Consider the following 113039-nt stretch of genomic DNA (forward strand, 5'->3'; position numbering starts at 1 on the left):
ACGCCGTTGAAGTACTCCTCGGCGATCGCCCTGGCCTGGTCGAGGTTCACTGCCGCCCCTCCACGTCGATGCCCCCGATGGGATTCACGACCACTCCTCCGCGCCGATGGCCCCGATGAGGTTCACGGCCGCCCCTCCACGTCGATGCCCCGGTGGGATTCACAGCCGCCGCCCCTCCGCGTCGACCGCCACGCAGAAGACGCCGGCCACCGACTCGTACGGCGGCTCCACCGACATGTGGCCCCGCTGCGCGTCGATCCAGATCACCTCGCCCGAGTAGTTGACCGCGTTCCAGGCGTGACTGCCGCCGCCCGGCCACCGGTTCATGATGACCGCGCACGAGCCGTGCCCGCCGGACAGCAGCGCCTGCGCGATCGGGACGTAGGAGTGCCGCCCCTGCCCGACGTACCGGAAGCGCTGGCCCAGCCACCGCTCGGCGCGGGCCACTCCCCCGGCCTCCCCGGTGAGCAGCGGCTTGCCGGCCCGGTCGTACTCCGGCCGCCGGGGGGCCGCCACCGCGGGCGCGCCGTACCAGGTGGACAGCACCGCCAGGGCGCAGTCCACCGCGTTGGTCGCCCGGAACGGGTCCTCGGCGGGGCCGGCGCCGTTGACCAGCCTGATCCACATGCCGCGCGGGTCGGGGAAGCGCCGCGGCACGCCCCGCTCGGTCAGCGGCACCGCCCGCGTCACGTCCTCCTGGGTCTGCGGGTCGGGCATCGCCAGCCCGCCCGCCACGCCGTACGGCCGGCACCGGTCGAGCAGCAGCGGCCGCCAGCGCGCCGGCTCCGGTTCCCGTGGCGCCGCGACCGGAGCCGGGACCGGCTGCGAGCCGTCCAGCTCGAAGTCACGCCACCGCCGCCCGTCCGCGGCCACGACGGGGTTGTAGACCCCCTCGGGCAGAAACAACCGCGTCATGCGTCCCCCTCGCCCATCCGTCCGGGGCCGATGGTAGGGCCGCCCCGCCCGCGGCGCGGGCGAGTTGACCAGACCGGCGGGTGAGTTGACCGAACCGGGGGCGCGCACCGGGCGTTCCGGAACCGACCGGCGGCGGGGCGACCTACCGGGCCGTTACCCGCGGCGACGTGGCCGCCCGCCCCGGCTCGAGACACGGAAAGTCACCACTCTGCTTCATTTGGTCACTTTATGTTACTCAATGGTAATAAGCTGGGCGCAAGGCTTTGATCTCCCCTGGGCGACCTCCGGGACCCGCCGTGCCTACCGTGGGACACGAGGTTCCCAGGCCGGGACGGCGCCGCGTACGGCGACGGCCCGGCGGTTCGCCGGTCCGGGCCGCACCCGGACCCCGAGGGCCGGACGGAGTGATGTCCATGACGATCAGGCACACCCTCTCCACGGGGGCGGTGCTCGCCTCCCTCCTCGCCGTCCCGGCGGTGACGCTGGACGGACTCGGCGGTCCCCCCGGGCAGGCCGGGCTGCTCTCCGCGGCATCGTCCCAGGCCAAGACCGCCAAACCCTGTTCGGAGGCCAAGCATCCCGCCAAGTGCCGCGCCCGGCACCACGGCCACGGCGGGGGCACGTCCAAGAGCGGTCCCGGTATCAACCCTGGCCATATCGGCGGTGGCGGGGAGATCAACCCCGGCGGCGGCGGCGCGAGCGGTCCCGCCGGGGTCAACGACTGACGCCCCGCGACCCGGCCGGGCCGTGCCCGGCCGGGAGCCGGGCCCATGGGGTCGTGAGGCCGGAGGCTCAGGCGACGGTGACCGTGACGGTGTGCAGGCCGGTGGCGCCGTCGGGCGTGACCGGGGCGCGCCGGGCGGTCTGGGGGCGTCCGGTGGCGTCCGTGGCTCGCACCTCGATGGTGTGCCGGCCCCGGACGGCGTCCCAGTCGTCGACCACCCACTGACGCCAGGTGTCGGCGGTCGGTGCCTCCGCCAGCCGAGCCCGGCGCCACGGCCCGCCGTCGATCCGCACCTCGACGGCGTCCACCCCCCGGTGCTGCGCCCAGGCGACGCCCGCGATCACGGTACGGCCCGGCGGGACGCGCGCGCCGTCCCTCGGCAGGTCGATGCGCGACTGCGTCTTGACCGGCCCCTTCTCCGCCCATCCCCGGGTCGTCCAGTAGGCCGTGTCCCGGTCGAAGCGGGTCACCTTGATCTCGGTGACCCACTTGGTCGCCGAGACGTACCCGTACAGGCCGGGCACGACCTGGCGGACCGGGAAGCCGTGGTCGACCGGGAGCGCCTCGCCGTTCATGGCGACGGCCAGCAGGGCCTCGCGGCCGTCGAGGACGACGTCGAGCGGCGTGCCGCAGGTCCAGCCGTCGGCGGAGGTGCTGAGCAGCATGTCGGCCCCGCTCCGCACTCCCGCGTCGCGCAGCACGTCGGCCAGCCGCGCGCCCAGCCAGCGGGCGTTGCCGGCGTACGGCCCGCCGACCGGGTTGGAGACGCAGCACAACGTGACGTCCGCCTCCACCAGGGGCCGCTTGAGCAGGTCGGCCAGGGTGAGTTCGACCGGCCGGTCCACCATGCCGCCGATCCGCAGCGTCCAGTCGCGCGGATCGACCTGCGGCACGACGATCGCGGTGTCCACCCGGTAGAAGTCACGGCTGGGGGTGACGAACGGCGTCAGCCCCCTGATCCGCAGGTCCGCCCCGGCGGGGATCGGCTCGGCCGGTACGGCGGGGCGGGGCAGCACCAGGCCCGCCCGGGCGGCGCTCACCTCCGACCGGCTCGACAGCGCCCGGCCTGCCAGGCCGCTCACCCCGGCGACGGCGGCGCCGCCGAGCACGCCGGTCAGCAGCCCACGCCGGTTCACCGCGTACCGGTCACGCCCGGCCCGCATGACCGGCGGCCCCGTCTCCTCCGGGCGGGCGTCGTCGGGCCGGGCGGCGGAGGCCCGCCTCAGCAGGACCCGCAGCGCGATCGCGCCCGCCGCGACCCCGGCGACGGTGGGGATCACGTCCGCAGGGCCGGCGCCGGGGCGGGTCAGGACGGCGGCCACGCCGACGGCCCCGAAGGCCGCCAGCCCCGCCAGGCCGTACCGGAGGTCCCGGGCGGCGAAGACGCCCACGGCGACGGCGAGCACGGCCATGACGGCGAGGATGCCCGCCAGCAGGACCGGCTTGTCGTTCTCACCGAAGGTCCGGATCGCGAAGTCCTTCAACCCGGCCGGGGCGAGATCGACGGCGGCGTCGCCGACCGCGACGACCGGGAAGGCCGACGCCTTCACCGGCCCCGCCGCCAGCAGCGAGACCCCGACCGCCACCGCTCCGGTCACCAGGCCGATCAGCGCCGCCGCCCAGCCGGGCAGGCGGTTGTCACTCCTCATGCCTCCGACGCTACGCCCGGCGGCGGGGCCGAGATATTACGCGCCGATGACGGGAGTCCGCCCGGCCGTCCGCGCGGTCACCCGCCGGAGCGGCCGTCCGCCGCTATGAGCCCGTCCCGCCGGAGAGCGTCTCCGCCAGGATCGGGGCCAGGGCGCGGAAGGCCCGGCCCCGGTGGCTGATGGCGTCCTTCTCCGCCGCCGACAGCTCGGCGCTCGTCCGGCTCTCGCCCTCGGGCACGAAGACCGGGTCGTAGCCGAAACCGCCGGTGCCGCGCGGCGCGTCGATGATCACGCCGTGCATCGTGCCCTCGGCGACCCGCTCCCGCCCGTCCGGCAGGGCCAGCGCGGCGGCGCAGGCGAAGTGCGCGCCCCGGTGCTCGACCGGCACGTCGGACACCTGCGCGAGCAGCAGTTCCAGGTTGGCGAGGTCGTCGCCGTGCCTGCCCGACCAGCGGGCCGAGAAGATGCCGGGCATGCCGTTCAGCGCGTCCACGCACAGGCCCGAGTCGTCGGCGACCGCGGGCAGGCCGGAGGCCCGGGCGACCGCGTGCGCCTTGAGCAGGGCGTTCTCCGCGAAGGACAGGCCGGTCTCGGGGACGTCGCCGATCTCGGGGAACTCCTCCAGCCCGACGATCTCGACCGGCACTCCGGCCTCGGCCAGGATGCGGCGCAGCTCGGTGATCTTCCCGGCGTTGCGGGTGGCCAGCACCACCCGCCCCGCGGCCGGCGCGCCGGCGCTCACGCCAGCGCCTCGCGCTGCAGGCGGGTCAGCTCCGCGCACCCGGCGGCGCCGAGGTCGAGCAGCTCGTCCAGCGCCGCGCGGTCGAACGGGCGGCCCTCGGCGGTGCCCTGGACCTCGACGAACGCGCCGGAGCCGGTCATCACCACGTTCATGTCGGTCTCGGCGGCGACGTCCTCGGTGTAGCAGAGGTCGAGCAGCGGCGTTGCGCCGACGACGCCGACGGACACCGCGGCGACCGACTCGACCAGCGGGTTGCCCGAGCACATCTTCCGCTCGCGCATCCACTTCACCGCGTCGGCCAGCGCGACGTAGGCGCCGGTGATGGCCGCCGTACGGGTGCCGCCGTCGGCCTGCAGGACGTCGCAGTCGATGACGACGGAGTTCTCACCGAGGATCTTGTAGTCGACGCAGGCGCGCAGCGAGCGGCCGATCAGCCGGGAGATCTCGTGCGTCCGCCCGCCGATCTTGCCGCGTACCGACTCGCGGTCGTTGCGGGTGTTCGTCGACCGGGGCAGCATGGCGTACTCGGCGGTGACCCATCCCTGGCCGCTGCCCCGCCGCCAGCGCGGCACGCTGTCCTGCACGGTCGCGGCGCACAGCACCCTGGTGCCGCCGAACTCGACGAGCACCGAGCCCTCGGCGTGGGCCAGCCAGCCACGGGTGATGGTGACGGGGCGGAGTTGGTCAGGGGAGCGTCCATCTGCACGAGCCATGGAATCACCCTAGGTCATAGACGGCGCCGCTCCGCGCCAGCTCCATCCGTCCGGGGAAACCGGCCCGGGAGGCGTCGGCGAGGATGCGGGCCGGGTCGTGCCAGGGCACCAGGTGGGTCAGCACCAGCGTGCCCGCCTCCGCCCTGGCCGCGTGCTCGGCGGCCTGGCGTCCGGTGAGGTGCAGGTCGGCGGGCAGCCCGGGGACGTCGGGGAAGCTGGCCTCGCACAGCAGGAGGTCGACCCCGGCGGCCAGCCGGACCAGCTCGTCGGTCTCCCCGGTGTCGGCGGAGTAGGCCACCGAGCGTCCGCCGTACGAGACGCGGAAGCCGTAGGTCTCGACCGGGTGGTTCATCGGCGCGGCCGTCACCCGGAACGGGCCCACCTCGAACGTGCCGGGGGCCAGCGGCGCGAAGTCGAAGGAGGTCTCCATGCCCGGCTCGGCGGGCATGTCGTAGGCGCGGGCCAGCCGAAGAGGGGCGTCGGCGGGCGCGTGGACCGGCACCCTCGGGTGCGGCCCCTTCGGGGAGTAGGTGCGCACCACGTGGTAGGAGCACATGTCGAGGCAGTGGTCCGCGTGCAGGTGGGACAGGCAGATCGCGTCCACGTCGTAGAGGCCGATGTGGCGTTGCAGCGCGCCCAGCGAGCCGTTGCCGAAGTCCAGCAGCATGCGGAACCCCTCGGCCTCCAGCAGGTAGCAGGAGGAGGGGCTGTCCGGCCCGGGGAAGCTCCCGGAGCATCCGACGATCGTCACCTTCACGGCGTCTCCCGCCCTTCCGTCAGCCGCCCGCCGGCCTCCATCGTCCGCCCTCCGGCTTCCGCGGGCCACCCCCCGGCCGCTGCCGGCCGCCCGCCGCCCGTCTCTGGCCGTGCGCCGTCCGCGGACCACTCGTCGGAGCCTGCCACGAGCCGCCCGCCGGGGCCGTCGCCCAGCGCCGCGAGCTCCACCGCCTCGATCTCCGGCCCGAGGAACCGCCGCCCGAGCCGTTCGAAGAGCTCGGTGTCGCCGGTGGCGCGGAACCGGTGCCGGGGCGTGCCGGAGGTCGCGGCCAGCCCCCGGTCGTGCAGGATCCGGTAGACGTCCTTGGCGGTCTCGTCGGCGCTGGACACCAGCGTGACGTCGTCCCCCACCAGATAGGCGATCGGCCCGGCCAGCAGCGGGTAGTGCGTGCACCCCAGGATCAGCGTGTCGCATCCGTCGGCCAGCACCGGCTTGAGGTAGTCGCGGAGGACCTCGATGAGCTCGTCGCTCATGGTCTCGCCCCGCTCGACGAACTCCACCAGCCGGTGCGCGGCCACCCCGGTCAGCAGCACGTCGGGGGCGGCGGCGAAGGCGTCGTGGTAGGCCATCGACTCGATGGTGGCCCGGGTGGCGATCACCCCGACCCTGCCGTTGCGGGTGGCCCGTACGGCCCGGCGCACCGCGGGCTGGATCACCTCGACGACCGGCACGTCGTAGCGCTCGCGGGCGTCGCGCAGCACCGCGGCGCTGGCGGTGTTGCACGCGATCACCAGCATCTTGACGTCGTGCTCGACGAGGTGGTCCATCACCTCCAGCGCGTAGGCGCGGAGCTGCGCGATGGTCTTGGGCCCGTACGGCTGCCGCGCCGTGTCGGCCACGTAGAGGATGGACTCGTTCGGGAGCTGGTCGATGACGGCGCGGGCCACCGTGAGACCGCCCACCCCGCTGTCGAAGATCCCGATGCTTGCTTGCGACACGGTTCCCAAGGTTAGGCGACCCCGGGCCTCCGATCACGGTAAGAATCGTCACAGCGGCGCCCCGTCGCGCGGGTCCCGCCGGGGCCGGGTTCAGCCGCGGCCCACCCGGGCGAGCTGCCGCGACTGGGCGACCAGCCGCCCGGCGGAGTCCCAGACCTCGACGTCCTCGTCGAACCAGCCGTCGCTGATCAGCCTGCCGCTGCCGACCAGGGTGAGCCAGCCGGGCGCGGGCAGGGCTCGCAGGTGCCAGGTGAGCTCCACGGTGGGGGCCCAGCCGCGCGCCCCGGCGGAGAACACCACGGGCGGGAGCGCGTCGACGGCCAGCGCCAGCACGTAGGGGTCGGGGTCCTGCGGCTCGGTCATCCGGAAGTACGCGCGGGCCTCGGGGCGGCCGGTGGGACGGCCCTGCAGCCAGCCGAGGGTGGGCGGGTCGAACCGCATGTCCATCTGCGCGCTGAGCGTCATGTTCGACTCCGGCTTGGGGTCGGGCAGCTTGACGCACTCCTCGGCGGGCGGCAGGACCGCCGCCGGCTCGCCCGTCCAGTCGGGGGCGACGTCGCCGAGGGTCGCCGTCGTCACGAGGGCCTCGATGAAGGAGACGCCGTCCTGGACGAGGGTGGCGCGGGTCATCGCCGCGGTGCGGCCCGCCTTGAGCTGCTCCAGCCGCACCTGGGCGGGGCCGGGGACGGGGGCGCGCAGGAACTGGGCTCCGGTGCTGACGGGGTGCTCGTGCGGGGAGGCGTCCACCACGGCGCGCAGCAGCACCGCCATCAGGTAGCCGCCGTTGAGGGGGCCGCCGATCGAGTAGCCGGTGTCCAGGCACACGTCGTAGGTGGTCTCGTCCACCCGGATCGCCTGCGTCGCCTCGTCGAACTTCGTCATCCACACTCCCGAACCTTGTTCTAGAGCGCTCACTGTACCGACTCCCGCCGGGCTCCGCCTCCCCGGCCTCTCATGACCGCCGTGATCTGCGACGACGTCTCGCCGTCCGGGTGCGGGACGCGGCCCCGAGGGAGGCCCCGTTTCCACGTTTCCGCCCTGACAGGACGTCTCACGGTTAGTGCAATGCAAGTGATCAGTTACCGAAGTCCACTATTTTCGCTTCACCTAATAAATCCACATTGTGAGTGAGAATGTCTCCCAACAATCTCCCCGGCCAGCCGCCCGGCCCCGGCTGGCAACCCGACGGCACGACCCCCTATCCCTGGAACGACGCCACCCAGCAGGTGCCGCCGCCCGCCCCGGGGCACCCGCAGCAGGGCGGCTACCCGCAGCAGCCGCAGCCGGGTCACCCGCAGGGCGGTTCCGGATACGACCAGACCCAGGTCTACGGTCAGCCCTCCTACGGGCAGCAGCCCGCCTCGCCGTACGGCGGGCAGGAGCAGGCCGCCCACCAGCAGCCGTCCTACGGCCAGCCCTACGGGCAGCAGCCCTACGGCGACCAGTCCCCCGGCGGCCAGCAGTACGGAGGCCAGCAGTACGGAGGCCAGCAGTACGGCGCCCAGCCCTCCGGCGGGCAGCCGTACGGCAACCAGCAGGCGTACGGCGACCAGTCGTCCTACGGCGGAGGACAGCAGCCCTACGGCGGCCAGCAGTACGGGGGCCAGGCGGCCTACGGGCAGCAGCAGCCCTACGGCGGCGGGCAGAACACCGAGATCCTCGGCTCCGGCCACCCCGCGACCCCGCCGGACCGGCGCAAGGACCGCAAGGGCGGCAAGGGCCTGCTGATCACGGCGATCGCCGTCCTGATCGCCGCCCTGGTGGGCGGCGGCGGCTTCTACGCCGTCAACCTGCTCAGCGGCGGCGGCACCCAGCCGCACGACGTGCTGCCCGGCAACGCCCTCGCCTACGTCCGCCTGGACCTCGACCCCGCCGCCAACCAGAAGCTCGCGCTCTTCCAGATCGCGCGGAAGTTCCCGGCCACCAAGGACTCCTTCAGCGGCGACGACCCGCGCAAGGCGCTGTTCTCCCTGCTCAAGAAGGACGACTCCGACCTCGCCAAGGTGGACTACGCCACCGACATCGAGCCGTGGCTCGGCAGCCGGATCGGCGTGGCGATGCTCCCGCCGGCCAAGCCCGGCGACGAGCCGAACCCCCTGATCGCCGTCCAGGTCACCGACGAGGGCAAGGCCAAGGCCGGGATCGACAAGCTGATGGGCGACGAGGAGCACGGCATCGCCTTCCGCGACGACTACGCGCTGGTGGCCGAGAGCAAGGCGGTCGCCGACCGGGCCGCGCAGGGGCCCTCGCTGTCCGACGACGCCGACTTCTCCGACGACCTGGGCGCGCTCGGCGAGACCGGCGTGCTGTCGTTCTGGGTGAGCGCCGGCCGGATGGTCCCGTTCATCCCCGAGGCCAAGGACAACACCGCGGCCATCGAAGCGATCAAGAACGCCCGGATCGCCGGGGCGCTCCGCTTCGACGGCGACTACGCCGAGCTGGCCGGCGTCGCCCGCGGCACCCAGCCGGTCGAGGGCCTGGAGGACCCGGCCCCCAACGGCATGGGCGAGCTGCCCGGCTCCACCGTCGCCGCGGTCTCCGTCTCCGGCCTCGGCAACGCGATCGCCAAGCAGTGGCCCAAGATCATGGATTCGGCGGACCAGGCCGCGGGGGGACGCTTCAAGCAGTCCGTCGCCCAGCTCCAGCAGCAGACCGGGCTCTCGCTCCCGGCCGACCTGGTGACGCTGCTCGGCGAGAACCTCACCGTCGCACTGGACGCCAACGGCCTCACCGACAACCAGCCCAGGGTCGGCGCCCGGATCACCACCGACCCGGCCAAGGCCCAGGCGGTCGTCGGCAAGGTGGAGAAGCTCGCCGCCCAGTCCGGCACCGCCCCGCAGCTCGGCAAGGTCGCGGGCGACGGCGTCTTCACGGTGGCCAGCACCCAGGAGTACGCCGCCGCGCTGGCCAAGGGCGGCGAGCTGGGCGACAGCGAGAGCTTCAAGCAGGCCATCCCCGACGGCGAAAAGGCGACCTTCGCCCTCTACGCCGACCTCAACAAGATCGAGCCCCTCTACCTGAAGAGCATCCAGGGCGAGGAGAGGGCCGGCGTCCAGGCCCTGCGCGCCGTGGGCCTGAGCGGCACCGCCACCGGCGACGAGGCGACGTTCTCCCTGCGAGTGCTGTTCGACTGACCCACCCGCCTCGCGTGCGACGGCCGTACGGCCGACCGCCGCGTGAGGCCCGGGACCGGGAGACGACCCGGTTCACGTCCGAGAACGGAGCCCGGCGACCACCGTCGCCGGGCTCCGGCCGTTCGCGGCTCAGATCATCCGCCGCAGGGCGGTCTCCACGGCGTCGATGAGCGCGTCACCTTCGGTACCGGGGTGGCGGGCAAGGCCGAGTTCGACGTCCGGCAGAGCGGGCAACGCGGCCGCGTCGTGGCAGGCCATGGCAGGCTCAAGGTTGGAGGGCAGAAGCGCCGCGACTCCGAGCCCGGCCCGTAGCGCGGCGAGCACTCCGGCGAGACTGTTGCTCTCGAACGCCACCCGCCAGCGGCGCCCCGAGCCTTCCATCGTTTCCAGCACCGACGTCCGCCAGGCGCAGGTGTTCGAGAACAGCACCACCGGCAGCGGATCGGCGTCGGTGGCGACACCCTGCCCGACCGCCCAGACCAGCGGCAGACGCACCGTCCAGCGCGGCGGCCAGGGAAGATCCGGGACCTCGTCGAGCACGAGCTGGACACGGCCCGTGTCGTAGGCCTCCCGCATCGCCGCGTTGGAAAGACTGAGCACCTCCAGCGTCGCGTCGGGGTGCAGCCGCGCGAGATCGGCGAGCGCCTGGGGAAGGCGGGAAGCGGCGAGGTCTTCGAGGAGTCCCACCCCGCAGTGCCCGGTGAGCGCACGTCCTGTCTCGGCGAGCGCCTGTGCCGACAGCGCGAGGATGCGCTCGGCGTAGGGCAGCAGCTCCTCCCCCGCCCGGGTCGGCGAGATGCCGGACGGCGCCCGGTGCAGCAGCGGACTGCCGACGGCCCGTTCGAGCTTGCGCAACTGCTGGCTGAGCGCGGGCTGGGTGCGACCGAGCGCCGCCGCCGCACGGCTGATGCTGCCCGCCCGCACCGCGGTGACGAACGACCGCAGCAGTGCCGTATCGAGATCACGCGCCATAAGAATTCATTATGCCTGGTCTAACGAATTGACGACTTCCTATGGCCTTCCGGGTGACCTAGCGTCGAACCGGTGATCAGGTTTCGACAGGTGCTCGTGGTGCCGGGGATGACGCCGCTGCTGAGCATTTCGCTGCTCGCCCGTGCCGCGATCACGGCGGACGCGACGGCGCTGACGATGTACGTCGTCCTCGCCCTCGACATGAGTTACGCGGCGGCGGGAGCCGTGGTGGCGGCGCTGACCGCCGGTGTCGCGCTGGGCGGGCCGCTGCTGGGCCGGATGATCGACCGGCGGGGTCTGCGTACCGTGCTGGGGGCCACGGTCATGTCGCAGCTCGTGTTCTGGCCGACCGTGCCCGTGCTGCCGTACGTGATCCTGCTGGGCGCCTCCTTCGCCGCCGGTCTGCTGATGGTGCCGATCCAGCAGGTCACCAGGCAGGCGATCGCCGCGATGACGACGGCAGGGCAGCGGCGGGCGGCGTTCGCGCTGGAGTCGGTGGTGGGCGAGCTATCGTACATGGTGGGGCCGGCGGTGGTGATCCTGTGCGCCGCGAAGATGTCCCCCGGGGTGGTGGCGTGGGGACTGGGCGCCGCGATCGTCGCCGGCGGGACGGGGATCGCCCTGCTCGACCCGCCGCTGCGCGCCGAGGACGAGGCGGACGATGAGGCGGCGGACCGGCCCCGGCGCCGGGAGTGGCTGGGAGCGCCCATGGTCGCCGTCCTGACGATGGGGTTCGGCGTCGCGATGCTGCTCAGCGGCATCGACCTGGCCATCGTCGCCACCCTCCGAGAAACCGGTCAGGTCTCGTGGGCGGCCGTGGTCGTCGCCGTGCTCGGGGTGGCGTCCGTCGTGGGCGGCCTGGTGTACGGAGCGCTGTCCCGGCCGATGTCCACCTGGCTGCTGCTCGGCCTGCTCGGGCTGGCGACGGTTCCGGTCGGACTCGCCCATGACTGGCCCTGGCTGTGCGTGGCCGTCATCGCTGCCGGGTTGCTCACCGCACCGACCCTCTCCACGGTCGCCGACGCGGTGAGCCGGCTGGCGCCGGCCGGTGTGCGAGGCGAGGCGACCGGCCTGCAGTCCTCGGCGTCGAGCGCGGGGTTCGCGCTCGGCTCCCCGATCGTGGGGGCGGCGATCGACGCGTCCGCGCCGGCGGGCGGCTTCGCGGCGGCCGGCCTGGTCGGACTGCTCACCGCACTGACGGGATATCTGCTCTCGCGCCGGTCACCCGCCGTCGCGCCGTCTCCGTCGTCCTCGTCGTCCTCGTCGTCCTCGTCGTCCTCGTCGTCCTCATCGCCCTCGTCGCAGGCACCCGAGCCCTGCGACGCCACCGCGCCGACCCCGTGACGTCAGCCCGGTACGGCCGGCCCTGATCCGCGTCCCCTTCTCCCCTTTCAGGCAGGGAGCGAATCTCCTTTCCCGCGATGACTGAAACCCATTGCGGTCGAATTCAGGTCACGACAGGATCAATCCGTCTACTTGCGATCTCCGGGCGTGGGCTCCCGACCGTTCCCGTCGGGTTCTCACGCCGCCCAGGGGAGCGAGCGTCGCAAAGGGACCCGGGTGAACCTCCGTGGCCGGCGCCGCGGCGCTCGCTCCATCGGTGAGCGTCCTCCGCCCCGGTCAAGGCGGTGTCCACACGTTCCTGATCCGTCGCCGTCCCCTCTCACACGGCGCACACTCAGGAAAGGAATCCATGAAGACGCGATTACTCACCGCCGTACTCGCGGGACTCGTGCTGACGGCCTCGTTCACGCACCCGGCCCTCGCGGAGCGGTCCCCCACCGGACGGCCTGCCGCCCAGACCGCCACCCCGGAGTGGCGCCCCTCCGAGCCGCTCTCCTGGACGGGATGCGGAGACCACGGGGGCGAGTGCGCGACCCTGAAGGCGCCGATCGACTGGAAGAGGCCGAACGGACCGACCCTGAACCTGGCGATCGGACGGCTCAGCGCGCTGAACCCGGCCAAGCGGCTCGGCGTGCTGGTCGTCCACCCGGGCGGCCCCGGCGCCTCGGGGATCGACCCGTTCATCCTCGACAACGCCATCCCGGAGAGCGACCCCGTCCGGCAGTACTTCGACCTGGTCACTCTCGACCCGCGCGGCGTCGGCCGCAGCACCCGGGCGGTGTGCAGCGCGGACCTGGTCGACCGCACACCGATCACCTATCCGGCCGACGAGGCCGAATACCGGTCGCTCCTGCGGTTCAACGCGAGCCTGTCGAGGGACTGCCGCAGGCAGACCGGCCCGCTGTTCGACCATGTGGACACCACCAGCGCGGCCCGCGACATCGACGCGATCCGGGTCGCGCTCGGCGAACGCAGGATCAGTTTCTTCGCGATCTCCTACGGCACGATGGTCGGCCAGCAGTACGCCGAACTGTTCCCGGGGAACATCCGGGCGATGGCGATCGACTCCAACATGGACCACAGCATCACCTCCGCGTGGCAGTACCTGAAGACCACGACGGAGGACTTCGAGAGCAGCTTCCTCGACTTCGCCAAGTGGTGCGGCGAGACCGCGACCTGCGCGCTGCACGACAAGAAGGTCACCGACGTGTGGGACGAACTGCACGCGAAGGCGGCGGCCGGTGACCTGAGATCCCCCTTCGACGGTTCTCCGATATCCGCCGAGGATCTGCGAGGGGGACTGTTCATCTACATGTACGACCCGAGCGGCTGGTTCGACGCCGCCCAATGGCTCAGGGCCCTCACCAGGGGCGCTCCCCCGGCGTCCCCGTTCACCGTCAAGACGGAAGTGGTCGACAACCCCTACCCCGCGATCTGGTGCTCCGACTGGAAGTGGGACGTCACGAGCTTCTCCCAGCTCGACCGGTACCGGCGGCGGCTTGAGACGATCGCCCCGCACACGAAGCTCTCACCGTTCTGGTCCGACGTGACGAGCTGCCTCAACTGGCAGGGCCCCGTCTCCAACCCGCAGCACCGGCTCGCGATCGGTGACACCCCGCCCATCCTGGTGGCCACGGCCCGCCACGACGTCGGCACCCCGGCGGCGTGGAACCAGTCGGTCGCACGGCAGATCCCGCGGTCGGCCCTGCTTGAGTACGAGGGGGTCGGGCACGGCCAGTTCCGCAACAGCGCCTGCGCCCACGACGCGATCGTCGACTACCTGATCGAGCTCAAGGTGCCGCAGCCCGGCACCCGCTGCGCCCCCGAGTATCCGACGGAACCGTCCGCCGCGACGAAGCCGGCGGAGAGCCCGTCCCTCACCCGGACCGGCCGCCCGGTCCACGCCGGCCGACCGTACGGCACCCGCCGACCGTAGGGCCTCACCGCACCGCCGCGCGGCGGTGCGGTGCGGTCACCTCTTGACGGCCCGCAGGACGACGAACTTGGGATCGCTCGCGACGACCTCGCAGTTGCCGAAGAGCCGGCGCAGCTTCGCGTGGTAGCCGAGGTGCCGGTTGCCGACCACCCACAGCTCGCCGCCGCGGCGCAGCGCGGCGCGCGACCCGTTGAACATGCGCCAGGCCGTGGCGTCGGTCGTCGCGCGGTGCGTGTGGAACGGCGGGTTGTTCAGCACCAGGTCGACCGTCCCGGCGGGCACATCCGACATCCCGTCGGATGCCAGGAACTCCGCGTCGGTGCCCGCGCCCACGTTCGCCCGGAAGGTGGCCTCCGCCGAGGCCAGCGCCTGGTAGGACTCGTCGATGAACGTCACCCGGGCCTCGCTGTCGGCGAGCGCCGCAGCGAGGCCGACCACCCCGTTGCCGCAGCCAAGGTCCACGACGTGCTCGCGGCCACGGCGCGTCGGCAGGTTCCGCAGGAAGAAGCGGGTGCCGATGTCCAGGCGGTCGGCGCAGAAGATGCCCGCGTGGTTGGTGACGGTCAGACCCGAGACGGTTCCGACGTCGGCGGGCAACGCGTAGCTTCGCGGCCACGGGCCGGCGCTCCGGGGGAGCTCCGGGTCCGGTGAGCAGAAGATGAGCCGGGCCTTCTTCACCGCCAGCGACGTCCTGGTCGGCCCCACGATCCGCTCGAACAGCCTCAGCGTCGAGGTGTGGATCTCGGTGACCATCCCCGCGCCGACGATCACGGTGTCCGGGTGCATGTGGGGTGCGAGGCGGTGCAGCTGGTCCTCAAGCAGCGCGAGGCTCTTGGGCACGCGGATGAGCAGCACGTCGATCCGATCCGGAGGCGCGTCCCTGGTCGTACGGAGCCGTACCGCGTCCATGGGGATCCCGTTGCGCCCCATGTTCGCCAGGGTCGCCTGCCGACCGAGGAAGGAGTCGGTGATCTGCGTGGGACGGTGCTCGGCCAGCGCGGTGACCAGGGCGCCCCACCGGTCGCCCAGCACGACCACGGTGCCCGACAGGTCGGTGGGTTCGCCGTCGATTCCGTCGAGGTGCCGTAGCAGGTAGTCGTCGGCGGCGTCCCAGGCACGGAGCGGGTCGCGGGGATCCTCGGGGAAGCGGGTGAGGTCGAATGCACCTCTCGGCGTCGTGAAACGGTTCATCGGACCCCAGGCTACCGATCGCGAATGGCCGGGGTTACGGCAGTCGAGGATCGGACCGGTTCCGGCGAGGAGGCTGTTCGACGGCGCAGGCCGGTACCGCGCCCGTTCGGGTTGGCCGCGGATGAGTGCGACGAGCGGGCACCGGTGGCGCAGGGCTCAGGCTCCCCTGTCCGTACGGCCGGCTCTGGATGCCGCGAAGCCATCACTCTTGCTCAATCGGCATTCAGACCTGGTCTGCATCTTCCGGAGAGGCTTTTCGCCCTCCTGCCACCGGTACATGGTGGGTCGTCGAGGCATGATCGCTCAGTCGATCAGACCAGCGCGTCGAGTCCGCCGCTCTTGATGGCGGAGAGGAAGGCGTTCCACCCAGTTGGAGGGAAAGAGAGCACGGGGCCGTCAGGGTCCTTGGAGTCACGGACCAGGAAGAGACGGTCGGGTTGGGCCTCGATGGACGAGGTGCCGCGAACGACCTCCATGCACTGGCCGCCGGTGGTGTCACTCCCGGTCGTCTGCTGCCAGGCCGCTACCTCGACGCAGTTCGAACCGTTTCCGCTGATAGAGCTCTTGCGCCAGACGCCGACTTCAACGCAATTTTGGCCGGCACCACTAAGAGAGCTCTTACGCCATACGACAGAGGAGAAGCTGGTTTCCGACATTCTGCACTCCCGTCACGGCAGCTAACCGAGCCGAGCAGCCATCTCCTCAATGAGAGTCCGAGAGGCGTCCGGCGCCAAAGCCTGAGCACGAAGGTGGTCAAAAGCAACTGTATATCGATAGATATCCCCTTCCTGCTCTACGTAGATGCTGTCCGTCAGGTTCTCCAGGAAAACGACGTCCGGATCAGCGGGCTCAGGAAACTGAAGGATCTCAAATGCCCCACTCGTACCTGGGTGAGCCCCGACCGTGAACGGCAGGACCTGCAGCGTGACGTTGGGCGTCTCCATCAGGCCGAGGAGCCGTTCGAGTTGGGAGCGCATCACAGAAGGCCCGCCGACGGTTCGGCTGATGACCGCCTCATCAATGATCGTCCAAAGACGCAAGGGCTCGGTTTTCGTCAGGAGTGCCTGCCGGGCCATGCGGATCTCGATACGACGCTCCATCTCTCCAGGTGGCGCGAGAACGAATCCGGCGCGGATGACGGCGCGAGCGTAGTCCTCGGTCTGGAGAAGACCGGGCATGACGATGGGCGCGAAGCTTCGCAGCGAAACAGCCTCGGCTTCCAGTCCGATGTAAGCGGCGTACTCACTGGAAAGGTCGTCGTAAGCCTGCCACCAGCCCTTCTTGCGGGCGTCTCGGGTCAGCCGAAGAAGCTCCTCGCGCTTGGAGCCGTTGACTCCATAGAGGCCAAGAAGACTTTCGACGTCCTTGGGGACCACACCCACCCGGGATGTCTCGATCCGCGAGAGCTTGGTCGCGGACCAGCCGAGCCGCTCTCCCACCTCTTCCAGCGTCAACTGAGCGCGTTCACGAAGGTGACGAAGCTCGGCGGCCAGACGTCGCCTCCGCACCGTGGGACCCCCGGGTTGCATCATCGATGCCCTCCCTCCGATCGCCGCTAACAGTAGCGGCTCGTTGACCGACAGTGCTGGAGATTATTGAGAAGCAAATTTGCTCTTCCAGTAGCGCCGATGTCGCCGCCCATACATGCTCTTCGTACACAACACGTGACTCTTCGTAGAAGTAGATGTCACACCCAGCGGCTATGCGATCCAGGGAGGGCAGACGGCATGAGGATGAACGATCCCCAGGAGGGAAGCGGGCGGCTGGTGGAGTTGGCCTGGGAGTTGAACGATCTCGGGTTCGACTCCATCGTCCGCCTCCCGCCCGGCCGCAGGCCCAGCATGGAGGTCTTCCTCCCGCTCGGCAGACCCAGGCCCGTCACAGCCCAGCACGGCCGTACCGTGACCTTCACCTGGCCCGGCGTCCCCGACCGGTGGACCCGCAGCCGACCGGACCACGACGAGCCGGATGACCTCCTGCCGGACCCGGCACGGCGAAGCCGGATGCGTGAGCTGGCCGCACGGCTAGCCGAGGTTGTTCGGTGAGGGTTTTAGGACTGCTCGGGCAGGTCGAGCTGCCCGCTGAGGTCGCCGCCGTCCCCCGGATGCGCCGCTACGTCCGCGACCTGCTGGACGACACCGAGCACCCTCACACCGACGACGCGCTCCTCCTCGTCACCGAGCTGGTGACGAACTCCGTACGGCACTCCGACTCCGGCCGCGTCCCCGGCGGGCGGGTCATCGTTGCCGTCGCCAACCACGCTGGAACGCTCCACATCGACGTCATCGACGCCGGATCCGAGGGGTGCCGCCCCGCCCTGCGCCCGGACATCGACGGCGACGGCAGCGGCGGGCGCGGCCTGTGGCTGGTCCAGGAGCTGGCCACCGCCTGGGGCTGGTACGAGACCGCCGCCGGCCGCGTCGTCTGGTTCCAGCTCTCCGCCCACCGGCCGCCGTTCTGAGGAGCACCGCGAAACCCCTTGCGAACGGTTTCCGGCGGGCGAAGATCATCCCCATGATGCGGTTCGCATCCCTGATCGCCAGGGCGCGGCCGGTAGGGTTCGCTCCTCCGCGAATCTCACGAAGACACCGCCCGAGGGCTTCGGCCGCGTCATCGACGGTCGTTGCCGGCCGTGGGAATGTCCGTGCGGGTGACAGGCGGGGCCGACGGTGCCGGGTGAGGGAGCAGGAAGCAGGCCAGCAGTGCCACGGCGAACAGGGCGAGGCCGATGAGCAGGCTGATCTGTGTGGCGCCGGCGAAGTCGCCGTCGGCGGCCAGGCGGCTGAAGAAGGCGGTGCCGACGGTGGCCGGTCCTGCGGCCATGCCGAGCTGCACCACGGTGTTGACCACGCCGGATGCGGCACCGGCGTCGGCCGCGTCCGCCCCGGTGAGCGTGATCAGCATCAGCGAGGACGCGCCGAGGCCCAGGCCCGCGCCGTAGAGGAGGACGGGGAGAGCCATCTGCCAGGGTGTGAGGTCGGTTCCGTATCGCGTCACCACGGCGATCATCGAGGCGGTGCCGGCCAGCAGCAGCGTCAGGCCGATCATGGGCAGCCTGCGGCCCAGGTTGGGGGCCATCGGCATGCCGATTCCGTTGCCGGCCACGATCCCCACGGTCGCCGGCAGCATGGTCAGGGCCGTCTTCAACGGCGAGTAGTGCAGCCCGTTCTGCAGGTGCAGCGTCAGCACGAAGAACGCGCCCATTCCGCAGTAGAAGATCAGCATGACGAGGATGCCGACCGACATGGCCCGGCTGTGGAACAGGCCGGGACGGATCAGCGGTTCGCGTCCGCGCCGCTGCCGGGCCCGCTGCTGCGCGACCAGGATCACAAGGAGCGGGATCGCGGCGGCCATCAGCAGGAAGACCCAGGTCGGCCAGCCCAGCTCACGCCCCTGTACCAGCGGGTAGAGCACGGCGAGCAGCGCGGCGGCCAGCACGAGCACGCCGGGCAGGTCGGCGCCGCCCCGGCCGGGGCGGCGGGGCGCCGGCATGACGAGCGCGGCGCCGACGGCGGCGGCCAGGGCGATGGGCACGTTGATGAAGAAGATGGTCCGCCAATGCCAGCCGAACAGGTCGGCCTGGGTGAGCAGGCCCCCGAGCAGCGGGCCGGCGAGGCCGCCGATCGGGAAGGTCATGCCGTAGAACCCCATCGCCCTGCCCTGCTCGGCCGCGGAGAACTCGGTGTGGATGAACGACAGCACCTGCGGCACCATCAGACCGGCGAACACGCCCTGCGCGACGCGGGCCGCCAGCAGTACCGCGACGCCCGGCGCGATGCCCGCGGCGAGTGAGGCGACGCCGAAGCCGGCCGTACCCAGCACGAACAGCGTTCGGTGGCCGAAGCGGTCGCCGAGGCGGCCGCCGGTGATCAGGGTGAGGGCGAACGCCAGCGTGTAGCCGGTCGCGGTCCACTGCAGCGCCGAGGGTTGCGCGTCCAGGTCGCGCTGGATGGTCGGCAGCGCGATGTTCACGATCTGGTTGTCCACCATGTCCATGAACACCGCGGTCAGCAACAGGGCGAGCGCCGCCCAGCGGCCCTGGTACGGCGCGGCCGGTCGTGTCGGTGGTTCCCTTGTCATCTCATCGCCTCCCTGCTTGATCGGACCAGAAAGTATGTTCTTGTCAAGCAGTGTCATTTACATGCATGACGCTGTCAACCATTCATATGATTAAGTTCTATGGCCGGATGGCAGAATGGTGGCCATGACCACAGAACGCCGGGCAGAGGACGAGGCCACGAAGGGGCGGCGGTCGACGAGGCGGACCCCGGCTCCGCACGAGCGGCAGCGCGACCCCGAGCGCACCAAGGCGCGCATCCTCGACGCAGCGATCGAGGAGTTCTCCGCCAAGGGCTTCGCCGGTGCCCGGGTGTCCGAGATCGCCGCGCGCGCCGGCGTGAACCAGCAGCTCATCGCGTACTACTTCGACGGCAAGGACGGCCTGTACCGGGAGATCGGCCGGCGGTGGCGTGCCTACGAGGCGCAGGCGTTCCCCGACGACATGGACTTCGCCGAGTTGATGAAGCGCTACGTGCGGGTGAGCGTCGACACCCGTCTCGGCGGACGCCTCCTCGCATGGGAGGGCCTCGCCGACACCGGCGAGGATGACGAGGAGGTGCAAGAACGCAACGCCCGGCTTCGGCACGAGGTGGAGTTGATCCGCGAGCGCCAGCGGGCCGGTGAGCTCGACGACCGGTTCGACCCGGCCGCACTGCTGCTCATCGGAATGAGCGCGGCGAACGCCTTGGCGATCTACCCGCAACTGGCGCGCGGCCTGTTCGGCGCCGACGGCAGCTCACCCGAGCTGGTCGAGCACTACGCCGAGCAGCTCGGCCGGCTGATCGGCCGCCTCGGCGGCAGCGGCTCCGGCCACCCCGGCTAGCGCGCGGCGCTTCGCCTTGGGCTGCTCACACCGGACGACATGAGTTGAGTGCTCATTCCGCCGAAGACCTCGCTTCATCGAAGGGCGGCACCTGCCCTGGCTGACAGCTCAGAGGAGCGGCGGGAACAGCCGATCCGGCCACAACACGCGCGGGGCGGAGTCGGGGGTCTCCGCAGCGCCGGCATGCCGGGCTTGCACCATGGCAGACCCGGCACCGGAGCCTGGACGCGACGGGTTCGAGCCCCAGACCCGGAGCCGGCCCTCCAGGCGCCCCTCGGCCTCATCCAGGGTGCCCTCGTAGGCGTCGGTGGACAGGTACTTCCGGCCGCCGTAGGCCACCACGAAAACGATGTCGGCCCGCTCCCCATCTTGACGGCCTTCCCAGGGGTACGACCGCAGAGATCCTCCACCTAAGCAGCGCATTTGAACAGGTCACCCGGCATGCCGCCCGTCTCCTCCGAACACTCCGCCCACTATCGGCGAACCAGGGGCGGAGAGCACACCGATCCCTTACGGTGACGGATCGTGAACAGTGAGTCACGCGCGTACGTGGACGAGTCCATGCGCGTTGGTGCGGGCCTCTACGTGCTGGCATCCGTGATCGTCCCCAGTCGCCGAGCCGACATGTATCGGACGGCTCTCCGCGCGTTGCTCCTTTCCAAGCAACCCCGTCTGCACTGGCGCGACGAAAAGCCGAAACGTCGGCATGAGATCGTTCACGCGCTCACCGAGCCGCCGCTCGAAGTGATCGCGGTCGTGGGAACGGACATGCCGTCATCGAAGCAGAAGCGCGCACGGCGCAAGTGCATCGATCGCCTCTACTGGCGGCTGTCTCAGCGAGGTCTCTACCACGTGGCCATGGAAAGGCGCGGCCCTGCGAACGACAGGGAGGATCTCGACATGGTGAACGCCCTGCGCGCGCAGAACGTGCTGCCTGACGAGATGCGCGTCGAGTGGTGCGACCCTCTGAGCGAGGAACTGCTCTGGCTTCCCGACATCCTCGCGGGCGTCATCGCGTCGGCGATCGCAGGTGAGGCAGATCTGATGGCGGCCTTGAGAGCCGAGCTGGTCATCGATCGACTGTGCTGTGATTGACCGGGAAAGCGCGAAGCCCGGGGTCCCGTCAGTTCCGGCGGTAAACCCGGGCTCACTTCCTCTCCCCCTAGCAGGGGGCGGCATCCCGATAGTACCCCGTTCCAGCCAACTCACGCACGCTTTCCGTTGCCATACGGCAACGGACTGTGTCCGGCTCAGAGCCGGCCTTCAGTCGCTCCCATCCTCGTCGAGGTTGTCCTCCTGAACACGGCCACCGATCCGTCCGGGGTCGGGATCAGGGTGCTTCGCGGTCCGCAGCAACCACCCCGAGGCGGAAGCCATACCGGAAGGCCGGGGACGCGGCCCGTACAGGACCAGGCTCGATCAGCCGATCGGTGGTGCGAGGTACTCCAGCGCGTAACCATCGCCGGAGGCGGTCACACGGGCGATGCCGGGTGAGTCGAGGTGGGCGCCGGCTACGAAGTGATGCGGCCGGGTCAGTTGTTCGAGGAGGGCCGCTCGCGCGGCGCGGGCCTGGGACTGGTCGCCGTCGAGCTCCCAGGACACGTTCGGCTGATCGAATTGGAGCGTGGGAACGTGAACGGTGTCGCCCCAGACGAGAAGGTGGCCGGCGCCGCTCCTGACCTCGTAGACGGTGTGACCGGGTGTGTGGCCCGGTGTCGGGAGCGCGGTGGCCCAGTCGTTGATCGCGACCTTCTCCGACACGGACACGACCCGGTCGCGGATCGGCTCGAGCCGTCCGGTGAACACCGAGGTGTCGCCCGCGCCGATCCACACGCGCTCGAGCTTGGTGAACGCCTCTGAGCCGTCCGGCGCGATCAGGCCGCTCACGTGGTCTTCGTGCTTGTGGGTGATGGCCACATCGGTGATTTGCGCGCGGTCGATTCCCGCTTCGTCGAGCGCGTCATAGATCAACCCCATGGTGGGGTCATGCCAGACGTTGGACGCGCCGGTGTCGATGAGAACCGACCGCGTGCCGTCGGTGACGAAGAAGGCGTTGACCGACAGCCGCAAGTTGTCGCCGGCCAGCGGGACGGCGGCCGGCAGCTCATCGAGCGTGCACCCATCCTCGTCGCGGAGCCGTGTCGGCGGCATGTCGATGTACCCGTCTCGCAACGAGATCACCTGCAGATCGCCGAATTCAAACGTGGCATGGTGCCGGCCACTCGAGACCAAACGCATGGAACCTCCGTCGCATTGAGCGCACATCGCGCCTCTCCGATAGAAGACCTTATCTTCTTTAGAAGAAACCGTACACTGTGGGCGGCGAGGTACTCATCGATCGAGGAGCACGGTGGTCAAGCAAGACGGAAACGCGGCCGGACTACAGCACGGTGACGACCTGGCCGGCGCGTTCGGCGGTAACGTGCGGCGACGCCGCGAGGAGGCGGGCCTGACGCTGGAGCAGCTGTCCACACAGTCGTCGGTCAGCCGGGCGATGCTGTCCAAGGTCGAACGCGGTGAGAAGAGCCCGACGATCGGCGTCGCGTCCAGGATCGCCCACGCGCTCGACACGTCGCTCTCGGATCTGATCGGTGCGCCGGCTGCCGCCGCGTCCGGTGTGGCCGTTGTCATGCGCAAGAACGATCGCCCCGTTTTCCGTGACCCGGAAACCGGCTTCGAGCGGCACATCGTGTCAGCGGCCCCGGGCGCGGGAGGAGCCGAGATGGTCGTTCACCACCTCCCCGCGCAGGTCTCTACCGGGCTGCTGCCCGCATATCCGCCGGGTACGGAGAAACAACTCGTGGTGCTCGAAGGCACCCTCACCGTCGCGATCGGCGGGATCAACGAGACCCTGAACAGGGGCGACTCCCTGTTCTTCCAGGCCGACGCGGACCACGGCTTCGCCAACCGAACGAGTGCTCCCTGCGAATACATCATGGTCATCTCGCGCAGAACCTGATCGGCCGCGGCTTGCGGGCCTGGGCAAAGCCGGACAGGGCGAAGGCGGCTGAATGACCGTCCGGCCCGCAGGGCGTCCCGTTCGTACCGCACACCGGCCTCAAGCTCGGCTGTGCCCTGATCTGTCGGCGCCGCCCGCCCATTGCGTCAGGAGCTCTAAGGCGTCAGGCCCAGAGCTGGCCCTCCAGGCGTTCCTCGGCCTCGTCCAAGGTGCCCTCATAAGCGCCGGTGGACAGGTACTTCCAGCCGCCGTCGGCCACCACGAACACGATGTCGGCCCGCTCCCCCGCCTTGACGGCCTTGGCCGCCATGCCGAGCGCGGCGTGCAGGGCGGCGCCGGTGGAGACCCCGGCGAAGATGCCCTCGGTGGCCAGCAGCTCCCTGGTACGGCGCAGCGCGTCGCCGGAGGAGACCGAGAAGCGGGTGGTCAGCACCTCGGGGTCGTACAGCTCGGGGATGAAGCCCTCGTCGACGTTGCGCAGGCCGTACACCAGCTCGCCGTAGCGGGGCTCGGCGGCGACGATCCTGATGTCGGGGACGCGCTCGCGCAGGAAGCGGCCGACGCCCATGAGGGTGCCGGTGGTGCCCAGGCCCGCGACGAAGTGGGTGACGGTCGGCAGGTCGGCGAGGATCTCCGGACCGGTCGTCTCGTAGTGGGAACGCCAGTTGGCCGGGTTGCCGTACTGGTAGAGCATCACCCAGTCGGGGTGCTCGGCGGCCAGGCCCTTGGCCACCCGGACCGCCTCGTTGGAGCCGCCGGCCGCCGGGGAGGAGATGATCTCCGCGCCCCACATGCGCAGGAGCTGGCGGCGCTCCTCGGAGGTGTTCTCCGGCATCACGCAGATCAGCCGGTAACCCTTGAGCTTGGCCGACATGGCCAGCGAGATGCCGGTGTTGCCGCTGGTGGGCTCCAGGATCGTGCAGCCGGGCTTGAGCAGCCCGTCCTTCTCGGCCTGCTCGATCATCCACAGCGCCGGACGGTCCTTGATCGAACCGGTCGGGTTGCGGTCCTCCAGCTTGGCCCAGACCCGCACGTCCTCCGAGGGGGACAGCCGGGGCAGGCCGACCATCGGGGTGCGGCCGACCGAGTCGATCAGTGAGTCAAAGCGCATGGTGCGTGCTTCCGCGTCGTCCTTCGTGGCGTCCCGGCGCCGGCCGCCCTCGGGGGCGCGGCGGGACCTGGAGAGTGGCGCGTCACCGGCCCGCCGGAGGGCCGGTGACGGCGGAGGGCCGTGTGGATCCCCGCTGCGGCGAGGACCCACGAGGCAGGGCCTAGCGGGCGCCGCCGGCCACGGCGGGCAGCACGGTGACGGTGTCGCCGTCGGAGACCGGGGTCTCCAGGCCGCCCAGGAAGCGGACGTCCTCGTCGTTGAGGTAGACGTTCACGAAGCGGCGCAGCGCGCCCTTGTCGACCAGGCGGTCCCGCAGCCCGGGGTGCCGGGTCTCCAGGTCGCCGATCAGCTCCTCAAGCGTCGCGCCCTTGGCGTCGACGGCCTTGGCGCCGTCGGTGTAGGTGCGCAGGATGGTCGGAATGCGAACCTCGATGGCCATCGCGGGTCAATCTCCTTGTGTCGTCATGAGAGTGCCGCCCTCCGGATCAGAACACCGGCGGGCACGGGGGGATTCCGGGAAGGGTTTCGGGAGGGCTCCGAGAAGCCGTGACTCAACGACAGTCGTAGACGACGACGATGGGAGTGTGCGCGAAGAGGTAGGTCTGTACGGGCGCCAGGCCCTCGTGCCGGGCCCGCGCGCGGGGACGTGACAGCATGTCGGTCCTCCTGGCTCGGGTCGATGGTCGGCGTGGTCAGTTTACCGAAAAGGATGATTACGCCCTATGCCGGTGTCCATCGGTGAGCGTCGATCCGCGCTCCGGGCAAGGGCACCCCCATGGCGCCGGGGTCCGGCCGGTCCGCGGCTCGCGGGAGCGAATCCGCGCCCGTACGGCGGGCACCCGTGCGGCGCGGGTCACGCCGGGATGATCTTCACCTCTTCCTCCTCCACCACGCCCTCGATGATCCGGTAGGAGCGGAACTCCACGTCCTCCCCCAGTTCCTCACGGGTGGAGACCAGCACGTAGTGGGCGCCGGGCTCGGAGGCGTAGCTGAGGTCGGTGCGCGAGGGGTACGCCTCGGTCGAGGTGTGGGAGTGGTAGATGATCACCGGCTCCTCGTCGCGGTCGTCCATCTCCCGCCAGACGCGGAACTGCTCCATCGAGTCGAAGCGGTAGAAGGTGGGCGACCGCTCGGCGTTCTCCATCGGGACGAACCGCTCGGGAGTGTCGGAACCGGCCGGACCGGCGACCACCCCGCACGCCTCGTCCGGGTGGTCGGCCCGGGCGTGGGCGATGATCTTGTCAACCAGTTCCCGCGAGATCGTGAGCATGCCTGGAAGGTACCAGAGCGTCCGGGAAGAGCCGCGTCGTGACCTGGGGAGGGAACCCGGGACACCCCGGACCTGCCCGGGTGGGCCGAAGCCCGGGAGGCGCCGTGGCAAGGGACCCAGGACACCCGGGACGGGCCCCAGGTTCGAAAGGAGGACCCGCGGCGCGTCAGAGGGCGCGGACCAGGGTGTCCTGCAGGTAGGTCAGCCAGTCGTAGGTGACGTACGCCGGATACCGGGGGTCGTCCTCGGTGAGCCCGGCGAACTCCTCGTGGACGTCCTCGGTCACCTCCAGGCGGGTGCCGAGCGCCAGCCGTACGTCGTTCAGGGCGCGCAGCCACGAGTGGGCCTGCTCGCGGGTGAGGTCGACCCGGCCCGGCGCGGCGCTGTCGAGCATGGCCTGCGCGTCGGCCCGCTTGCCGTCGCGCAGGGTCGCCTCGGTGTAGCGGCGGAACTCGGCGGCCTCCCCGTCGTCCTCGTACGCCGAGGGGAACAGCCGGGCCAGCACCGGGTCGCCGGGCGGCTCGGCCGGGCCGGAGGGCCCGATGCCGAGGGCGCGCTCCAGGGGGTCGTCGCCGGTCTGCGCCGGCTCGATCAGGTCGAGGATCTGGGCCGCGAGCGAGCGCAGGATCGAGACCTCGGCGTCCTCGAAGACGGCGATCACCCCGCCCTCGCGTCCCCGTTTGAACCCCGAACTCACCGGCCGCCCACCACCTTCACTCGCCTGCCCTCACTCGTCCGCCGTCGCCCGCCGCCGGGCGGCCCCGCGACGGGTCACCCGGGGAACCCGGCTCCGGAGCCCCGGACCGGGAGGACCTCCACGCGGCGCGGCTCACGAGTCGTGCTGCACCGTGGCCCACAGGCCGTAGGAGTGCATGATCTGCGCGTCGCGCTCCATCTCCTCGCGGGTGCCGCTGGAGACCACGGCCCTGCCCTTCTGATGCACGTCGAGCATGAGCTTCTCGGCCTTCTCCCGTGAGTAGCCGAAGACGGTCTGGAAGACGTACGTGACATAGGACATGAGGTTGACCGGGTCGTTCCAGACGACGGTCACCCATGGCAGGTCGGGCCGGACGTCCGACTCCGGACGCTCGACCTCCATCGGAGCGATGCCACCCACAGGAACAGTCTGCCCTACCGCCCCCATAGTCTTCGAATCGTGAGTACTTCCACGAGCAGTGCGTTGCTGACCGACCACTACGAGCTGACGATGTTGCAGGCGGCACTGCGCAGCGGGGCGGCGTCACGCCGCGCGGTGTTCGAGGTCTTCGCCCGGCAGCTGCCCGGCGGACGGCGGTACGGCGTGGTCGCCGGGATCGGCCGGGTGCTCGACGCGGTGGAGGACTTCCGGTTCGGCGACGAGGAGCTCGCGTTCCTCCGTGACAACCAGGTGGTGGACGAGCCGACCCTCGACTTCCTGGCCGGCTACCGCTTCTCCGGCGACCTGTACGGCTACCGCGAGGGCGAGTGCTACTTCCCCGGCTCACCCATCGTGACCGTCGAGGGCACGTTCGCCGAGGCCGTGCTGCTGGAGACGGTGATCCTGTCGATCCTCAACCACGACAGCGCGATCGCCACCGCCGCCGCCCGGATGGTCCGCGCCGCGGCCGGGCGGCCCATCATCGAGATGGGCTCGCGCCGTACCCACGAGATGTCCGCGGTCGCCGCCGCGCGCGCCGCCTACCTCAGCGGCTTCTCCTCCACCTCCAACCTGATGGCCGGCCACCTGTACGGCGTGCCGACCGCCGGGACCGCGGCCCACGCTTTCACGCTGCTCCACGACTCCGAGCGGGGCGCCTTCCAGGCGCAGATCGCCTCGCTCGGCGCGGGCACCACGCTGCTGGTGGACACCTACGACGTCGCCGAGGCGGTGCGGACCGGCGTGGAGCTGGCCGGTCCCGAGCTGGGCGCGGTGCGGCTCGACTCCGGAGACCTGTGCGAGGTCGCGACGGAGGTGCGCGAGCAGCTCGACGCGCTGGGCGCGCACAAGACCCGGATCATCGTCACCAGCGACCTCGACGAGTACGCCATCGCGGCGCTGGCCTCTGCCCCGGTGGACGGCTACGGCGTCGGGACCTCCCTGGTCACCGGCTCGGGGGTGCCGACGGCCGCGATGGTGTACAAGCTCGTCGCCCGCGAGGACGCCTCCGGGGTCCTCGCGCCGGTGGCGAAGCGGTCGGTGGGCAAGCCCAGCCGCGGGGGCCGCAAGTGCGCCTTCCGGCGGCTCGACGAGTCCGGCACGGCGGACGCCGAGCTGGTCGTCACCTCCGGGCGGGAGCCCTCCGGCGCCCGACCGCTCCAGGTCCCGCTGGTGCGCGGCGGTGAGGTCGTCGGCCGGGAGAGCCTGGAGGCGTCACGCGCCTGGCACCGCGAGGCCATGGCCGAGCTGCCCGCGGCCGCCCATCATCTTTCCCGGGGCGACGCCGCGCTCCCGACCGTGTTTGACTAGCTTCGTGACGAATGCACTGATCATCGTCGATGTCCAGAACGACTTCTGCGAGGGCGGCAGCCTGGCGGTGAGCGGCGGGGCGGAGGTGGCCGCCGCCATCTCGCGGCACGCCGCCGCCCACCGCTACGACCACGTGGTGGCCACCCGTGACTTCCACGTGGATCCCGGCCCCCACTTCGCCGCCGAACCCGACTACGTCGACTCCTGGCCCGCGCACTGCGTGGCCGGGACGCCGGGGGCGGAGTTCCATCCGGCGCTCGACGACTCCCTGGCCGAGGAGGTGTTCAGCAAGGGCGCCCACGCCGCCGCCTACAGCGGCTTCGAGGGAGCCGCGCCCGACGGCACCCCCCTGGGCCGCTGGCTCGCCGACCGCGGCGTGGACTCGGTGGACGTGGTCGGCATCGCCACCGACCACTGCGTGCGCGCCACGGCGCTGGACGCGGCGGCGGGCGGCCTGGCCGTACGGGTGCTGCTCGACCTGACCGCGGGGGTGGCCCGGCCGACCACCGACGCGGCGCTGGCCCGGCTGCGCGCCGCGGGGGTCGTGCTCAGCGGCGAGCCGGTGGTCCGCGCCTGAGCGGGTGCGGCCGGTGATCCGTTCGTAAAGGACGGTCACGGAACGTCCAAGGCGGACACCGCCGACCGCGGCAGGAGTATCACGGAGAGCGGAAGCGCTCTTCGATCTCACGGTGGTGTCCGCCCATGCTGCTGCTCGGTGTCTCCTGGCTGGTCCTGGCCCCCCTGTCCCTGTGGCTGCTGGTGCGCGGCCGGGGCTCGGCCCGAGCCGGGGCGGTGCTCGCGCTGGCCGGGCTGGAGGCGGCCACCGTCTGGGTCAGCGGCGGCGGCCCGGGGATGATCGGGCCCCGGGACACCGTGGCCGTGGCCGCGGCCGGGCACGCGATCGCCCCGGGCACGGCCGGGCCCGGAGCCGTCGCCGAGCACGGAAACGCGGCGGCCCGCCCGGGGACGACCGCCCCGGCGCGTTCCGCCGCGCCCTGCGCCGCCCGGCCCGTCGTGCCGGAGCGCGCGGCGCTGGTCCGCCGCGCGGGTGAGCCGCGTGCGCTGCGGCTGTTCTGGCCGGCCTCGGCGGACGAGTGCCGCACCGCCGCCGTGCTGCTGCGCCGGGAGGGCCGCGAGGTGCGGATCTGGCTGCACGGGGGCGCCATGGAGCACCGCCCGGCCCGCGCCAGGACCGTCCCGGTGACCGTGTCGGACGGCGTCGCCTCCGTGCGGGCGCGCCTGACACCGCCGCCGGTCCGGGGCGACCTCCGGACGGTGGACGGCCGCAGCGGCCTCCTCATCACCCTCGACCGGGCCTGACCGCCGAGGCCGGGCGGGCCCGAGCCGGGAACGGCCGGTCCGGGGTCAGGGCGAGCCCGCACCGGGGACGCCGGGGATCCCGGGGACGAGCACCGGGCCGGCGGGTCAGCGGCGCTGGGTGGCCCACTGGCGGATCCGGTCGATCCGCTCCTGGACCTGCTCGGCGGTGGCCTGCGCGATGGCCGGGCCGCCGCAGGCCCGGCGCAGCTCGGCGTGGATGACGCCGTGCGGCTGGCCGGTGCGGTGGTTCCACGCCCCCACCAGGCCGTTGAGCTCGCGCCGCAGCTCGGCGATCCGCTCGTGCGGGGCGAGCTCCGTCTCCTTGGGCTCGGGCTCCTTGCGCTTGGCCCTGAGCTGGTCGGACTGGCGCTTGCTCAGCAGGGTCCGCACCTGGTCGGGCTCCAGCAGGCCGGGCAGGCCGAGGAAGTCCTCCTCCTCGGGCGAACCGGGCTCGGCGCCGGTGCCGAACTCACCGCCGTCGAACAGCACCCGGTCGAAGGTGGCGACCGCCTCCAGGGTCTCGAACGGCAGCTCGTCACCGAGGACGTCGGGGTTGTCCTTCTTGCGCTGCGCGTCCTCCAGGAGGAAGTCGTCGAGCCCCTCCTCCGCCGGCTTGCGGTCGAGGACGTGGTCGCGCTCGGCCTCCATCTCCCCGGCCAGGCCCATCAGCGTGGGCACCGAGGGCAGGAACACCGACGCGGTCTCCCCCCGCTTTCTCGCCCGGACGAAACGGCCGACGGCCTGGGCGAAGAACAGCGGGGTCGAGGTGCTGGTGGCGTACACCCCGACCGCCAGGCGGGGGATGTCGACGCCCTCGGAGACCATCCGGACCGCGACCAGCCAGCGGTCCTGCGAGACGGAGAACAGCTTGATCTTCTTGGACGCGTCGGGGTCGTCGGACAGCACGACCGTGGCGCCCTCGCCGGTGATCGAGCGGATGTGCCGGGCGTAGGCGCGGGCCGTCTCGTGGTCGGTGGCGATGACCAGGCCGCCCGCGTCGGGAACGCCCCGGCGCACCTCGGTCAGCCGCCGGTCGGCCGCGTGGAGCACCTGCCGGATCCAGTCGCCCTTGGGGTCGAGCGCGGCCTTCCACGCCTGGCCGAGCTGGTCCTTGGTGAGCGGGGTGCCGAGCGTCGCGGCGATCTCGTCGCCGGCGCGGGTCCGCCAGCGCATCTCGCCGGCGTAGGCGAGGAAGATCACCGGGCGGACCACGCCGTCGGCCAGCGCCGGGCCGTAGCCGTAGGAGTAGTCGGAGAGGCTGCGCCGGACGCCCTCGCCGTCCTCGGCGTAGGTGACGAACGGGATGGGGTTGACGTCGGACCGGAACGGCGTGCCGGTCAGCGCCAGGCGGCGCGCGGCCGGCTCGAACGCCTCGCGCACGCCGTCGCCCCAGGACTTCGCGTCGCCCGCGTGGTGGATCTCGTCGAAGATGACGAGGGTCTTGCGGGCCTCGGTGCGCGCGCGGTGCAGCGCCGGGTGCATCGAGACCTGGGCGTAGGTGACGGCCACCCCGATGTAGTCGCGCGAGGTCGCGCCCTGGCTGTTCTTGAACTCGGGGTCGATGGGGATGCCGACCCTGCCCGCGGCGTCCGCCCACTGCCTCTTGAGGTGCTCGGTGGGTGTGACGATCGTCACAGCCCGGACGATCCCCCGTGACAGCAGGTCGCTCGCGATGCGCAGCGCGAAGGTGGTCTTGCCGGCGCCGGGCGTGGCGACCGCGAGGAAGTCGCGCGGCGCGCGGCGGCAGTAGAGGTCGAACGCCTCCTGCTGCCAGGCACGGAGCTTCGGCGCGGTGCCCCAGGCTGCGCGGTCGGGGTACGAGGGGGACAGGTGGGATGCGGCGGAAGTGCTCACAGTGTCCCCAGCGTAATCTGAGTCGCCGGCAGGACGTGCCGATCCGGTGAGATGCTCGCCAATATCGCCTCCGGGTGCTAAAGGACTTCGGACACCGTACGGTGCCGCCCCCTAGCGGATTCCGGCCACCACCGTGTCGAGTTCGGCGCGCGTCCGGGGGTCGTCCGGCTGGGCTGCGGCGAGCACGACCACCGGCGGCCCCGTCTGGCCCGTGAGGAACACCACACGCAGGTAGGCCGGGCGGTTGACCACGTCGCGGTACTCCGCCCGGAGGGTGCGGCTGTAGCCCGTCCGCCCGCCCACGGTGACCTCCCGGTCCTCGACGACCTTCACCTCGTCGCCGTGCAGCAGCAGCCTGCCGTACAGATCGGCGAGCCGGACCGTCTCCTTGCGCGCGTCGGTCACCGGATCGGCCGGCCTGGTCAGCACCGTCACCAGCCCGTCCCGGCCGGCCACGGAGGTGAACCCGGTGACCGGCGGCGGCCCGCCCGTCCGCCAGCCCTCGGGCAGCGGGTAGCGCACGCCCGCGGCGGGGTCGCTCACCGCGGCGGGTCCCGGGGACGACGGCAGGGTCCGCAGCAGGAGTGCGGCCCCCCACGCGACGGCCCCGCCGGCGACCAGTACGGCCAGCAGCCCGAGCAGGACGCGGCGCAGCGGGCCGGAGACACGGGCGGGGGCGGGGGCCGCGGGCGCGCCGTACCAGCGGGCCGAGGGGGGCAGGTCGTCCTCCTTCGGCACCCCGGCGAGCCCGCCGTACCGGCGGGCCGGGGCGGGGAGGTCCTCCTCCTTCGGCATGCCCGCGTGCCGTGCCCGGCGGGGCCGGGCGGGCGGAGGCGGAGGCGCGGGCTCCTCGGCGATCCGGGCCCGCTCCCCGGCGAACCGGACGTCCTCGGCGGGCCTGGCACGGTGCTGGCCTCGCCGCCCGCGCTCCTCGGGCGGCCACACCCGGCTGTCACCACCGGAGTCCCTGGAACCCCGGGAACTCCCGGTGCTCTCGGAATCCCTGGAACCCTCGGAACCCCCGCGCCCCGCGGAGTTCCCGGAGCCTCGGGCGCCCCCGGCGTCCCGAGGCGGCCGGGAATCCCTGGCGTCGCGGGCCTCGCGAGAGCCCCGTAACCCCCGGAACATCCGGAACCCCCGGAACCCCGGGGGGTCGTGGTCGTCCGGTGTCCAGAACTCCTCGAAGTCGCGGGGCGCCCCCAGCCCGAGCCGGGGGCGGGGGGACTCCGCGGGCTGCGAAGACCCTTCGGGTTCCTCCGGGGGGTGCGGGCGTCCGCCGGACTCCTCCGGCTGCGACGCCCGGCGAGGCCGTTCGCCCACGACGACTCCCTCCGGTGGTCACGGTCATCCCCGTCCTACCATGCCTTCCGGACGGCGATCAGGCCATAGACCGATCAGGAACCGCCGCGCTCTTTCGCGGCCTTTCCGGATGCCCGCGTGACCCGGACGGTGGTCCGCACGGCGGGCCGGACGTGTGCCGGTAAGAGTCATCGGCGCGAGGGCCCGCCGGGAGGAGTCACGGACGGGCGGCGGCCCCTGGGAGGGACAGTCGCGGTCAGGAGGCGGGCTCGCGCATGCGGGTGGCGATGATCGCGCCGAGCAGCCCCACGGCCGCCGTCAGGACGACGATCATGGTGTATCCGGTGCGGATGTCGTCGTGGCCGATCAGGTTGATCAGGACGCCGCCGAAACCGATCATGAGCGCGCTGCCCAGGGTGTCGACGACCTGGAGGGCGGCGGAGTTCGCCCCCTGCTCCTCGTCGGGGGACTGGCGCATCGCGGTGACGTTGACGCTCGCCGTGCCGATGCCCATGCCGAACCCGGCGATGATCCACGCGGGCACGTCGATCCAGCCGGTGACGCCCGGCACCAGCGACAGCAGGGTCAGCAGGATGCCGACGGTGACCGCGGCGGAGGCGATCCGCACCAGCAGGGCGCGGTCGTAGTCTCGGCGGCTCTGCAGGTAGGAGCCGGTGGACCAGCCCAGCGCGCCGGTGGTGAGGGCGATCCCGGCCTCGGTGACGTTGAAGCCGCGCACCGAGGTGAGCGCCAGCGGGATGAAGGAGTTGACCCCGAAGAACGCCGAGGACAGCAGGCCGCGCATCATGATCGTGGTGGGCAGGCCGCGGCCGAACCGCAGCGCTCCCACGGGCAGCAGCCGGGGCAGGCCCGCGGCCAGCCCGGCCAGGCCCGCGACGGCGGCGACGCCGCCGACGACCGGGGCGGTGTGCAGACGGTCCACGCCGTACAGCAGCACGCCGGCGCCGACGGCGGTGGCCGCCGCCGACAGGGTCATCGCCAGCGGCCGGGAGCGGGGGCCGGTGGCGGGCACGGGCGCCGGCCCCCCGCCGGTGCGCAGCGCGGGCAGCAGCATCAGCATGGCGGGGACCACCAGCGGCACGATGCCGTAGAAGACCCAGCGCCAGCCGAACAACTCGGCGATGACGCCGCCGACGCTCGGCCCGATCAGCGCGGGCAACACCCAGGCCGCCGACAGCGCGGCGAACACCTTGGGCCGGACCACCGGGGGGTAGACCCGGGCGATCATCACGTACGTCGCCACGATGGTCGCGCCGCCGCCCATGCCCTGTACGGCGCGGGCCACGATGAACAACTCCTTGGAGCCGGCCGCGCCGGCCAGGGCCATGCCCACCACGAACAGGCCGACGCCGAGGAGGAACGGCGCCGCGTGCCCCCGCCGGTCGGACCACAGCCCCGCGACGACGTTGGCGAACAGGCCGGCGATGAGGAAGGCGGAGAAGCTCATGCCGTACAGGTCGAGCGCGTGGAGGTCTGCGGAGACGGCCGGCATGACCGCGCCGACGGACATGCCCTCGAACGCGATGAGCGTGACGACGAGGAGGATGCCGAGTGAGGCGGTGCGGTGTTCGGGGCCGAAGATACGAGGGGGTTCGTACGGAGTCTCAACCGTCTTCGGTACTGTCACCTGACAAGGGTAGTGTCCGGCTCCGCGAGCGGCGTCCGCCGGTACGCCGTGCCCGGCCTGGGCCCGGTGGCCGCGTCTACTCGCGCGGCGTCTCAGGTCCCGGCCCCGCGGGCGGCGCCTGCCGGTAGGCCGTCCACATCTCCTGCATCCTGGTCGCCTGGCCCTCGGTGAACCCCGACATGCACCGGTCGTGGGCGTAGTCCATGAAGTTGTGCACCGGGTCCGCGCCGTCGCCGGCGCAGGTGTCCTTGTGCACCGGGCAGCCCTGGGTGGGCAGTCCCTCGGACGGGGTGTCGTCGATGGTGTCGCCCAGCGGCAGGCAGCCGTTCTCGAAGGTGTGCAGCAGCCCGAGCCAGTGGCCGATCTCGTGGACCCCGGTGAAGCCGCGGCCGAAGTTGCGCAGCGACCCGCCCGGCAGGGTGCGCCAGTCGAGGACCACGCCGTCGCCCGCGGGGTCGCCGGCGTACCAGTAGGGGTAGGTCGAGTAGCCCAGCACCAGCCGGCCGAGCTGGGCGACGTAGAGGTTGAGGGTCTCCTGACCGCCCCGGCGCATCCGCTCCAGCGTCTCCGGGCGGCCCAGGGGGTCGCGGAACAGCACGGGGTCCTCGACGCGGGTCAGGCCGTCGAGGCGGAACCTGATCCCGGTGTCGGCCCCGCCGTACCGGCCGCCGTAGGCGGCGTTGAGCGTGGCGACCTGGGCGCGCACCGCGTCGTCGGGCGCGCCGAGGGAGCCGGCGGTGATGACGTGCGCCCAGACGGGCACCGTGACGGGGGTCCAGCTCAGGCCCGCCGGGCGCGGCAGCCTCGCCTGGCGTGCCCGCAGGTCGGCCAGCATCTCCTCGGCCTGGACCCGTCCGGAGCCGTTCGGCCCGGCGGGCGCGCCGGGGAACGGCGCCCGCACGCCGGGGTACGGTGCCCGCGCCCACGCGGCCCCGGCCCGCGCGCCGGAGAGCGACGCCCGTACGGCCGGCGGGCCGGGGAGCGGAGCCCCCGCGGTCTCGGCGCACCGGGCCGGCCCGGCCACCGCGGACGGCCGCGACGGCACGCCGGGAGCGGAGCCCGCCGCCGACACGCACATCACGAGAACGGCGATCGCGCGCCGAGCCATGCACTCCCCCGACAGGTCACCCCGGCCGGTCGTTCGCCGCCGGGCGACATCCGACCTTAGCCTGGGCCGCGGCGATCAGCCGCGAGCAACACTCACTCGCCGCCGGAGTCGTCGCCCTTGGGGAGGCCCTCGTAGATCTCCTTGCACTCGGGGCAGACCGGGAACTTCTGCGGGTCGCGGTTGGGCACCCAGACCTTGCCGCAGAGCGCGCGCACGGGGGTGCCGCTCAGCGCGCTCTCCATGATCTTGTTCTTCTCGACGTAGTGGGCGAACCGCTCGTGGTCGCCGTCACCGTGCGAGAGATTCGGCCGGACGTCGCTCTCAGGGAGAATCTTCGTGCTCACCTTGCAGAGTTTATGCCCGCATCCGGCCGGTCGCCGCTGCGACGCTCACCGGCGGGGCGCGGGTTCCGCCGTCCGCCGCTCCGGCGCGGACCGGCGGACGTGGACCGGCTCCCCCGGCTGCGCCAGGCGGAAGAGCGGCACGGCGTTGTGCAGCGGTATGCGGGCGCAGCCGTGGGAGGCGGGGTAGCGCGGGACGAGCGTGGAGCCGTGGATGGCGATGCCGCCGTTGAAGTAGACGGGGTAGTACATCGCGCCGAGGTAGCCCATCGACCAGCCGCGTACCCGCTTCCCCACCCGGAAGTCGCCGGTCGGGGTGTCGGCGAACCCGCAGTGGCCGCGTTCGCAGTAGGACCGCTCCGCTCCGGTGGACACGTGGCTGACCAGCACGGGCCTGTCGTGCCGCCAGACGGTGAGGAGCTGGCGGCGCAGGTCGATCTCCACCCTGGACGGCTCCCCGTCGAGCACCAGCGGTCTGATCCGCGCCGGGCGGACCAGCGCCTCCCAGGTGGGGGTGTCGACGCGGTCCACCGGGCGCATGCCGTTGGCCTTCTGGAACGCCCACACGGCCGTGCGCATCCCGGAGTCGTAGACGGGGGTGGGCGGGCCCGCGTTGAACCCCAGCTCGTTGAGCCGCTTCTTCACCGCGACGATCTCCCTGCCGGGGCCGGCGCGGTCACCGACCTCCTTGCCGGGGCCGGCGCGGTCACCGAACCGGAGGACGGGCGGTCCCGGCGGAGGGACCCCGCGGGAGTCCCGGGGCGGCACGGCCCCGGCGCGAGCCGGACCGGTGGCGAGGATCATCGTGGAAACGGTGATCAGCGCTGCGATCCCGAAACAGTGGTTGATCGTTCTCATGTCTGACGTCTAACCGTTCATGGGAACCCCCAACCCCCTTCCCGATTGCGTCACCGCAGCTCAGAGCCGCGAAACGGGTACGGCTCCCACCCCGGCGGGCGGGAGCCGCACCCGGGCGGGAGCCGCATCGGGCCCGGTGGGTCAGCCCATGTGGATCGGGGCGTCGGCGGTCTTGCGGCCCGCCCTGACGAACAGGGCGAACACCGCGGCGAGGACCGCGACCGCCGTGCTGACCGTGAAGCCGAGGTGCATGCCGTCCAGGAAGGACAGGTGCGAGACGTCGGCGATGCCCTGGACGACCTGCTCGGGAATGCCGGGCATCTGCTGGGCGGTGGGCGCGTTGCCGTACTGGGCCAGTGCCTTCAACGGCTCGGCCTGTGCGGGCGGCAGCGCCGGGAGCTTGGCGTCGGCCCAGTGCTGCGGGTAGACGTCGGCGACCCGGGCCGAGACGATCGCGCCGAGGATCGCGGTGCCGAGCGCGCCGCCGACCTGCATGGCCGACTGCTGGACGCCGCCGGCGACGCCGCTGAGCTCCTCGGGCGAGTTGCCGACGATGATCTCGGTGGCTCCGACGAAGACCGGCGAGAGCCCGAAGGCCAGCAGCACGAACGGGATCGCGCTGTCGATGAAGGCGGCGTCGAGGCTGAGCCGCGACAGCAGGAACATCGCCAGGGCGGTGACGAGCATGCCGCCCGAGATCGTCACCCGGGGTCCCAGCTTGCCGATCAGCACCGCGGCGAGCGGCGAGGCGAAGATCATTCCGGCGCTCATCGGCAGCATGCGCAGGCCCGAGTCCATGGGCGAGAGCCCGTGCACGCCCTGGAAGAAGAACGTCAGGAAGAACATCGCGCCGAACATGGAGAACGCGACCAGCACCATCAGGCCGGTGCCGATGGAGACCGAGGCGTTGCCGAAGAGGCTGAGCGGCACCAGCGGCTCGGCGGCGCGCGACTGCCACCACACGAACGTGGCGCCGATCACCACGGTGGCGGCCAGGAAGGCGATGGTCAGCGGGTCGCCCCAGCCCCACTCGGGGGCCTTGATGATGGCCCAGACCAGGGAGAACATCGTGAGCGACAGCAGCACGACGCCCAGCCAGTCGACCTTGGACAGGGTCTGCGCCCTGCTCTCGACGAGCGCCCACAGGCCCACGGCCAGGGCGACGGCGCCGACCGGGACGTTGATGAAGAAGACCGACTGCCAGCTCACGTGCTCGACGAGCAGGCCGCCGACGATCGGGCCGGCGGCGCTGGACAGGCCGATGATGCCGCCCCAGGCGCCCATCGCCGTCTTCAGCCGCTCACCGGGGAAGGCGACGCGCAGCAGCGCGAGCGCGGCGGGCTGCAGCATCGCGCCGAACAGGCCCTGGAGCACGCGCAGCGCGATCAGCATGCCGACCGAGGAGCTGAGGCCGATCGCGAGCGAGGAGAGCGCGAAGCCGCCGACCCCGACCAGGAAGATCATCTTGTGCCCGAACAGGTCACCGAGCTTGCCGGCGGTGATCAGGAACACCGCGAGGGCGAGCAGGTAGCCGCTGGTCACCCACTGCAGGTCGGCGAGGGACGCCTTCAGGTCCGTGGCGATCACCGGGTTGGCGATGGCGACGACGGTGCCGTCGAGCATCACCATGATCACGCCGAGCGATACCGCGAGGAGGGTGAGCCATGGATGTCGCTGTTCCGGCGATGGACCGGTTTCCGGCGACGGCGCGGTCACCGTCTTGGCTTCTGCCATGAGAACTCCCCCTTGGGCTCGGCCGCCCCGGATGAGGCGTCATAGAGGAGTAATTTATGGCAGACACTGACAACTGACAAACTATTTACTTTGTCACCCCATGACTTGTGGCACACTGTGAACACCACGTTTCGAAGAGGTGACATGATGAGCCGGCCCGGCCTGCGTGAGCGCAAGAAACAGAAGACGCGGCTGGCACTGATCGACGCGGCTCTCGACCTGTTCGCCGAGCAGGGATACGACGCCACGACCGTCGACCAGATCGCCGCCGCGGTGGACGTCTCCCCCCGCACCTTCTTCCGCTACTTCGCGACCAAGGAGGACGTCGCCCTCTCACTGGACGCCGACGGGCACGAGATCCTGCTCGCCGAGCTGGCCGCCAGGCCCGCGGAGGAGCCCCCGTTCACCGCGCTGGGCCGCGCGATGAACTCTATGATCACCATACTGGAGCAGGGCGACACCGCCGACCGGAGCAGGTTCCTCAAGGCACGCGAGCTGATCGAGGCCACTCCGGCGCTCTTCGCCGGCGGCGTGCGCATGATGATGCAGAACGAGCGGCTGCTGGTCGCCGAGATCGCCCGGCGCGAGGGCATGAGCCCCGACGACCTGCTCCCGCACTTCGTCGTCTCGCTGTTCACCTCTGCCATCCGGGTGGGTCTGGAGGCGTGCGGGTCGGGCGAGATCAACGACCTCTCCGACCTGACCCGGCACGTGGAGCGGGTGCTGGAGCTGGCCGAGCGCTCGCTGCGCCCCGGCTGGGACCGCCCCGCGCCCGGCGACGGTACGGCCTCCGGAGCGGGCCCCGGCTCCGGCTCCGGTGAGGGCACGGCCGGGGACGGCGGCGCCGGCCGTACGGGCTAGTTCATGGAGGGGTCGTCGGGGCAGGTCGCGACGTAGGCCAGCTCGCCCGGCTGGCGGCGCAGCACCGCCCGCCACAGCGAGCCGGGGTCGGGGTAGAACGTGTCGCCGGGTTCGGCGTCCACGACGTACCAGGCGCCCTCCCCGATCTCAGCCTCCAGCTGCCCGGCGGTCCACCCGGAGTATCCCGCGAAGATCCGCATCTGGGCGATCTCACCCGCGAGGATCTCCGGAGGGGCGTCGAGGTCGACCGTGCCCAGCCGCGACACCGCCGGGGTGCCGGCGTGCAGCCGCCGCCAGCCGAGCGGCTCCTGCCCGCTCGGGACCGCGGCCAGCGCCAGGGCGCTGTCGGTCTGCACGGGACCGCCCTGGAACAGCACGGACGGCCCGGTGACCATCGTGTCCCAGGTCGGCAGCACCTGCGTCACCGAGATGTCGCTCGGCCGGTTGAGCACGACGCCCAGGGTGCCGCCCTCGGCGTCGTGCTCCAGGATCAGGACGACGCTGCGCCGGAAGTTGGGGTCGTCGAGTTGCGGCGCGGCCACCAGCAGCCCACCGACGTAGATCGCTTCCGCCATACATCCATGATGAGGGGTACGGACCGCTTCGCGCCGCTCACCCCGGCCCGGATTCTCCGCGAACCGCCCGGGAATCGTCCCCCGGGCGGGGAGACCCTACGTCTCGGTCACGCCTCGGTCATGCCGCTGCGCGCCCGGCCGCCCGCCGACTCGCGCACGGCCGCCGCGACGGTGCCGGCCACGTCGGCGTGGAAGACGCTGGGGATGATGTAGTTCGGGCCCAGCTCCTCGTCGGTGACGACGGCGGCCAGCGCCTTGGCCGCCGCGAGCAGCATCTCCTCGCTGACCAGGTTGGCCTGGGCGTCGAGCAGGCCGCGGAAGACACCGGGGAAGGCCAGCACGTTGTTGATCTGGTTCGGGTAGTCGGAGCGGCCGGTGGCGACCACCGCGGCGTGCTCCCGGGCGTCGTCCGGGGAGATCTCGGGCTCGGGGTTGGCCAGCGCGAAGACCACCGCGTCGTCGGCCATCGTGGCGATGTCGTCGCCGTTGAGGATGCCCGGGGCGGAGACGCCGATGAACACGTCGGCGCCCTTGATCGCGCCACGCAGGTCGCCCGCGTAGCCCTCGGCGTTGGTGTGGTCGGCGATCCACCGCAGCGTGTCGTCCAGGTCGTCGCGACCGCCGTGCACCGCGCCGAGGTAGTCGCAGACGATCATGTTGCGCGCGCCCGCGGCCATCAGCAGGCGCAGCACCGCCGTACCCGCGGCGCCGGCGCCGGCGAGGGTGATGCGGACCTCGCCCAGCTCCTTGCCGACCACGCGCAGCGCGTTGGTGAGCGCGGCGAGCACGCAGATCGCGGTGCCGTGCTGGTCGTCGTGGAAGACCGGGATGTCCAGCAGCTCGCGCAGCCGCCGCTCCACCTCGAAGCAGCGCGGCGCGGAGATGTCCTCCAGGTTGATGCCGCCGAAGCCGGGGGCGATGAGCTGGACGGTGCGCACGATCTCGTCGATGTCCTGGGTGTCCAGGCAGATCGGCCAGGCGTCGATGTCGGCGAACCGCTTGAACAGCGCGGCCTTGCCCTCCATGACCGGCAGCGCGGCGGCCGGGCCGATGTTGCCCAGGCCCAGAACGGCCGAGCCGTCGGTGACGACGGCGACGCTGTTGCGCTTGATGGTGAGGCGGCGGGCGTCCTCGGGGTTGCGGGCGATGGCCATCGAGACCCGGGCGACGCCGGGGGTGTAGGCCATGGACAGCTCGTCACGGTTGCGCAGCGGCACCTTCGACTTCATCTCGATCTTGCCGCCGAGATGCATGAGGAAGGTGCGGTCGGAGACCTTGTGGATGACGACGCCCTCGACCTCGCCGAGGTTGTCGACGATCGCCTGTGCGTGCTCGGTGTCCCTCGCGGCGCAGGTCACGTCGATGCGCAGGGTCTCGTGGCCGGCCGTGGTCACGTCGAGCGCGGTGACCACACCCCCGGCGGACTCTACTGCGTGGGTGAGCTGACTGACGGCCTTGCCGCCTGCCGGCACCTCAAGGCGCACGGTGATGGAGTACGACACGCTCGGCACGGTGGCCACAGTCATCCGCTCCTTTGCGACTGACTTGCTACAAGGATGCATCCATCGTGCCATCACCTGACGAGTGAACGGGCCCACCTCGGTCAGCTCAGCGCGGTCGAAGCGGTCACAATGACCTCCACGCACGTGTCGACCGGGATGGTCGTGCTGTCGAGCACGAGGTGGTAAAGCGTCGCCGAGGCAGGGTCGGCGCGGTAGAAATGGCGGACGTAGGCGGTCCGCGCCCGGTCGGCGTCGCGCACCAGCCTGCGCGCCTCCTCCTCGGAGACTCCGGTCAGCGTCGCGGTCTGGAGGACCCTGCGTGCCACCGGGGCGTCCAGCCGCACGTGCAGCGCGCCGGGATGGTCGGCCAGGACGATCGCCGCGGCGCGGCCGAGGAACACCCCGCCCCGCTCGCGCGCCGTCCGCCTGATCACCCGCTCGGTGTGGGTGACGAAGTCCTCCGGGAGCGGCGTCGCCCCGGGGAGATAGACGTCGAGGCCGCCGAAGGTGACGGCTGGGAGCCGCATGACCCCCGACAGCAGCATGGACAGCCCGTGCTCGGCCCGGTCGTCGCGGGCCAGGGCCTCCTCCAGCGTGCAGCCGAGGACCTCGGCCACCTCGCCGGGGATCGCCCGGTCCACGAAGGGCACGCCCAGGCGCCCGGCCACCGCCGGACCGATCACGCTTCCGGCGGTGCCGTACGTCGCGGAGAGGGTGACGACCCGCATGACCGGTTGATGCCCCGTGGGAGCGCGTTCAGCATTCTCCGCGCCCGTCGCGTCGGCCGGTTCCCGGCGGCGCCCGCCGCACCGGGGGCGGAGCGTCCGGCGGCGCCTCGTCCGGGGCCCGGGGCGCCCGCCGGGTACCCCGGGAGTCCCCGGCGGCGCTCAGAAGAGGGCGCTGGCGAGGTTGCGGCGGGCCCGGGCGAGGGACGGGTCCTCGGCGGGCAGCGTGTCGAACAGCCCGAGCAGGTGCACCCGGGCCCGGTCCCGCTCCTCGCCGGAGGTGCGGCGCACCACCGCGACGAGCCGGTCGAAGGCGGCGTCCACCTCGCCGGAGAGCATCTCGAAGTCGGCGGCCAGCAGCTGGGCCTCGATGTCGGCGGGGTCGGCCAGGCGCCGCTGCACGTCGGCGGGGTCGACGTCCTGGGTCCGGCGGATCAGGCCGAGCCCGGCCAGGCCCAGCTTGGCGTCCACGTCGTTCGGGGAGCGGGCCAGCAGCCGCTCGTAGGCGGCCACGGCGCCGTCGAGGTCACCGGCGTCGATGGCCTGCTCGGCGGCGATGATCTCCGGCTCGGCCTGCGGCTCCGGGGCGGCCTGGTCGCCCTCGGGGGCGCCCTCCCCGGGCGGCGGGAGGTACTGGGCCAGGGCCTGCATGAGCTGCGCCAGCCAGTCGCGGAGCTGCTCCTCAGTGGCGATGCCGGGTGCGACCGCCACCGGCTGCCCCTGGAAGATCGCGTAGACGGCGGGGACGTTCTGCACCCGCAGGGCCTGCGCGATCTGCGGGCTGGTCTCCACGTCCACCCGGACGAGGACCCACCGGCCGGCGTTCTCGGCGGCCAGCTTGTCCAGCAGCAGGCTGTACTCCTTGGCCTGCTCGGCGCGGGTCACCGTGAGCTCCAGCAGCACGAGGCTGTTCATGGAGCGTTCGACGACCTCCGTCGCGAAGGTGGCGTCATCGGCGTGGATCACCTGCGCCGCGGTCCCGCCGCCCTCCCGGGCGGCGGCCTCGCGCTTGGCCTGCGCCTCCATGGCCTGCTTGCGCGCGCCGAGATCCACGGCACCGTACAGCGATCCGGGTCGTTTGAAGTCCGCTGGGCTCATGACTCCAATCCTGCCGTATCCCGTAGGCGGCGCAGAATCGCCACCCTGGGTTCGCCTCCCTCCGGGCCCGCTCCACGGCGGGCCCGGAGGGAGGCGGTGGCTCCCGGCGGGGGCCCTCAGAAGCGGGCGGGCTCGCTGTAGACGCCCCACACCCCGCGCAGGGCGTCGCAGATCTCACCCAGCGTGGCCTCGGCGCGGACCGCGTCCAGCATCGGCGGGATGAGGTTGCCCTCGCCCGCGGCGACCCGCGTCATCTCGGCCAGCGCCGCGTCGACGGCCTTCTGATCGCGGGCGGCGCGGCGGTCGGCGAGGACGCGGTTCTGCTCGCGCTCGACCTCGTGGCTGACCCGCAGGATCTCCAGCGGCTCCTCGACGGAGGAGGTGTGGCAGTTGACCCCGACGATCCGCTTGTCGCCCTTCTCCAGCTTGCGCTGGTAGTCGAAGGCGGCCTCGGCGATCTCGGTCATGAACCAGCCGTCCTCGATGCCGCGCAGGATGCCGGAGGTCATCGTCCCGTCGGAGCCCATGTCGCGGATCTTCTGGAAGATCGCCTCGGCCTCGGCCTCGATCCGGTCGGTGAGCGCCTCGACGTACCACGAGCCGCCGAGGGGGTCGGCGACGTTGACGACCTCGGTCTCCTCCATGATCACCTGCTGGGTGCGCAGCGCGATCTCGGCGGCCTTCTCCGAGGGCAGCGCGAGGACCTCGTCCAGGGCGTTGGTGTGCAGCGAGTTGGTGCCGCCGAGCACGGCCGCGAGCGCCTCGACGGCGGTGCGGACCACGTTGTTGTACGGCTGCTGCGCGGTGAGGGAGACCCCGGCGGTCTGGGTGTGGAAGCGCAGCCACTGGGCCTTGTCGGTCTTGGCGCCGTAGACGTCGCGCATCCAGCGCGCCCAGATCCGCCGCGCCGCCCGGAACTTGGCGATCTCCTCGAAGAAGTCGATGTGCGCGTCGAAGAAGAAGGACAGGCCGGGCCCGAAGACGTCGACGTCCAGGCCCCGCGACAGGCCGAGCTCCACGTAGCCGAACCCGTCCGCCAGGGTGAAGGCCAGCTCCTGCGCGGCCGTGGAGCCGGCCTCGCGGATGTGGTAGCCGGACACGCTGAGCGGCTTGTAGGCCGGGATCTCGGCGGCGCAGTACTCCATCAGGTCGCCGATCAGCCGCAGGTGCGGCTCGGGGGCGAACAGCCACTCCTTCTGGGCGATGTACTCCTTGAAGATGTCGGTCTGCAACGTGCCGTTCAGCCTGCCGACCGGCACACCCTGCCGCTCGGCGGCGACGACGTACATGCAGAAGATCGGCACGGCCGGGCCGCTGATCGTCATCGAGGTGGTGATGTCGCCGAGCGGGATGCCGTCGAAGAGCAGGTCCATGTCGAGCGCGGAGTCGATCGCCACGCCGCAGTGGCCCACCTCGCCGAGCGAGCGCGGGTCGTCGGAGTCGCGGCCCATCAGCGTCGGCATGTCGAAGGCGACGCTCAGCCCGCCGCCGCCCGCGGCGAGGATCATCTTGTAGCGCTCGTTGGTCTGCCGTGCGTTGCCGAACCCGGCGAACTGCCGGATGGTCCAGGTCTTGCCGCGGTAGCCGGTGGCGTGCAGGCCGCGGGTGAACGGGTACTCCCCCGGCCAGCCGATGCGCTCCATCCGCGGGTCGTCGTTCTGGGGCCCGTAGACGGGCTCCACCTCCAGCCCCGACAGGGTCCGGAACTCCGTCGGCCGCCTGGCCGTCCGGTAGAACCGCTCCTGCCAGCGCGCCCGTCCTGCCTCGATCTCCTCGGCGTTCATGCCCACTCCCTTGTACGGCTCGCGGCTCGTGTGCGGCTTGTGGCCTCGTGGCTCGTGGCCTCGTGGAGGACGTCGGCGGACCGCCGTTCGTGACGGGCTGGGCCCGGGACACCCCCTAGGAGAGATACTAGGACGTCCTAATAATTTCCGGTCAAGGCGCGGGGGAAGAAACGGGAGCCGTCCCGGGAAGACGCGGGTGCCTTCGCCGGGAAGGCGAGACCGCCGCCGGGAGGGCGCGGGGGCCGTACGGCCCGCCGGGACTCAGTCCGCGAAGTCGCCGGCCGCCACCCGCAGCGTGCGGAGCAGGCCGAACATCTCCTCCAGCTCGGCCTCGCCGTACATGGTCATGGCGAAGCCGTCGGCCATCAGGTCGGCGGTGGCCTCCTCGACGATCTCCCGGCCCCTGTCGGTGATCTCGGCCAGCACCCCCCGGCCGTCGCGCGGGTTGGGCATGCGCCGGACCAGCCCGGCACGCTCCAGCCGGTCGACGGTGTTGGTCACGCTCGTGGGGTGGACCATCAGGCGCTCGCCGATCTTCGACAGCGGCAGCGACCCGGTCCTGCTGAAGGTCAGCAGCACCAGCGCCTCGTAGCGGGCGAAGGTCAAGTCATGCGGTTTGAGTAGCGTGTCCAGTTGCGAGAGCAGGATCTGGTGCGCTCTCATGATCGATGTGACGGCGGCCATGGCCGAGGACGGCCCGAAGTGAACGCGCCACGTCCGGGCGGCTCGCTCGATGGGGTCGAACGGCAGATTCAGCTGACCTGTAGCCACAGAGCTACGGTAGCGCGAGCTCATCCCGGTTCGCCCGTATACGTAGAGTCACAAGATTGACCGCTTCACCAAGAACCCGGGCGCCAAACGTCACGCTCAGTTATGGTTCCCACATCGAATGGTGAGGGCGCGGCCAAAGTCGCGCCGTCTCAGTCCGGCTGCGGGGGATGCACGCCGGACCGGTTGCCGAGGGGACCGGCCACCGCACATTCACAGCACGGGGGGTGCTTGATGAACGACGATCCGATGGCGCTCGTGCGCCACGTGAGCTCATGGCCGGCCGACGCGGCGTGGATGCGTTCCACGCACGCCGGTGCGTGAGCACAGGGGCGTTTCACGCGAAGAACTCCAGCAGAGCGCGTTGGTGGCTGCCGCCGTCCTGCTCGTGCTGGGGCTGGCCGCGGCGTGGAGCGTCCTCATACCCGGCGTGGGAGCCTGGGAGAACACCGTGGTCGCCATGATCGGCTCGCTCCGCCTGACCGGGCCGGTGTCGGCGGCGTTCGCCGCCTGGGTGGCGGTGCGCAGGCGGCGCGAGAGCGGCAGATGGCTGCCGACCACCTGGCGCGCGGTGCGCACGCCGCTGGCGGTGGCGGCGGTGCCGGCCGTGGCGTTCGCCGCGACGGCGCTGGTGCTCGCCGTCCGGACGATCCTCGGCGAGCAGTCCGGACGGCTGCCGCCCAGCGGCCTGCTCATGGGGATGGCCGGGCTGGCGCTGTACGTCGCCATCGGCTGGGTGACCGGGTGGCTGCTGCCCTGGACGATCACCCCGGTGATCGCCGGGCTCGGCTGCTACGGCCTGTTCGCCTGGCTCGCCCGGAGCGGGACCTGGGCCGACCGGCTCGCCCCGGCCACGCGCGAGCCGTACGACCCCTTCCAGGGGCTGAGCACGGCGGCGTTCGCCGACCAGACGTTCTGGCTGCTGGGCATCAGCGCGGTGCTGCTGCTCGGCTGGGCCGCGGTCGTGACGCGCCAGTCGCTCGCGCTGGCCGGCGCGCTGCTCGCCGTGCTCGCCGCGGCGGCCGGGATGGCCCGGCTGCTCAACGAGCCGCGGACGGTCACCGCGCAGCGGGTGGTCTACAGCTGCGAGGAGTGGCCGATCATGGTCTGCGTGCACCCGGGGATGCGCGACGGGCTGCCCGAGCTGGGCTCGGCGTTCGTCAGGATCGCCTCCCGGCTGGCCGGGACGCCCGGGGAGTTCTCCCGGCTGGAGCAGCGCCCGCGGCGCGAGGACGCCCCGCTGCCGCCGGGCTCGGTGCCGATCCACGTGGACGACCTGTCCAGCGGGTTCGCCGACCAGGCGGCCGCCGAGTTCGTCGAGAGCCTGGCCCCGCGCTGCGCCGGCACCACCGCCCAGGGGTACCGCGACATCGTGGTCGCGTGGCTGGCCGGCCGGCCGCTGCCCGGCGGGCCGCTGGCCGAGCACCAGTACGCCGCCGCGTGGTTCGCGGGCCTCACCGACACCCAGCGGCGCGACTGGCTGCGGACGCACTACGACCGGTTCGCCGGGTGCGGGCTGCAGAGCGGCGACTTCGGCGGGCAGGTCCCGCAGGTCGCGCAGCCGGCCGCGCCGGTCCCTGGCGGATACCCGGCGTCCACCGGGCCGGCTCCCCAGGCGTCCGCCCTCTACGGGACGCCGGGCGGGGCGCCCACCGCGGCGGGCGCCCCGCCCCTCCCCCGGACGGCCCCGGCCGCCTCGGCCCGCCGGTCCGCGCCGACCATGCCGGCCCGCTGAAGCGCGCCGGCGGACCGCCGGGCGGCTCCCGACCCGGCGCCCGGGACGGTCTCCGGGGGCACGGCCGGGCCGGCGGACGTGAGAAGGACCCCGTGGGGGGAAGGAGATCGTCGTGAACGCTTCTCCACAGGCACCCCCCGGGGCGTCCCCGCCACGTCGCGGGCGCGGCCTACGCCTTCTCGCCGGGGTCGTCGTCACGCTGGCCATCGTCGCCGGAGCGGCCTGGCTGGTCTGGTCACGGCTGAACCCGTTCGGCGAGAACTCGATCGACCGCAGCCAGCCCGCGCTGCTGCAGTCGATCCATGACCTCAGCCGCTTCGAGGCGGCCACCGGCAACTTCCAGATCATCGTCGACCTGGAGAAGGACGCCGCTTTCCTGCCCGATGCCGTCAAGGGCTCCCGGACCCTCTTCGTGGGCGCCGGCGGCGTCGACGCCTACGTCGACTTCGGCGGACTGTCCTCCGGCGCGCTGACCGTCTCGCCCGACCGCAAGGAGGTGACGGTGAAGCTGCCGCACGCGCAGCTGGAGAAGCCCAACCTCGACAACGGGCGGTCCTACGTCTACGCCCAGCAGCGCGGCCTGTTCGACCGGGTCCAGGACTTCCTGTCGTCCTCCCCGGCCGACCAGCGCGAGCTCTACCAGCTGGCCGAGAAGAAGATCGCCGAGGCCGCGCAGGCCAGCGACCTGCGCGACCGGGCCGACCAGAACACCAAGGCCATGCTCCAGGGCATGCTGGGCGGCCTGGGCTTCGAGAAGGTCACCGTCACGGTGGACGGCCGGCCGTAGGCTCCGCCCGCCGGTCACGGGACGGCGGGCCGTACGGCGTGCGGCCCGTCGTCCGGCCGCCGGCACCGCGCGCCCGGGGCGAACCCGGCGCCGGGCCGTACGGCCCGGCGCGGAGTCAGCCGGCGGCGTCCATCAGCTCGTCGGCGGCGGTGTAGGGGTCGAGACCGCCCGCCACGACACGCTCGGCGAGGGCGTCGAGCCGCCGGTCGCCGTGCAGGTGGGCGAAGCGGGTACGGAGTGCCGCGACCGCGATGGACTCGATCTCGTCGCGGGCCCTGACCCGGCGCCTGCGGCCGAGCTCGCCCGACTCCTCCAGATACGTCAGGTGGGCGTCGAGGGCGGCGACGACGTCCTCGGCGCCCTCGCCGCGGGAGGCCACGGTCGTCACGATCGGCGGCCGCCAGGGCCCCTCGATCTGGGCGGTCATGTTGCGCAGCTCGCGCACGACCGCCTGGGCGCCGTCGCGGTCGGCCTTGTTCACCACGAACACGTCGGCGACCTCCAGGATGCCCGCCTTGGCGGCCTGGACGCCGTCGCCCATGCCCGGGGCGAGCAGCACGACGGTGGTGTCGGCCAGCGAGGCGATGTCCACCTCGGCCTGGCCGACCCCGACGGTCTCGACGAGGACGACCTCGCACCCGGCGGCGTCCAGGACCCGCAGCGCCTGCGGCGTCGCCCAGGACAGGCCGCCCAGGTGGCCCCGGCTGGCCATCGACCGGATGAAGACCTCCGGGTCGGTGGCGTGGTCCTGCATGCGCACCCGGTCGCCGAGCAGCGCTCCGCCGGTGAACGGCGAGGACGGGTCCACGGCGAGCACGCCGACCCGCCTGCCGAGCTTGCGGAACGCCTGGACCAGCATCCCGGTCGAGGTGGACTTGCCCACGCCCGGGGAGCCGGTCAGCCCGATGACGCGGGCCCGGCTGGGCCGGGCCGCGCAGAGCTCGGCGGTGACCTCCCGCAGCAGCGGCGAGCCGTTCTCCACCAGGGAGATCAGCCGCGCGACCGCCCGGGGCCGGCCCTGCCGCGCCTGCGCGACCAGTTCGGAGACCTCCGTGGGCAGCGGGTCACGCCGCGCCGCGGGGCTGGACGTCTCCATGTCAGGCCGAGGGGACGCGGATGATCAGGGCGTCGCCCTGACCGCCGCCGCCGCACAGGCCGGCCGCGCCGGTCCCGCCGCCCCGGCGCTTCAGCTCGTGGGCGAGGGTCAGGACGATGCGGGCGCCGGACGCGCCGATCGGGTGGCCGATGGCGATGCCGCCGCCGTTGACGTTGACCTTCTCCAGCGGGACGCCGAGCTCCTTGACCGACTGCAGGACGACCTGGGCGAACGCCTCGTTGATCTCCAGCAGGTCGAGGTCGCCGGTGGTGATGCCCTCCTTGGCGAGGGCGTGCTTGATGGCGTTGGCCGGCTGCGACTGCAGCGAATTGTCCGGGCCGGCGACGTTGCCGTGCGCGCCGATCTCGGCCAGCCAGTCGAGGCCCAGCTCCTCGGCCTTGGCCTTCGACATCACGACGACCGCGCAGGCGCCGTCGGAGATCTGCGAGGCGGAGCCGGCGGTGATGGTGCCGTCCGGGACGAACGACGGGCGCAGCCGCGACAGGACCTCGACGGTGGTGTCACCGCGCACGCCCTCGTCGGCGGAGAACAGCACCGGGTCGCCCTTGCGCTGCGGGACCGGCACCGGGACGATCTCGTCGTCGAGCGTGCCGTTCTTGATCGCGGCGGCGGCGAGCTGGTGGGAGCGGGCGGAGTAGTCGTCCTGCTCCTCGCGGGTCAGGCCCAGGCGGACGTTGTGCCGCTCGGTGGACTCGCCCATCGCGATCTGGTCGTAGGCGTCGGTCAGGCCGTCATAGGCCATCGAGTCGACGATGGTGGCGTCGCCGTACTTGACGCCCCGGCGCAGGCCGCGCATCAGGTGCGGGGCGTTCGACATGGACTCCATGCCGCCGGCGACCACGATGTCGAACTCGCCGGCCCGGATGAGCTGGTCGGCCAGGGCGATGGCGTCCAGGCCGGACAGGCAGACCTTGTTGATGGTCAGCGACGGCACGGTCATCGGGATCCCGGCCAGGACGGCCGCCTGGCGGGAGGGGATCTGCCCCGCCCCGGCCTGCAGGACCTGACCCATGATCACGTACTGCACGGTCTCGGGGGCGACGCCGGCGCGCTCCAGCGCGGCCTTGATGGCGATGCCGCCGAGTTCGGCGGCGGTGAGGCCGGACAGCGAGCCGAGCAGCCGTCCGATGGGGGTGCGAGCTCCGGCGACGATGACGGAACCAGACATGAGCAGGGGCCTCCTGGCGAGTCTCCGAACGACTTTGCCACCATACCCATGAGTACCCGACCGATCGCCATGGAGGCCGTCCATATGTTCATGCGCATCGACCATGTGGGTATCGCCTGCCACGACCTGGAGGAGAAGATCGCGTTCTTCGAGCGCACCTTCGACCTCAGGGTGGTCGCGCGCGAGACCAACGAGGAGCAGGGCGTCAAGGAGGCGATGCTGCACATCGCCGACGGTGAGGGCGGCGGCTCCTACATCCAGCTCCTGGAGCCCCTCGGCCCCGACACCCCGGTCGGAAAGTTCCTCGCCAAGCGCGGGGAGGGGGTGCACCACGTGGCGTTCGGGGTGCCGGACGTGGCGGAGGCGATGCGGGAGATCGGCGGCAGGGGCGTCCGGGTGCTGGACGCCGAGCCCCGGCACGGCACGCTGGGGTCGTCGATCGCCTTCCTCCACCCCAAGGACATGGGCGGGGTGCTGACCGAGCTGGTGCAGGCCCCGGACACCGGCGACGCGGCGCCCGGACACTGACCGCGCGGTGACCGGACACTGACGACGCGGCGCCCGGGCACTGACCGCGCGGTGACCGGACGCCGGCGCGCCCGCCGGTCGTCGTCGACGCGCCGGCCGATCTTCGTCGACTCGGCCGACGGACGCGGTCGACGCCCTTCCGACCGGCGTCAACGTGGCGGCCGGGTGCCGCGTCACATACAGGAAGGGTTCATACGTAACAAGTCACGCAGAAAGTCAGAGGGGACCGCCAACGCGGCAACTCCAGAGTACGCTGGCCTATCACCGGACGTGGGTCCCGCCACGGCCCCCACCTTGGGTGTCCGAATCCTTCGTCCGCCCCGTGTAGCCGTCTCGACAACCCAGGATCGAGCCTCCATGCAGTCCGACATCGACGCCCAGCTCAACAACTTCTTTGAAGACACCCCCGCTCGGGAATTCGACGTGGTGCTCCGTGGCTATGACCGGCACCAGGTCCATGATCATCTAAAGCAGGTGGACGCCGAGCTGCGCCAGTCCAGGGAGCAGGTGCAGGGCCTGCAGCGCGACCTGGCCGACTCCCAGCGCCAGCTGCAGGAGCAGGAGCGCCCCACTTACTCCGGCCTGGGCGCGCGGATCGAGCAGCTGCTCCGGCTCGCCGAGGAGCAGGCCACCGAGCTGGTCCAGGCCGCCCGCTCCGAGGCCAACGAGATCAGGGCCGCGGCCAAGGTCGAGGCCGCCGACGTGCGCGCCGCCGCGGAGAACGAGGCGGCCGAGAAGCGTGCCCTGGCCACGCGCGAGGCCGACGAGATGCGCACCACCGCCGAGCGCGAGGCCGAGGAGATCCGCTCGACCGCCCGCCGCGAGGCCGACGAGTTGACCTCCACCACCGAGCGCGAGGTGGCCAAGCTGCGCGCCACCGCCGACCACGAGGTGGCCGAGAAGCGCGCCGACGCCGAGCGTGAGATCGCCAAGCTGCGCACCACCACCGAGCGCGAGGTCGCCCAGCTGCGGGCCTCGACCAAGCGCGAGCGTGACGAGATCCTCACCACCGCCAAGCGCCAGGCCGACGAGATGCGCGCCCAGGCCCAGCGGATCCTGGAGGAGTCGGAGGCCAAGCGCGCCCAGGACGAGGCCGAGTTCGAGATCCAGCTCGCCGCCCGGCGCGAGGAGGCCGAGCGCCAGGAGGCCGAGCGCCACGCCACCGCGCAGGCCAACACCCAGCGGATGGTCTCCGAGGCCGAGCAGCGCGCCGCCACCGCCGAGCAGCGGGCCACCAAGGCCACCCAGCAGGCCGAGCAGACCCGCCGCGACGCCGACACCCACGCCAAGCAGCTGCTCGCCAACGCGCGCAAGAACGCCGACCAGCTCGTGGCCGAGGCGAAGACGAACGCCGAGACGATCGTCTCCGAGGCCAAGACCGAGGCCGAGCGGAGCCGTTCGGTCGCCCAGCGCCAGGTCGACGAGCTGACCCGGCAGCGCGACAGCATCACCAGCCACCTCGCGCAGCTGCGCCAGCTGCTTGGCGGCGCGCCGCTCCCGGCCGCCGACCCGGAGCCGGCGATCGCCCCGGCCCCGGCCAAGCCGGCCATCTCCGCCCCGGCCGAGACCCCGGCCGCGGCGCCTGCCCCGGCTCCGGCTCCGGCGTCCAGGACCGAGACCAAGGACGACGACGCCGAGTGGTGGCAGGAGTAGGGGGACGCTGATCGGGAGGCGTTGAGACGGCTGATCCGAGGAGCCCGGCGATCCGTGTGGATCGCCGGGCTCCTCTTCGTCTTCCGGGGTCCCCGCGTCCCCGGTCCTCGCGCTCCCGCCCGGTCACCGTCCCCGGGTCCGTGTTCCCGGGACCGGTTCGCGCTCAGCCGCCGAGCTGCGCCCGCCCCGCCAGCTCGGCGATGAAGCCCGCCAGCGCGCGGTTGAACGCCTCCGGCTGCTCGACCGCGCTCAGGTGACCGGCCTTCTCGATCACGGCCAGCCGTCCGTCGGGCACCGCCTCGACCATCGCCTCGGCGTCGCCCCGCGGGGTGAGGCCGTCCTCCTCCCCCACCAGCACCAGCGCGGGCACCTTGAGCCCGCGCAGGGTGTCGAAGGAGTCGGGGCGGGCCGCCATGGCCCGCTGGGCCCACGCCACCGCCCGCGGCGGGGCCGACTGGACCAGCCCGCGCACCCTGCCGTACACCATCGCCCGGCGCTCGGCGGTGGTCCGCCCGACCAGCGGCGGGAGGACCTCCTCCAGGAGTACGGCGGAGCCGTCCTCGACCACGGCGGCGGCGATGCGCTCGCGGTTCGCCCGGGCCTGGTCGGGGTCGGCGCTCGCCTTGGTGTCGGCGAGGACGACCCCCATCAGCCGGTCGGGGTGACGGCGGCACAGGGCCATCGTCACGTAGCCGCCCATGGACAGCCCCCCGACGACGGCCCGATCGACGCCCTCGCGGTCGAGCGTCCGCGCGACGTCATCGGCCATCACGTCGAGGGAGGGCTCCTCGTCGCCGAGCACCGAACCGCCGAAGCCGCGCAGGTCGGGGGTGATGACCTTGCAGAGTGCGGACAGGCCCTCGCGCTGGGCCAGCCACATGGCAGAGGACAGGGGGAACGCATGCAGCAGGACGACCGGAACTCCTTCGCCCGCCGACCGGGTGTACAGATGCACAGATCCACGGTAGTCGCGCGTTCCGGATCTGACATCCCTTGACGCGCGAAGCGGCATGGCCGGGATCGCCGCGCCGGCCCGTATCGGCGCTGCCGGCCGTCCGGGCGGCCGCGCCGCCCCGTGTCCCGGGGCGGGCCGCACCGGCCGGGCGACCACGCCGGCCGGGCCGGGCTACGACTCGGGGATCTCGGTGGGCAGGGGGTGCGCGGCCGGGTTCACCCGCCGGACGATCTCGTTGAGGACGATCCGTACGTACGGCTCGCCGACCCACAGGTGCTTGGCGCCGTCCACCCCGACGACCTCGGCCTGGGGCACCCGGGCGAAACGCTCGCGGGCCTCGGCCGGCCGCAGGTAGTCGTCGAACTCGGGGACCAGCGCGGTCAGCGGCCGGCCGAACTCCGCCCAGCCGTCGAGGTCGGCGTCGGTGGCCCGGTGCAGCGGCGGGGAGAGGAGGATCGCCCCCTCCACCAGCGGGTCGCGGCCCCACTTCAGCGCCAGCTCGGTGCCGAAGGACCAGCCCACCAGCCAGGCCCGGGGCAGGTCGTGGAACTCGGCGTACTCCAGCGCGGCGGCGACGTCGAGGCGCTCGTCCTCACCGTTGCCGAAGGCCCCCTGGGAGGTGCCCCGGTCGGAGGTGGTGCCGCGCGTGTTGAACCGCAGCACGGCGAGGTCCGCCAGCGCGGGCAGCCGGTTGGCCGCCTTCTTGAGGACGTGGCTGTCCATCATGCCGCCGTGCGTGGGCAGCGGGTGCAGGCAGACCAGCGTGGCGGCCGGGGGCCGGTCCGCCGGGAGGGCCAGCTCTCCGACGAGCGTCAGCCCGTCGGCGGTGACCAGCTCGATCGGCTCCCTGCGCGCGGGCAGCACCGTGGAGGCCCGGATCTCCATGTGTTCCTCACTTCGTGACGTCGTGTCGTGGCCGGCGCCGGCGGGCACGGAACCGTACGGTCGCCGTCGGCGCCCTTCGGCGCCGGGACCGTACGGCGGCCCTCCGGCAGCCTTTCAGTATCTGGTCCGGCCCGGCCCGCGCCTGGTCCGGTGGCGCCAGCACGCGGTGTGCCAGTGCCTGCGCTCGTCCTCCCCGCCGGTCCAGGCGGGCCAGCTCACCAGGTGCGGCAGGCCGGACCTGATCTCCTGGTCGCAGCCTGGGCAGCGGTAGGTCTTGTCCGCCCCGGCTCCGGTGACCCGCCGTACGTGCCAGTCGCCGTCCGGCCACTCCTCGACCTGGTCGACACCGGCGACGAACATCCCCACGGGGCGGGAGGACGGCGGCCGACCGGAGCCTCCGCGCCCGCCGCGTCCGTCGCGGGCGAAGGGGTCCTTGCGGCGGGACCGGCGGGGGCTCATGGCAGGTCGCGGGTGCTCCGCGCCCCGGCCGTGACGAGGCGGCCGGGCGGCGGCGCGGGGGCGAGGACCTCGGCGGCCACGGCGCTCGTCGCGCCGGGGGCGGCCGCTCCGGCCCGGTCGAAGCTGCGCGTCATGCCGACCAGTCTCCCAGAGGTCTCCCGCTCTCCCCAAAACCACCCCAAAACCAGCTCAACGTCGGTGCAGGTCACCGGATCCGCGGGCTCGGCCACCGGCACCGGTGTTCCGGCGGTAAGGTTGGCCCCCATGCGGCTGGTCATCGCGCGATGCAGTGTGGATTACGTCGGGAAGCTCACCGCTCATCTTCCGATGGCACCGAGGCTCATCCTCATCAAGGCGGACGGCAGTGTGTCCGTGCACGCCGACGACAGGGCGTTCAAACCGCTCAACTGGATGAACCCGCCGTGCCGGCTCCGCGAGGAGGAGGGCACCTGGACGGTGACCCACGGCAAGAGCGGCGAGAAGCTCGTCCTCACCATGGAGGAGATCCTCCACGACTCCACCCACGAGCTGGGCGTCGATCCGGGCCTGATCAAGGACGGTGTCGAGGCCCACCTGCAGGAGCTGCTGGCCGAGCACATCACCACGCTCGGCGCGGGCTGGACGCTGGTCCGCCGTGAGTACATGACGGCGATCGGGCCGGTGGACATCCTGTGCCGCGACCACGAGGGCGCGACCGTGGCCGTGGAGCTCAAGCGCCGCGCGGGCATCGACGCCGTGGAGCAGCTGACGCGCTACCTGGAGCTGATGAACCGCGACCCGCTGCTCGCCCCCGTCGCCGGCGTCCTGGCGGCCCAGGCCATCGCGCCGCAGGCCAGGACGCTCGCCGAGGACCGCGGCATCCGCTGCGTCACCCTCGACTACGACGCGCTGCGGGGCATCGAGCGCACCGACACGCTGTTCTGAACGGCTCCCCGCCCTCCGGGCGTCCTCCGGGCCGGGAGGCGCGGCGCGTCCCGGGGTGGACAGAAGGGGGTGACGAGTGGGTCCGGCGCTCTTCCGTCACCCTCCCGCCGCCGACCGCTTTCCGGGAGTCCCGGGGCCGGCGGCTTTCGGGGGGTCACGGAACCGGCCGGTTTTCCAGAGTCACGGAACCGGCGGTTTCCCGGGAGCCACAAGGCCGTACGGCTTTTCGGACCGCCCCGAACCCCATTTACGGAACTCCGTATGACCACCCAGAATGAAAAACCTCCCCACTTTCTCCATCCCGGCCTCCCGGAGCGTTTGACCGGCCGGTCAGATCCCTGACCTTCTTACATGGACGCCAGAACATGTGACGTTCTGACTCTTCCAGAAAAACGGATCTTGCACCCATAATGGTGGATTCTGGGGCCATAATTTTGGGGTGGAAGTGATAAAGCGATGATTTGTCAAGCTCACGACAACGCCGGGAGCTTGACGTGAATGGACGGCCCTATCGGGGAATGTCATCCGAGGAGCGGCTGGCGGACCGCCGGGAACGCCTGATGGCCGCGGCGTACACGCTCTACTGCGATCCCGGTTTCCCGGAGACGACGATCGAGCGGCTGTGCGCCGCCGCGCGCATCTCGAACCGTGCCTTCTACGAGTGCTTCTCCGGACGCGACGAGCTGATGGAGGCCGTACACGACCGGTGCGTGCAGGAGTCGCTGGCGTCGGTGGCGAAGTCCGTCGCGCAGGCCCCCGACTCGCTGCTCGAACGGATCAGGGCGGGCATCGGCGGATACATCGGTTTCGTCACCGAGGACAGGCGGCGGGCCCGCCTCATGCATCTGGAGGTACGGCGGGCCGGCGGCTGCCTCACCAAGGCACGCGAGCAGGCCCTGGCGGGCTTCTTCGAGGCCGTAGAGATCATCGGTCCCGGTGACCCCGCCCTGGCGGGCCCGGCCGGGATCGACCGGCGGCTGCTGGCCCTCGGGGTCATCGGAGCCATCCAGGAGCTGCTCACCGAATGGGTGCTGGCCGACGACCCGCCCGAGGTGGACCACCTGATCGACGCCGCCGTGCACGTCTTCCACCGGTCCTTCGTGGCATGAGGGGGGCGCACCGCCCGGTGGCGCCGCGGGAGCCGGGATCGTTTCCCGGAGGTCCGGGATCCGGGGTCGCGGTGGATCAGGCGACCGCGCCCACCGGGAGCTCGACGGTGAGCACCCGGTTGAGCCGGGTCACCGCCAGCACGCGCATGACCCTGGGCGGCACCCGGCGCAGGATGAGCCGGCGCCCGGCGGCCACCGCGCGCCGGTGCGTGCCGACCAGCACTCCCAGGCCGGTGGCGTCGATCATCTCCAGGCCGGAGAGGTCGACGATCAGGTCGCCCTGCCCGGTGTCGACGGCCTCGTGCAGCCGCGGGCGCACCTCGGCGACGGTGCCCACGTCGAGACGGTTCCCGATGTCGACCACCTGTGCTTCGGGGTTCTCAGCGACGCGCATGCCTCCTCCTCCTCAGATCCGGCCGTGGGGCGCGGGCCGGACACGACCGCGGCACGTGAACGCGGCGGGCGGTCACATGGTGCGGGTTTGCTGATGCCGGACTGTGGGACGACGGGACCCCCTCGCGGACCTCTGGCTCTCAGAGGACGGCCTGCCCCGGGGAGGGGAAAAGATTCTGCTCAGAGCCAACCTTTTTCCTGGGCGACCCGGATGGCCGTGATCCTGTTGGGGGCGCCGAGCTTGGTGATGGCGGCGGACAGGTAGTTGCGGACCGTTCCCTCGGTGAGGTGATCTCCCCGGCCTGCGCGCCCTGGGCCGCGAGGGCGAGGGCGTCGCGCTCCCGGGCGGTGAGCGGGCTCTCCCCCGCCATCATCGCCGGGGCGGCCGGCTCCGGGTCGAGGCCGAGCACCCGGACCGTGCCGCCGGAGGCGGGGCGGAACCCCTCCAGGACCTCCGTCGTGGTGGTCTTGCCCGCGCCGTTGGTGCCGAGCAGGGCGAAGATCTCGCCCCTGGCGACGGTGAAGGAGACGTCGCGCACGGCTTCGAAGCCGCCGTATCTCTGCCGGAGACCGCCGACCTCGATGACGTCGTCGAGGCCGGCGGTCGCGGTGTCCGCAACGTCCGTGAGCTGCCGTGCTTCCATGGCGACAATCCTGGCTTTTCGCTCTTTCGCCAGGTAGTCGCCGTTATCACCGGACGATCCGGCTTCTGTCAGCTCCGGGAGATGACAAATGCCAGCTACGGCCGCGGCGGCAGCGCCGGACGGCGGCGGGAGGGCCGGGTGGCCGGGTCGGGCGGGGTCACCGCCGGACGCTCCCGCAGCGCGGCCAGTGCCAGCCGTACGGCCTCCTCCAGCTGGGTGTCGCGCCCGGCGGCCCAGTCGTCGGGGGTGATGTCCAGGTCGACGTCCGGCTCGACACCGTGGTTCTCCACCTCCCAGCCGAGGTCCTCGAACCAGAAGGAGTACCTCGGCACGGTGAAGCACGTCCCGTCGGCCAGACGGTGGTCGTCCTCGATGCCGATCACCCCGCCCCAGGTGCGGGTGCCCACCACCGGCCCGAGCCGGTGGAGCTTGAAGGCCGCGGTGACGATGTCGCCGTCGGACCCGGCGTCGCGGTCGGTGACCGCGACCAGCGGGCCGCGCGGCGCGTCCCGGGGATAGGTCAGGGGCGTCATGCCGCGGGGGCTCTCCCAGGCGATGACGCGGCGGATCAGCTTCTCGATGACCAGCTCGGAGGTGTGGCCGCCCCGGTTGCCGCGGACGTCCACGACCAGCGCCTCGCGGGCCATCTCCCGGCGCAGGTCGCGGTGGAACTGCGCCCAGCCCTCGGCGACCATGTCCGGGATGTGCAGGTAGCCGACCCGGCCCTCCCCCAGCTCGCGGACCCGCGCCCGCCGCCCGGCGACCCAGTCCTGGTAGCGCAGGCGCCGGTCGTCGCCGAGCGGCGTGACGACCGCCTTGCGCCCGCCCTCCAGGGTCAGCTCGACCGGCTTGTCGGCCGCGCCGACCAGCAGCGGCGCCGGCCCGTCCGGCGTCACCGGACGGCCGTCCACCGCCAGCAGCGTCTCCCCCGGGCGGACGGCCGCGCCGGGCGCGGCCAGCGGCGAGCGGGCGTACACGTCCGACGACTCGCCGGGCAGCACCCGGTCCACCCGCCAGCGGCCGTCGGCGTCCCGGGACAGGTCCGCCCCCAGCAGACCGACCCGGTCGGACGCCGGGTGCCCCCACGGAGCCGCGATGACGTAGGCGTGCGAGGTGCCGAGCTCCCCGGCGATCTCCCAGAGCAGGTCGGCGAAGTCGTCGGCGGTGGCGACGCGATCCACCAGCGGCCGGTACTCCTCCAACACGGCGTCCCACTCGACGTCCGCCATGTCCTCGACCCAGAAGTCGGCCCGCATCCGGCGGCCGAACTGGTCGTAGGCGAGCCGCCGGTGGGCGCGGGGGTCGGCGGTGACCCGGATCCGCGACAGGTCCACGGTCACATCGTCATCGTCGTTCTTGCCGCCGACCTTGCGGACGGTGAGCTCGCCGTCGCAGGAGACGACGAGGTGGGTGCCGTCGCCGCTCACCCAGTAGTCGTCGAGCTCATCGACGATCTCCTCGCACTTGCGCTTGACCAGGTCGTAGTGGTCCAGCGCGGGCTTGGGCGCGTCGGCCCCCACCTTCTCGCGGTCTTCGCCCAGCTCCCCGGCCAGCGGCTCGCGCAGCCAGACGAACCCGTCCTTGACCGCGTTGAGCGCCGAGTAGCGGCCCTCGGGCACCGGCACCTGCACGACCCGGCCGGCGATGCCCTCCAGGTCGACGGTGAGCGCGGGGACGTCGTCCTTGCCCTTGTCGTCGCCGTCGTCGTCCGGGGCCCCGACGGGCCGCCCCTCGGCACTGGGCGCGAACGGCGACGGGGTGGCCGCCGACAGCGGCACCAGGTAGGGGCGGTGACCGAACGGGAAGGACATGTCGAAGGAGTGCGCGTCGTAGACCGGGTCGAAGCCGCGGCGCGACAGGAACACCAGGTGGTCGCCGGTGAAGGCGGGCGAGGTGTCCACGAAGCGGCCGTCGGTGACGTCGGTGATCACCCGGTCCGCCAGCCGGGCCAGGCGGATCCTGCGCAGCGGGTCGGCCTCGGGGTGCGACCAGGCCAGCCAGGCCGAGTCGGGCGAGAAGGCCAGCCCGTCGACCTGCCCGTCGGCCCGGGTCAGCTCGGCGACCTCGCCGGAGGCGACGTCCACCAGCAGGAGCCGCCCGTCCCTGGCCGCCACCGCGATCGTGTTCCCGTCGGGCGCGACGGCCAGGTCGCCGACCTCGCCCAGCATCCCCTCGGCGATCCTGCGGGTCTCCCCGCCTCCGGCCGGGCCGATCTCCAGGCCCTGCCGGTGCCCGTCGTCGGTGACCCACACCACCCTGTCCGCGCCCAGGACGCGCGGCGTGCCGGCCGCCAGGCCGGAGCTGAGCTGCCGCGCCGGGCCGTCTCGATGGGTGATCCAGTGCACGGTCCCCTGCACCTCGACCGCGCTGGCCCGGCCGGTCTCGTCCACCGCCAGGCCGTGCAGCCGCCGTCCGGCGTCCACCTGGTACGGCTGCGGCCCCCGCACCGGGGAACCGAGCCTGACGTCGAGCCTGCGGGCCTCGGCGTCCAGGCCGTCCAGCAGGTAGAGGTCGCCGGCGTTCTGGTAGACGATCCGGGTGCCGTCGGTGGTGGCGTGCCGGGCGTAGAAGACGTCGTGGTCGGTGTGCCGGCGCAGGCCGGTGCCGTCCGGCGCGCAGGAGTAGAGGTTGCCGATCCCCTCGTGGTCGGACAGGAACACCAGGCGCCCGCCGACGAGCATCGGGTTGGCGAAGTGCCCGTCGAGGTCGGCCAGCAGCCGGGTGAACGACTCCTCGCCCGCCCGCCGTATCCACAGCCGTCCGGCCGTGCCGCCCCGGTAGCGCTTCCACGTGCCCGGGTCGCGGCCCAGGGCGCCGGTCAGCAGCGCCACCGCGCCGGACACCTCCCCGGCCGTCTCTCCGGCGATCGACAGGTCGGTGACCGGCCCGTACGGCAGCCGCTCGGGCAGGCCGTCACCGATGGCGTAGGCCCAGCTCCAGGGGGTGAAGGGCTGTCCGGTCGCGCTGATCGCGAGGACCTCGCCGCCGGGCGTCCAGCCGCGGGTGCGGGTCCGCATGTCCCCCCAGTAGGTCAGCCGCTCGGCGGAGCCGGACTCCAGGTCCGCGAGGTACACCTCGGGGTCGCCGTCACGGAGGCTCGTCCAGGCCACCTTCGTGGCGTCCGGGGAGAGACGGGGATGTGCCGCGGGGGCCCGGTCGGAGGTGAGGCGCCAGGCACGCCCGCCGTCCGCGGGGGCCGCCCAGACGTCGTCGTCCGCGACGAACGTCAGCGTGTCGCGGGAGAGATGGGGAAATCGGAGGTAGAAACCAGAGCCCATTTCCCCAGCATATTGTCCGCTATGCAGGAGATCGTAGAGGTTTTCCGGTCGCTACGCTGAACCCCATGACGCGAGCTGACAGGGACAAGCCGGTGGTGCTGTCCAAGATCTACACCCGGACCGGCGACGACGGCACGACCGCTCTCGGAGACATGAGCCGCACCCACAAGACCGATCCCCGGCTGGCCGCCTACGCCGACGTCGAGGAGGCCAACGCGGCGATCGGCGTGGCCCTGGCGACCGGCGCCCTCGACGAGGACGTCGCGGTGGTCCTCGGCCGGATCCAGAACGAGCTGTTCGACGTCGGCGCCGACCTGTGCACCCCGGTCACCGAGAACCCCGAGTTCCCGCCGCTGCGCGTCGAGCCCTCCTACGTCGAATGGCTGGAGGAGCGCTGCGACGAGTTCAACGAGCGCCTCAAGCCGCTGCGCAGCTTCATCCTGCCGGGCGGCACCCCCGCCGTCGCCCAGCTCCACGTGGCCCGCACGGTCGTACGGCGGGCCGAGCGGACCGTCTGGGCGGCCCTTTCGGACCACGACGACGTCAACCCGCTGACCGCCAAGTACCTCAACCGGCTGAGCGACCTGATGTTCATCCTGTGCCGCGTCGCCGCCCACGGCGACGAGATCCTCTGGAAGCCCGGCGGCACCCGCTGACGGCCCCGGCGGCGCGGGCGCGGGCCGGAACCCGGCCGCGACCGCAACGCCGGACTCAGGCGTCAACGGTGGGTTCGCGCCGCCGCGCGGAACCCGGCCCCTACCCGCCGCTCAGGCCGGCCTGTTGCGTAGCGGCACGTCGCGGATGACCAGCCAGGTCAGGGCCAGACCGAACAGGAACGCGGCCAGCCCGAGGCCGGCGGTGACCGCCGGGGACTGCGGAACGTCCAGGCCCAGGGCGAGGCGGCTGACGAACGGCAGCCGCAACTCGGTGCCTATCGCGCTCTCCGCCAGCACGACCAGCCCGACGCCGACCGGGACGGCGAGCAGCCCGCCGCCGTCCCAGCGGTAGAAGGCGGCGCCGATGACGGATCCCGCGACGAGCCAGGCGGCGAGCTCGATCATGTACTCGGCGAGGACGAGCGGAACGTGGGTCGGCTCGGCGAACATGTGGGCCCGGTCCAGCGTCTGGGACAGGCCGGCCAGGCCGTACGCTCCCGCCTCCAGCAGGTAGCCCACCGCGACCAGGACGGCCAGGAACGGTGCGAACAGGGTGGCGGTGACGGCCGCCTGCGCACCGAACTGGCGGCGGGTCATCCCGTGCGCGACGTACATCGGCAGGTACTCCCGCACCAGGGCCACGCCGACGAACAGCGCGTACCATCGGGCGAGCTGCACGCCCTTCTCCCACGTGCTCTCGGTGAGCGTGCCGAAGACCGCGACGCCCGCCGCGACCAGCGCGACGCCCACCAGGAGCAACCCCCACAGCAGCAGCGCGAAGACCATGTTGGCGGCCAGGAGACGGCTGGGGAACCTCATCGGGGGCCTCCGGTCAGGTGGACGAACAGCTCCTGCATGGCGACCGGCCCGAGTTCGAGGCCGGCCTCGGCGGCCTCGCGGCGCCGGGTGTCGTCGAGGTCTCCGTAGACCATCGCCGATCTGGTCGGACCGAGGTCCCTGGCGCCCAGTACGGTCAGCCCGGCGGTGAAGGCGTCCACCCGGGCGACGGGGCCGGTCACGGAGACCCCTCTCGACAGCAGCGTCCCGGCGTCCTCCTGCACGACGAGCCGGCCACGATCGATGATCAGCACCTCCTCGAACAGCGGGGCGGCCTCCTCGATCAGGTGGCTCGCCAGGACGAACGTGCGCGGGTGCGCCATGTAGTCGGCGAGCAGCGCGTCGTGGAACGCCTGCCGGGACGGCACGTCCATGCCGAGGTGCGCCTCGTCGAACATGGTCAGCGGTGTCCGGCTCGCCAGGCCGACCACCACCCCCAGCGCCGAGCGCTGGCCCTTCGACATCGCCTTGACGTTCGCCTTGGGCGGGATCCCGAACGTCTCCAGCAGCGAGCGGGCGTAACCGGCGTCCCAGTTCGGGCGCAGCCCCTCGGCGAAGTAGAGGGCGTCCTCGACGGTGCCGATGGTGATCGCCTCCCCCTCGTCGCGGACCAGGCCGATCCGGCGGGTGAGGTCGGCGTTCTCGAACACCGGCCGCCCGTCCACCAGCGCCTCCCCGCTCGTCTGGCGGCGGAAGGCCGCCAGGACCGACGTCAGGCTCGACTTGCCCGAGCCGTTGCGGCCGAGCAGCCCGTAGATCTTCCCGCTCTCCAGGGTGAACGTCAGGCCGTCGAGCGCCGTGGTCTCGCCGTAGCGCAGCACCAGATCGCGGACGTCGATCCTCATCTCCCCTCCAGTTCCTCGATGCGGCCGATGACCTCGCCGAGCGGCATCCCGATGGCCCTGGCCTCGGCCACCATCGGGTCCACCACGTCGGTGAAGAACCTCTCCCTGCGCCCGGCCCTGAGCGCCTCCGGGGCTTCCGGGCTCACGAACATGCCGATCCCTCGTTTCTTGTACAGCACGCCCTCCTCCACCAGTTGCTGGAATGCCTTGGCGGCCGTCGCCGGGTTGATCCGGTAGAAGGCGGCGTACTGGTTGGTGGACATGACCTGCTCGTCGCCGCGCAACGTCCCGCTCAGCACATCGGCCTTGATGCGCTCGGCGATCTGCCGATAGATCGGGCTCCGGTCGTCGAACATGGCACCTGCTTCTATGGTTCACTACTCTAGTAATGAACCATAGAAGGCGTGCGACGACCGGTCAATCCCGTACGGCGGGCACCCGGCCGGGGAAGAGGACCGGACCGGGGACGGAAACGGGGACGGGGGCCGGGAAAAACGACAGGCCCCGTCCCCGGCGGACCGGGAACGGGGCCTGTCGTCGGTACGAAGGCGGCGGAAGAAGGGTCAGGCGACGTCGAGGTAGGCGCTGGGCGGGGCGGACTCCAGCCAGGCGACGAACCCGGTCAGCGCACGGTAGCCCATGGCGATCTCGAAGGCGTCGGGGCCGTTACGGCACTCCAGCGCCGTGACCCCCTCGATGAACCCGAAGAACTCACCGGACCCCACCCTGCGGCGCCCGGAAACCACAAGGCCGCGCCTCACGATCACGTGGCGCGGCCTTGGTAGCAGACCTATGAGCGGAATCCAGTTGAGCTGGTCCTTGGCGTAGCGGGCCACTCCCACCCGCCAGCTCCGCTTCCCCGGAACCCGGCGCAGGCAACACAGCACCGATCCCCGGGAGCGTGCCAGAACCAGCCCGCGGAGGGCGATGAGGACGACGACCGCCGTCACCACGATGAGTACGTTCAGCGCCGTCATTCCCGCTCCCAAAAGCCGTACCGCTCAGAAGCAGAATTTAACCGACTTCCTCGCCGGCCGCGCGCAGCCTGGCCTTGGCGCGCTTGGCGGCGGTGACATCGACGCTGACGTCGGCCTGGCCCGCGTCCATCGAGGACTGAGCCCGCTGGAGCGCGTCCCGGGCCCGGTCGACGTCGACCTCGGAGCCGAGCTCGGCCGTCTCGGCCAGGATCGACACCTCATCACTGGCCACCGAGATGAACCCGCCGTGGACCGCGGCGACCAGGTCCGTCTCGCCGCCACCGCGCTTGACCCTCAGCACGCCGCCCTCGACGAGGACACCGATCACCGGGGCGTGCCTCGGCATGATGCCGATCTCGCCGTCGATGGTCTTGGCAATCACCATGTCGGCCTCTCCGGACCAGAGCTCCCGCTCCGGAGAGACGACGCCTACTCGCAGCTTCGCCACTTTCTTTCCAGTTCCTTTCGAACCAGGCGCCGGCACGGCCCGGGGCCATGCCGGCGCCCAAGGCGACTAGCGGGCGAGTTCCTTGGCCTTGGCGATGGCCTGCTCGATGCCACCGACCATGAAGAACGCCTGCTCGGGGAGGTGGTCGTACTCACCGGCGCACAGACCCTTGAACGAGGCGATCGTCTCGTCCAGCGGCACGAACTCACCCGGCTGGCCGGTGAACGCCTCGGCGGCGTACATCGGGTGGGAGAGGAAGCGCTCGATACGACGGGCCCGCTGGACGGTGACCTTGTCCTCTTCGGAGAGCTCGTCGATACCGAGGATCGCGATGATGTCCTGCAGCTCGCGGTACTTCTGCAGGATCCGCTTGGTCTCCTGGGCCACGCGGTAGTGCTCCTCACCGATGATCAGCGGGTCGAGGATCCGCGAGGTGGAGTCGAGCGGGTCCACCGCGGGGTAGATGCCCTTCTCCGAGATCGGCCGGGACAGAACGGTCTGCGCGTCGAGGTGCGCGAACGCGTTGTGCGGGGCCGGGTCGGTGATGTCGTCCGCGGGGACGTAGATCGCCTGCATGGAGGTGATCGAGTGACCGCGGGTCGAGGTGATGCGCTCCTGCAGGACGCCCATCTCGTCGGCCAGGGTCGGCTGGTAACCCACCGCGGACGGCATGCGGCCGAGCAGGGTGGAGACCTCGGAACCGGCCTGGGTGAACCGGAAGATGTTGTCGATGAACAGAAGCACGTCCTGCTTCTGCACGTCACGGAAGTACTCCGCCATGGTGAGGGCGGAGAGCGCGACGCGCAGACGGGTGCCCGGCGGCTCGTCCATCTGGCCGAAGACGAGCGCGGTGTCCTTGAGGACGTCCGCCTCCTCCATCTCCAGCCAGAGGTCGTTGCCCTCACGGGTGCGCTCGCCGACGCCCGCGAACACCGAGGTGCCCGAGAACTTCAGCGCGACGCGGCGGATCATCTCCTGGATCAGAACGGTCTTGCCGACGCCGGCGCCGCCGAACAGACCGATCTTGCCACCCTTGACGTACGGGGTGAGCAGGTCGATGACCTTGATGCCGGTGGGCAGCATCTCGGTGCGCGACTCGAGGGCGTCGAACGACGGCGACGGGCGGTGGATGCCCCAGCGCTCGGTCACCTGCAGCGACGCGGCGTCGGTGTCCAGCGGCTGGCCGAGGGCGTTCCACACGTGGCCCTTGACGACGTCGCCGACCGGCACCGAGATCGGGCCGCCGGTGTCGGTCACGGCGGCGCCGCGGACCATACCGTCGGTGGGCCGCATGGAGATGGCCCGGACGAGGTTGTCACCCAGGTGCTGGGCGACCTCCATGGTCAGGGTCTGGGACTCGCCGCCGATGGTGACGTCGACGGTCAGGGCGTTGTAGATGTCGGGCATCGCCTCGACGGGGAACTCCACGTCGACGACGGGACCCGTGACCCGCGCGACGCGGCCCACGCCGGTCTCAACAGTCTCTGCAGTCATTTCACTCTTTCCCCGCTGCGGCGTCAGCCAGCGCGTTCGCGCCACCGACGATCTCGCTGATTTCCTGGGTGATCTCCGCCTGGCGAGCCTGGTTCATCTGCTGGGTGAAGACGCGGATGAGCTCGTTGGCGTTGTCGGTCGCCGACTTCATGGCCCGGCGGCGCGCCGCGTGCTCGGAGGCCGCCGACTGCAGGAGCGCGCTGAAGATGCGCGACTCCACGTAGCGCGGCAGCAGCGAGTCCAGCACCGCACCGGCCTCGGGCTCGAACTCGAAGTACGGCAGCGGCGTGTCCGGCGCCTCGGTCGTCTCCTCGACCTCCAGCGGCAGGATGCGGTTGACCCGCACCTCCTGGGTCAGCATGGACACGAATCCGGTGGAGACGATGTGGATCTCGTCCACCCCGTCCTCCGCCGAGAACGCCTGGATCAGGGCCTCAGCGATCTCCTTGGCGTGGGAGTAGGAGGGGTTGTCGGAGAACCCGGCCCACTGCCCGCCCATCTCGCGGCCCCGGAAGGAGTGCCAGGCGATGCCCTTGCGGCCCACCACGTAGGGCGTGGGCGTGACGCCCCTGCTCTCCAGGAGGCCGCGCAGGGCCTCGGCCTCGCGCAGGACGTTGGCGTTGAAACCGCCGGCGAACCCGCGGTCGCTGCTCAGGATGAGCACGGCGGCCCTGGCGGGCTGCTCCTTGGCCACGGTCAACGGGTGGTCGACGCTGGCGGTGTTGCTGACGACGCCCGTGACGGCGCGCGTGATCTCGCGCTCGTACGGCATGGCCGCCTGCATCCGCTGCTGCGCCTTCACGATGCGCGACGAAGCGATGAGCTCCTGGGCACGCGTGATCTTCGCCGTGGACCTGACCGACCGGATCCGCCGCCGCAGCAGTCTTAGCTGGGCACCCATCGGCTACTTCTTCTCAGCCGTGCGGACGTGCTTGGTGATCTTCTCCTGACCGACGTCGCCGGCGTCCATGGCCGCCACCGACTCGTCACGGACCAGCAGCTCGCCCGAGGCGGTCTCGAAGGTCTTCTTGAACTCGGTGATGGCGTCCTTGAGGGTCGTCACCGCGTCGTCGGACAGCTCCTTGGTCTCGCGGATGCCGTCGAAGACGCCCTTGTTGTTGCGCTCCAGGTGGTCCAGGAACTCCGCCTCGAAGCGGCGGATGTCCTCGACCGGAACGTCGTCGAGCTCACCGGAGGTGCCGGCCCAGACCGACACGACCTGCTTCTCGATGGGGAACGGGGCGTACTGCGACTGCTTCAGCAGCTCGACCAGACGCTGACCGCGCTCCAGCTGGGCACGGGAGGCCGCGTCCAGGTCGGAGGCGAAGGCCGCGAAGGCCTCCAGGTCGCGGTACTGCGACAGCGACAGACGGAGCGTACCGGCGACCTTGCGCATCGCCTTGATCTGCGCCGAACCGCCGACTCGGGAGACGGAGACACCGACGTTGATGGCCGGACGCACACCCGCGTTGAACAGGTCGGTCTCGAGGAAGCACTGGCCGTCGGTGATGGAGATGACGTTGGTCGGAATGAACGCCGAGACGTCGTTGCCCTTCGTCTCGATGATCGGCAGACCGGTCATCGAGCCGCCGCCCATCTCCTTGGAGAGCTTGGCGCAGCGCTCCAGCAGGCGGGAGTGGAGGTAGAAGACGTCGCCGGGGAACGCCTCACGGCCCGGCGGACGGCGCAGCAGCAGCGAGACCGCGCGGTAGGCGTCGGCCTGCTTGGTCAGGTCGTCGAAGACGATCAGCACGTGCTTGCCCTGGTACATCCAGTGCTGGCCGATGGCCGAACCGGTGTAGGGGGCGAGGTACTTGAAACCGGCCGGGTCGGAGGCCGGGGCGGCGACGATGGTGGTGTACTCCATCGCGCCCGCCTCCTCGAGGCGGCCCCTCACCTGGGCGATCGTCGAACCCTTCTGGCCGATCGCGACGTAGACGCAGCGGACCTGCTTGTCGGGGTCGCCCGACAGCCAGTTCTCCCGCTGGTTGAGGATGGTGTCCACGGCGATGGCGGTCTTGCCCGTGCCGCGGTCACCGATGATCAGCTGGCGCTGGCCGCGGCCGATCGGCGTCATGGCGTCGACGGCCTTGAGGCCGGTCTGCAGCGGCTCCTTGACCGGCTGGCGCTGGACCACGGACGGGGCCTGGAGCTCGAGGGCGCGCAGGCCCTCGGACTCGATGGCGCCCTTGCCGTCGATCGGGACTCCCAGCGGGTCGACCACGCGGCCGAGGAAGTTGTCGCCGACCGGCACGGACAGGACCTGGCCCGTCCGGCGGACCGTCTGGCCCTCCTCGATTCCGCTGAAGTCACCCAGGACGACGACACCGATCTCACGGGTGTCGAGGTTCAGGGCCAGGCCGCGCGTGCCGTTCTCGAACTCCAGCAGCTCGTTCGCCATCGCCGAGGGAAGGCCGGAGACGTGGGCGATGCCGTCGCCGGCGTCGACGACGGTCCCGATCTCCTCGCGCGCGGCACCTTCCGGCTCGTATGCCTGGACGAAGCGCTCAAGGGCGTCCCGGATCTCGTCCGGCCGGATCGTAAGCTCCGCCATCTCTCTTCAGTCTCCCTATTCGCCTAGCCGGCCAACCGGCGGCGGACTTCTTCGATTCGTCCCGCGACGGTGGTGTCGATGAGGTCGTCCCCGATGCGGATCGAGAACCCTCCGAGCACCCGCGGATCCACCTCGACGTTCAGCTGAACGTCGTGACCGTATGTAGTGCGCAGCCACCTGGCGAGACGCTGCTTCTGCTCCTCGGAGAGGTCGACGGCGCTGCGCACCACCGCGACGAGGCGCTGCCTCTGGGCGGCGACCAGGCTGCCGAACTCCTCCAGCCCTCCGTCCAGGCTACGTCCTCGGGGGTGTGCGACGACCTGCCCGATCAGACGGAGCGTGCTGGGTACGACCTTGCTCCCGACCAGCGTCTCGAGCAGCTCCCGCTTGCCCCCCTCGGGGACGTTCGGGTTGGACAGCGCCTGGTGCAGGTCGCGGTTGGAGGCGACGACGCGGCCGAACCGGAACAGCTCGTCCTCGACGTCGTCGAGCCTGCCCTGCGCCTCGGCCTCGGCGGCCGCCGAGACGACGCCGAGCCGCTCCAGCGCGTCGGCCAGGTCGCCGGGCCGCGTCCACCTCGCGGACGCGGCCGCCACGACGGTCTCCAGCGCCGCGGCGCTCACCTTGCCCTGCAGCAGGACCCGTACGGCCTGCTCCTTCTGGGCCGCGGCGCGGGAGGGGTCGGACAGGTAGCGGCGGAGCCCGTGCTCACGGTCGAGCAGGTCGGCGACCGCGAAGAGCTCGTCGGCCAGCGAGCCGAGGTCGGCGCTTCCCGCCACTGCGTTGAAGCGCTCTTCGACCTCGGCCAGCGAGGCCCTGCTCAGACCCCTCATCAGCGGACCGCCGCGTTGCTGGACTCCAGCTCCTCAAGGAACCGGTCGACGGTGCGGCGACGACGCGCCTCGTCCTCGAGGGACTCACCGACGATGCGGGTGGCGAGGTCGACCGACAGGCGGCCGATCTCGTTGCGGAGCTGCGCGAACGCCTGCTGGCGGTCGGCCTCGATCTGGGCGTGCGCGGCCTCGACGAGGCGCCGGGCCTCGGCCTGGGCCTCCTCGCGGAGCTCGGCCTTGATCTGCGCACCCTGCTCGCGAGCCTCCTCACGCAGGCGGGAAGCCTCGTGACGAGCCTCGGCGAGCTGGTCCTTGTACTGCTGGAGAGCCCGCTGCGCCTCTTCCTGCGCGTCCGAGGCCCGCTTCAGGCCGCCCTCGATCGCGTCGACGCGATCGGCGAGGGTCTTCTGGATACGGGGGACCAGGAGACGCCCGACGAAGAAGAGGACGACCAGGAACGCGAATCCCCCGACGACCATCTCGGCCACGTTGGGGATGAGCGGGTTCGTCGCTTCCTCTGCAGCTAGCAGATTCATGACTGCTGCCTTCCTTCAGGGCTGGTCGTTTGTCAGGCCTTGAAGGCGAACGCGAGAGCGATACCGATCAGCGCGAGCGCCTCGGCGAACACGAAGCCCAGGATCATGTTCTGCCGGATGAGGCCGTAGGCCTCGGGCTGGCGGGCGATGGCCTGGACACCCTGACCGAAGATGATGCCGATGCCGACGCCGGGGCCGATGGCGGCGAGGCCGTAACCGATCGAACCGAGGTTGCCGGTCACCTCAGCGAGCAGCTGGACGTTGGACATTCTTGGGTTTCCTTTTCTATCGACCAGTGGAAGGTGTCCACCGGGGCTCTCTGGCGGTGGGAGCGGAAGGTCTTAGTGCGCCGGGTGCAGCGCGTCGTTGATGAACATCGCGGTCAGCAGGGCGAAGACGTACGCCTGCAGGGCCTGGATGAACAGCTCGAAGGCGGTGAGCAGGATCGTCATGATGACGCCGAGCACGCCGAGCGGCGCGCCGAGCGGCGTGAGCTGGACGAACAGGAAGTGCCAGCCGACCTCGGAGAACAGCGCGATGATCAGGTGGCCGGCCATCATGGTGGCGAAGAGCCGGACCGCGTGGGTGATGTGGCGCAGGAAGAAGGTCGAGATGAGCTCGATCGGCGCGACGAGGACGTAGATCCACTTCGGCAGGCCGGGGGGGAACATCACGTTCGTGAAGAACTTGACCGGTCCCTGGTGCTTCATGCCGAGGTACATCACCAGCACCCAGACCCCGAGGGAGAGGATCGCCGGGTAGCCGATCCGCGACATCACGGGGAACTGGATGAAGATCACGGAACCGAACAGGTTCATGATCCACACAAAGAAGAACATGGTGAACAGCAGCGGCATCCACCGGTCGCTGTCCTTGCCCAGGTTCGGCCGGGCGACCTGCTCGCGGACGAACTCGTAGGCCATCTCGCCGAGGTTCTGCATGCCCCTCGGCACCAGCTTCGGACGGGAGAAGGAGGCGTAGACGAGCACGATGACCAGCAGCGAGCCGATCAGCGCGAGCAGGGCCGGCTTGTTGAACCAGGCCTGACCCTGGACGAGCGGCGGCCAGTCGAATATGCCGAGCCCCGGAGCCTGGAACTCCTCGGAGGCGAGAGGCGTCAGCGCGGCGCTCACTCGGCGTTCCCTTCGTCGTGGTGATTGGTCAAAAGGCCATCCAGCGGATCACGCCGAGAGCGGACCGGCCGGACGAGGAACGTGGAAAAGGGCGGAGAGGCCAGGGCTCTGTGGCTCCGGCGGTCATTCCCCTACCTTCGTTTATCGCGCACGCGACAATAGCAGGCGCGACTCTGACTAGTCATATCGAACCAACCTCCGGAGGCCCTCCCCCGCAGGCGTCCGACGGCGACCCGTTCCGTCCCGTCTGTCGCAGCGAGTCTAGGGGACCCGGGTAGCGAAAGGCGAAATATCACCTTTTGCCTCCCTGGTACTGGCCAGGAACCTTGGTGTCGGGGTCGACGTACAGCATGCGCAGCCGCAGGAACCCGCGCGCCTCGCCGATGGTCCAGCAGATCGTGCAGGCGATGACCGTCAGGGCGAACGCCCTCGGGTTCCACACGGTGGAGTCCGAGAAGACCTCCAGCAGCACCGCCAGGATGAGGATCTTGACGAAGTAGCTGCCCATCGCCGCGGCCATCATCATCGTGGGCGAGATCCGCGCCGCGTAGGCGACGGCGACCAGGCTGATCGTGAAGAACGCCGCCACCACCAGGACGCCGACGCCGGCCCCCAGCGCCCCCTGCCCTCCCGCGAGAAGCGCGGCGACGACGACGGCGACCAGACCGACCAGGGCCGTGGGAATCGCGGCGGCCCTGAGGATCCGGAGATCGTTGTCCTGCATCAGCGCTCCAGGTGGGTGGTTATCAAGCGAGCGATTGGTACCTTACAGGTCGCGTCCAATTCGGCGGCTGCTAGTGAAAGCTATCACAAGCTCATGGAAGAGCGCCTTTACCTGCCGTTTCAAGTAAACGATCAAGCAGTGGACGCGAGATGATCAGCGCCTCGTCTCAGGACCCGGGACGCCCGGCCCGGGAGCCGTGAGCGAGATGTCGGGCAGCACCGCCAGCGTGGCCGTGTCGTCCCCCGCGGCGGAGGACCGGGGGCCGGGCATCTCCGGCGGCAGCCCCGGCGCCTCCCCCGGGAGCGGGCGGGCCCGGCCGCCGTCCGGGCCGCCCGGCCCGGCGTCGGGCCGGTCGTGGTGCCCGGCGGCGGGCGCCGCCCCCCCGCCGCCCCGGCGCGCCCGCCAGCGCGGCAGTGCCATCATCACCAGTACGCCGATGGCCAGCAGCACCACCAGCGGGAACAGCAGGAGCGGCACACCCCACGCGGCCATGGCCACGACGGCGAAGGCGAACAGGAAGGTCCAGGCGTACATCAGCAGCACACTGCGCCGGTGGGAGTGGCCGATGTCCAGCAGCCGGTGGTGCAGGTGCCCCCGGTCGGGCGCGAACGGCGACAGCCCGTTGGACGTGCGCCGGATGACCGCCATGATCAGGTCGAGCAGCGGCAGCACCAGGATGGCGACCGGCACCACCAGCGGCAGGATCACCGGGAAGCTGTTGACCGCGAAGGTCTCGGAGTCGAGCGGGGTGATCGTGATCATCGTGGAGGCGAGGACCAGACCGATCAGCATCGCCCCGGTGTCGCCCATGAAGATCTTGGCCGGGTGGAAGTTGTGCGGCAGGAAGCCCAGGCACACCCCGATGAGCACCGCCGCGATCGCCGCCGTCACGTTGATGCTGGTGTTGCCGTAGTCCTTCGACAGCACGACCGAGTAACTCCACGTGGCCATCGCGGCGATGCCGACGATCCCGGCCGCCAGCCCGTCGAGGCCGTCGACGAAGTTCACCGCGTTGATCATGACCACCACGACCATGACGGTGATCAACGGACTCAGCGTGGAGTCGAGGATGACCTGACCGCCCAGCGAGTCGGGCAGCGGCAGCCACGGCAGGCTGACGTCGAACACCACCAGGACCCCGGCGGCGCCGATCTGCCCGGCCAGCTTGATGAGGGCGTCCATCCCCCACCAGTCGTCCAGGAAGCCGGTCAGGGTGATGAGACCGCCCGCCGCGATCAGCGCGATGACGGTCTTGCCCTCGGCCAGCTTGCCCCCGGCGTACGGGAGGTTGCTGGCGACCAGCAGACCGGCGACGAGCCCGCCGTACATCGCCAGACCGCCGAGCCGGGGCGTCGGGATGGTGTGCACGTCTCGGTCGCGGACCTCCGGCATCGCGCCGATGCGGATGGCGAACACGCGGACCAGGGGCACCAGCAGGTATGTCACCGCGGCCGCCACCAGCGCCATGAACAGATACTCGCGCACGGACCTAGTTTCGCGGATGCCACGACCGGCTGTGACCGGAAAAGGGTACAGAACCCCTCACAGTTCGCTGGGATATGCGGGGTACTCCCGCACGAGCTCCGTCACCCGCGCCCTGATCTCTCCCGCCGCGTCCGGGTTCCGGACGGCCTGCGCCACCATCGAGGCGACCTCCTTCATCGCCTCGGCGCCCATCCCCTGCGTCGTGACGCAGGGGGTGCCGACCCGGACGCCGGACGTCACCGTGGGCGGCTCGGGGTCGTAGGGGATCGCGTTGCGGTTCAGCGTGATGCCCGCCGCGGTGCACCGCGCCTCGGCCGCGGCGCCGGACATCCCGGTGCCGCGCAGATCGATCAGGGCCAGGTGGCTGTCGGTGCCCCCGGCGACCGGGCGCATGCCCTCCGCGGCCAGCCCGTCGGCCAGGGCCCTGGCGTTGGCCACCACCTGCCGGGCGTAGCCGGCGAACTCCGGCCGGAGCGCCTCCCCGAACGCCACCGCCTTCGCCGCCACCGCGTGCATGAGCGGGCCGCCCTGGACGAACGGGAAGACCGCCCGGTCGATCCTGGCCGCCAGCTCCTCCGTGCACATGATCCCGCCGCCCCGCGGCCCGCGCAGCGCCTTGTGCGTGGTGAAGGTGACCACGTCGGCGTACGGCACCGCCGACGGCAGGACGCCGCCGGCCATCAGCCCGATGGTGTGCGCGACATCGGCGAGCAGCCACGCGCCCACCTCGTCGGCTATCCCGCGGAAGGCGGCGAAGTCGATCGCGCGGGGGTAGGCCGTGGCCCCGCAGATGATCATCTTGGGCCGGTGCCGCAGCGCCAGCTCCCTGACCTCGTCGTAGTCGATCAGCTCGGTGTCCCGGCGCACGCCGTACGCGACGACGTCGAACCACCGGCCGGAGAAGTTGACCCTGGAGCCGTGGGTGAGATGGCCGCCGTGCGACAGCGCCATGGCCAGGACGGTGTCACCGGGCTGGAGCAGCGCGGCGTAGGCGGCGAGGTTGGCCGACGCCCCCGAGTGGGGCTGCACGTTGACGTGGTCGGCGCCGAAGAGCCGCCTGGCCCGGTCGATCGCGAGGCGCTCGGCCCGGTCGACGACCTCGCACCCGGCGTAGTAGCGCCTGCCGGGGTACCCCTCGGCGTACTTGTTGGTGAGCGTCGAGCCGAGGGCGGCGAGCACCGCGGGCGAGGTGAAGTTCTCGCTGGCGATGAGCTGGAGGCCCCCGCGAAGCCGGTCGAGCTCGTCCAGCAGGACGCTCGCGACCTCTGGGTCCTGCCTCCGCAGGAGGCCGAAGTCGGGGCCGTAGTACGGATCTGCGTCGTCCATGGCTCACATCCCCGGGACGGTGACTCAACCCACTCTAAGTCCAGCCACCTTCCCGTCCCAGGTCAGGCACGGGCCTTTCGCCGGATCGGGCGCGGCCCGCCGCCGGGCCGGGCGCCCGTCCCGACCGGGCCTCCGGCTGTCAGGAGAACGCGTGCGGCGCCCCGACGTCGGCGGGCACCCATCTCGGCGTGTCGGCCGCCTGGTCGCTGATCGAGGTGAGGATCGCCTGCCGGTAGAGGCCGAGGCGGTTGCGCCACTCGGTCATGTCCTGCACGTAGCGCTCGGCGACGGGCGCGTCCCAGACGTCCCCGCTCCTGGCCATCCGGTACGCCTTGTCCAGGCTGGTGGCCATCGTGTCGAGCAGGGGGAGCACCTCCCGCCACAGCGTGACCAGCTTCTGGTAGTCGGGGTTGAACTCCCAGGCGGTCGCCGTGCCCGGGGTCGGCAGGCCGGGGGTCGGGGAGACCGGAGGGGTCTCTCCCTGACGCATGGGCTGCGGCGCGGGCGGGTCCACGTACATCTACACGCTCCTCACGGTCACCGTCCGCCCTGCCGCTCGTCGCCGGGCGGCGGTATCGGCCGTAGCGGGTCTCCCGGGTCCAGGTCACCCGCCGGGCCGTCCGGCCCGACGTTCATGGGCCTCCACGCCCCCTCGCCCCACACCTCGCCGTCGGGGACCCGCACGCTCGGCATGTCCATCGGCTCGACGTCCCGCGCGTCGCCGACGAGCGCCGCCAGGACGTCCGGGTCCGGCGGGACCACCCGCACCGAGACCACGTCACCGCCGCCCGCCGCTCCTGCGACCGGCGGGGCCTGCCGTGGTACGGCGTCGCCGGCCGTACCGGCGCTCCGGGTGTCAGGGGTGTCAGGGGTGTCGGAGGGGTGCCGCACCACGTGGTTCGCGGCGGAGCCATCGGCGTCGGAGGGGTGCCGCGCCGCGTGATGCGCGGCGGAGCCGTCGGAGCGGAGGGCGCCGGACTGCCCGGAGGCCGGCTCCCCGCCCGTGCCCGGCGGCTGGATCTCCTGCTCGGGGACGGGCTCGACGGTGTCCGGGACGGGGAAGGCGGGCTTGACGTCCCGCACCGGCCCGTGCGGCTCGACCTGCCCCGGCCGGTCGAGCGGGACCTCCGCGGCCCCGGAGCCGCCGGACGCGGCCGGCGTCCCGGTGGCCGGGGCGTCCGCGGTTCCCTGCGCGACGGGGGCGTCCACGGCGCCCTGGACCGTGGGGACGCCCTGGGAGGCGGTGTGGGCGGCGTCCTGTGCCGTGGGAACGCTCTGGGAGGCGTCCTGAGCCGGAGGCGCCCCCGCGGGGTCGGGGGCGCCGTTCACGGTGGGCATGTCGGCCGGCGGGACGTCCCCCGCGTTGTTCAGCAGCTCGGTCACCTCGGCGGCGGTGGGCGGGTTGAGCGGGATCTGCAGCACCTTCACGCCGTCCACCGACACGACCTTCGGCCTCGGGTCGCTCTGGTCGATGTCGTCGGGGTGGTCCTTGCGCGGGGTGTCCAGGATGTCGGCACCGGACGTCCCCTGCCCGGTCCCGGTCCGGTCCGCCGTCTGCTGGCCTGTCCCGGTCTGGTCGGCCGTCTGCTGGCCCGTCCCGACCTGCTGGGTCCCGGTCTGGTCCGCTCTGGGTGAGCGCTCGTCGCCCTTGGAACCGGTGTCCTGCTTGGCCCCGGCGTCACCGCCGGGATCCTGCCCGGCGTCGCGGTCTCCGATGGAGACGATCTCGATCTTCCCGTCGGAGCGCCCGCCGGGCGACTCCGGGGTCGAGTCGTCACGAGGCGCGGAGGTGTCCGGGACGGAGCCGTCCCGGCGCGCGGAGGTGTCGGGGACGGAGTCGTCGCGGCGGGCCGAGGTGTCCGGAGCCGGGTCGTCCCGGCGCGCGGAGGTGTCGGGGGCGGGGGCGTCACGACGCGGGGAGGTCTCGTCCCCCTTGGAACCGGTCTCGGGCTTGTCCTCGACCTTGGCGTCCCGCCGGACCTCCTGCTTGGCGTCCGAGTCGGCGTCCTTCTTGTCCTCTGAGCCGTGCTTGCCGTCCGAGCCGGTGTCCTGTTTGTCGTCCGAGCCATGCTTGGCGTCCGAACCGGTGTCGTGCCGGGCGTCCGCCGGGCCGTCCCGGCGCGGGGCGGTCTCGTCCCCCTTGGAACCGGTCTCGGGCTTGTCCTCGACCTTGGCGTCCCGCCGGACCTCCTGCTTGTCCTCCGGACCGGCGTCCTTCTTGGCATCCGTGTCGTGCTTGGCGTCCGAGTCCTTCTTGGCGTCCGAGCCCGTGTCGTGCTTGGTGTCCGAGTCCTTCTTGGCGTCGGAGCCCGAGTCGTGCTTGGCGTCCGGGCCGCCGCCGTCCTTGGGAACGGCCGGTGTGAGGTCCTCGGCCTTCGGCCTCTCCGGGGCGCGGTCGTCGGCCTTCGACGGCTCGGTGTCCGGCTTGGGGGCCGCGGCCTTGGGGCCCACCTCGTGCCCGGTGCTCTGCTTGATCTTCTTCTCCAGCAGCGCCACGCGGGCGGAGACGTCACGGACCATCTTCTCGCCGGAGTCGGCCACCTGCGCCGGGCGGTGGGCGGACTGCGAGGACAGACCGGCCGCGCTCATCAGCCGGGTGACCCTGCCCTCGACGGCCCGCATCTGCTCGGCCGCCTGACGCACCTCGGACAGCAGATCGCGGACCAGCTCGGGGTCCATTCCGTCGAACTTGCCCATGGACGTCTCCCAGAAGTGTCGGCCCACTTCAAGGTACCGGGGAGATCGCCCGGCGTCACGGTGATAATCAGACGGCATGGCTCACGGCACGGACCGTGAGCATCCGGCGGATCAGCCCGCGGAGTCGGGCTCCGCGTCCGTCGCGACGTAGCCGATCACACCGCGGATCTTGCCCACCGGGAGGGCGCCCTGGCGCAGCAGCCGGGGAACGGCCGTGGTCAGGTCGAGGATGGTGGAGGGCACGTCGTCGGCGCACGGTCCGCCGTCGAGGTAGACCGCGACCGACTCGCCGAGCTGTCCCTCGGCGTCCGCGGCGGTGGTGGCGGGCGGGGCGCCGGAGCGGTTGGCGCTGGAGACGGCCATCGGGCCGGTCTCCTTGAGCAGGTCGAGGGCGATCGGGTGCAGCGGCATCCGCAGCGCCACGGTGCCCTTGGCGTCGCCCAGGTCCCACGACAGCGACCGGTTGGCCCGGCAGATCAGGGTCAGCGGGCCGGGCCAGAAGGAGTCGATGAGGTCCTGGCCGTAGGGGCCGAGATTCTCCACCAGGGCGGAGGCGGCGCGCACGGTGCCGACGAGGACGGGCACGGGCATGTCGCGGCCACGGCCCTTGGCCGAAAGAAGCGACGTGACGGCGGCCGGGGTGAAGGCGTCGGCCCCGATGCCGTAGACGGTGTCGGTGGGCAGCACCACGAGCTCGCCCCGCCGTACGGCTGACGCCGCGTCGGTCAGGCCCGCGGCCCGCTGCTCGGTGTCTGTGCAGTCATAACGGCGGCTCACGGCGACCCATCCTATTCCCGGCCGGATCCCGGCCGAATTCCCGGCCTACTCCTGGCCGAACCGAGCGGTGACGAAACGGTCCCTGCGGGTGAGGTCCTGGCGGCTGCGGACGTCGCGCCAGCCGTTGTCCTCCGAGAAGATCAGATAAACCGCGGTGCCCTGCTCGTCGGCGTGCTCCACCGCGACGAACCCGCCCGGCCGCAGCAGCCGCCTGGCGGTCCGCTCCACCGCCCTGACCTCGTCGAGGCCGTCGCCGCCCGAGCCGTACAGGGCCCGCCTGGGGTCGTAGTCGCGCACCTCGGGGTCGCGGGGGACGGCGCCCGGCGGGATGTAGGGCGGGTTGGAGATGACGAGGTCGACCCGGCCGTTCAACTCGGGCAGGGCGTCGGCCAGGTCCTCGGGGTGCAGGTGGACCCGCCCCTGGCCGTGCTCCAGGATGTTGCGCTTGGCCCAGTGGTAGGCGTGCGGGTCGACCTCGACCGCGTGCACCGTGGCCAGTGCGATCTCCTGGGCGATGGACAGCGCGATGGCGCCGGAGCCGGTGCCGAGGTCGACGACCACCGGTGAGGCGACGTCCATCTCCCGCAGCCGCTCGATCGCCCAGCCCGCCACGACCTCGGTCTCCGGGCGGGGGATGAAGACGCCCGGCCCGACCTCCAGGGACAGGTAGCGGAAGTAGGCCCGGCCGGTGATGTGCTGGAGCGGTTCGCGGGCCTCACGGCGGGCGATGCCCTCCCAGAAGAGTGCGTCGAACTCCGCGTCGGAGACGGTGTGCAGCTCGCTGCGCCGTACACCGTGGACGAAAGCGGCGATCTCCTCGGCGTCGGTGCGCGGCGACGGCACACCTGCCTCGGCGAGCCGGGCGGTGGCGAGGGCGATCTCGTCCAGCAGAAAGGTCATCGGGCGCTCTATGAGTGGGCGGCGAGCTTCTCCGCCATCTCAGCGTCGAGCAGGGCCTGGAGGACGGCCGTGAGATCACCGTCCAGCACCTGGTCGAGGTTGTAGGCCTTGAAGCCGACGCGGTGGTCGGAGATTCGGTTCTCGGGATAGTTGTAGGTGCGGATGCGCTCGGAGCGGTCGACCGTGCGGACCTGGGACTTGCGCTCGGCCATCGCGGCGGCGTTGGCCTCCTCCTCGGCGATGGCCTGCAGGCGCGCCCGCAGGATGCGCATGGCCGACTCCTTGTTCTGGAGCTGGCTCTTCTCGTTCTGGCAGGAGGCGACCACGCCGGTCGGGATGTGCGTGATCCGGACGGCGGAGTCGGTGGTGTTCACGCTCTGCCCGCCGGGGCCGCTGGAGCGGTAGACGTCGATGCGCAGGTCGTTGGGGTCGATCTGGATGTCGACCTCCTCGGCCTCGGGGTAGACGAGCACGCCGACCGCGCTGGTGTGGATGCGGCCCTGGGACTCGGTGACCGGCACCCGCTGGACGCGGTGGACGCCGCCCTCGAACTTCAGCCTGGACCAGACGCCCTCGTCGCCCCTGGCCTTGAGGCCGACCGTGACGTCCTTGTAACCGCCGAGGTCGGAGTGGGTGGCGTCGATGATCTCGGTCTTCCAGCCGGCGCGCTCGGCGTAGCGGAGGTACATGCGCAGCAGGTCGCCGGCGAACAGGGCCGACTCCTCGCCGCCCTCGCCCGCCTTGATCTCCATGATGATGTCCTTGTCATCATTGGGATCGCGCGGGACGAGCAGGTGCCTGAGGCGGTCCTCCAGCTCCGGGACGCGGGCCTCCAGCTCCTTGGCCTCCTCGGCGAACGCCTGGTCCTCGGTGGCCAGCTCCCGGGCCGTGGCGAGGTCCTCCTGGAGACTCTCCAGCTCCCGGCTGACGGCGATGATCGGGGTCAGCTCGGCGTAGCGCCGGCTGAGCGTGCGCGCCTGGGTGGGGTTGGCGTGCACGGCGGGGTCGGCGAGCTTGAGTTCCAGCTCGGCGTACTCACTGAGCAGCTCGTCGATGTTCACCGTGCGTCCTTCCTGCGGGGCCTTTCGTGACGTGCCTCATCACCACGAACGCCGACCCGGGCGCGCCCGCCCTCGGTGGAGGCGGGCGGTTCCGGGCCGGCGTCGGGGGTGGGCTACTGGCCCGTGGTCTTCTTGCCGAAGCGCTTCTCGAAGCGCGCCACCCGGCCACCGGTGTCCAGGATCTTCTGCTTGCCCGTGTAGAACGGGTGGCAGGCGGAGCACACGTCGGCGTGGATCACGCCGTTCTTGGCGGTGCTGCGGGTGGTGAAGGTGTTACCGCAGGTGCAGGTGACCTCGGTGACGTTGTAGTCCGGGTGGATGTCGGGCTTCATCGCTTACTTTCCTCTCCAGAGCGCGGTCGCCGGGTCGCCACTGTCCTTCGCCTGATGGGCTTCGCGCGCGGTGAGCACACTGGACGCGCGCAGGCGGGAACCGGAACCGCTTCGGTTCGGCTACCAGTGTGCCAGATGCTCCAACCATCCCAGGCCACAAGACATTCCCCGGCGGCCCCCCGGCCCCCGCGCACCGGCCCTCCGGCCCCTGCCCGACGGCCTTCCGGCCCTCGTCCACCGGTTCTCCGGCCCCTGTCCGCCGGCTCCGCTCACCGGCCCAGGTAGGCCAGGACCGCGAGGACCCTGCGGTGGTCGTCCGGTGCCGGGTCCAGGCCCAGTTTGCAGAAGATGCCGGAGATGTGCTTCTCCACCGCCCCCTCGGTGACGGCCAGGCGCACGGCGATCGCCGCGTTGGAGCGGCCCTCGGCCATCAGGGCCAGGACCTCCCGTTCCCTGGCGGTCAGCGCCGCCAGGGGGTCGCCGGGGCGGTGCCGGCCCAGGAGCTGGGCGACGACCTCGGCGTCGACGACCGTGCCGCCCGACGCCACCCGGCGGACCGCGTCGAGGAACTCCGCCACGTCGGCGACCCGCTCCTTGAGGAGGTAGCCGACCGCCGAGGCGCCGCCGCCGAGCAGTTCGGCGGCGTACCGCTCCTCGACGTACTGCGACAGCACCAGGATCGGCAGGCCGGGCCGCCGCGCCCGGACCTCCAGGGCCGCGCGCAGCCCCTCGTCGGTGTGGGTCGGCGGCATCCGCACGTCCACGATGGCCATGTCGGGGTCGTACTCGGCCACCGCCGCCACCAGGCCGGGACCGTCCCCCGCCGTCCCGGCGGTCTCGATCCCGCCGTCGGCCAGCAGCCGGGCGAGCCCCTCGCGCAGCAGCACCGAGTCCTCGGCGATCACCACTCGCGTGGCCCGGAGGGTCACCATCGGCACGGCAGCTCCGCGCGGACCGTCGTGGGGCCTCCCGGCGGGCTGTCCACGGTCAGGACGCCGTCGATGGTCGCCGCCCGGTCGGCCAGGCCGGCGAGCCCGCCCCCGGGACGGGGCGCCGCGCCGCCGGCGCCGTCGTCGCGCACCTCGACGACCACCCTCTCGCCGAGGCGGCCGATCCGGACGGACGCCTCGGTGGCCGACGCGTGCCTGGCGACGTTGGCCAGGCACTCCGACACCACGAAGTAGGCGATGCTCTCCACCGCGGCGGGCGGGCGCCCGTCGAGCTCCACCGACAGGCGCACCGGCACCGGCGCCCGCGCCGTCAGGGACGACAGCGCCGCCTCCAGTCCCCGGTCGGTGAGGATCGCCGGGTGGATGCCCCGGGCGAGGTCCCGCAGCTCCGCGAGGGCGGTCTTGGCGCCCTCGTGGGCCCGCGCCAGGAGCTCCTCCGCCTCCCGGGGGTCGCGGTCCAGTCTCTCCCGGGCCCGGCCCAGGTCGATGGCGACCGTCAGCAGCCGCTGCTGGGCGCCGTCGTGCAGGTCGCGCTCGATCCTGCGCCGCTCCGCCTCGGCGGCGTCGACCCCGCGGGCCCGGCTCGTCCGCAGCTGGGCCGCCCGCGCGGCCAGCAGTTCCTTCTCGCCCGCGCCGAGCAGCGCGACGCCGAGCAGCGCGTGCAGCCAGGCCAGCCCGCGGGTCGCGTAGAGCGCCGCGACGAGGACCGCCAGCCCGGCGGGCGGGCACGCCAGCGCCTTGGCCCAGTCGTCCACCAGCAGCCCGTCGGTGACCTTCAGCGGCGCGCCGCCGAACAGCGGCGGCAGCGGCGCGACGAGCAGGACCGCCCCGAGCGTCCACAGCACCACCGAGACGACGAGCTCCACGAACCCGATCGGCGGCAGCAGCAGCAGGTACAGCAGGTCCTTCCAGGTCGCCGGGTCGACGACCATCTCCCGCCAGCGCCGCAGCGGGCCGCCCCCGGCGGACGGCCGGTAGGGGTCGGCGATCACGACCCCGAACGCCAGCCGGAGCAGGCGGCGCTCGGCCATCGCCACGGCCCGCCACACGACCATGAGGAGCACTAGCAGCGGCACCCCCACTCCGACGACCGTCAGGGCGAACGCGGCCGGGACGGCGAACGACAGGAGGCCGAAGAAGGCCAGGCCGTAGAACATGTTCACCAGCAGGTACGGCACGGCCCGCCAGGTCATCGGGTCGGTGAGCAGTGCCAGCGGCCCGTACGGCCCCAGGGGCGTCCGCCCGCGCGGCGGCGCGGGCGCGGTCCGCCCGGTCGTGGTCTCGACGGTCATGCGCCCCCTCCGGCTCGGTGCGCCGGACCGCCGGTCGCGGTCCACGCCCGGACCCCGCCCTCCGGAGCGGATTCGGCGGCGCCGCGCGGACGCGGCGGGACGGAGCGTACAGGCGTCATCACGCCATGGATACACGCCGGGTCCCGGACGCACAAGGGGCGGAACCGCCACGTCCCCGGCCCCGGGCGACCGGTGCCCGGCTGCGCCCGGACGCGTCGGGCCGGACCGCGTGCCCGGGTGCGCGCGCGGGGGCGCGGGGGCGCGGGCGCGGGGGCGCGGGGGCGCGGGGGTGCGCGGACGCGGGCGCGGGGGCGGACGGCCGACGCCCGCGGGAGGGTGGCCGGAAACGGCGAACGCCCCGGCCACGGGGGCCGGGGCGTTCGCCGTACGACGGGTGAGGCCGGTGATCAGTCGCGGTCGGAGTTGACCGTCGTCTTCTGCACCTGGAGGAGGAACTCCGCGTTGGACTTCGTCTCCTTCATCTTCTCCAGGAGCAGCTCCAGGGCCTGCTGCATGTCCAGGGCGTGCAGCACGCGCCGCAGCTTCCAGACGATCTGCAGCTCGTCCCGCGACATGAGGATCTCCTCCTTGCGGGTGCCGGACGCGTCGACGTCCACCGCGGGGAAGATCCGCTTGTCGGCCAGGGAGCGGTTGAGCTTGAGCTCCATGTTGCCGGTGCCCTTGAACTCCTCGAAGATGACCTCGTCCATCTTGGATCCGGTCTCGACGAGGGCCGTGGCGAGGATCGTCAGCGAGCCGCCGTTCTCGATGTTGCGGGCGGCGCCGAAGAACCGCTTCGGCGGGTAGAGCGCGGTCGAGTCGACACCGCCGGACAGGATGCGACCGCTGGCGGGCGCCGCGAGGTTGTACGCGCGGCCCAGGCGGGTGATCGAGTCGAGCAGGACGACCACGTCGTGGCCCAGCTCCACCAGGCGCTTGGCCCGCTCGATGGCGAGCTCGGCGACGGTGGTGTGGTCCTCGGCCGGACGGTCGAAGGTCGAGTGGATGACCTCGCCCTTCACCGACCGCTGCATGTCGGTGACCTCTTCCGGACGCTCGTCGACGAGGACGACCATCAGGTGGCACTCGGGGTTGTTCCGGGTGATCGCGTTGGCGATCGCCTGGAGCACCATCGTCTTGCCGGCCTTCGGCGGCGAGACGATGAGGCCGCGCTGGCCCTTGCCGATCGGCGACACCAGGTCGATGATCCTGGTGGTCATGACGTTCGGCTCGGTCTCCAGCCGCAGGCGCTCCTGCGGGTAGAGCGGCGTCAGCTTGTTGAAGTCGGGGCGCTGGCGCGCCTGCTCCGGGTCCATGCCGTTGACGGTGTCGAGGCGGACCAGGGCGTTGAACTTCTCGCGGCGCTCGCCGTCGCGCGGCTGCCGGACGGCGCCGGTGATGACGTCGCCCTTGCGCAGGCCGTTGCGGCGGATCTGGGCCAGGGAGACGTAGACGTCGTTGGCGCCGGGGAGGTAGCCGCTGGTGCGCACGAACGCGTAGTTGTCGAGGATGTCGAGGATGCCGGCGATCGGGATGAGGACGTCGTCCTCGCTCACGACCGGCTCGTTGCCGTCGAAGCGGTCGCGGCCGCGGCGGTTGCGCTCGCGGAACCGGCCGCGGCGCCCGCGGCGGTCGTCGTCGTCGCCGCCGTGCTGGTCACCGCGGTCCTGACGGTCCTGACGGTCCTGACGGTCCTGCGCGCCGCGGTTCTGGGCGCCCCTGTCGCCGCGGTCACCGCGGTCACCGCGGTCGCCCCGGCTGTCGCGGTCGCCCCGGCCGTCACGGCTGTCGCGGTCGCCCCGGCCGTCACGGTCGCGGCCCTGGCCGCCGTCGGCGGTCCGCTGGTCGCCGCGCTCACCGCGTTCGCCACGCTCGCCGCGCTCACGGCGGCTCTCGCCACGCTCGCCGCGGCTGCGGCGCTCACGGCGGCTCTCCCCGCGCTCGGCGCGGCCCTCGGCGGCCTGGCCTTCGTTCGCCTGCTGCTCCACGACGGGAGCGGCCGCGGCCACGGGCTCGGGAGCCGTCTGCTCGGCGACCGGAGCCGCCGGAGCCGCGGTGGGCGCGGGGGCCGCGGGCGCGGTCTCGGCCGCGGCGGCACGGGAACGTTCCCGGCGGCTGCGGGCGGGGCGCTCGGCGGCCGGCTCGGCCGTGACGACCGGAGCCGCGGGGGCCTCGGCGGCGCTGGTGGAGGCGGGGGCGCTCTCGGCGGAGACGCCCTGCTTCTCCTGGATGGCGGCGATGAGCTGGCTCTTGCGCATCCGCCCGGTCCCGCTGATGCCGAGACCGGACGCCATGGCCTGCAGCTCGGGCAGCACCATGGCGGACAGGCCGGTGCCGGAGCGACGGCGCGGCTTGGCCGCGGGGCGGGTGGGGGTGTCACCGGCCACCGGGGTGCCGGGGGCGTCGGAGAGGAGTTCGGTGGTGTCGCTCACTAAATGGGTCCTTCCCAGGGGTCGGGCGTGGCCATGATCAGCCAATCGTCCCGGTGGTGCGATCGACCCGGAGGGACAGACCGGGTCGGGTTGCACGTCGCGATCCTCGACGGCCCGTGGAGGCCGCCGCCACTGTCGGAGAAGGGCACATCCTTGCCGTCACCATCGAGATTCGCCGACGGTGGGGCTTGGAGGACACCCCCCGGATTGCTACCGGCAACCAGATGTCGAGGTAATTCGAACGAGCATGTCTCCTCAAACGCCGCCTCGCGTTGCCCCATCCGAATATGGAGCATTCGGCGGCGACGGATTCGGGGAGGCCACTGCGGCGCTCACGCCTCACGAGGTGAGTCGTGGTGCAGCGATGTGTGACTGACAAGCACGCATCCAACAAGGGGACACCTGGTGCGGCTACCAGCCTAACATCACCAGCGCACACAGCTATTCCCTGAAGGTCGAAGAGGCATCAGCGTGTCTCGGCAGAGACGACGCCGGCACCGTGGGTTTCGACATCCAGTGGCTGGATGTGCCAATCATTACCCACTTCCGGTGCGATCAAATCCTGCGTATCCCCTGTGGAAAACGCAAGGATCGTGGGACCGGCCCCCGAGACGACCGCGGGGACGCCGATCCCGCGCAGACGTTGTACCAGATCCGCGGTCCGGGGCATCGCAGGCGCGCGGTAACCCTGGTGCAGGCGGTCCTCGGTGGCGGCCATCAGAAGCTCCCGCTCCGGCCTGGTGGTCAGGGCCGCCACCAGCAGGGCGGTCCGGGCGGCGTTCGCGGCGGCGTCGGCGTGCGGCACCTGCGCGGGAAGCAGACCTCGGGCGACCTCGGTGGACAGCCGGTGCCCCGGAACGAGGGCCACGGGCCGGACATCGGGGTGGGGGGCCAGTTTCACCATACGCGGAACTCCGGACTGCTCCGTCCACGCGATGGTCAGCCCCCCGGCCAGGCAGGGCGCCACGTTGTCGGGGTGCCCCTCGATCTCGGTGGCCAGGATCAGCAGGGCGTCCTCCGACGGCGCGTCCCCGCCGCCGCCCGGGAAGTCCGGGAAGGCCAGGGCGCGCGCCGCCACGATGCCGGCGCAGATCGCCGCCGAGGAGGAGCCGAGGCCGCGCCCGTGCGGGATCCGGTTGCGGCAGACCATCCGGACCGCGTCCGGCTGCTTGACCCCGAAGAGGTCGAAGGCCGCGCGCATCGACCTGACGACCAGGTGGTCCTCACCGGCGCCGACCTGCCCGGCGCCCTCGCCTTCGACGTCGACGCTCAGCCCGCCCGTCGTGCCGATCTCGATCTCGACCTCGTCGTGCAGGGTGAGCGCCAGCCCGAGCGAGTCGAATCCGGGGCCCAGGTTGGCACTCGTCGCGGGGACCCTGACGACGGCCTTCCCGCGGGGAACATTGATCATTGGTCTCCTTGTGTGGCGGCCCGGACCCGCTCAAGGACGACCCACGCCGGCGTCACGTGTCAGGCGAGTTCCAGGGCTGTTGCGGCGGCGTGGGCGTCGATCGGGATCGTGACGGGGGCGGGCGCGCCGGAGATGGCCCAGTCGGGGTCCTTCAGGCCGTTGCCGGTCACCGTGCAGACGACGCGCTGCCCCGGGGCGACGAGTCCCCGCTCGTGGGCCTGGAGGAGGCCCGCCACGCTGGCGGCAGAGGCCAGCTCGACGAACACGCCCTCCTCCTGGGCCAGGAGCTTGTAGGCGGCGGCGATTCGCCGGTCGGTGACGGCGTCGATGAGGCCGCCGGACTCGTCGCGGGCCGCCTCGGCGAGGTGCCAGGAGGCGGGATTGCCGATGCGGATCGCGGTGGCGATGGTGTGCGGGTGGGAGACCGGCGCGCCGTTGACGATCGGCGCGGCCCCGCTGGCCTGGAAGCCGAACATGCGCGGCGTACGGGTCGCGACGCCGTCGGCGGCGTACTCGGTGTAGCCCATCCAGTAGGCGGAGATGTTGCCGGCGTTGCCGACGGGGATGCAGTGGATGTCGGGCGCGTCGCCCAGGGCGTCCACGATCTCGAAGGCGGCGGTCTTCTGCCCCTGGAGCCGGAACGGGTTCACCGAGTTGACCAGCGCGATCGGGTAGCTCTCCGAGAGCTTCCTGGTCATCTCCAGGCAGTCGTCGAAGGAGCCCTCGACCTGGAGCAGCCGGGCCCCGTGGACCAGCGCCTGGGCCAGCTTGCCCATCGCGATCTTCCCGCGCGGCACCAGCACGGCACAGGTCAGGCCCGCGCGTACGGCGTAGGCGGCGGCGGAGGCGCTGGTGTTGCCGGTGGAGGCGCAGATGACGGCCTTGGCGCCGGCCTCGACGGCCTTGCTGATGGCCATGGTCATGCCGCGGTCCTTGAAACTGCCGGTCGGGTTCGCGCCCTCGACCTTCAGGTGGACGTCACAGCCGGTCAGCGCCGACAGCCGGGGAGCCGGGACGAGCGGCGTGCCGCCCTCCAGGAGCGTGACGACGGGCGTCGCGGTGGTCACCGGAAGCCGGTCACGGTACTCCTCGATCAGGCCACGCCACGCCCTGGTCATGATTGCTCCTCTCGCGCGTGGTGACACCACGCGCGCTACCTGCGGTGTTGGCACGATTCTACGGGCAACCGCCCGCGCGACGGGATTCGCCGTCCACCAGATGGGACGCATCCGCCCAGCCTCGGCGGCACCGTACAGGAAACCCTCAGGCTGCCCGGGTATGGTCGGCGGGAACTTGACAAGCGGCGACGCAGACAAGGGGCATTCTCGGATGACGGATGGAGCAGCGGCCGGGCCGCCACCGATCCGGCACAACGACCACTCCCCCCTGACCCCGCCCGCGCTCGGCGCGTGGGAGCCGTCCCTGCCGGTCAGCGTGGTCATCCCGGCGCGCGGCGGCCAGCACCGGCTGGATCTCGCCCTGGCCGCCCTGGCCGCGCAGAGCTACCCCGCCCACCTCATGGAGGTGATCGTGGTGGACGACGGCAGCGACCCCCCGCTGAGGCTGCCGGAGATCGCGCCACCGGGCGCCAGGATCGAGCCGGCCGCCCCGGGCGGCTGGGGCATCGCGCACGCGGTCAACACCGGGGCCGCCCGCGCCGGGGGCGAGATCGTCCAGCGGCTCGACTCCGACATGGTCGTCTGCCGCGAGCACATCGAGGCGCTGGCGCGCTGGCACCACCTGGCCGGGTACGTCGTCGCCATCGGCGCGAAACGGTTCGTGGAGGAGCCCGTCCTGTCCCCCGGCGAGGTGCACGACGCGGTGCGCGCCGGCTCGCTCGGGGAGGTCTTCGACCTGTCGGCGGCGCAGGCCAGTTCCACCGAGCAGACGATCGCCCGCACGAACGGCCTGCGGACCAGCCGCAACCCCTACCACGTGTGCACCGGCCCCACGGTTTCGCTGCGGCGGGAGGTCTTCCACGCCGTCGGCGGGTTCGACCCGGCCGTCCTGCGCGGCGAGGACACCGAGTTCGCCTACCGGCTCGCCGCGCACGGCGTGGTGTTCGTGCCCGACATGGAGGCCCAGGCGGTGCACCTGGGCATCCCCGCGCAGCGCCTCGACCGCGAGCGCGCGGTCCGCACGGTCGCGCCCTACCTCGCCCAGCGCGTGCCGCTCCGCCGCGACCTGCGCAAGGACCCGGGCCGCCAGTGGCTCGTGCCGTACGTGGAGATCGTGTTCCGTCTCGGGGAGGACCCGGACCCCGGGCGGGTGCGCGCGGCGGTGGGCGCGGCCCTGTCCGGGTCGCTGCCCGACGTGGTGGTCACCCTCGTCGCCCCCTGGTCGAAGCTGTCGGAGAACCGTCCCGGGCCGGACGACCCCCTCTTCGAGCTGCGGCTGCTGCGTGAGCACTTCGCCCACGACCGCCGGGTACGGCTGACCGACGAGGGCGACGGGATCACCGCGACCGGCGGGACCAGCGCGGCCGGCGGGGTCGGCGGGATCACGGTCACGCCCGCGCCGATCCCGTTCCGCTACACGGGCCCGGTCTCGGTGCCGCTGGGCCGCGACTCGCTGGAGCGGATGATCGCCGCGATGCAGGACGACCGGTCCGGCATGCTCGTGGTGGACCTCGGCGAGGACGGCCCGGCGACGCTGGTGCGGACCGAGGCGCTGGGCCGGGCGCTGCTGCTGGGCGCCGCCGACGTCACCGCCTCGATCGAGGCGACCCACGGCGTACGGCACGGCGCACGGGCGGACTTCTGGCCTGCGAAGGACCGGAAGGACCAGAAGGCGCGGAAGACGGAGAGCACGGGGAAGCCGGGGAAGGGGCCGCAGGGGGCGCGGGCCGCCCAGGCGGCACGGGCGGAGAAGGCGGTCCAGCCGGAAGCAGCGGCTCAGCCCGGGAGAGCGGCCCGGCCGGAGAAGGCCGCGAAGACGGCTGAGACCGCCCAGGCGGACAAGGCGGCGGAGGCGGGCAAGGCGGCGAAGACGGGGCAGGCGGCTTCCGGCGGCGCCCGGCCGTCCGCGCGCGTCCCCGGGCGGGCGGCGTCCGCGGCGGCCCGGCGGCGGAACTGGCGTTCCCTGCTGCGCTCGACCCTGCGCTCCGACTGACCCACCCGTACGGCCCGTACGGCGCGCCCGCCCGGCGGCCGGACGGGCGCATGGCGGGACGGGCGGCGGGCGGGCCGGGGCGGCGGGCGACGGGCCGGGTCAGTGGGCGGTGGCGGGTTCGTCCTCGCGCTCGGCGGCCGGGGGCGCGATGCGCCGCCGTACGGCCAGGCCGAAGGCGACGACGAGCAGGCCGCACACTCCCGAGATCACGAACGGCGCGGCGGGCCGCCAGGAGTCGTACAGCGCGCCGCCGAGCGAGGAGACCACCAGGATGCCCACGGCCCCGCAGAGCGTCTGCACGCCGTAGGCCGACCCGCGTACGGCGGCCGGGACCCGTTCGGCCAGGAGCGGGCCCGCGGTGGTGATGGCGGCGATCTCCCCCAGGCCGACGAGCACCGCCACCGGCATCATCCCGGCCCCGAGCGGGTCGTCGACCAGCAGCGTGGACAGGTAGGAGACGGCCGCGACCACCTGGGCGAGGATGAGCACGTCCTGGCGGCGCATCCGGTCGCCCAGCCAGCCGAACAGCGGCGCCCCGAGCATGGCGACGGTCTGCGCGACGCCGACCACGGCCCCGGCGCGGGCCAGCGCCTCGGCGGCCGACATGCCGTGCTCCCTCGTGGCGTAGTCGGTGATCCACAGCGACAGGAAGCCGGCGACCACCGCGAGGTCGGCGCGGGCGACGAACGCCGCGGCGTAGGACAGCGCCACCCCGGGATCGCGGGCCAGCGTCACGCCCTCGCGGACCAGGCGGGTGAGCGGGACGCGCGCGGCGCTCTCGCTGACCCGCGCGGCGGACAGGGTGAACCGCATCAGCACGGCGACGCCGAGGACGGTGGCGGCGACGAGCAGGAACGACAGGCGGGCCGCGGTGACCGGCTCCGCTCCGCCCTCCTCCAGGGCCTGGGGCAGGCGGACCAGCGCGAGCACCGCGACCATCGCGCCGAGCCCGCTGAACAGGCCGACCAGGCCGTAGGACTTCCCCCGGGAGCGGTCGCGGACGTAGTCGATGGCCAGCGTGGAGAGCATGCCGTTCAGCGCGGCCACGCCCAGGGCGAAGACCACCCGCAGCGCCACCAGCACGCCGGTGTTCCCGGCGAACGGGAACAGCCCCGCGCCCAGCGCGCACAGCGTGAACCCGATGACCACGATCGGCCGGCGGCCGAACCGGTCGGCCAGCGCCCCGTACCAGGCCAGGCTGGCGATCATCGCGATCTCGGCGGCGGAGCCGAGCAACCCGACGATCTTCCCCGTGTCGTCCTCGGCGACGCCGAGGACGCCCTTCAGCACGTACGGCTGCGCCGCGGGAAGGAAGGAGATGACCATGGTCGAGGTGAACGCCAGGGACAGGAAGGCCCACATGTTGCCGCGGCCGATGCCGTCGGCGAGCTGGAGGCCAAGGACCCGGCGCGGGGAGGAGGCGGCCATGCGGCGATCTTGTCAGCTCCGGGGGCGCTTCTCCAAGGCCCTCCTACCGATATGATCACCGCATTTCGGAAAAACCACCCGGGGGAGCGGCTCGTGACCGACCAGATACCCAAGGGCATTCGTGCGGACGTTCCCAACGTCGCCCGCATGTACGACTACTACCTGGGCGGCAAGGACAACTTCCCCGCCGACCGGGAGGCCGCGGAACGGGCCCTGGCCGCGGTCCCGGAGATCCGGCACAGCACCCGGTTCAACCGCGCGTTCCTGGGCCGCACCGTCGCCTTCTCCGCCGCCTCCGGCATCGACCAGTTCCTCGACCTCGGGGCCGGCCTGCCGACCCAGAACAACGTGCACCAGGTCGCCCGGAGCGCCCGGGTCGTCTACGTGGACAACGACCCGACCGTCCTGGTCCACGGCAGGGCGATCCTCGGCAAGGACGACCGGGTGACGATCGTCGAGGGCGACCTGCGCCGCCCCCGCGAGATCCTCTCCGACCCGGACGTGCGGGCGGCGATCGACTTCGACCGACCGGTGGCGGTCCTGCTGCTGTCGGTCATGCACTTCGTCCCGGACGAGGAGGACCCGCTGGGCGTCATCGCCACGCTGCGCGACGCCATGGCGCCCGGAAGCCACCTGATCATGTCGCACGTGGCGATCGACGCCCGGCCCCAGGCCGCCGGCGCCGTCACCCAGGCATACGACCGGGCGTCCGCGCCCTTCGTCGCCCGGACCGGCGAGGAGATCGTCCGCATGTTCGAGGGCTTCGACGTGGTGGAGCCGGGCATCGTCAACCTTCCCGAGTGGCGTCCCGAACCGGGCACCGAGGTGCCCTACCGGGGCATCGGGAACTACTTCCTGGGCGGGGTCGGGGTCGTCACCGGCGGCGCGTGATCGCCCGCCCGGGGAGACCGTTCCCCGGGCGGAGCCGGAGTCGTCACCGGCGGCGCGTGATCGCCCGCCTGACCGACGACAGCAGGCCGAGCTGCATCACCTTCCTGGCGGCGGCCAGTTCCTTGCGGGCCGCCGCCAGCTCCTTGCGCAGCCCCCCGACCTCGCGCCGCAGCTCGACGGCGTTCCTGCGCCAGCGGCCCGACTCCTCCTTCCACCGGGCCACCTCGCCGCGGAGCCGTTCGGCCTCCTTGGCGAGGCGGTCGGCCTCGGCCCGCGCCTCGGTCCGGTCCCGGTAGGCGCTCCGGCGTCCGGTGATCTGCCGCGGTCCCGCGGTGAACCCGTGGGTCTCGCCGTCCACCCAGAGGACCCCGAAGACGTCGTCCACGGCGTCGTCGAGGTCCTCGCCCTCGCCGGCGACGATCGCGGCGCGGGCGAACGCGGCGGTGCGCTCCAGCCGGGCCGTCACCAGCCCCGCGTCCCCGGCGTCCCCCTCATTCGCCGCGCCCCCGGCATCCCCGGTGTCCCCGGCCTTCTCCGCGCCCTCGGCGCCGTCCGCGTTCCCCGGGTCCTCGGCGTCCTCGGCGTTTCCGGGAGTCCCGGCGTTCCCGGCCTCCTCGGCCAGCAGCACGGAGACCAGGCCGTACTCGCCCTCGACGGCCAGGTCGAGCAGGCGCGCCAGGGTGTCCTCGCCCGGCGTCCAGCCCGCGGGCAGCCGCAGCCGGTACGGCGCCGCCGTCACCGAACCCCGCTCCCCCTCCGGCCTCCGTTCCCCCGCCGCCTCCCCCGGGTACGGCACGGTCACGCGGGCCGCCCCGGGGGCGGCGAGGGCGAAGCGAACCCGTCCCTCGTGGGCGTAGTGGCCGCGGACCAGCGCCGTTTCCAGGTCCGGGTTCCGCAGCGGCGCGCGGCCCTCGGCGGCGACGCGGTCCCAGGGCCCGACGACGGTGACCGCGACGTCGGGGAGGGTGCCGGCGAGGACGGCGTCGACCGTGGCGCGGACCTCGTCGTAGCCCGCCCGCCCGCCGGCCTCGACGACCACCTCCAGGTAGGGCACCTTCCACTGCCGCGCCGGGTGGGAGCGCAGCCAGCGGTAGGACGGGATCCGGTCGGCCACGAACGCGTGGCTGACCCGGTCGATCGGCGCCTTGCCGCGCATCCGCATGGTGGGGCCGAGGTGGAAGGCCCGGGACAGCGGCTCGGGCACGAAGACCGCGCCCGCCTGGGCGAGCCGGTAGCCCATCTCGGTGTCCTGGCCGAGGATGAGGTCGGTGTCCATCGGCCCGGCCGCCGTGAGCAGCGCGGCGCCGACCGAGGTGGCGCCGCCCACGTGCAGGCTGAACGCGCGGTGCGGGTTGTCGGTGAGGCCGCCGGTGCGCTCGATCAGGTCCACCAGCCAGGCGTGCGGCTCGGCGGGCTCGAACAGCTCCGCCAGGTCGCCGGCGGCGGCCACCGCCTCCGGCGCGGGCAGTTCCGCGGGGGTGAAGCGCAGGTAGCCGGTCACCACGAGGTACGGCGCCGCGTGGTGCCAGCGCATGTGCGCCTCGATCGACCGGCGGTCGAGGACCACGTCGGAGTCGAGCCAGTGGATCACGTCGCCGGTGGCGGCCGCGAGCCCGGCGTTGCGGGCGTGCGCCCGGCCCGGGACCGGGCAGGTGATCAGCCTCGTGCCCGGCGGCCGGAGCGCGGGCAGGCGCAGCGGTGGGTCGCTCCCGTTGTCCACCACGATGACCTCGGTCAGCTCGGCGGGGTAGCTCTGTCCGGCCAGCCCCGCGAGCACCAGGTCGAGCTTGTCCTGGCCGCCGTAGGCGGGCACGACCACGCTGACCCGCAGCGAGGGCGTCCAGGCGCCGAGCTCGGGCGGGGTGAGGACGCGGTGGTCGTTGCCGGGGATCCGTGCTGTCATCACGCTTCCAGAAGCAGGCTCGGGCGGAAGCCGCGCCACTGGTTGGACGCGACGCGCAGGAAGTGGGCGAGCGGGAGCCGCCAGGTGTGCTGGGCCCGTACCGAACGCCGCAGCACGTAGCCGAGGCCGTGGGTGCGGTAGACGCGCGCCCCGGCGGCGTGGGCGGCCTTGAGGAAGGCCGCGTCCACCCCGCTCGGCAGGGCGGGGAAGCCGCCGGTCTCGGTGAACCGGTCCCGGGCGAGCAGGATCGTGCCGCCGGCCACGTGGTCGGACCAGATCTCGCCGGTGTAGTCGGTGCGGCGGACGGTGGCGTCCAGCGGCTCCAGGTAGAAGAACTCGGCGGCGGTGCCCACGATGTCGGCGCCGGAGTAGGACCGCGCCATGAGCAGGTCGGCCAGGTGCTCGGGCCCGTACCAGTCGTCGTCGTCCCACTTGGCGATGTAGTCGCCGCCGGCCCGCAGGGCGGCCGTGTTGAGCGCCGTCCCGAAGGGGACGTCGGCGGCGACCTCGACGACCGTCACCGGAACCTCGCAGGCGGTCAGGGCCCGCCGTACCGCCTCGTGGCCGGCCGGGACGCCGTGCAGGGCGAGCAGGACCTCGACCTCCACCCCCCGCTGGCGGGCGATCTGGGTGAGCGCCTGGCCGAGGTGGTGCGGCCGCATGCTGGACATCACGACGCTGACCTTCGGCGCGGCGCCCGCCGCGGCCCCGGCCCCGGCGCGGGCTCCGGTGGCTCCCGCCGTCCCGGCGGCCGGGCCGCGCAGCGCGTGGCGGCGCAGCCGCACGCTGTGCTCCTCGCGGCGCAGCGCGGTCACCGAACGGGGCCCGCCGGTGTCGTCCGCGGGTGCCCAGGCGGCGAGCAGGCGGGCCAGGCCGGGCTCGACCCAGACCGGCGAGGCGGCGGCGTGCAGCGGCACCCCGGCGGCGGCCAGCCCGGTGACCGTGCCGGCCGGCACCGGTTCGGCGGGCCACCGTACGGCCAGGCCCCGCAACGGCCGCAGGCGGGCGGCCTCGGCGGCGCTCGGACGCTCGCCGAGCGGTTCGCCGTCGGCGGCCCAGTTCCGGCCGTCCCACACCAGTTCGGCCACCGGTCCGTCGGCGGCTCGTTTGAACCCCTCGGGGGTCGCGGGACCGGTCTCAGCGGGACCGGCCTCGGCGGGATCCGTCTCAGCGGTGTCCGGGACGGGGGACTCGGGGGCGTCCGGGGAGGGGGAAGGCTGAACGGGCACCAGCGAAGGATAGCGAGGATGAAAGGCTATTTTTCACGAAATGTCCTATCCGGCCCGTGCGCCGGAGGCCGGGCGGAGCGTCGATGACATCGACGAAGCCGAGCCGGAATCCGGCCCGCGTGCCGGAGGCCGGGCAGGTCACTCTCCGCGCGGCAGCGGGCGGTAGCGTGCGCCGACCGCCTCCCCCAGCGGCAGGACGACCGTGCCGTGCGACTCGCGGGTCGCCAGCCAGCCGAGGAAGTCCTCCAGCAGCTTCGGCGACGCCGAGTAGTCGCCGCAGCCCTCGCAGACCCGGTGGAAGACCAGCGGCAGGACCCCTCCGCTCTTCTCGGCGTCGAAGACCTGCTGCTTCAGGCGCCGCAGCGGCGTGTCCGGGCCCACCGAGCTCGCCGTGCGGATCGCGTGCCGGTCCCTGGGAGGCAGGGTATCCGCCGCCGGACAGGCCGGGCAGGAGAACTCGCGGAGCCCGCCGACGTCGCGGGCCGCGTCGTAGCCGCACCGGCGGGCCGCGGCCTCGGCGCGGGCGTCCACCGAGCCGAAGGGGTAGGCGAGCGTGGCGGGCCGGTATCCCCAGGCCACCAGCTTCCTGCGGTCGTCGCAGATCTGGGCGCGCTGCTCGGCGGCGGACAGCTCGGGCAGGCGGAGATGGGTCAGTGTGTGACCGCCGATCTCGTGGCCCGCCCGGGCGATCGCGGCGAGCCCGCGGCGGGTCAGCTTGCGCTCGCGCCCGACCGTGCCGGTGTTGACGTAGAAGGTGCCGCGCATGCCGTGCCGCTCCAGCGTGCGGGCGACGGCCGGGTGGGTGGCGTCGCCGTCGTCGAAGGTCAGCGAGACGATCGCCCCGGCCCGCTTCGGCGCCCGGGTCCCGGCCGCTCCCGCCGCGCGGGCCCCGTCGGCCTCCGCGCCGCCCCCTCCCGCCGTACGGTGCCCGGCGGCCCCGGGACCCCCCTGGCCGTCCGCCCGGGCCGCCACGCCAGGAAGCGTCCCCGGGAGCATCGCGGGAAGCGCCGTCAGGAACGCCGTCAGAAGCGCCGTCAGAAGCACGACCGGAAGCGTCGTCAGGACGGCCGCCGTCGCCGGCGGCCGCGTCCGGCGGACGGTCCTGTCGGTGGACACGACCCTGCGGGCGGCGGAGGGGAGCATGCGCACCACGGTACAAGCCGGTGATCACCGATGCACGGGATGTCACCGAACCGTCCCGGCGGAACCGCCGGGACGGCCCCGGACCTTGGCCCCGAACTCCGGCGGCGGACCGCCCGGGCCGCCGCGCAGGCCGGATCAGGCCCGGGTCGCGAGAACGGGGCGCCCGTCGCGGGAACGGCCCGCCCCGGGAACCCCTGACGCGGGGCCCCGGGGCGGGCCGGCCTCGCGGCGGATCAGGCGATGTCCTCGCCCTCGACGCGCATGACGCTCACCACGTCGCGGACGATGTCCATCTCGCGCAGCCCCTGGATGGTGGCCGAGAGGGCGGCGTCGTCGGCCCGGTGGGTGACCAGGACGAGCTGGGCGTCGTCGCCGTGCCCCTCCTGGCGGACGGTCTGGATGGAGACGTCCTGCCTGGCGAACATGTCGGCCACCCGGGCGAGCACGCCCGGCTTGTCGGCGACGTCCAGGGAGACGTGGTAGCGCGTGACGGTCTCGCCCATCGGGTGCACCGCCAGGTCGGCGTAGGTGGACTCCTCCGGGCCGCGGGTGCCGGCCAGGTGGTTGCGCGCCACGGCCACGATGTCGCCCAGCACGGCGCTCGCCGTCGGGGCGCCGCCGGCGCCCGCGCCGTAGAACATGAGCCGACCGGCCGACTCCGCCTCCACGAAGACCGCGTTGTACGCCTCGCGGACCCCGGCCAGCGGGTGCGACCTGGGGATCATGGCCGGGTGGACCCGTACGCCGAAGGAGCGGCCGTCGTCGGAGCGGGCGCAGATCGCCAGCAGCTTGATGACGCATCCCATCGCCCTGGCGCCGGCCACGTCGGCCGCGGTGACCTCGGTGATGCCCTCGCGGTGGACGTCCGCGGCCGTCACGCGGCTGTGGAAGGCGATCTTCGCGAGGATCGCGGCCTTGGCGGCGGCGTCGAAGCCCTCGACGTCGGCGGTGGGGTCGGCCTCGGCGTACCCCAGGGCCTGGGCCTCCTCCAGCGCGTCGGAGAACGACGCCCCGGTGGAGTCCATCTTGTCGAGGATGTAGTTGGTGGTGCCGTTGACGATGCCCATCACCCGGTGGACGCGGTCGCCCGCCAGCGACTCGCGCAGCGGGCGGATCAGCGGGATGGCCCCGGCGACGGCCGCCTCGAAGTAGAGGTCGGCGCCGTTGGCCCGGGCCGCGGCGTGGACGGTCGCGCCGTCCTCGGCGAGCAGCGCCTTGTTGGCCGTGACGACCGACTTGCCGCCTTTCATGGCCGCCAGGATCAGGGACCTGGCCGGCTCGATGCCGCCGATCACCTCGACGACGATGTCGACGTCGTCCCGGGCGACCAGCGCCTCGGCATCGGTGGTCAGCAGGGCCGGGTCCACGTCGGTATCGCGCCTGCGGCCCGGCCGCCGCACGGCCACCCCGGCGAGCTCCAGCGGGGCCCCGACGCGCGCCGCGAGGTCGTCGGCCTGCTCTCGCATCAGCCGGATCACCTGGGAGCCGACGACGCCGCACCCGAGGAGGGCTACTTTCAGAGCCACGCGCCCGCACCACCCTTCTCGCTCACGGCCGCCCTCACAGCTGGCCCCTCAGCAGGTCTTCCTCGGTCTCCCGGCGGACGATCACCCGGGACTCCCCGTCCTTGACCGCCACCACGGCGGGCTTGGGGAGGTAGTTGTAGTTGTTGGCCAGCGACCGGCAGTAGGCGCCGGTGCCGGCCACCGCGACCAGGTCGCCGGTGGCGAGGTCGGCCGGCAGCCACAGGTCGCGGACCACCATGTCGCCGCTCTCGCAGTGCTTGCCCACCAGGCGCGAGAGCATCGGCTCGGCGTCGCTCTCCCTGGAGGCCAGGCGCGCGGTGTACTCGGCACCGTACAGGGCCGTGCGGATGTTGTCGCTCATGCCGCCGTCGACGCTGACGTAGGTGCGCAGCCCCTCGACGTCCTTGATCGTGCCGACCTCGTAGAGCGTCACACCCGCGCGGCCGGCGATGCTGCGGCCCGGCTCGACGGTCAGCCGGGGCACCGGCAGGCCGGCGGACTCGGCCACCCTGGTGACGATCTCCCGCAGGCCGTCGGCGATCACCTTGACGTCGGGCGCGGTGTCGCCCTCGACGTAGGGGATGCCGTAGCCGCCGCCGAGGTCGAGCTCGGGCAGGACGACGCCGTGCTCCTCCTTGATCTGCACCAGGAGCGTGGCCAGCCGCCGCGCGGCGACCTCGAACCCGGCCGTGTCAGTGATCTGGGAGCCGATGTGGGAGTGCAGGCCGACGAGCTCCAGCTGGGGCAGGGCCAGGACGCGGCGGGCCGCCTCGGCCGCGGCGCCGCTGCCGAGGGAGAAGCCGAACTTCTGGTCGTCGTGGGCGGTGGCGATGAACTCGTGGGTGTGCGCCTCCACGCCCACGGTGACGCGGATCATCACCCGGGGGCGCCTGCCGTGCTTGTCGGCGAGGAAGCCCAGACGGGCGATCTCCTCGAAGGAGTCGGCCACGATGTGCCCGACACCGGCCTCGACGGCCCGCTCCAGCTCGGCGAGCGACTTGTTGTTGCCGTGCATCGTGATCCGCTCGGGCGGGAAGCCGACGCTCAGCGCGACGGCCAGCTCGCCGCCGCTGCACACGTCGAGGCCCAGCCCCTCCTGCATGACCCAGCGGGCCGTCTCACGGCACAGGAACGCCTTGCCGGCGTAGTGGACGTCGCCGTCGGCGTACGCCTCGCGGTAGTCGCGGCACCGGGAGCGGAAGTCCTCCTCGTCCACCACGTAGAGAGGCGTGCCGTGCTCGGCGACCAGGTCCCTGACGTCGGCGCCGCCGATCGTGACGGCGCCGCCGTCACGGCCGGCCGTTCGCGGCCAGATGTGGGGATCGAGTCCGTTGAGGTCGGCGGGCGCGTGCGGAGGGCGCTCCTCGGGCAGCACCTCGGCGTGCCGGTCACCGGCGGGATGGGCGAATCGACTCACCCGATCGAGGCTATCGGACCCGGCGGCGCCGATGAGACCGATGACCACCTGTCGAGACGACGTCCTCCCCAATGGCATGAATTTTTCACGCGTTTCACACCCGGGGCGCGATATTTTTACGTTCCTCCCGCCTCCGCCGCGAGGAGATCCGCGCCCCGGCCCCGCCCCGCCGGGAGACCGCGCCGGGGAGACCGTGCCGTCGCCCCGGCCGCCGGGAGGGTCTCAGGACACCTGCGTCGCCGGGACGCCCCAGGTGTTGCACGCCCCCACCGTGCCGGTGCGCTGCCCCCGGGCGATCCACGCGGCGCTGCTGGCGCCCGAGCCGTGCGACTGGCGGTAGCTCGCCGCCTGGCCGTCCGGGTCGCCGGCGTCGGCGGCGGCCATCCGGCGCTGCTCGCGCAGCAGGCGCGGCCCGACGACCCGCAGCGCCGCCGCGGCCAGGCAGTCGGCCTGCAGTTCGAGCCGCCGTGACCACGCCTCGTCGAAGGTCTCCGAGCCCCGCCTGTCGGCGATCCCGCTGACCTCCTGGACGTGGTGGGCGTACTCGTGGGCGAGGGTGAACATCATCGGGGCCGCCCGGCCTCCGCTCTGGACCAGCACGTTGACCACGCGTTCCCGCGGGCAGTAGATCCCGGCCCAGTCGTGGTCCTCCTTGCCGCACGCGGCGTCCGCGGGGACGCGCACCAGCCGCAGCTCGGCAGGGGGCGTGTAGTCGATGCCGGCCTCGGCGAGCGACGCCGCCCACATCCCGTCCAGGCAGCGGGCCAGGGCGCGCAGGGTCACGCCCGCCCGGGCGTCGGGATCGCGGGGCAGCCCGGCGCAGCGTCCGCCGACCGGCCGGGTGGCGGCGTAGAGGCGATGGGTGGCGGCGACCGACCGGGGCGAGCCGGGCGCGGTCCCGATGAGGCCCTGGAGGTCGCCGCGGAGGTAGACCGTCCCGCAGGCGATGATCGCGAAGGCCAGCGCCACCGGCAGGACGCGCCGGACCACCCCGGGCCGCCGCGGCTCCCCGGGCGACCAGTCCCGCGGACCGCTCATCGACCCCTCCCGTCCGCTCGCTCCGTAAAGGTTCCTCACGGACTGTCCGTGAGGGTCTATCACAGGCCGGTCGGCGCTGTCTCGCCGAGTGCGGCCAGCCCCTCGGACAGCACGTCCCGTACGGCGCGGGCCAGCCGTACCCGGGCCGTGTGCAGCGGCGAGGGCGGCTCGTCGCCCGAGGGCAGGGCGGGGGCGCGCTCGAACGCGTCGTGGTAGGCCAGGGCGAGCTGCTCGGTGTAGGCGGCCCAGCCGGGGTCCCTGCTCACCCGCCTGCCGGGCAGCTCGGCGAGCGACCTGAGCACGGCGCGGTCCCGGCGCCCGGTGAGCAGTCCGGGCCGGAAGTCCCCGGTCACGCCCAGCTCCGCGGCCCAGCGCTGCACGGCCGCCGCCCGCACGTGGGCGTACCGTACGGCGAAGCCGGGGTTGGCCCAGGTCCGCGGGAAGTCCGGCCAGGGGGACGGACCGGCGGCGGGGGCCACGGCCACCGCGGCGGCCGGGCCGATCTCGGTGACCAGCTCCCCCGGCACGGCGACCTCGATCTCCAGGAACCCGCCGGGCCGTACCCGCACGTCCGCGATGCCGGGCAGGGCGCGCAGCCGCGCGGCCATCGCCTCCGGGTCCTCGCCGCGCCGCAGCGCGGCCGGGGAGACGTACGTCGCCGCCTCGGCCCAGGTGCCGCGCGGGATCGGCGGCAGGCCCAGGACCTCCGCGAGCCTGCCGGGCGTCACGGCCGGCCGCCCGGAAGCGCGCCGGCGGGCGGCGCCACGTCGGTGAACGCGCCGGTGAGCGGTGCCACGCCGCGCAGTCTAGACGAGCGCGTGCGGCTCGGGCGGGCCGTAGTCGACGAGCCGGGCCGCGCCGAGGAGCCAGCGGTCGCGGTCGCGCACGCACACGTAGCCGTAGCGGTCGGCGGAGAAGACCTTGACCCCGTCGGCCCGGCACTGGCGCATCAGCACCTCGTCCCAGCCCTCGGAGACGTCGGCGAAGCCGATGCCGCGCAGGACGGTACGGCGGGCCAGCAGCGTCGCCCCGGAGACCTCGGGGAGGTAGGAGTACTCGGCCGACGGCTGGCGCAGCACCGTCGCGGCGACGTCGCGCATGTGCGCGAAGTAGGCCGCCTTGCCGACGATGTCGGCGGTGGTGAACAGGAAGGGGCGGGCGAGGTCGGTCAGGTAGTGCTCGCCGTAGAGGTCGCGGCCGTCCATGACGGCGACCAGGTCGCCCTCGCACAGGTCGAGGGCGCGGTTCAGCATGCCGCCGAGGGTCAGCCCGGACTCGGTGCGGCGGGCCGCGACGTCCACCCGGTCGGGCATCGCGGCGCGGGCCCGCTCGGCCGCGTCGGGGGCGTCCGACAGCACGACGAGCTGCACGACGCCCTTCTGCGGCGCGACCTGGGCGAGGGCGTGGTCGAGGTCGCCCCGGTCGATCAGGATGACCGAGACGTTCAGGGTGGCGCGGGCGCTGGGCAGGCCGACCGCGCCGAGCAGGTCGTCGACCTTCTGGCTCATCGTGCCGGCGGCGTAGGACTGGCGGAGCGCCACGTGGGCCCGGCGGTCGTCGGCGGAGAGGGCGAGGGCGTCCGGCGGGGCGGGCGGCCCGGCCTGCGGCGGCGTCGCGGCCACGGGTTCGGCCGGGTCGACCGGAGTGATCGGCGTGCCGCAGGCGGCCAGCTCGGCCATCCGCCAGGGCTCGGTGCCCGGCGGGCAGTACACGGCCCTGGGCCAGCGGTAGGAGGTGAGCACGTCGGGATACGCCAGGTGGGCGGGGAGCAGCTCCGCGAGGGTCAGCACCCGGTCGAAGCGGTCCCCGGCCAGCGGCAGCGGGTTGTGCACCCGGGGCTGGACGGCGAAGGGCAGCAGGCCCAGGGAGGGCGGGCGGCGGCCGGGCTCCGGCTCCCGCGCCGCCAGGGTGGCGCCCCATTCCTTGACGGTGCCGGGCAGCGCCGAGACGACGTGCTCGAACAGGCTCGCGGCGGCGGCGAACCGGCCGACCTCGCCGTGGGTGTGCCAGAAGACGGTGCGGATGCCCCGTTCGGCGCACCACGCCAGCAGGGCGCGCAGCGCCGGGCCGGCCTCGCGTACCTCGTCGGCCCAGGGGCCCCCGGTGACCGACTCCACCAGCAGCAGGTGCGGGACCTCGGCCGACAGGGCGCGGGCGAAGTCGCCGGGGGTGAACCCGGCGGTCTGGCGCCACTCGTAGCGCAGCAGCGCCTCGGCGTGCGGCTCGGCGACGACGGCCGCCGTCAGGTGGGGGCGGGTGTTGGGGCCGGTCGGCACGCGGAAGGGCTTGAGCTTGACCGAGGCGCCGCCGATGACCCGGGTGGAGGTGGTGGCCTGGAACGACGCGCCGGGGACCTGCCGGTCGGTCTTCTTGGTGACCGGGATGGGCTGCCGCTTGGGCGCGACCGGGCGCTTGGCGGGCTTGGCGGCCCCGCGCAGGCCCCGCGCCAGCCGGACCGGGTTGCTCTTGCCCGTCTTGATCGCGTCGCCGAGCCGGGACCAGCGGGCCACCTGCACCGACGACAGCTTCCACCTGGCCACCTCGGCCTGGTAGCGCTGCTCGGCCAGGTCGCGGCGGAGCTTCTCCTCGGCCGCCTGCGCCGCCGCGAGGCCCTTCTCGGCCTGCTCCAGACGCTCGCGCAGCGTGTTCGCCTCGGCCGACGCGCGCTCCGCGTCGGCGATCTTCGCCTGCGCCGCGTCGAGCAGCCTGGCCAGCTCGGCGGCCCGCTCCGCCTGGGCAACGGCGTCCCGCAGCGCCAGCCGTGTGCTCTCGAGTTGATCGCCCGCCACGTCGTCCTCCGATTCCTGAGCCGGGCGAAAGGATACCCTTTACTCAATCTCGACAAAGAGGAGTAGCACGGTGCAGTGGCCGACGTTCAATGTGAGGCCGTACGTCTGCGGCGGCATCGGCCACCTCGACGAGGCCGCGCTGGAGACCCTCCGGCAGGCGGGGCCGCGGGTGCGGCCCGCGCTGCGCGAGCCGGGAGCGGCCCTCTTCAGCTCCTCGCCGCTGCCGCCGTACCACCGCGGCGAGGGGACGTGGGCGTTCGCCTGGGGTGAGCGCGGGCCGTCGGGACCCGGCCGGACACGGTCGTGGATCGGAGTGGCGGAGGAGTTCGAGACGCCCGGCCTGATCGGCGACGGCGAGCGGATCGTGCTGCACGCCGGCGGACTCGGCCTGGTGGACGTCTACTACCTGGCGCTGGACGGCGTGGTCTACTTCTCCTCCCTGCTGGAGCCGCTGCTGTCGCTGACGCGCGGTCCGCACGAGGTCGACTGGGAGGCCTGGGCCGCGATCATCCAGGTCACCTTCCCGCTCCGCGACGACACCCCCTACACCGGCGTCAAGCGGCTGACCGGGTCGGGGGCGCTGGTGCTCGACCGGGCCACCGGCCGGATCGCCACCGAGCGGATGCTGCCCCGCTGGCTGCGCGAGGAGCCGTTCGAGGCGGGCCGCTCGGCCGGGGAGATCCTGGAGATCCTGCACGAGGTCTACAAGGACTTCGAGGACCGGCCGCTGCTGGTGCCGGTCAGCGGCGGCTACGACTCGCGGCTGCTGTGCTCGGTCGCGGTGGCCCGGGGCGCCGACGTGGAGTCGTGGACGACCAGCCCCGACGACGGCACCGACACCGACATCGCCTTCGCCCGCGCCATCACCCGCGAGCTGGGCGTACGGCACCGCGTGATCCCCCAGGACGCCGCCGCCTATCCCGCCGACGCGCTGGACGTCGCCCGGCGTCTCGAGTTCCTCACCCCGCACCACGCCTGGTACGCCCCCTTCGCCCGCGAGGTCCACCGGGCGGGCCGGACCCTGGTGGACGGCCTGGCCGGCGGGCCGCTGCTGAAGAACTTCATGGTCAGCGGGGCCGCGATCACCGCCTCCTCGCAGGCCGAGCGCAAGGCCGCTCTGCTGGGCTCGCTATCGCTGGGCGCCCCCTCGGTGCCGTTCCTGTCCGAGGCAGCCGCCGAGTGGATCGGCTCGGCGGTGCGGACGGCCTTCGCCCAGTCGACCTCGATGCTGAACGGCCACCGGGCCGAGCTGCCCCTCTCCGTGCTGCACACCCGGACGGCCAAGGGCATCGCCCGCTCGGCGGTCAACCTTGTCGGGCCCGAGGTGTCGTTCGCCGCGCCGTTCATGCACCCGGCCTTCTTCGACGCGGCGCTGTCGGTGGGGGTGGCCCGCAAGGACGGCGGGCGCTTCTACCGGGAGCTGCTGCACGCGGCCAACCCGCGCGTCGCGGCGCTGCCCTCGACCAACGTCGTCAAGCAGCCGCTCCAGCGGGTTCCGCTGCGCTCGGCCGCCGCGCCGGCCCGCGAGTACGGCCACCGCATGCTGGCGCGGGTCGCCTCGACGGTGCCCACGCTCCTGTCGGAGCAGCTCCAGGACGTCGTCGCCGCCGGGCCGGACGCCCTGGCGCGGTTCAACGGGTGGAACGACCGGTTCTGGGTGCGTGGCCTGGTGCTCTTCGGAGCCTGGCTCACCGACCGCGAGGAGCGCCTGACCGGCCTCACCCCGCCCTGGGCCTGAGGGACGCCGTTCCGGACCCGGCCCTCCCGGGCGACACTCTCGGAAAGCCCTTTCCCATCACCGTCGGCGCGACCCGGCCGGGCACCCGTACGCCCAGGTCAGCGTGGTCGCGGCCGACGGCTTTCCGGTAAAGAAACGGTAAGTGTCGTGACGGCTACGCGCGGATGGCGCGATACTCGCGGGGAATCCGCGGAACGGAGCGGAGACCGTCCGATTTCTGGGGGTTCGCCGCGCCCCTCCGGCTGGTAGTCTTCGCGGATAAAGCGCCACAAACGGATGGCACCGAATCACAAATTCGGTCCGACCGGGGCCCGGAGCTCATGGGGATGACGACTCCCGGCCAGCGCGGTGATCACAACATGTTCAGCCGGTAGACCGGCGACATCGTCCTGCCCTTTCTCACCCTGAGCGAGAACACGATGCACGCATCCCCCTCCCCCGAGACCGTGTCCGAGGACTTCGTCTCCTCCGACCCGCAGTGGTACAAGCGCGCGGTCTTCTACGAGGTGCTGGTCCGCGGGTTCAAGGACTCCAACGGCGACGGCACGGGAGACCTCCGCGGCCTCATCGAGAAACTGGACTACCTCCAGTGGCTCGGCGTGGACTGTCTGTGGCTGCTGCCGCTGTACGAGTCGCCACTGCGTGACGGCGGATACGACATCTCCGACTACATGAAGATCCTGCCGGAGTTCGGTGACCTGGCGGACTTCGTGAAGCTCATCGAGGAGGCCCACCAGCGGGGCCTGCGCATCATCACCGACCTGGTGATGAACCACACCAGCGACAAGCACCCGTGGTTCCAGGCGTCCCGCCACGACCCCACCGGCCCCTACGGCGACTTCTACGTCTGGGCCGACGAGCCGACCGGCTACCCCGACGCCCCGATCATCTTCATCGGCGCCGAGGAGTCCAACTGGACCTACGACCCGGTCCGCAAGCAGTACTACTGGCACCGCTTCTTCTCCCACCAGCCGGACCTCAACTACGACAACCCGGCGGTCCAGGAGGCCATGCTGGAGGTGCTGCGGTTCTGGCTGGACCTCGGCATCGACGGCTTCCGCCTCGACGCGGTGCCGTACCTGTTCGAGCGTGAGGGCACGGCCTGCTCCGGCCTGCCGGAGACGCACGCCTACCTGAAGAAGGTCCGCGCCGAGGTGGACCGCCTCTACCCCGACCGGGTGCTGCTGGCCGAGGCCAACGGCTGGCCCGAGGACGTCGTGGAGTACTTCGGCGACCCGACCACCGGCGGCGACGAGTGCCACATGGCGTTCCACTTCCCGCTGATGCCGCGCATCTTCATGGCCGTGCGACGCGGCAGCCGCGAGCCGATCTCCGAGATCATGTCCCGGACGCCGAAGCTCCCCGAGAAGGCCCAGTGGGGCATCTTCCTCCGCAACCACGACGAGCTGACGCTGGAGACGGTCACCGAGGAAGAGCGCGACTACATGCACGCCGAGTACGCCAAGGACCCGCGCATGCGCGCCTACCTCGGCATCCGGCGCCGTCTCGCCCCGCTGCTGGAGAACGACCGCGACCAGATCGAGCTGTTCACCGCGCTGCTGCTGTCACTGCCCGGCTCGCCGGTCATGTACTACGGCGACGAGATCGGCATGGGCGACAACATCTGGCTGGAGGACCGCGACGCGGTCCGCACCCCGATGCAGTGGAGCCCCGACCGCAACGCCGGCTTCTCCCAGGCCGACCCGGGCCGGCTGTACCTGCCCACCATCATGGACCCGATCTACGGCTACCAGGCGATCAACGTCGAGGCCCAGGAGAGGAACCCGGCGTCGCTGCTGCACTTCACCCGCAGGATGCTGGAGATCCGGCGCAACCACCCGGTCTTCGGCACGGGCGTCTACAACGAGCTGTGGTCCGGCAACCCGTCCGTGCTGTCCTTCATCCGTGAGGACGGCGACGACCTGATGCTGTGCGTCAACAACCTGTCGAAGTACCCCCAGCCGGTCGAGCTGGACCTGCGCCGCTTCGAGGGCATGACGCCGGTCGAGGCCCGCGGCTCGGTGCCGTTCCCCCAGATCGGGACCCTGCCCTACCTGCTGACCCTTCCCTCCTACGGCTTCTACTGGTTCTCCCTCACCCGCCCCTGACGGTCCCGCCCGGAAGACGGTGCGGTACGGCCCCGCCGTACCGCACCGGCTTCGGCGTCCGGCGGGCGAGGTGACCGCGCCGTCATGAGCTGAGGCATGACCTGGGGGCATGACGGCGGGCCGGCGCCGACGGCGCCGGCCCGTGGCTATCGGGCCGTGGCTACCGGGCCGTGACCGGGACCTGGGCGCGGGCGGCTCTCCTCGCCGGAATGAGGGCGACCAGCAGGGCCGCGCCGACCGCGACGACCACCGCCACCGTCAGGGTCAGCGGCGAGGGGGCCCGGCCGATGCCCGCGCCGACGCCGCTGGTGTGGCCCTGCAGGTCGACCAGGCCCGCCACCACCGAGGCCCCGGCCGCGGCGCCGGCCACCACGCCCAGCACGACGAGCAGGCCGGTGCCGGTGACCAGCGTGGCGGCCACCTGCCGGGGGGTGAGACCCATGGCCTTGAGCACCGCCAGGTCCAGCGCGTGGTCCCGCAGGCCCAGGGCGCTGGCGGTCAGCAGGTTCGCCAGGCCCAGCAGCGAGAGCACCACGATCAGCGCGACGATCACCACGCGGATGACCGAGAGCCGATCGGCCGGGTTGACCACCCGGGCCACCTCCAGCTTCTCGCCGGAGGCGGCCAGCAGCCGGGCCCGGACCGCCGCGGGGTCGGCCCCCGGTTCGAGCACCAGGCTGTAGAACTGCGGCGGCACCGCGTCCTTGGCCGCGAGGGTGTCCATCCCCAGGGAGAGCACCTCGCCGTCCTGGTCGGGCTCCACCACCCGGCCCACGATGTGCACGATCAGCGGCGTGCCGCCGACCGTCATCCGCACCCGGTCGCCGATCTTCACGCCCAGCAGGTCGAGCAGCCCCTGCCCGGCCAGCGCCTCGCCGCGGGCGGCGAACATCCGCCCCTCGGCCACCCGGAAGGGGTACGGCTCGGCCGAGGTGCCCAGCGCCCTGGCCAGGACGGTCCTGGTCTGCTCCGGCTCCAGCGCGGAGACCTCGGCGCCGGGGTAGACGGCCCGCACCTGCGGGTCGGCCGCGGCCAGCCGGGCGGCCTCCTCGGCGGGGAGCTTGTCGGGGTGGACGACCAGCGCCGCCGCCTGCCCGACCCGCTCGGGGTGGCGCAGGAAGTCGTCCAGGGTCGCCCAGCACCCCAGCCCGATGGTGATCATCATCATCGGGACGGCGAGGCCGAAGATGCTCAGCAGCGCGGGCGTCCGCCGGGTGAAGGCGTCGCGGGTGCCCAGGACGAGCGCGGGCGGCAGCCGTACCAGGAGGGCGAGGCGGGCCATCCGCGACAGGCGGCCCCGGGGCGGCGCGGCGGGCACCGCGGGCAGCGGCGGCGTGCGGCCCCCGCGCCAGGCGGGCAGGGCCGCGGCGACCACGACCACCGCGGCGGTGCCGAGGATGATCAGCAGTAGCGGCAGCGGCGACGGCGGCAGGAGCGGCACCCCGTCCAGCGCGAAGAAGGCGACGAGCTGCCCGCAGACCAGCCCGCAGGCGATGCCGAGCAGACCGAGCGCGCCGTGCTCCACGGTCAGCAGGCCGAAGATCTGGCCCCGGGTGTAGCCGAGTGACTTGAGGGTGGCGATGTCGCGGGTCTGGGTGAGCACCCGGCCGCCCACCGCGTTGGCGACGGCCAGCGCGGCGGCGACCAGCCCGGTGACGCCGAACAGCGCCAGCAGCAGGCCGAGCAGCCGGTTGTCCAGCTCCATGGCGGCGCGGACCTCGCGCCAGGTGGACATGCGCCGGATCTGGTCGTTCAGCAGGGTGACCGCGCCGTGCACGGCCGGGAGGGTGTCCTCGCCGTCCACGAGCCGCAGGCCGGTGACCGACTCGCTGCGGCCGAGCGCCGGCTCGACCCGGGCGAGGGTGGAGGTGAGCGTCCAGGCCAGGCCGGGCGTCCACTCGGGGTAGAAGCCCTGGTCGGCGGTGTCGGCCAGGCCGACCACGGTCAGCGGGTGCGAGGCGCCGTTGAGCGCGGTGACCGGGAAGGAGGCGCCGATCCGCAGGCCCAGCGCCTCGGCGAAGGACCGCTCGACGACCACGCCGTCGGTGTCGCCGGGGCGCAGCCACCGCCCCTGCCGGACCAGCGGCGTGGCCACCGCCGGCGGTCTCGCCTCCATCCCGCGCAGCGCCACCGGTGACTTCTTGCCCTCCAGGGTGAGCGTCACCGGCGCGGTGCGGTACGGCCCGGCCACCTCGGCCACGCCCGGCAGGCGGGACAGCGCGGTCACGTCGGGGGCGTCCCCGGTGTGGATCCACACGTGGGCGCCGCGGGACTCGGTGAACAGTCCCCGCCAGGGGTTGGTGCCGTCCTCCAGGAGGGTCACCGAGACGATCAGCGCCGTGACGATCCCCGCGACCGCGAGCACCGTCAGGAGCGCCTGCCCCCGCCGGGCCCTCAGGTCGGCGCGGATCCACCGGGCCGAGGCCCTGGCCGTGCTCATGCCGGGGATCCCGGGCGCGCGGGGGGATGGGCCGGAGGCCGGCCGGTCGTGCTCATCGGCGGCTCAGCTCCTCAGCTCGACGACGTCGCCCGCGGAGGCACGGGGGCGGCGCCGTACCGGGCCGACGGCTCCGTCGTCGACGATCTGGCCGTCGAGCAGGGAGACCACGCGGTCGGCCAGGCTGGCCACCCGGGCGTCGTGGGTGACCAGGATGATGGTCTGGCCGTCGCGGTGGACCTCGCCGAGCAGGCGCAGGACGTCGCGGGTGTTGCGGCTGTCGAGGTTGCCGGTGGGCTCGTCGGCCAGCAGCAGGCTCGGCCGGTTGGCCAGCGCGCGGGCCAGCGCGACCCGCTGCTGCTCGCCGCCGGCGAGCTGGGCGGGGGCGGCGTCGGCGCGGTCGGCCAGGCCGAGCTCGCCGAGGAGGTACTCCCGGCGCTCGCGGGCCTCGCGCGGGGAGGCCCCGGCCAGCAGCGCGGGCAGCTCGACGTTGTCGGCGACGGTCATGTTGGCGACCAGGTTGAAGAACTGGAAGACGAAGCCGATCTTCCTGCGGCGCAGCAGCGCCCAGGCGCTCTCGCTCAGCGTGTCGACGCGGGAGCCGTCGAGCCAGATCTCGCCGCTGGTCCGGGCGTCCAGGCCGCCGAGCATGTGGACCAGGGTCGACTTGCCCGACCCGGACGGCCCCATGATCGCGACGAACTCCCCCGCCTCGACCTTCAGGTCCACCCCTCGTACGGCGGGCACCGGAACCCCGCCGTCCTGGTAGATCCTGACGAGGTTGACGGTGTTGACGATGGGGGGTGGACTCACGGGAGGTCCTCCTGACAGCGTTCGAGCCAGTCGAGGTCGGCCTGCAGATGCAGCATGGCCCCCTCTATCAGCAGGAGCGCGACGCGATCCCCCCGGTCGGTCCGCTCGGCCAGTTCGTTGAGGTCGCGCATGAGCGCGAGGTAGTGGCGGCGCTGGCGGTTGATCAGCGCCGTCCGGTCCGCGATGCCGGTCATCGGGGCCAGCACGAGCTTCATGAAGAACTCGTCCCGGACCCGGGGTCCCTCGGTGGGTTCGTCGGCCCACGCGTCGAGGGCTTCCCGGCCCTTGGCGGTGAGATAGTACACCTTCTTGTTCGGCCGGTTGGACTGCTCGACGTCCACCGCCTTCACCAGGCCGTCCTTCTCCAGACGACCCAGCGTCACGTAGATCTGCCCGATGTTCGGCGAGGGGTACGCCCTGCCGAATATCTGCTCAAGGGCCTGTTTGAGCTCGTATCCGTGGGCAGGTTCCTTCGCGAGGAGCGCCAGCAGCGACAGCCTCACCCCTCACCTCCTTCAGGAGCTCGTTACCTGAGCGTTACGGCACTATCCGTTGACGCCCACATTAACGCTGTGCATAACATGCATGCATCTACCTAACACGTATGTAACCGCACCGAAACGAGGTGGCAATCATGCGCAGGCTGCTCCCGGTCGCGCTCGCCGCGCTGCTGGCGGCGGGATGCTCGGGGGCCGTCGCGCAGGAGACGCCGGAACGGTCGAGTGGGACCGGTCCGATCACCTTCGTCACGGGACGGGACACGACCGGGTATCTCCAGCCGCTCCTGGACCGCTGGAACGAGGCCCATCCGGCCGAGCGCGTCACCCTTCTGGAGCTTCCGGAGGCGGCCGACGAGCAGCGCGCCCAGATGGTCGCCAACCTCCAGGCCAAGAGCGAACGTTACGACGTTCTCGGCCTCGACGTGGTCTGGACGGCGGAGTTCGCCGACGCCGGCTGGATCGTGCCGCTCGACCGCGGCATGTTCCCGCTGGGCCGGTTCCTGCCGCCGGTGGTCGACACCGCGGTCTACCGGGGCAAACTCTGGGCGGTGCCGTACACCAGCAACGCCGGCCTGCTCTACTACCGCAAGGACCTGCTCGCCGAGCAGGGCTTCAAGCCGCCCACGACCTGGGCGGAGCTGCGGGAGCAGGCCAGGACCCTGCATGAGAGGTACGGCGTCGGCGGCTACGCCGGGCAGTTCCTCGCCTACGAGGGGCTGACCGTCAACTTCGCCGAGGCCGTGCAGTCGGCCGGCACCGACATCCTCAGCCCGGACGGCACGCGGGTCGCCATGGACACCGACCGCGCCAAGGCGGGCCTGGACTTCCTGACCGGCGGCGTCCGGGAGGGATGGATCCCGGCCGAGGCCCTCTCCTTCAAGGAGGAGGAGTCGCGGCTGGCGTTCCAGGAGGGCCGCCTGGCCTTCGCCAGGAACTGGCCGCACGCCTACGGCCCGGCCACCTCCTCGGCGGTCGGCAGGAAGTTCGGCGTGACCCGGCTGCCCGGTCTCAACGGCCCCGGCTCCAGCTCGCTGGGCGGGGTCAACCTCGCGGTCAGCGCCTTCTCCAAGCGGCAGAAGTCGGCGGTGGAGTTCATCCGCTACTTCACCGGCCTGGAGAACCAGCGCCGGGTGCTCGCCGACGGCTCGTTCCCGCCCGTGTGGGCCGAGCTGTACGACGACCCCGGCCTGATCAAGCGATTCCCCTACCTGCCGGTCCTGAAGCAGAGCATCCTGTCCGCCCGCCCCAGACCGGCGAGCGCCAACTACAACCAGGTGAGCCTGGTGATCGCCAGTGCGGTCTCCAACGCCCTCACGCACCCCCAGGAGGAGGACGACGGCGACATCGTCGCCTCCATGAAAGGCCAGCTCAGCGAGATCATACGGACTCAGTGACCGAGGGTGACCCCCTCAGCGAGTCGTCATCCCCGTTCTCGCGCGGCACGGCTTCCCCTTCTCCATCACCCCCCGGAAGACCCGGCCCCCGGGTCCTCCGCCAGCACAGGAGGTCTTCCCAGCATGCGCAAGTCCGTCATCACGATGACCACCGCGGGCCTGGCGCTCGCGCTCGCCGCCTGCGGCGGCCAGAGCGGCGACGCCGCCTCGCCCTCCGCCGCGGCGAGCGGCAGCTCGGCCCCGGCGGCCAAGACCCTCGACGGTGTGAAGATCGAGGTCGCCGCCAAGTGGACGGGCGCCGAGCAGGCCAACTTCGAGCAGGTCCTCAAGGCCTTCGAGGCCAAGACCGGCGCCAAGGTCACCTACGCCTCCACCGGTGAGGACACCGGCGCCTACCTCGGCCCGCGCATCCAGGGCGGCAACCCGCCGGACATCGCGATCCTGCCGCAGCCGGGCCTGATGCAGCAGTACGCCAAGGAGAGCGCGCTCAAGGAGCTCAGCCCCGAGGTGCAGAAGCAGCTCGACGACAACTACACCCCGTACTGGAAGGAGCTGGGCTCCGCCGACGGCAAGGTCTACGGCGTGCTGATGAAGGCGGCGCACAAGTCGCTGGTCTGGTACCGCGACCAGGCCTTCCAGGACGCCGGCGCGCAGCCGCCCACCAACTGGGACGAGTTCGTCAAGACCGCCCAGACGATCGCCGACTCCGGCACCCCGCCGTTCGCCCTGTGCGGCGCCTCCGGCTGGACCCTGACCGACCTGTTCGAGAACGTCTACCTGTCCAGCGCGGGCCCGGAGAACTACACCAAGCTGTCCAAGCACGAGATCCCCTGGACCGACCCCTCGGTCACCACCGCGCTGGAGAAGATCGGCCAGCTCGTCGGCAAGAAGGAGTTCCTGCTCGGCGACACCTCCGGCGCCCTGCAGACGGACTTCCCCACCTGCGTCACCCAGGTCTACGGCCAGGACAAGGCGGCGATGGTCATCGAGGCCGACTTCGTCGGCACCACCGCCGAGGAGTCCAAGGCCAAGGTGGGCGAGGAGGCCAAGTACTTCCCGT

104 protein-coding genes and 2 pseudogenes (2 of these 106 cut by a window edge) are annotated in these 113039 nt (G+C 72.3%); 26 read left to right on the plus strand and 80 right to left on the minus strand.

What is annotated here, in order from left to right:
- A protein-coding gene (locus HDA43_RS08300; protein WP_179819154.1) for a PepSY domain-containing protein crosses the window boundary here: on the minus strand, positions 1–50 show its start. The gene continues 220 nt to the left of window position 1, outside the view; 50 of the gene's 270 nt are visible here — the first part of the coding sequence; it begins with the start codon at positions 48–50; the stop codon falls past the left edge of the window.
- Between the two features lie 109 nt (positions 51–159).
- Positions 160–915, minus strand: coding sequence for a toxin glutamine deamidase domain-containing protein (locus HDA43_RS08305; RefSeq protein WP_179819155.1), 756 nt, complete (start codon positions 913–915; stop codon positions 160–162).
- Between the two features lie 413 nt (positions 916–1328).
- Here HDA43_RS08305 and HDA43_RS08310 point away from each other — a divergent pair, with 413 nt between their 5' ends.
- Positions 1329–1640, plus strand: coding sequence for a hypothetical protein (locus tag HDA43_RS08310; protein ID WP_179819156.1), 312 nt, complete (start codon positions 1329–1331; stop codon positions 1638–1640).
- A gap of 67 nt (positions 1641–1707) precedes the next feature.
- Here HDA43_RS08310 and HDA43_RS08315 read toward each other — a convergent pair whose 3' ends face one another.
- From HDA43_RS08315 to HDA43_RS08340, 6 genes are all read right to left on the minus strand, one after another.
- Positions 1708–3288 (minus strand): molybdopterin-dependent oxidoreductase, encoded by a 1581-nt coding sequence (locus HDA43_RS08315; RefSeq protein ID WP_179819157.1) that lies wholly within the window; start codon positions 3286–3288, stop codon positions 1708–1710.
- A 103-nt stretch (positions 3289–3391) separates the two neighbouring features.
- Complete coding sequence (gene rdgB, locus HDA43_RS08320; RefSeq protein ID WP_179819158.1) at positions 3392–4030, minus strand: RdgB/HAM1 family non-canonical purine NTP pyrophosphatase; 639 nt, start codon at positions 4028–4030, stop codon at positions 3392–3394.
- A complete protein-coding gene (rph, locus tag HDA43_RS08325) occupies positions 4027–4743 on the minus strand; it encodes a ribonuclease PH (protein ID WP_179819159.1) in 717 nt (238 codons plus the stop codon). Before rph ends, rdgB begins: the two co-directional genes overlap by 4 nt.
- A 4-nt stretch (positions 4744–4747) precedes the next feature.
- Positions 4748–5500, minus strand: coding sequence for an MBL fold metallo-hydrolase (locus HDA43_RS08330; RefSeq protein WP_179819160.1), 753 nt, complete (start codon positions 5498–5500; stop codon positions 4748–4750).
- Positions 5497–6459, minus strand: a complete 963-nt coding sequence (gene murI, locus HDA43_RS08335) for a glutamate racemase (protein WP_179819161.1) — start codon at positions 6457–6459, stop codon at positions 5497–5499. Before murI ends, HDA43_RS08330 begins: the two co-directional genes overlap by 4 nt.
- 90 nt (positions 6460–6549) lie before the next feature.
- The gene (locus HDA43_RS08340) at positions 6550–7341 is read right to left on the minus strand and encodes a thioesterase family protein (protein WP_179819162.1); all 792 of its coding nucleotides are present in this window, start codon (positions 7339–7341) and stop codon (positions 6550–6552) included.
- Positions 7342–7592: 251 nt separating this feature from the next.
- On the opposite strand from HDA43_RS08340, the gene HDA43_RS08345 reads away from it, so the two are divergent.
- Entirely contained in the window at positions 7593–9593 is a 2001-nt protein-coding gene (locus HDA43_RS08345; RefSeq protein WP_179819163.1) for a DUF3352 domain-containing protein, read from the plus strand.
- Between the two features lie 129 nt (positions 9594–9722).
- Here HDA43_RS08345 and HDA43_RS08350 read toward each other — a convergent pair whose 3' ends face one another.
- A complete protein-coding gene (locus HDA43_RS08350) occupies positions 9723–10565 on the minus strand; it encodes a LysR family transcriptional regulator (RefSeq protein WP_179819164.1) in 843 nt (280 codons plus the stop codon).
- A gap of 72 nt (positions 10566–10637) precedes the next feature.
- Here HDA43_RS08350 and HDA43_RS08355 point away from each other — a divergent pair, with 72 nt between their 5' ends.
- Complete coding sequence (locus HDA43_RS08355; protein ID WP_312873114.1) at positions 10638–11909, plus strand: MFS transporter; 1272 nt, start codon at positions 10638–10640, stop codon at positions 11907–11909.
- Between the two features lie 349 nt (positions 11910–12258).
- Positions 12259–13845, plus strand: a complete 1587-nt coding sequence (locus HDA43_RS08360; protein WP_179819165.1) for an alpha/beta fold hydrolase — start codon at positions 12259–12261, stop codon at positions 13843–13845.
- 36 nt (positions 13846–13881) lie between these two features.
- On the opposite strand, the gene HDA43_RS08365 is transcribed toward HDA43_RS08360, so the two are convergent.
- The 3 genes from HDA43_RS08365 to HDA43_RS08375 all read right to left on the minus strand — a co-directional run bounded on the left by HDA43_RS08365 (position 13882) and on the right by HDA43_RS08375 (position 16568).
- On the minus strand, positions 13882–15036 hold the full coding sequence (locus tag HDA43_RS08365) for a methyltransferase (RefSeq protein WP_179819166.1): 1155 nt from the start codon (positions 15034–15036) through the stop codon (positions 13882–13884).
- Between the two features lie 311 nt (positions 15037–15347).
- Entirely contained in the window at positions 15348–15692 is a 345-nt protein-coding gene (locus tag HDA43_RS08370; protein ID WP_179819167.1) for a DUF397 domain-containing protein, read from the minus strand.
- Positions 15693–15713: 21 nt separating this feature from the next.
- On the minus strand, positions 15714–16568 hold the full coding sequence (locus tag HDA43_RS08375) for a helix-turn-helix domain-containing protein (RefSeq protein ID WP_179819168.1): 855 nt from the start codon (positions 16566–16568) through the stop codon (positions 15714–15716).
- A 195-nt stretch (positions 16569–16763) separates the two neighbouring features.
- Here HDA43_RS08375 and HDA43_RS08380 point away from each other — a divergent pair, with 195 nt between their 5' ends.
- Together HDA43_RS08380 and HDA43_RS08385 are read left to right on the plus strand one after the other, a co-directional pair.
- The gene (locus tag HDA43_RS08380; protein ID WP_179819169.1) at positions 16764–17081 is read left to right on the plus strand and encodes a hypothetical protein; all 318 of its coding nucleotides are present in this window, start codon (positions 16764–16766) and stop codon (positions 17079–17081) included.
- Positions 17078–17497 (plus strand): ATP-binding protein, encoded by a 420-nt coding sequence (locus HDA43_RS08385; protein ID WP_179819170.1) that lies wholly within the window; start codon positions 17078–17080, stop codon positions 17495–17497. Before HDA43_RS08380 ends, HDA43_RS08385 begins: the two co-directional genes overlap by 4 nt.
- Before the next feature lie 149 nt (positions 17498–17646).
- On the opposite strand, the gene HDA43_RS08390 is transcribed toward HDA43_RS08385, so the two are convergent.
- Positions 17647–19116, minus strand: coding sequence for an MFS transporter (locus HDA43_RS08390; protein ID WP_179819171.1), 1470 nt, complete (start codon positions 19114–19116; stop codon positions 17647–17649).
- A 124-nt stretch (positions 19117–19240) separates the two neighbouring features.
- On the opposite strand from HDA43_RS08390, the gene HDA43_RS08395 reads away from it, so the two are divergent.
- Positions 19241–19918 (plus strand): TetR/AcrR family transcriptional regulator, encoded by a 678-nt coding sequence (locus HDA43_RS08395; protein WP_179819172.1) that lies wholly within the window; start codon positions 19241–19243, stop codon positions 19916–19918.
- 525 nt (positions 19919–20443) lie between these two features.
- On the plus strand, positions 20444–21013 hold the full coding sequence (locus HDA43_RS08400; protein WP_179819173.1) for a hypothetical protein: 570 nt from the start codon (positions 20444–20446) through the stop codon (positions 21011–21013).
- A gap of 324 nt (positions 21014–21337) precedes the next feature.
- Here the strand turns inward: HDA43_RS08400 and HDA43_RS08405 are convergent, their stop codons facing one another.
- On the minus strand, positions 21338–22156 hold the full coding sequence (locus tag HDA43_RS08405) for an MBL fold metallo-hydrolase (RefSeq protein ID WP_179819174.1): 819 nt from the start codon (positions 22154–22156) through the stop codon (positions 21338–21340).
- Between the two features lie 112 nt (positions 22157–22268).
- Here HDA43_RS08405 and HDA43_RS08410 point away from each other — a divergent pair, with 112 nt between their 5' ends.
- Positions 22269–22877 (plus strand): helix-turn-helix domain-containing protein, encoded by a 609-nt coding sequence (locus tag HDA43_RS08410; protein WP_179819175.1) that lies wholly within the window; start codon positions 22269–22271, stop codon positions 22875–22877.
- A gap of 163 nt (positions 22878–23040) precedes the next feature.
- Here HDA43_RS08410 and HDA43_RS08415 read toward each other — a convergent pair whose 3' ends face one another.
- The 5 genes from HDA43_RS08415 to clpS form a co-directional block, all read right to left on the minus strand.
- On the minus strand, positions 23041–23988 hold the full coding sequence (locus HDA43_RS08415) for a PLP-dependent cysteine synthase family protein (RefSeq protein WP_179819176.1): 948 nt from the start codon (positions 23986–23988) through the stop codon (positions 23041–23043).
- A gap of 160 nt (positions 23989–24148) precedes the next feature.
- On the minus strand, positions 24149–24427 hold the full coding sequence (locus HDA43_RS08420; RefSeq protein WP_179819177.1) for a MoaD/ThiS family protein: 279 nt from the start codon (positions 24425–24427) through the stop codon (positions 24149–24151).
- Between the two features lie 414 nt (positions 24428–24841).
- Positions 24842–25258, minus strand: a complete 417-nt coding sequence (locus tag HDA43_RS08425; protein WP_179819178.1) for a M67 family metallopeptidase — start codon at positions 25256–25258, stop codon at positions 24842–24844.
- Positions 25259–25424: 166 nt separating this feature from the next.
- Positions 25425–25955 carry a DUF2017 domain-containing protein gene (locus HDA43_RS08430; RefSeq protein ID WP_179819179.1) on the minus strand — a complete coding sequence of 177 codons (531 nt, stop codon included), beginning with the start codon at positions 25953–25955 and terminating at the stop codon, positions 25425–25427.
- 132 nt (positions 25956–26087) lie between these two features.
- Positions 26088–26357, minus strand: coding sequence for an ATP-dependent Clp protease adapter ClpS (gene clpS / locus HDA43_RS08435; protein ID WP_246424236.1), 270 nt, complete (start codon positions 26355–26357; stop codon positions 26088–26090).
- Between the two features lie 57 nt (positions 26358–26414).
- On the opposite strand from clpS, the gene HDA43_RS08440 reads away from it, so the two are divergent.
- The 3 genes from HDA43_RS08440 to HDA43_RS08450 all read left to right on the plus strand — a co-directional run bounded on the left by HDA43_RS08440 (position 26415) and on the right by HDA43_RS08450 (position 29024).
- On the plus strand, positions 26415–27704 hold the full coding sequence (locus HDA43_RS08440) for a nicotinate phosphoribosyltransferase (RefSeq protein ID WP_179819181.1): 1290 nt from the start codon (positions 26415–26417) through the stop codon (positions 27702–27704).
- A gap of 4 nt (positions 27705–27708) precedes the next feature.
- The gene (locus tag HDA43_RS08445) at positions 27709–28281 is read left to right on the plus strand and encodes an isochorismatase family protein (RefSeq protein WP_179819182.1); all 573 of its coding nucleotides are present in this window, start codon (positions 27709–27711) and stop codon (positions 28279–28281) included.
- A 125-nt stretch (positions 28282–28406) separates the two neighbouring features.
- Positions 28407–29024: a hypothetical protein gene (locus HDA43_RS08450; RefSeq protein ID WP_179819183.1), complete on the plus strand. Its 618-nt coding sequence runs from the start codon at positions 28407–28409 to the stop codon at positions 29022–29024.
- A gap of 105 nt (positions 29025–29129) precedes the next feature.
- On the opposite strand, the gene HDA43_RS08455 is transcribed toward HDA43_RS08450, so the two are convergent.
- The 7 genes from HDA43_RS08455 to HDA43_RS08490 form a co-directional block, all read right to left on the minus strand.
- The gene (locus HDA43_RS08455) at positions 29130–30878 is read right to left on the minus strand and encodes a DEAD/DEAH box helicase (RefSeq protein WP_179819184.1); all 1749 of its coding nucleotides are present in this window, start codon (positions 30876–30878) and stop codon (positions 29130–29132) included.
- 111 nt (positions 30879–30989) lie between these two features.
- On the minus strand, positions 30990–31823 hold the full coding sequence (locus HDA43_RS08460) for a hypothetical protein (RefSeq protein WP_179817689.1): 834 nt from the start codon (positions 31821–31823) through the stop codon (positions 30990–30992).
- A gap of 610 nt (positions 31824–32433) precedes the next feature.
- Positions 32434–33825, minus strand: coding sequence for an MFS transporter (locus HDA43_RS08470; protein WP_179819186.1), 1392 nt, complete (start codon positions 33823–33825; stop codon positions 32434–32436).
- A 76-nt stretch (positions 33826–33901) separates the two neighbouring features.
- Complete coding sequence (locus HDA43_RS08475) at positions 33902–34933, minus strand: zinc metalloprotease (RefSeq protein ID WP_179819187.1); 1032 nt, start codon at positions 34931–34933, stop codon at positions 33902–33904.
- Between the two features lie 92 nt (positions 34934–35025).
- Positions 35026–35277: a DUF3039 domain-containing protein gene (locus tag HDA43_RS08480; protein WP_179819188.1), complete on the minus strand. Its 252-nt coding sequence runs from the start codon at positions 35275–35277 to the stop codon at positions 35026–35028.
- Between the two features lie 45 nt (positions 35278–35322).
- Positions 35323–36132, minus strand: coding sequence for a L,D-transpeptidase family protein (locus tag HDA43_RS08485; RefSeq protein WP_179819189.1), 810 nt, complete (start codon positions 36130–36132; stop codon positions 35323–35325).
- Between the two features lie 141 nt (positions 36133–36273).
- Positions 36274–37866 (minus strand): DHA2 family efflux MFS transporter permease subunit, encoded by a 1593-nt coding sequence (locus tag HDA43_RS08490; RefSeq protein WP_179819190.1) that lies wholly within the window; start codon positions 37864–37866, stop codon positions 36274–36276.
- Between the two features lie 147 nt (positions 37867–38013).
- Here HDA43_RS08490 and HDA43_RS08495 point away from each other — a divergent pair, with 147 nt between their 5' ends.
- On the plus strand, positions 38014–38727 hold the full coding sequence (locus HDA43_RS08495; RefSeq protein WP_179819191.1) for a TetR family transcriptional regulator: 714 nt from the start codon (positions 38014–38016) through the stop codon (positions 38725–38727).
- Here HDA43_RS08495 and HDA43_RS08500 read toward each other — a convergent pair.
- From HDA43_RS08500 to HDA43_RS08525, 6 genes are all read right to left on the minus strand, one after another.
- Positions 38724–39302, minus strand: a complete 579-nt coding sequence (locus tag HDA43_RS08500; RefSeq protein WP_179819192.1) for a YqgE/AlgH family protein — start codon at positions 39300–39302, stop codon at positions 38724–38726. The two genes, HDA43_RS08495 and HDA43_RS08500, sit on opposite strands and share 4 nt — an antisense overlap.
- A gap of 107 nt (positions 39303–39409) precedes the next feature.
- The gene (locus tag HDA43_RS08505; protein ID WP_179822971.1) at positions 39410–40822 is read right to left on the minus strand and encodes an NAD-dependent malic enzyme; all 1413 of its coding nucleotides are present in this window, start codon (positions 40820–40822) and stop codon (positions 39410–39412) included.
- Positions 40823–40905: 83 nt separating this feature from the next.
- The gene (locus HDA43_RS08510) at positions 40906–41532 is read right to left on the minus strand and encodes a cytidylate kinase-like family protein (protein ID WP_179819193.1); all 627 of its coding nucleotides are present in this window, start codon (positions 41530–41532) and stop codon (positions 40906–40908) included.
- A gap of 159 nt (positions 41533–41691) precedes the next feature.
- Positions 41692–42627 carry a tetratricopeptide repeat protein gene (locus HDA43_RS08515; RefSeq protein ID WP_179819194.1) on the minus strand — a complete coding sequence of 312 codons (936 nt, stop codon included), beginning with the start codon at positions 42625–42627 and terminating at the stop codon, positions 41692–41694.
- 116 nt (positions 42628–42743) lie between these two features.
- A complete protein-coding gene (gene icmA / locus HDA43_RS08520) occupies positions 42744–44411 on the minus strand; it encodes a coenzyme B12-dependent isobutyryl-CoA mutase large subunit (RefSeq protein ID WP_179819195.1) in 1668 nt (555 codons plus the stop codon).
- Positions 44412–44672: 261 nt separating this feature from the next.
- Positions 44673–45206 (minus strand): MarR family winged helix-turn-helix transcriptional regulator, encoded by a 534-nt coding sequence (locus HDA43_RS08525; protein WP_179819196.1) that lies wholly within the window; start codon positions 45204–45206, stop codon positions 44673–44675.
- Positions 45207–45546: 340 nt separating this feature from the next.
- Between HDA43_RS08525 and HDA43_RS08530 the strand changes: the two genes are divergently transcribed.
- Positions 45547–46914 carry a hypothetical protein gene (locus tag HDA43_RS08530; RefSeq protein ID WP_179819197.1) on the plus strand — a complete coding sequence of 456 codons (1368 nt, stop codon included), beginning with the start codon at positions 45547–45549 and terminating at the stop codon, positions 46912–46914.
- 112 nt (positions 46915–47026) lie between these two features.
- Positions 47027–47701 carry a DUF4230 domain-containing protein gene (locus tag HDA43_RS08535; RefSeq protein ID WP_179819198.1) on the plus strand — a complete coding sequence of 225 codons (675 nt, stop codon included), beginning with the start codon at positions 47027–47029 and terminating at the stop codon, positions 47699–47701.
- Between the two features lie 115 nt (positions 47702–47816).
- On the opposite strand, the gene meaB is transcribed toward HDA43_RS08535, so the two are convergent.
- Together meaB and HDA43_RS08545 are read right to left on the minus strand one after the other, a co-directional pair.
- Positions 47817–48797 carry a methylmalonyl Co-A mutase-associated GTPase MeaB gene (meaB, locus tag HDA43_RS08540; protein ID WP_179819199.1) on the minus strand — a complete coding sequence of 327 codons (981 nt, stop codon included), beginning with the start codon at positions 48795–48797 and terminating at the stop codon, positions 47817–47819.
- A gap of 1 nt (position 48798) precedes the next feature.
- Positions 48799–49986, minus strand: coding sequence for an acetyl-CoA C-acetyltransferase (locus HDA43_RS08545; RefSeq protein WP_179819200.1), 1188 nt, complete (start codon positions 49984–49986; stop codon positions 48799–48801).
- 84 nt (positions 49987–50070) lie between these two features.
- Between HDA43_RS08545 and mce the strand changes: the two genes are divergently transcribed.
- Positions 50071–50514, plus strand: coding sequence for a methylmalonyl-CoA epimerase (mce, locus tag HDA43_RS08550; protein WP_179822973.1), 444 nt, complete (start codon positions 50071–50073; stop codon positions 50512–50514).
- Positions 50515–50871: 357 nt separating this feature from the next.
- A complete protein-coding gene (locus tag HDA43_RS08555) occupies positions 50872–52167 on the plus strand; it encodes a DivIVA domain-containing protein (RefSeq protein WP_179819201.1) in 1296 nt (431 codons plus the stop codon).
- Between the two features lie 163 nt (positions 52168–52330).
- Here HDA43_RS08555 and HDA43_RS08560 read toward each other — a convergent pair whose 3' ends face one another.
- From HDA43_RS08560 to HDA43_RS08575, 4 genes are all read right to left on the minus strand, one after another.
- Positions 52331–53122, minus strand: a complete 792-nt coding sequence (locus HDA43_RS08560; protein ID WP_312873117.1) for an alpha/beta fold hydrolase — start codon at positions 53120–53122, stop codon at positions 52331–52333.
- Between the two features lie 171 nt (positions 53123–53293).
- Positions 53294–54007, minus strand: coding sequence for an alpha/beta hydrolase (locus tag HDA43_RS08565; RefSeq protein ID WP_179819203.1), 714 nt, complete (start codon positions 54005–54007; stop codon positions 53294–53296).
- Between the two features lie 114 nt (positions 54008–54121).
- Positions 54122–54466, minus strand: a complete 345-nt coding sequence (locus tag HDA43_RS08570; protein ID WP_179819204.1) for an Rv1322 family protein — start codon at positions 54464–54466, stop codon at positions 54122–54124.
- Complete coding sequence (locus HDA43_RS08575; protein ID WP_179819205.1) at positions 54463–54600, minus strand: hypothetical protein; 138 nt, start codon at positions 54598–54600, stop codon at positions 54463–54465. Before HDA43_RS08575 ends, HDA43_RS08570 begins: the two co-directional genes overlap by 4 nt.
- 130 nt (positions 54601–54730) lie before the next feature.
- Here HDA43_RS08575 and nucS point away from each other — a divergent pair, with 130 nt between their 5' ends.
- A complete protein-coding gene (gene nucS / locus HDA43_RS08580) occupies positions 54731–55390 on the plus strand; it encodes an endonuclease NucS (protein ID WP_179819206.1) in 660 nt (219 codons plus the stop codon).
- A 518-nt stretch (positions 55391–55908) separates the two neighbouring features.
- Entirely contained in the window at positions 55909–56499 is a 591-nt protein-coding gene (locus HDA43_RS08585; RefSeq protein ID WP_179819207.1) for a TetR/AcrR family transcriptional regulator, read from the plus strand.
- 76 nt (positions 56500–56575) lie between these two features.
- Here HDA43_RS08585 and HDA43_RS08590 read toward each other — a convergent pair whose 3' ends face one another.
- The 4 genes and pseudogenes from HDA43_RS08590 to HDA43_RS08605 all read right to left on the minus strand — a co-directional run bounded on the left by HDA43_RS08590 (position 56576) and on the right by HDA43_RS08605 (position 60814).
- Entirely contained in the window at positions 56576–56893 is a 318-nt protein-coding gene (locus tag HDA43_RS08590) for an STAS domain-containing protein (protein ID WP_179819208.1), read from the minus strand.
- Positions 56894–57072: 179 nt separating this feature from the next.
- A pseudogene (locus HDA43_RS08595) lies at positions 57073–57293 on the minus strand (LuxR C-terminal-related transcriptional regulator); the annotation flags it as partial.
- Positions 57294–57344: 51 nt separating this feature from the next.
- Positions 57345–57536 (minus strand): annotated as a pseudogene (locus tag HDA43_RS08600) (ATP-binding cassette domain-containing protein); the annotation flags it as partial.
- A gap of 95 nt (positions 57537–57631) precedes the next feature.
- Complete coding sequence (locus HDA43_RS08605) at positions 57632–60814, minus strand: S41 family peptidase (RefSeq protein WP_179819209.1); 3183 nt, start codon at positions 60812–60814, stop codon at positions 57632–57634.
- 65 nt (positions 60815–60879) lie between these two features.
- Here HDA43_RS08605 and HDA43_RS08610 point away from each other — a divergent pair, with 65 nt between their 5' ends.
- Positions 60880–61470: a cob(I)yrinic acid a,c-diamide adenosyltransferase gene (locus HDA43_RS08610; RefSeq protein ID WP_179819210.1), complete on the plus strand. Its 591-nt coding sequence runs from the start codon at positions 60880–60882 to the stop codon at positions 61468–61470.
- A gap of 111 nt (positions 61471–61581) precedes the next feature.
- On the opposite strand, the gene HDA43_RS08615 is transcribed toward HDA43_RS08610, so the two are convergent.
- The 26 genes from HDA43_RS08615 to thrC form a co-directional block, all read right to left on the minus strand.
- Positions 61582–62289, minus strand: a complete 708-nt coding sequence (locus HDA43_RS08615; RefSeq protein ID WP_179819211.1) for a hypothetical protein — start codon at positions 62287–62289, stop codon at positions 61582–61584.
- Entirely contained in the window at positions 62286–63152 is an 867-nt protein-coding gene (locus tag HDA43_RS08620; protein ID WP_179819212.1) for an ATP-binding cassette domain-containing protein, read from the minus strand. Before HDA43_RS08620 ends, HDA43_RS08615 begins: the two co-directional genes overlap by 4 nt.
- Complete coding sequence (locus HDA43_RS08625) at positions 63149–63508, minus strand: GntR family transcriptional regulator (RefSeq protein WP_179819213.1); 360 nt, start codon at positions 63506–63508, stop codon at positions 63149–63151. Before HDA43_RS08625 ends, HDA43_RS08620 begins: the two co-directional genes overlap by 4 nt.
- 207 nt (positions 63509–63715) lie before the next feature.
- A complete protein-coding gene (locus tag HDA43_RS08630; protein ID WP_179819214.1) occupies positions 63716–64129 on the minus strand; it encodes a DUF2550 domain-containing protein in 414 nt (137 codons plus the stop codon).
- A 37-nt stretch (positions 64130–64166) separates the two neighbouring features.
- Positions 64167–64577, minus strand: coding sequence for a F0F1 ATP synthase subunit epsilon (locus tag HDA43_RS08635; protein WP_179819215.1), 411 nt, complete (start codon positions 64575–64577; stop codon positions 64167–64169).
- A gap of 66 nt (positions 64578–64643) precedes the next feature.
- Positions 64644–66071 (minus strand): F0F1 ATP synthase subunit beta, encoded by a 1428-nt coding sequence (atpD, locus tag HDA43_RS08640; RefSeq protein ID WP_179819216.1) that lies wholly within the window; start codon positions 66069–66071, stop codon positions 64644–64646.
- A gap of 1 nt (position 66072) precedes the next feature.
- Positions 66073–66972 (minus strand): F0F1 ATP synthase subunit gamma, encoded by a 900-nt coding sequence (locus tag HDA43_RS08645; RefSeq protein ID WP_179819217.1) that lies wholly within the window; start codon positions 66970–66972, stop codon positions 66073–66075.
- Between the two features lie 3 nt (positions 66973–66975).
- Positions 66976–68625 carry a F0F1 ATP synthase subunit alpha gene (gene atpA, locus HDA43_RS08650; protein WP_179819218.1) on the minus strand — a complete coding sequence of 550 codons (1650 nt, stop codon included), beginning with the start codon at positions 68623–68625 and terminating at the stop codon, positions 66976–66978.
- A 23-nt stretch (positions 68626–68648) separates the two neighbouring features.
- Entirely contained in the window at positions 68649–69458 is an 810-nt protein-coding gene (locus HDA43_RS08655; protein WP_179819219.1) for a F0F1 ATP synthase subunit delta, read from the minus strand.
- Positions 69458–69994, minus strand: coding sequence for a F0F1 ATP synthase subunit B (locus HDA43_RS08660; protein ID WP_179819220.1), 537 nt, complete (start codon positions 69992–69994; stop codon positions 69458–69460). Before HDA43_RS08660 ends, HDA43_RS08655 begins: the two co-directional genes overlap by 1 nt.
- Before the next feature lie 32 nt (positions 69995–70026).
- Positions 70027–70263, minus strand: a complete 237-nt coding sequence (atpE, locus tag HDA43_RS08665; RefSeq protein WP_179819221.1) for an ATP synthase F0 subunit C — start codon at positions 70261–70263, stop codon at positions 70027–70029.
- Between the two features lie 72 nt (positions 70264–70335).
- Positions 70336–71127, minus strand: a complete 792-nt coding sequence (gene atpB, locus HDA43_RS08670) for a F0F1 ATP synthase subunit A (protein WP_179819222.1) — start codon at positions 71125–71127, stop codon at positions 70336–70338.
- Between the two features lie 292 nt (positions 71128–71419).
- Positions 71420–71851, minus strand: coding sequence for a Cg1360 family ATP-synthase-associated protein (locus HDA43_RS08675; RefSeq protein ID WP_179819223.1), 432 nt, complete (start codon positions 71849–71851; stop codon positions 71420–71422).
- Positions 71852–72004: 153 nt separating this feature from the next.
- Positions 72005–73336 (minus strand): glycosyltransferase family 4 protein, encoded by a 1332-nt coding sequence (locus HDA43_RS08680; protein WP_179819224.1) that lies wholly within the window; start codon positions 73334–73336, stop codon positions 72005–72007.
- 57 nt (positions 73337–73393) lie between these two features.
- Complete coding sequence (glyA, locus tag HDA43_RS08685) at positions 73394–74662, minus strand: serine hydroxymethyltransferase (protein WP_179819225.1); 1269 nt, start codon at positions 74660–74662, stop codon at positions 73394–73396.
- A 139-nt stretch (positions 74663–74801) separates the two neighbouring features.
- Positions 74802–75182 carry a hypothetical protein gene (locus HDA43_RS08690; protein WP_179819226.1) on the minus strand — a complete coding sequence of 127 codons (381 nt, stop codon included), beginning with the start codon at positions 75180–75182 and terminating at the stop codon, positions 74802–74804.
- Between the two features lie 17 nt (positions 75183–75199).
- Positions 75200–77359: a hypothetical protein gene (locus HDA43_RS08695; protein ID WP_179819227.1), complete on the minus strand. Its 2160-nt coding sequence runs from the start codon at positions 77357–77359 to the stop codon at positions 75200–75202.
- Positions 77360–77470: 111 nt separating this feature from the next.
- Positions 77471–78136, minus strand: a complete 666-nt coding sequence (locus HDA43_RS08700; RefSeq protein WP_179819228.1) for an L-threonylcarbamoyladenylate synthase — start codon at positions 78134–78136, stop codon at positions 77471–77473.
- Between the two features lie 45 nt (positions 78137–78181).
- Positions 78182–79036 carry a peptide chain release factor N(5)-glutamine methyltransferase gene (gene prmC / locus HDA43_RS08705; protein WP_179819229.1) on the minus strand — a complete coding sequence of 285 codons (855 nt, stop codon included), beginning with the start codon at positions 79034–79036 and terminating at the stop codon, positions 78182–78184.
- Positions 79037–79044: 8 nt separating this feature from the next.
- Entirely contained in the window at positions 79045–80097 is a 1053-nt protein-coding gene (gene prfA / locus HDA43_RS08710) for a peptide chain release factor 1 (protein WP_179819230.1), read from the minus strand.
- A gap of 113 nt (positions 80098–80210) precedes the next feature.
- Positions 80211–80429 (minus strand): 50S ribosomal protein L31, encoded by a 219-nt coding sequence (gene rpmE, locus HDA43_RS08715; protein ID WP_179819231.1) that lies wholly within the window; start codon positions 80427–80429, stop codon positions 80211–80213.
- 269 nt (positions 80430–80698) lie between these two features.
- Positions 80699–81361: a response regulator transcription factor gene (locus HDA43_RS08720; RefSeq protein ID WP_179822976.1), complete on the minus strand. Its 663-nt coding sequence runs from the start codon at positions 81359–81361 to the stop codon at positions 80699–80701.
- Complete coding sequence (locus HDA43_RS35840; protein WP_179819232.1) at positions 81355–82671, minus strand: sensor histidine kinase; 1317 nt, start codon at positions 82669–82671, stop codon at positions 81355–81357. The genes HDA43_RS08720 and HDA43_RS35840 overlap by 7 nt, the downstream gene beginning before the upstream one ends.
- A gap of 407 nt (positions 82672–83078) precedes the next feature.
- Entirely contained in the window at positions 83079–85103 is a 2025-nt protein-coding gene (gene rho / locus HDA43_RS08730; protein WP_179819233.1) for a transcription termination factor Rho, read from the minus strand.
- A 466-nt stretch (positions 85104–85569) separates the two neighbouring features.
- Positions 85570–86514 carry a homoserine kinase gene (thrB, locus tag HDA43_RS08735; RefSeq protein WP_179819234.1) on the minus strand — a complete coding sequence of 315 codons (945 nt, stop codon included), beginning with the start codon at positions 86512–86514 and terminating at the stop codon, positions 85570–85572.
- A gap of 59 nt (positions 86515–86573) precedes the next feature.
- On the minus strand, positions 86574–87632 hold the full coding sequence (thrC, locus tag HDA43_RS08740; protein WP_179819235.1) for a threonine synthase: 1059 nt from the start codon (positions 87630–87632) through the stop codon (positions 86574–86576).
- Between the two features lie 211 nt (positions 87633–87843).
- Here thrC and HDA43_RS08745 point away from each other — a divergent pair, with 211 nt between their 5' ends.
- Entirely contained in the window at positions 87844–89625 is a 1782-nt protein-coding gene (locus HDA43_RS08745; RefSeq protein ID WP_179819236.1) for a glycosyltransferase family 2 protein, read from the plus strand.
- 99 nt (positions 89626–89724) lie between these two features.
- Here the strand turns inward: HDA43_RS08745 and HDA43_RS08750 are convergent, their stop codons facing one another.
- Positions 89725–91053: an MFS transporter gene (locus tag HDA43_RS08750; protein WP_179819237.1), complete on the minus strand. Its 1329-nt coding sequence runs from the start codon at positions 91051–91053 to the stop codon at positions 89725–89727.
- Between the two features lie 93 nt (positions 91054–91146).
- On the opposite strand from HDA43_RS08750, the gene HDA43_RS08755 reads away from it, so the two are divergent.
- Positions 91147–91944: an SAM-dependent methyltransferase gene (locus tag HDA43_RS08755; RefSeq protein WP_179819238.1), complete on the plus strand. Its 798-nt coding sequence runs from the start codon at positions 91147–91149 to the stop codon at positions 91942–91944.
- Positions 91945–91987: 43 nt separating this feature from the next.
- On the opposite strand, the gene HDA43_RS08760 is transcribed toward HDA43_RS08755, so the two are convergent.
- The 8 genes from HDA43_RS08760 to HDA43_RS08795 all read right to left on the minus strand — a co-directional run bounded on the left by HDA43_RS08760 (position 91988) and on the right by HDA43_RS08795 (position 102989).
- The gene (locus HDA43_RS08760; RefSeq protein ID WP_179819239.1) at positions 91988–93847 is read right to left on the minus strand and encodes a glycosyltransferase; all 1860 of its coding nucleotides are present in this window, start codon (positions 93845–93847) and stop codon (positions 91988–91990) included.
- Entirely contained in the window at positions 93847–95076 is a 1230-nt protein-coding gene (locus HDA43_RS08765; RefSeq protein WP_312873118.1) for a glycosyltransferase family 2 protein, read from the minus strand. Before HDA43_RS08765 ends, HDA43_RS08760 begins: the two co-directional genes overlap by 1 nt.
- Before the next feature lie 138 nt (positions 95077–95214).
- On the minus strand, positions 95215–96219 hold the full coding sequence (locus tag HDA43_RS08770; protein WP_179819240.1) for a polysaccharide deacetylase family protein: 1005 nt from the start codon (positions 96217–96219) through the stop codon (positions 95215–95217).
- 233 nt (positions 96220–96452) lie between these two features.
- A complete protein-coding gene (locus HDA43_RS08775) occupies positions 96453–97745 on the minus strand; it encodes a homoserine dehydrogenase (protein ID WP_179819241.1) in 1293 nt (430 codons plus the stop codon).
- 34 nt (positions 97746–97779) lie between these two features.
- Positions 97780–99162 (minus strand): diaminopimelate decarboxylase, encoded by a 1383-nt coding sequence (gene lysA, locus HDA43_RS08780; protein ID WP_179819242.1) that lies wholly within the window; start codon positions 99160–99162, stop codon positions 97780–97782.
- A gap of 222 nt (positions 99163–99384) precedes the next feature.
- Positions 99385–100200 carry a neutral zinc metallopeptidase gene (locus HDA43_RS08785; protein WP_179819243.1) on the minus strand — a complete coding sequence of 272 codons (816 nt, stop codon included), beginning with the start codon at positions 100198–100200 and terminating at the stop codon, positions 99385–99387.
- A gap of 59 nt (positions 100201–100259) precedes the next feature.
- Positions 100260–100928: a DALR anticodon-binding domain-containing protein gene (locus tag HDA43_RS08790; protein WP_179819244.1), complete on the minus strand. Its 669-nt coding sequence runs from the start codon at positions 100926–100928 to the stop codon at positions 100260–100262.
- A 78-nt stretch (positions 100929–101006) separates the two neighbouring features.
- Entirely contained in the window at positions 101007–102989 is a 1983-nt protein-coding gene (locus HDA43_RS08795; protein ID WP_179819245.1) for a hypothetical protein, read from the minus strand.
- Positions 102990–103059: 70 nt separating this feature from the next.
- Here HDA43_RS08795 and HDA43_RS08800 point away from each other — a divergent pair, with 70 nt between their 5' ends.
- Both HDA43_RS08800 and treS read left to right on the plus strand, forming a co-directional pair.
- On the plus strand, positions 103060–104727 hold the full coding sequence (locus tag HDA43_RS08800) for an asparagine synthetase B family protein (protein WP_179819246.1): 1668 nt from the start codon (positions 103060–103062) through the stop codon (positions 104725–104727).
- A 419-nt stretch (positions 104728–105146) separates the two neighbouring features.
- Entirely contained in the window at positions 105147–106835 is a 1689-nt protein-coding gene (gene treS / locus HDA43_RS08805; protein WP_179819247.1) for a maltose alpha-D-glucosyltransferase, read from the plus strand.
- Positions 106836–106995: 160 nt separating this feature from the next.
- Here the strand turns inward: treS and HDA43_RS08810 are convergent, their stop codons facing one another.
- From HDA43_RS08810 to HDA43_RS08820, 3 genes are all read right to left on the minus strand, one after another.
- Positions 106996–109275 carry an ABC transporter permease gene (locus tag HDA43_RS08810; protein ID WP_179819248.1) on the minus strand — a complete coding sequence of 760 codons (2280 nt, stop codon included), beginning with the start codon at positions 109273–109275 and terminating at the stop codon, positions 106996–106998.
- Positions 109276–109338: 63 nt separating this feature from the next.
- Positions 109339–110085: an ABC transporter ATP-binding protein gene (locus HDA43_RS08815; protein WP_179819249.1), complete on the minus strand. Its 747-nt coding sequence runs from the start codon at positions 110083–110085 to the stop codon at positions 109339–109341.
- Positions 110082–110588: a PadR family transcriptional regulator gene (locus tag HDA43_RS08820; RefSeq protein ID WP_179819250.1), complete on the minus strand. Its 507-nt coding sequence runs from the start codon at positions 110586–110588 to the stop codon at positions 110082–110084. The genes HDA43_RS08815 and HDA43_RS08820 overlap by 4 nt, the downstream gene beginning before the upstream one ends.
- Before the next feature lie 131 nt (positions 110589–110719).
- Here HDA43_RS08820 and HDA43_RS08825 point away from each other — a divergent pair, with 131 nt between their 5' ends.
- On the plus strand, positions 110720–111979 hold the full coding sequence (locus HDA43_RS08825) for an ABC transporter substrate-binding protein (RefSeq protein WP_179819251.1): 1260 nt from the start codon (positions 110720–110722) through the stop codon (positions 111977–111979).
- A gap of 123 nt (positions 111980–112102) precedes the next feature.
- Positions 112103–113039, plus strand: the 5' portion of a protein-coding gene (locus HDA43_RS08830; RefSeq protein ID WP_179819252.1) for an ABC transporter substrate-binding protein. The gene runs 389 nt beyond the window's last position; 937 of the gene's 1326 nt are visible here — the first part of the coding sequence; its start codon is at positions 112103–112105; its stop codon lies off the right edge, out of view.

Source organism: Streptosporangium sandarakinum, assembly GCF_013409935.1.
In the GTDB taxonomy this organism is placed as follows: Bacteria; Actinomycetota; Actinomycetes; order Streptosporangiales; family Streptosporangiaceae; genus Streptosporangium; species Streptosporangium nondiastaticum.

What these genes read in the sequence shown, in the direction of transcription:
- HDA43_RS08615 (WP_179819211.1), bottom strand. Translation starts at nt 62,289, where the DNA reads ATGAGGTTCCCCAGCCGTCTCCTGGCCGCCAACATGGTCTTCGCGCTG.
- prmC (WP_179819229.1), bottom strand. Translation starts at nt 79,036, where the DNA reads ATGACCTTTCTGCTGGACGAGATCGCCCTCGCCACCGCCCGGCTCGCC.
- mce (WP_179822973.1), top strand. Translation starts at nt 50,071, where the DNA reads ATGTTCATGCGCATCGACCATGTGGGTATCGCCTGCCACGACCTGGAG.
- meaB (WP_179819199.1), bottom strand. Translation starts at nt 48,797, where the DNA reads ATGGAGACGTCCAGCCCCGCGGCGCGGCGTGACCCGCTGCCCACGGAG.
- HDA43_RS08660 (WP_179819220.1), bottom strand. Translation starts at nt 69,994, where the DNA reads ATGAATCTGCTAGCTGCAGAGGAAGCGACGAACCCGCTCATCCCCAAC.
- rpmE (WP_179819231.1), bottom strand. Translation starts at nt 80,429, where the DNA reads ATGAAGCCCGACATCCACCCGGACTACAACGTCACCGAGGTCACCTGC.
- HDA43_RS08760 (WP_179819239.1), bottom strand. Translation starts at nt 93,847, where the DNA reads ATGACAGCACGGATCCCCGGCAACGACCACCGCGTCCTCACCCCGCCC.
- thrC (WP_179819235.1), bottom strand. Translation starts at nt 87,632, where the DNA reads ATGACCAGGGCGTGGCGTGGCCTGATCGAGGAGTACCGTGACCGGCTT.
- HDA43_RS08345 (WP_179819163.1), top strand. Translation starts at nt 7,593, where the DNA reads ATGTCTCCCAACAATCTCCCCGGCCAGCCGCCCGGCCCCGGCTGGCAA.
- HDA43_RS08420 (WP_179819177.1), bottom strand. Translation starts at nt 24,427, where the DNA reads ATGGCCATCGAGGTTCGCATTCCGACCATCCTGCGCACCTACACCGAC.
- HDA43_RS08340 (WP_179819162.1), bottom strand. Translation starts at nt 7,341, where the DNA reads ATGACGAAGTTCGACGAGGCGACGCAGGCGATCCGGGTGGACGAGACC.
- HDA43_RS08525 (WP_179819196.1), bottom strand. Translation starts at nt 45,206, where the DNA reads ATGAGCTCGCGCTACCGTAGCTCTGTGGCTACAGGTCAGCTGAATCTG.
- atpA (WP_179819218.1), bottom strand. Translation starts at nt 68,625, where the DNA reads ATGGCGGAGCTTACGATCCGGCCGGACGAGATCCGGGACGCCCTTGAG.
- HDA43_RS08655 (WP_179819219.1), bottom strand. Translation starts at nt 69,458, where the DNA reads ATGAGGGGTCTGAGCAGGGCCTCGCTGGCCGAGGTCGAAGAGCGCTTC.
- HDA43_RS08625 (WP_179819213.1), bottom strand. Translation starts at nt 63,508, where the DNA reads ATGTTCGACGACCGGAGCCCGATCTATCGGCAGATCGCCGAGCGCATC.
- HDA43_RS08570 (WP_179819204.1), bottom strand. Translation starts at nt 54,466, where the DNA reads ATGAGCCCCCGCCGGTCCCGCCGCAAGGACCCCTTCGCCCGCGACGGA.
- atpD (WP_179819216.1), bottom strand. Translation starts at nt 66,071, where the DNA reads ATGACTGCAGAGACTGTTGAGACCGGCGTGGGCCGCGTCGCGCGGGTC.
- HDA43_RS08750 (WP_179819237.1), bottom strand. Translation starts at nt 91,053, where the DNA reads ATGGCCGCCTCCTCCCCGCGCCGGGTCCTTGGCCTCCAGCTCGCCGAC.
- thrB (WP_179819234.1), bottom strand. Translation starts at nt 86,514, where the DNA reads ATGATCAATGTTCCCCGCGGGAAGGCCGTCGTCAGGGTCCCCGCGACG.
- HDA43_RS08395 (WP_179819172.1), top strand. Translation starts at nt 19,241, where the DNA reads ATGACCACAGAACGCCGGGCAGAGGACGAGGCCACGAAGGGGCGGCGG.
- HDA43_RS08405 (WP_179819174.1), bottom strand. Translation starts at nt 22,156, where the DNA reads ATGCGTTTGGTCTCGAGTGGCCGGCACCATGCCACGTTTGAATTCGGC.
- HDA43_RS08305 (WP_179819155.1), bottom strand. Translation starts at nt 915, where the DNA reads ATGACGCGGTTGTTTCTGCCCGAGGGGGTCTACAACCCCGTCGTGGCC.
- HDA43_RS08555 (WP_179819201.1), top strand. Translation starts at nt 50,872, where the DNA reads ATGCAGTCCGACATCGACGCCCAGCTCAACAACTTCTTTGAAGACACC.
- HDA43_RS08370 (WP_179819167.1), bottom strand. Translation starts at nt 15,692, where the DNA reads ATGTCGGAAACCAGCTTCTCCTCTGTCGTATGGCGTAAGAGCTCTCTT.
- HDA43_RS08690 (WP_179819226.1), bottom strand. Translation starts at nt 75,182, where the DNA reads ATGTACGTGGACCCGCCCGCGCCGCAGCCCATGCGTCAGGGAGAGACC.
- HDA43_RS08565 (WP_179819203.1), bottom strand. Translation starts at nt 54,007, where the DNA reads ATGGAGATCCGGGCCTCCACGGTGCTGCCCGCGCGCAGGGAGCCGATC.
- HDA43_RS08630 (WP_179819214.1), bottom strand. Translation starts at nt 64,129, where the DNA reads ATGACGGCGCTGAACGTACTCATCGTGGTGACGGCGGTCGTCGTCCTC.
- HDA43_RS08720 (WP_179822976.1), bottom strand. Translation starts at nt 81,361, where the DNA reads ATGGTGACCCTCCGGGCCACGCGAGTGGTGATCGCCGAGGACTCGGTG.
- HDA43_RS08450 (WP_179819183.1), top strand. Translation starts at nt 28,407, where the DNA reads ATGCTGCTGCTCGGTGTCTCCTGGCTGGTCCTGGCCCCCCTGTCCCTG.
- HDA43_RS08310 (WP_179819156.1), top strand. Translation starts at nt 1,329, where the DNA reads ATGACGATCAGGCACACCCTCTCCACGGGGGCGGTGCTCGCCTCCCTC.
- HDA43_RS08585 (WP_179819207.1), top strand. Translation starts at nt 55,909, where the DNA reads ATGTCATCCGAGGAGCGGCTGGCGGACCGCCGGGAACGCCTGATGGCC.
- HDA43_RS08485 (WP_179819189.1), bottom strand. Translation starts at nt 36,132, where the DNA reads ATGAGAACGATCAACCACTGTTTCGGGATCGCAGCGCTGATCACCGTT.
- HDA43_RS08510 (WP_179819193.1), bottom strand. Translation starts at nt 41,532, where the DNA reads ATGCGGGTCGTCACCCTCTCCGCGACGTACGGCACCGCCGGAAGCGTG.
- HDA43_RS08610 (WP_179819210.1), top strand. Translation starts at nt 60,880, where the DNA reads ATGACGCGAGCTGACAGGGACAAGCCGGTGGTGCTGTCCAAGATCTAC.
- HDA43_RS08350 (WP_179819164.1), bottom strand. Translation starts at nt 10,565, where the DNA reads ATGGCGCGTGATCTCGATACGGCACTGCTGCGGTCGTTCGTCACCGCG.
- HDA43_RS08500 (WP_179819192.1), bottom strand. Translation starts at nt 39,302, where the DNA reads ATGGCGGAAGCGATCTACGTCGGTGGGCTGCTGGTGGCCGCGCCGCAA.
- HDA43_RS08490 (WP_179819190.1), bottom strand. Translation starts at nt 37,866, where the DNA reads ATGGCAGAAGCCAAGACGGTGACCGCGCCGTCGCCGGAAACCGGTCCA.
- HDA43_RS08425 (WP_179819178.1), bottom strand. Translation starts at nt 25,258, where the DNA reads ATGCTCACGATCTCGCGGGAACTGGTTGACAAGATCATCGCCCACGCC.
- nucS (WP_179819206.1), top strand. Translation starts at nt 54,731, where the DNA reads ATGCGGCTGGTCATCGCGCGATGCAGTGTGGATTACGTCGGGAAGCTC.
- HDA43_RS08380 (WP_179819169.1), top strand. Translation starts at nt 16,764, where the DNA reads ATGAGGATGAACGATCCCCAGGAGGGAAGCGGGCGGCTGGTGGAGTTG.
- atpE (WP_179819221.1), bottom strand. Translation starts at nt 70,263, where the DNA reads ATGTCCAACGTCCAGCTGCTCGCTGAGGTGACCGGCAACCTCGGTTCG.
- HDA43_RS35840 (WP_179819232.1), bottom strand. Translation starts at nt 82,671, where the DNA reads ATGACCGTCGAGACCACGACCGGGCGGACCGCGCCCGCGCCGCCGCGC.
- HDA43_RS08515 (WP_179819194.1), bottom strand. Translation starts at nt 42,627, where the DNA reads ATGAGCCCAGCGGACTTCAAACGACCCGGATCGCTGTACGGTGCCGTG.
- HDA43_RS08675 (WP_179819223.1), bottom strand. Translation starts at nt 71,851, where the DNA reads ATGCAGGACAACGATCTCCGGATCCTCAGGGCCGCCGCGATTCCCACG.
- HDA43_RS08495 (WP_179819191.1), top strand. Translation starts at nt 38,014, where the DNA reads ATGAGCCGGCCCGGCCTGCGTGAGCGCAAGAAACAGAAGACGCGGCTG.
- HDA43_RS08785 (WP_179819243.1), bottom strand. Translation starts at nt 100,200, where the DNA reads ATGAGCGGTCCGCGGGACTGGTCGCCCGGGGAGCCGCGGCGGCCCGGG.
- HDA43_RS08475 (WP_179819187.1), bottom strand. Translation starts at nt 34,933, where the DNA reads ATGGCTCGGCGCGCGATCGCCGTTCTCGTGATGTGCGTGTCGGCGGCG.
- HDA43_RS08375 (WP_179819168.1), bottom strand. Translation starts at nt 16,568, where the DNA reads ATGATGCAACCCGGGGGTCCCACGGTGCGGAGGCGACGTCTGGCCGCC.
- icmA (WP_179819195.1), bottom strand. Translation starts at nt 44,411, where the DNA reads ATGAACGCCGAGGAGATCGAGGCAGGACGGGCGCGCTGGCAGGAGCGG.
- HDA43_RS08825 (WP_179819251.1), top strand. Translation starts at nt 110,720, where the DNA reads ATGCGCAGGCTGCTCCCGGTCGCGCTCGCCGCGCTGCTGGCGGCGGGA.
- HDA43_RS08545 (WP_179819200.1), bottom strand. Translation starts at nt 49,986, where the DNA reads ATGTCTGGTTCCGTCATCGTCGCCGGAGCTCGCACCCCCATCGGACGG.
- HDA43_RS08605 (WP_179819209.1), bottom strand. Translation starts at nt 60,814, where the DNA reads ATGGGCTCTGGTTTCTACCTCCGATTTCCCCATCTCTCCCGCGACACG.
- HDA43_RS08315 (WP_179819157.1), bottom strand. Translation starts at nt 3,288, where the DNA reads ATGAGGAGTGACAACCGCCTGCCCGGCTGGGCGGCGGCGCTGATCGGC.
- HDA43_RS08810 (WP_179819248.1), bottom strand. Translation starts at nt 109,275, where the DNA reads ATGAGCACGGCCAGGGCCTCGGCCCGGTGGATCCGCGCCGACCTGAGG.
- HDA43_RS08360 (WP_179819165.1), top strand. Translation starts at nt 12,259, where the DNA reads ATGAAGACGCGATTACTCACCGCCGTACTCGCGGGACTCGTGCTGACG.
- HDA43_RS08575 (WP_179819205.1), bottom strand. Translation starts at nt 54,600, where the DNA reads ATGACGCGCAGCTTCGACCGGGCCGGAGCGGCCGCCCCCGGCGCGACG.
- clpS (WP_246424236.1), bottom strand. Translation starts at nt 26,357, where the DNA reads ATGGAGGTCGAGCGTCCGGAGTCGGACGTCCGGCCCGACCTGCCATGG.
- HDA43_RS08590 (WP_179819208.1), bottom strand. Translation starts at nt 56,893, where the DNA reads ATGCGCGTCGCTGAGAACCCCGAAGCACAGGTGGTCGACATCGGGAAC.
- HDA43_RS08770 (WP_179819240.1), bottom strand. Translation starts at nt 96,219, where the DNA reads ATGCTCCCCTCCGCCGCCCGCAGGGTCGTGTCCACCGACAGGACCGTC.
- HDA43_RS08745 (WP_179819236.1), top strand. Translation starts at nt 87,844, where the DNA reads ATGACGGATGGAGCAGCGGCCGGGCCGCCACCGATCCGGCACAACGAC.
- HDA43_RS08415 (WP_179819176.1), bottom strand. Translation starts at nt 23,988, where the DNA reads ATGCGCTTTGACTCACTGATCGACTCGGTCGGCCGCACCCCGATGGTC.
- HDA43_RS08645 (WP_179819217.1), bottom strand. Translation starts at nt 66,972, where the DNA reads ATGGGTGCCCAGCTAAGACTGCTGCGGCGGCGGATCCGGTCGGTCAGG.
- treS (WP_179819247.1), top strand. Translation starts at nt 105,147, where the DNA reads ATGCACGCATCCCCCTCCCCCGAGACCGTGTCCGAGGACTTCGTCTCC.
- HDA43_RS08365 (WP_179819166.1), bottom strand. Translation starts at nt 15,036, where the DNA reads ATGAACCGTTTCACGACGCCGAGAGGTGCATTCGACCTCACCCGCTTC.
- HDA43_RS08695 (WP_179819227.1), bottom strand. Translation starts at nt 77,359, where the DNA reads ATGGGCAAGTTCGACGGAATGGACCCCGAGCTGGTCCGCGATCTGCTG.
- HDA43_RS08390 (WP_179819171.1), bottom strand. Translation starts at nt 19,116, where the DNA reads ATGACAAGGGAACCACCGACACGACCGGCCGCGCCGTACCAGGGCCGC.
- HDA43_RS08620 (WP_179819212.1), bottom strand. Translation starts at nt 63,152, where the DNA reads ATGAGGATCGACGTCCGCGATCTGGTGCTGCGCTACGGCGAGACCACG.
- rph (WP_179819159.1), bottom strand. Translation starts at nt 4,743, where the DNA reads ATGGCTCGTGCAGATGGACGCTCCCCTGACCAACTCCGCCCCGTCACC.
- glyA (WP_179819225.1), bottom strand. Translation starts at nt 74,662, where the DNA reads ATGGACGACGCAGATCCGTACTACGGCCCCGACTTCGGCCTCCTGCGG.